The organism is Massilia sp. Root351 (genome assembly GCF_001425045.1).
GTDB lineage: Bacteria > Pseudomonadota > Gammaproteobacteria > Burkholderiales > Burkholderiaceae_D > Rugamonas.
This window is the reverse complement of record NZ_LMDJ01000009.1, coordinates 1-92,908: the sequence shown is the minus strand read 5'-3', so window position 1 is coordinate 92,908 and position 92,908 is coordinate 1. Positions and strand designations below refer to the sequence as shown.

Sequence of the window (92,908 nt, the reverse complement as noted above, 5' to 3'; positions counted from 1 at the left end):
CCGGCCGAAGCTGAAATGAACTACTATCGTCAACTATCGAGTCAAGCCATCCCGGCATGACTCAAACCGAGGCGCCTCTCAATATCCCGGTCCGGTTCAAGCCGTCGTCGAGGCTTGGCGTGTGGACTACAATGAGACTCGGCCTCACGCGGCTCTCAAAGACCAGACCCCATCGTTCTTCGCTCGGAGCCTGGCCTCGGAAATGCTCGAACAGGCCCACGACCGGCCAAATTCGCGCCCGTAAAGTCTCCAGCAAATCCAAGCGGATCACAGGGCGCTCCGGTATGTGTGACAATCGGCGCATTTGCCGGGGGCGCACTGGCGGCCTTCGGCGCTGGCTTTATATGGTAGGGAAAACTCGTGAGACTACTCTCGACCGCCGAATTCACGGCACGGCTGGCGTCGCCCTACACGGATAAGAAGTTGGCGACTTCCGAACTGCTTCTGGACGGCAAACCGGCCGGGCTGATCGTGGACGGCGCGGTGCTGGAGGCGGCAGTGGAGTGGCGAGGCTGCCGCATCGCGTTCTTCACCGACGACATCCCCTTCGAAGACATGCTGCGCATTTATATGTTCGACGCCGATATGACATTGGTCGATGCTGCCGTGCTCGGTGGGATGTATGCCACCGGCACCTTTGCCGAACTGAACCTGCAGCCGCCGAATACGCTGACGTTTCGCTTCATCGGCGGCATCACCTGGCGCATGGTGCTGCTCGGCGAGCGGGAATTGGCCCTTCCCTTCTTTTCCGATCCACGCGGCGTGAGCCGAAGATGCAAATTCTTCAGGCGCTTCCGGATTGAAGGCCAGCCGCAGCCCGAGAGAGGTTAGCCCTGGCTCAGCACTTGATGGTCTTGCGCTTCTTGCCCAGAGCGCCGCGCTGCCGGACGTTGTCGATGTACTCCGGCGCCGACGGCACCTTGCACGCGGTATCGCCCATTTCCACGGTGACGGTGCCGAGTGCCCTGCCCACCTGCTCGGCCAGCGCGCTCAGCGGCGCCACGTAGCTGCCCACCGCAATTACAAAGCCATTCATCACATACCGCACCCGGTTCGGCTGCCGGTGTATGGTCTCCTGCACGCGCATCAGTAAATGCCTGAGCTCTTCCAGATCCAGCTTGCCGTCGTCGGTGATGGCCACCAGCCCGCTCAGGGTGGCCCAGCCGGCTGTGGCGATTTTTTCCTCCTTGGATACAATCCACGCCAACGCCAGCTCGCGCCCGTGCAAGCTTTCGCTCGCCACCCACGCCACCGTGTATTCACTGGTGGCCAGGCAGCTGGAGGTGTCGGCCCAGTGCTGCAGGTCGGCGCGGCTCATGGCGCGGTCGTCCGCGACCAGGCCGGCCAGGTAGCGGGCGTCGTAGATGCCGCTGTCATACAGGTCCAGCGCCAGCTGGTAGTCTTTTTTGATTTTCTTCTGAAAGACCTTCAAGTCCTCGATCTTGACGCCCAGCAGCGGCTCCTGCACGCCGTGCTTGAGCAGTACGTTCTTGTAGGAATCGCGGCCAAGCGGCTTGAGCTGTTCGATGATCTCGTCGGCGGTCATGCTGTTCTCCCGGTTCGCGCGGCATTTCTTGCACAATTTATCACGAACGGAAACACAGTCCCCTGTGACTAGCCCTTCCGGCGCCGGGCCGCGAGTTTCAACGACAGTGCAGAAACCAGGAAGTAGAACGCGCCGAATCCCGCATAGCCGGTGACGGTGGCGATGGACGGCACGGTGGAGGTCTGCGCCTGGTAAATGAAGAAAGCGCCGGCAAGCGCCGACTGCGCGCCGCTGAGCACCATCGCCCATTGCGCGCCGAACAGTTTCCAGCGCCGCAGCGCCGTGCCCAGTTGCAGCAGTCCCGACAAGATGGCCCACATGCCGAACACGCCAAGCACATGATTCATGTTCGGCAGCGCAAACCAAACTGCGGCGGCCACCGCCAGGCTGACCGCGACGTTGGCAAGCTGGGTACGGTTGCGGGCGAGGCCGCCACTGCGCATGCCGTCCATCAGGTTGGCCAGCGCGTCCCAAAGGGGATAGACAACCAGCAGGAAGGCCGCGATGCCGGCCGAGTGTGTTGCCAGGCCGACGGCAGCAAGCACCCAGGCAAATGCAACCGCTGCCCGGGCGAAGTAGTACGTCGTTAGCCAGCTTTCGTCGCCAGCTTGAGCCTGCACTGCATGCGCGTTTTCCATTGAAGTGTTCCTTTAATATAGAATCTACCTACCAGTTGGTAGGCACCATTGTAAAAAAAAGCGCCGATCTGACAATCAGCCCTTTGCCGAGATGCGCTCCAGTTGCGCATCCATGATGGCGCCGAAGATACCGGCATCACCGTAAGCGCGCGCCGACAGCATTGCGCCATGCACTGTCGCCATAAAAGCTTCCGCCTCGACGCGCGGCGCATGGCGCAGCGAGATGACGTCCTGCTGCACGCCGCGGTCAAGCAGGGAAGTCAGCCATCCCGACAGAAAACGAAAATACGCGCGGATTTCCAGCGCCACTTCGTCCGGCAGGACGGGCAGTTCGCTGGCCAGCAAGGCGCAGATGCAGAAAGGCGCGCTGGCATCGCCGATGCACGTTTTCCAGTACTGGATATACGCGCGCAGCTGTTCCAGCGGATGCGGGATGCCGCGCTCAAGGTTCTTGACTCCCTCTTCCGTTTCCTTCCGATACTGGCTGATGAGCGCCTTCACCAGATCGACTTTACTGGGAAAGTGGTGATGGATGCTGGCCTTGCGTATGCCCACCACATCGGCGATATCGGCGTAGCTGAAGCCCTTATACCCGCGAGCGACAATCAGCTTGCGCGTGCAGGCCAAAATATCGTCTGCAGTGGTGGAGAGTTTGTTCATGGACGAGAGCCTACCTTCTAGTAGGTTTGGTGTCAAGCTGGCGATTCGGGACAGCGGGCTATATTTTGCCTGCCGGGCGCGCAAATCCTGAGATCCGGTCGCGTGGGAATGCGGGCCGCCGCGCTTATACTGATCAGCTACATCCGGATTTTTTCCCCAGCCTCCGTCAAACGATCATTTGGCCTGACCAAATGCAAAACTGGACTAGCCAATCACATTTTCCCTATGGCATACTCGAACTCCTATCCGGAGGAACCGCGCCATGCCACTTGCCTCGCCCCGCCCGCCCCTGCACCGCCTGATTTCCTCCGCATTCCTCGGCCTGCTGTTTGCATATTCAGCCCATGCTGCGGCGCCGCTCGGGGTGGAGGTGTCGAACGCCATCATGCAGCGCTACTCGCCCACCATCGATGCCATGGGAAACAATGGCTGGGACCACGCGAACAGCGTAGTCCTGCACGGTATGGAGAAAATCTACAGGCGTACGGGCGACAAGGCCTACCTCCAGTACATCCAGGCCTTCGCTGATCGGTTCATCAAGAGCGACGGCAGCATCAAGGCGCTGCACGCCAGCATGGACGGCATGCATCCAGGCGTGCTGTGCCTGTTCCTATACGAGGAGACGGGCGACAAAAAATACCTGCAAGCCGCCAAGACTATGCGCGACATGATGCTGGGCACGGCGGCCAAGCCTTCGACGTTCATGCGCACGCCGCACGGCGGCTACTGGCACAAAAGCGAGCCTCGCTACAAGAACGTGATGACGGTGGACGGCTTGTACATGGCCTACCCCTTCCTGGTGCGCTACGGCCTGGTTGCCAAGGAGCCGGCCTTGCTCGACCTGGCCGCCAGCCAGATCCTGATGGTGTCCGCCAGTTCCTTCGACCAGCGCCATAAGCTGGCCTACCACGGCTGGGACTGGGGCAAGGAGCAGCCGTGGGCGCACCCGATCACCGGCAACTCCTCGCAGTTCTGGTCGCGCGCGTCGGGCTGGTACTCGATGGCGCTGGTCGATGTACTCGAATACCTCCCGCCCGCCCATCCGCAATACGGCAAGCTGCTGTTCCTGTTCCAAAACCTGGCCCAGGGCATCAAGACCGCCCAGCACGTCGATGGCTTCTGGTACGACGTGCTCGACGTCCCGGCCGGGGCCGGGAATTTCCCGGAAACCAGCGGCAGCGGCATGATGGTGTATGCGCTGCAAAAAGGCGTCAACCTGCAACTGCTCGATCCGGCCTACGCCGCCGTGGCGCAGCGCGGTTGGCACGCGGTGCAGACCAATGTTGGCCGCTTCCAGGATGGCGGACCGCAAATTCACTCGGTCGCGCCCGGCATGGGGGTGCAAAAGGACTACGAAGCCTACATGGCGATCCGCCCGGTCAGCGTGCCGGTAGCGCAAGGCAAGCACCATGCGCACGGCTATATGGGTGTGCTGATGGCCGCCTCTGTCATGGAGCAATAGGCGCCCCCGCGCACCGGGCACACCGCCAGCCCGGGCCGTCCCGGCATTTTCACGAACATCCACATGGAATCAAGCATATGCGTTTAGCAGCCGTCCTCCTGGCCTTGTCGGCCCCCGCCGTATCGTTCGCCGCAGCGCAAGGCGCAGCAACCTGCACCAAGGAGCTGGGCAATCCCTTCCTGCGCCACTGCCAGGACTGGGCCCGGGGCATCGAACAGCAGCGCAAGGCCGACCTGGGCAACGGCACTTACCTGAACCCCATCATGGCCGGCGACCATCCCGACCCGAGCGTGCTCAAGGACGGCGACGACTACTACATGACCTTCTCGTCGTTCGAGGCCTATCCCGGCCTGACCATCTGGCATTCGCGCGACCTGGTCAACTGGGAGCCGATCGGCAGCGCGCTGAAGAAGTACATAGGCAGCGTGTGGGCGCCGGAACTGGCCAAGCACAAGGGCCGCTACTACCTGTACATCCCAGCCAAGCTGCCCGGCAATAACAACATCTACGTGGTCCACGCCGACAATATACGCGGCCCCTGGTCCGAACCGGTCGCGCTGGGCAATACACGCATCGACCCCGGCCACATCGTCGGCGAGGACGGCAAGCGCTACCTGTTCCTGTCGCACGGCGACCGCGTGCAGCTGTCCGATGACGGCCTGAAGATAGTCGGCCCCATGCAGCACGTCTACGACGGCTGGAAATACCCTGAGCACTGGGACGTCGAAGGCTACGCGCAGGAAGGTCCGAAGATGACGCGCCACGGCGACTACTACTACATGACACTGGCCCTGGGCGGCACCGCCGGCCCGCCCACCGGCCACATGGTGGTGTCGGCGCGCTCGAAATCGATCCATGGGCCTTGGGAGAACTCGCCCTACAACCCCATTATCCGCACCGAATCGGCGGCCGAGAAATGGTGGTCCAAAGGCCATGCCACGCTGGTCGAAGGGCCGGGCAAATCGGGCTGGTACATGATGTACCACGGCTACGAGAACGGCTTCCACGCCCTCGGCCGCCAGGCCCTGCTGGCGCCCATCGTGTGGACCGAAGACGGCTGGTTCAAGGCCTCCGAACACGACGCCGGCAAGCCCATCCCCAAACCTGCCGGCGGCAGCGCGGTACCGCATGGCATGGCCCTGTCGGACGATTTCTCGACCAACAAATTCGGCCTGCAATGGAGCTTCTTCCGTGGCGGCATCGACGAGAACCAGCGCGTGCGCTACCGCGACGGCGTACTGGAGCTGGAAGCGAAAGGCAGCTCGCCCGCCAACAGCTCGCCGCTCACTTTCCTGGCTGGCGACCAGGCCTACCAGTTCGAGGTGGACATCGACTTCGACGAAGGCGCACAAGCCGGCGCCCTGCTGTTCTACAACGACAAGCTGTACGCCGGCGTCGGCGTCAATAAGGGCGCCTTCATCCTGCACCGCTACGGCATGGACCAGCCGCGCGGCGAGAAGCCGGCCGGCATGGCCAACAAGCTACGCATGCGCGTCACCAACGACCGCCACATCATGACCATCCACACCAGCATCGACCAGGGCAAGACCTGGCACAAGTACGGGGTGCAGATGGAAGTGTCCGGCTATAACCACAACGTCGCCTACGGCTTCATGAGCTTGCGTCCGGCCATCTATGCGTCCGGCAAAGGTAAAGTCCGTTTCAGCAACCTCGTCTATCGCGCCCTGCCTTGAACCTCATATCCATGAAGCTGCCTGTTGCCCGCGTTGCCCGCACCCTGGCCGTCCTCGTCGCAGCCTGCTGCCTGTATGCCCTGCCTGTCGCCGCCGCCACCCCGGCTCCGGCCATGGACCGCGCCGCCATCGACGTGCGCGGCTGGGCCGTCGACACCAGGGGCGGCGCCGGCGGCGCCATCGTCCGCGTCAGCAACCTGAACGCCGGCGGCGAAGGCTCGCTGGCCGCCGCGCTGGCCACCGACGGCGCCCGCATCATCGTGTTCGAAGTGGGCGGGGTGATCGACCTGCAAGGCGCGACCCTGCGCATCAACAAGCCCTATGTGACGGTGGCCGGCCAGACCGCGCCCCATCCCGGCATCACGCTGATACGCGGCGGCCTGTCGGTGTCCACCAACGACGTGATCGTGCAGCACATCGCCGTGCGCCCCGGCGAAAACGGCAAGCCGAAAAAAGGCGGCTGGGAAGCCGACGGCCTGTCGGCCAGCGGCGCCAGCAACCTTATCGTCGACCATTGCAGTTTCAGCTGGGCCACCGACGAAAACCTGTCCGCCTCCGGCCCGCGCTTCAACGGCAATGGGCCGGACGACTGGCCAAACCACACTTCGCGCCGCGTCACCTACAGCCACAACATCATCGCCGAAGGATTGCGCGACTCCACGCACGCCAAAGGCGAGCATTCAAAAGGCACGCTGATCCACGACAACGCCGAACAGATACTCCTGTACGGCAACCTGTACACCTCCAATGTGGAACGCAACCCGCTGGTGAAGGGCGGCGCCAAGGTCGCCTTCGTCAACAACCTGATCCACAATCCCGGCAAGCGCGCGGTGCACTACAACCTGATCGCGCACGAGTGGGGCGAACGCGCGCCGCGCACCGGCGCCGTCACCATCATCGGCAATGTGCTGCGCGGCGGGCCGGACACCGGTGCCAAGGTGCCGCTGTTCAGCCTGGGTGGCGTGGGCGACGTCAGCCTGTTCATGCAGGACAACATCGCCGTGGACGCCAACGGCGAGCCGCTGCCGATGACGGGCCGCTACACCGCCGATACGGCCAAGATCCTGACAACCGGCCAGCCCTACCTCCCGGCAGGCCTGGCGCCGCTGCCGGCGAACGGGCTGGAAAGCGCGATCTACGCCAGCGCCGGCATGCGCCCCTGGCAGCGCGACGCGGTCGACTTCAAGATCCTGTCCGACGTGGCCGAAGGCCGGGGCCATATCGTCGACAGCGAAGCGCAGTCGTCCGGCTATCCCAATTACGCGCCCACGCGCAAGGCCTTCGTCGCCGGCGACTGGAACCTGGCCGACATGTCGCCCAAGGCCGGCTGGCAGTCGCTGGCCACCAGGCGGCCATAGCGCGTCCCTAACGCCCCGCCGGGCTTACTGCCGCGCGCCCATGCCATCCAGTTCCGCGGCTGCATCGTCCGGCAGAAGCAGCGCGCCGGCGGCCAGGTTTTCCTGCAGGTGGATGAGGGACTTGGTACCCGGAATCAGCAGGATATTGGGTGAACGGCGCAGCAGCCAGGCCAGCGCGACCTGGTTGGGCGACGCGTGCAGGCGCGCGGCGACATCGGACAGGGTGGCCGACTGCAGCGGCGAGAAGCCGCCCAGCGGGAAGAACGGCACGTAGGCTATGCCGTCGCGCGCCAGCTCGCCGATCAGGGCGTCATCGGCACGGTGCGCCAGGTTGTAGTGGTTCTGTACGCAGACGATCTCGCAGATGCGCCGCCCTTCCGCCACCTGCGCCGCAGTCACGTTGCTCAGGCCTATGTGCCGCACCAGGCCTTTTTGCTGCAAGCCGGCCAGCACCGCCAGCTGTTCCCCGATCGGCCCTTCGGCCGGCTGCATGGGATCGATCATCACCCGCAGGTTGACCACGTCCAGCACGTCAAGCCCCAGGTTGCGCAGATTGTCGTGCACCGCCTGCTCCAGCTCGGCGGGCGACGACGCCGGCAGCCAGGAGGCGTCCGCGCCCCGGCGTGCGCCGACCTTGGTGGTGATGACGAGGCCGGCGCGGTAGGGATGCAAGGCTTCGCGGATCAGCTGGTTGGTCACCTGGGGACCGTAGAAATCGCTGGTGTCGATGTGGTTCACGCCGGAGTCAAGCGCCGCGCGCAACACCGCCAGCGCCCCCGCCTTGTCCGCCGGCGGACCATATACGCCGGGGCCGGCCAACTGCATCGCCCCATAGCCGACGCGTTGGACTGCCAGGCTGCCGAGCTGGAACGTAGTGTATGGCTGAGTCATGCTGCACCTCCTTGTTGATGAAGGCTCCAGTGTAGGCACGGCTATGCCGTTCGATAAGTCTATATAATCAGCACAACCTGTACAAAATTTCGCACAATGAAGATCGACCTGGGTGACCTGAGTGCTTTCATCGCCGTGGCGCGCGCCAAGGGCTTCCGCGACAGCGCGCGGAGCAGCGGCGTCAGCGCGTCCGGCCTGAGCGAGGCGGTGCGGCGGCTGGAAGCGCAACTGGGCGTGCGGCTGCTGAACCGCACCACCCGCAGTGTGGCGCCCACCGAAGCGGGCCTGCGCCTGCTGGAGCGCCTCGGCCCGGCACTCACTGAAGTCGAATCGGCGCTCGACGCGGTGAACGACTTCCGCGGCCGCCCGGCAGGCAAGCTCAGACTCAATGTCCCGATCAGCGCGACGCGGCTGGTGCTGCCATCCATCGTGCCGGGCTTCCTGGCCGCCTATCCGGACATCCAGCTGGAAATCATCGCCGAGGAAAGCCTGGTCGACGTACTGGCCGCCGGCTGCGACGCCGGCATCCGCTACGACGAACGCCTGGAGCAGGACATGATCGCGGTGCCCATCGGCCCGCGCGCGCAGCGCTTCGCCGCTGCGGCCGCCCCCGCCTATCTCGCGCGGCGCGGACGCCCGGATCACCCCAGCCAGCTACTGGAGCACGATTGCCTGCGCATGCGTTTCGGCGGCCGTTCCGCGCAGCCATGGGCATTCGAGCGCGCCGGCGAAGCGCTGAAAATCGACGTCAGCGGCCCGCTGCTGGTGGAGCGCTCCGGTGCGGCGGAGCTGGTGGTGGCGGCCGCCGTTGCCGGCAGCGGCATCGTCTACCTGTTTGAAGAATGGCTGCGCCCGCGCATGGCAAGCGGCGAACTGGAGCCGCTGCTCGAGCCGTGGTGGCCGGCGTTCTCCGGCCCCTTCCTCTACTACCCGGGCCGCCGCCTGGTGCCGGCGCCGCTGCGCGCCTTCGTCGACTACATCAAGCAGCGCTGACCATCCACGCGCATGTATCGCTTTGTATCCCAAGGCGAGCAGACACAATCCTTGCCCGTGCCGGCGCAAAATTGACACGCAGGCGATACATCCCGGGTGTCTAATAGGATGCATCCCCTCACCTGAAAGGAAGCGCCATGTCCACCTTCGCCAAGCGCCTGGCGCTCGCCGCCGCAGCCATCGCATTCAGCGCAGCAGCCAGCGCACAAACCGGCGCCGCATCCGCAGCGCCAGGCGGCGCCGACACCGGCCGCCCGGCAGCCGTGATCCCCCTCGAATCGGAGCCTGCGCCCAAGCTGATCGCCTACGCGCCGCTGCCGGACGCGCTGGCGCGCGGCGTGGTCATCATCCAGCACCGCACCGAGAACCTGCGCATCCTGCCGGTGTTCGGCAAGGAAGCCGTGGCCGTGTCGCCCCACCTCGGCCACCTGCACGTCACGGTCGACGACTGGAAAGGCACCTGGGCCCATACCAGCGCCGATCCGCTGATCCTGGTCGGCCTGACTCCCGGCCCGCACAAGGTGCTGCTGGAGATCGCGGACCCCAGCCACAAGATCCTCGGCAGCCAGACGGTCAGCTTCACCGTGCCGCCGAAGAAAGGCGCCAGCGAGCACGCGCACTGAGCCTGCGGACGCAGCCCTATGCCAGGCCTTCGCGCTCCAGCGCCAGCCGCACCGAAGGCCGTGCGCGCAGCCGTTCATACCATGCGGCCAGATTGCCCAGGCCGTCAAAATGAATGCCGGCCTTGTAGTAGGAGGTAAGCCAGGCGGCCTGGCCCCAGCCTGTCAGCGCGAACAGATAGGCATCGGCCACAGTGAACTGCGCCCCCATCAGAAAATCGCGGCCCGCCAGCTGTGCGTCGATCCAGGCGTAGCGCTGCGCCAGCTTGGGCCTGGCGGTCTCCACATAGTTGCCGGCCAGGCCAGCGTACAGCAGCGGAATGAAACCCTTATGAACTTCGGCGGACAGGAAATTCAGCCACTCCTGCAGCCAGTAGCGCTCCATGGTGCCGTGCGCAGGGGCCAGCCCCGCTTCGGGCTTCAAGTCCGCCAGATACTGCAGCACGACCGCGCCTTCGCGGAACACCTGGCCGTCGTCCAGCTCCAGCGCCGGGACGTATCCCAGCGGATTCGTGCCGCGATAGTCGCCGCCCAGCTCCGTGCGGTGCGTGCGGTGGTCGACCTTTACCAAGGCCAGGTCCAGTCCCAGCTCATGGGCCACGATATGCGGGGCCAGCGAGCAGCTGGCCGGAATGTAATACAGTTTCAAAGCGGATCTCCTGTTTCATCGGTCAGCCGATTATAGAGATCCGGTATAAAAAAGTAAGAAGGCACCAATTTGTGGTGTAGGTACAAAAAGTATACCTTCGTGCTAACATGGCGCCATGAAGAAAAATGTCAGCGGATGTTCGGTGGAAGAGGCGATGCACCTGCTGGGCGGGCGCTGGCGGCTGCTGCTCGCGTCCTACCTGGTCGACGGCCCCCGGCGCTTCAACGAACTGCGGCGCGACGTGCCGGGCATCTCGCAGCGCATGCTGACGCTGGACCTGCGCGCGCTGGAGGACGCCGGCCTGGTGAAGCGCACCGTCTACCCCACCGTCCCGCCCAAAGTGGAGTACCAGCTGACCGAGGACGGCATGCGCCTGAAGCCGGTCATCGCCGCGGTGAAGGAATTCGGCCTGTGGCTGAAGGCGCGCTGACGCCACTGAGCCGGCTGCGTTAAGCGGACTACCTTCCCCCGCCTACATCACTACCAGCCCCATTTCCCTGAGCACGCTGGCCGCCTGCGCGTGGGAGATCACCGCGCCACGGAACATCTTGGCGTCGGTCAGTTTCAGGCCGCCGATCTCGGCGCTGCGCAGGTCGGCGTTGTCGAACTTGGCCAGCTTGAGGATGGCGTCGCGCAGGCTGCCGCCTTCGAACACGGCGTCCCTGAAATCGCAGCCGGACAAGTCGGCGTCCGAGAAATCCAGGTTCTTCAGCTCCGCCTTGCGGAAGGAGAAGCCGCGCAGGTCGGCGCCCACCAGCAGGCAGTCCTCGAAGGCGGCGCCGAGGTGCGAGACTTCTTCAAACGAGGCGCCGGTGAGCTTGCAGCCGCGATAACTGGCCGAGGCCAGCTTGGCCCGGCGCCACTTGGTGTTGTTCAGGTCGCAGCCCTGGAACTGCGCGTCGACCACGTCGGCCGCCTCGAAGTCCGCTTCGCCGGCGCGGCAGCGCAGCCATTTGGAGTGCGACAGCTTGCAGGCGTACAGCACCGCCTCGCTGAAGGCGCAGCGCTCGAAGGTGCACGATTGCAGGTCCAGGCGCGACAGGTCGGCGCCGCTGAAATCGCAGTTGGAGAAATGGCGGATCGATTGCGCCAGGTGCTGCTCAAGCTGTTCGCGGCTCAGGGTGGCGTCGGAAATCATCGTGGCTTCTGCATGGACATCGGATGGAAGCGCCGAGTATGCACGCCTCCTCCCGAATAAGCCAGTCTAGGCAGACTGCGGAATTTCTGTACAAATGACCGTCAGCGCTTCTTCAGGATGGAGCCCAGTACGCCACGGATGATTTCGCGGCCGACCTGCGAACCGATGCTGCGCGCGGCCGATTTGACCATGGCCTGCACCGCCGTGTCGCGCTTGCCGGCGCCTTTGCCGCTGCCGCCGAACAGGCCGCCGAGCACGTCGCCAAAAATCGAGCCCGCTTCGGCCGGAGCATCGGCAGCGCCGCCGCCCGGCACAGGCGCGGGGGCGTCGCGCCGGCCCTGCTGCTGCGCTTGGGCGGGCGCGCGCGCGTCGGCCTGGCGTGCACTGGTGGCCAGGCGGCTGTTCAGCTTCTCGTAGGCCGATTCGCGGTCCACCGCCTTTTCGTACACGCCGGCCACCACCGAGCCATCCATGGCAGTCTTGCGTTCGGCCGCATCGATGGGACCGAGCTGGCTGGCCGGCGGCAAGATGAAGGCGCGCTGCACCACTTGCGGCGTGCCCTTCTCGTCCAGGAAGGACACCAGCGCCTCGCCCACGCCCAGTTCGGTGATCACCTGTGCCACGTCCAGCGCGGGATTGGGGCGGAAGGTTTCGGCGGCGGCCTTGACCGCCTTCTGGTCGCGCGGCGTGTAGGCGCGCAGCGCGTGCTGCACGCGGTTGCCCAGCTGGCCCAGCACCGTGTCCGGGATGTCGAGCGGATTTTGCGTAATGAAGAACACGCCCACGCCCTTGGAGCGGATCAGCCGCACCACCTGTTCGATCTTTTGCAGCAGCGCCTTGGGCGCCTCGGCAAACAGCAAATGCGCTTCATCGAAGAAGAACACCAGCTTGGGCTTGTCCACGTCGCCCACTTCGGGCAGGTTCTCGAACAGCTCGGACAGCATCCACAGCAGGAACACCGCATACAGGCGCGGCGCGTTCATCAGCTTGTCGGCGCACAGGATGTTGACCACGCCCTTGCCGCTGGCATCGGTCTGCAGCAGGTCGTCGATATTGAGCATGGGTTCGCCGAAGAACTGGTCGCCGCCCTGCTCCTCGATGGCGATCAGGCCGCGCTGGATGGCGCCGATGCTGGCCGCGCTGATGTTGCCGTAGCTGGTCTTGTAGTCGGCCGCGTTGTCGCCCACGTGCTGCAGCATGGCGCGCAAATCCTTGGTGTCGAGCAGCAGCAGGCCATTGTCGTCGGCAATGCGGAACACCAGCTGCAGCACGCCTTCCTGCGTATCGTTCAGGTTCAGCATGCGCGCCAGCAGCAGCGGCCCCAGGTCGGACACGGTGGCGCGCACCGGGTGGCCCTGCTGGCCGAACACGTCCCAGAACGTCACCGGGCAGCCGGCCCATTGCGGGGGCGCCACCTGCAGCGCCTCCAGCCGCTTGCCCATCTTCTCGCTCAGCGCACCGGCCTTGGCGATGCCGGACAGGTCGCCCTTGACGTCCGCCATGAACACCGGCACGCCGATGTCGGACAGCGACTGTGCGATCCTTTGCAGCGTGACCGTCTTGCCGGTACCGGTGGCGCCGGTGATGCAGCCATGGCGGTTCACCAGGCTGGACAGCATAGACAGTTCCAGCTGGTCATTCTTCGCAAGCAACAGGGAAGTCGGCATGATCGTTTTCTCGGCGAATGTTGGTGGAAACAATCATACCTCAGTGACAATTGAATAGTATTGGGGTTTTACGAAGACGCTACCATCGCCGCACTATCAACCTTTTTTATGGGCAACTATTATGAACGACAACGTCTACGCACCGCCGAAAGCCGAACTGGCCCCCGGCGCCGGCAGCATGGCCGGCGTGCCTTTCTACGTGGTCTCGCCGCGCAAATTCCTGATCCTGTTCTTCGCCACGCTCAGCATCTACCAGGTGTTCTGGCTGTACAAGAACTGGGCGCTGTACCGCCAGGCCAGCGGCGAGAGCCTGTGGCCGGTGCCGCGCGCCATCTTCAGCGTGTTCTTCCTGCACGCGCTGTTCCGCCATGTGAAGCAACACAAGCAGGAAGATGCGCCGGGCGAATGGAACAACGACGCCAGCGCCTGGACCATGGTCGGGCTGATCATCGTGAGCAACGCGATGAGCCGCCTGTCGAGCCGCCACATCGGTTCGCCCTACACCGACTGGCTCTCGCTGCTGACGCTGATCCCGCTGGGCCTGTGCTTCCTGCCCGTGCAGAACCAGATCAATGCGCGCTGCGGCGATCCTACCGGCAGCAGCAACGACACGCTGACCGGCGCCAACATCGCCTGGTGCGTGGCGGGCGTGGTGATCTGGGTGCTGGCGCTGATCGGCTTGTTCGCCCCCGAGGCGGTGACGGCCAGCGGCGGCTTCTAAGCCGAGTTTCCTGGCGCCTGGCAGCACACCCGGTTGCGGCCCTCGCGCTTGGCGCGGTACAGGGCCTCGTCGGCCTGCTGCACCAGCAGGTCGATAGAGCCGCCCTCGGCCGGACTGCACGCCGCCACGCCCAGGCTGAGCGTGACCACCGGACCGCTTTCCAGGGCCGGATGCGCGATCGCCAGCGCTTCACAGGCGCTGCGCAGTTCCTCGGCGATCAGCAGCGCGGCGTCGCGCCCGGTCGCGGCGATCAGCAGCACGAATTCTTCCCCGCCATAGCGCGCCGCCAGGTCGCCGGCGCGCCGCGCGTGGCCGAGGAACACGCTGGCCACGGCGGCCAGGCAGCGGTCGCCTTCCTGGTGGCCCAGCGCATCGTTATACGCCTTGAAACCGTCGATGTCGGCCATCACCAGCGCCAGCGCTGCCTTGCCACGGCTGGCGCGGCTCCATTCCTCGCGCAGCACCTCGTCGAAGCGGCGCCGGTTGGCCAACCCGGTCAGCGCGTCGACGAAGGACAGGCGCGACAAGTGCTCGTTGGCCTGCTTCAGTGCCTCCGTCTTCTGCGCCACCAGGCGCTCCATCTCGACGTGGCGGATGCGCAAATGCCGCACGCGCAGGCGGAACAGCGCATACAGCCCGGCCGCCATCGCGGTCAGCATCAGCGCGGCGAACCAGTAAGTCTCGTAGAAAAACGGCTGCACCGTGACGGCCAGCACCGGGCCCGCATCGCTCCAGCGCTTGCCGTCGATGGTGGCGGCCACGCGGAAGCGGTAGCTGCCATGCGGCAGCGCCGGGAACGATACTTCCCGGTTGGGACCGGCATCGATCCAGCCCCGCGCCAGCCCTTCCATCTGATAGCGGAAGCGCGCCCGCTCGGCGTTCAGCAGCGTGTTGGCGCTGTACTGGATGGCCAGGGTGGCCTGGCCGGGCGGCAGCGTCAGCGCTTCCTGCACCGGCGTGGAGCGGATGCTGCCGTTTACCGACACGCGCTCCAGCCGCACGGAAGGGGGCTGGTCGGTGTCGGGCAGGCGGCGCGGATCGGCCAGCACCAGGCCCTTGGCCGACGGCAGCAGCAGGTTGCCGTCGGCGTCCATCGCCCCGGTCGGCTGCAGCCCGCCCGCGAAGGTGGTGCTGCGCATCGAGTCACCCGGACCGAAACCGCTGGAAGCAACCCTGGCCAGCCGCCCCTCGGCGAACGCATCGAGCTCCCTGCGCGCCACGCGGTAGAAGCCGCGGTTGCCGGTCACCCACAGGTAGCCGTCGCGGTCCTCCTGGATGCTCAGGCAGGTGCCGTCCCACAGTCCGTCCGCAGTGCGGATGCTGCTCAGGCTGCGGCCGTGAAGACGGTTCAAGCCGTCGCCGTTGCTGCCTATCCACAAGGTGCCGTCGGCGTCTTCGTACAGCGCCATGATCCAGTTCGACAGCAGGCCGTCCGCGGCGGTCATGGCCTTGAAGGCGCCGTCGCGGTAGCGCGCCAGGCCCTCGCCGGTGGTGCCGAACCACAGTGTGCCGCGCTTGTCCTGCAGGATGGAGGACACGCCGCCGGACGGCGCGCCGGGCGCGCGCATCGGCGTGAAGGCGCCGCCGTCCAGCCGGGCGATGCCGGACTGGGTGCCGGCCCAGACCGTGCCCTGGCGGTCCTGGTACAACACCCGCACTTCGGAACTGGGCAAGCCCTGGTCCGTGCCAAACAGCGTAATCTTGCCCTGCCGCAGGCGGGCCGCGCCACCGGTGTAGCTGCCAACCCACAGCGCGCCGTCGCGGTCCTCCATCAGGCTGGAAATTTCCTCGCTGGGCAGGCCGTCCTTCTTGCCCAGCACGGTAATGGCGCCGCCGTCGATGCGATTCAGGCCGCCGCCGGCAGTGGCCACCCAGGTCACGCCGTTGCGCGCGTGCAGCACCGAACGCACGTTGTCGTGCGACAGCCCTTCCGGCACGCCCAGCACGCCGAAGGCGCGCTCGCGCAGCCGCACCAGCCCGCTAACCCAGGTGCCGAGCCAGACGCTGCCCTCGTGGTCGGTATGGATGGACCAGATATGGTCGCCCGCCAGGCCGCCGGCGGTGCCGATGGCGCTGAAGCGCCCGTTCGCCATGCGCACCACGCCGTTGCCCCAGGTGCCGATCCATAGCGAGCCGTTGCGGTCGCGGGTCAGCGTGGTCAGCTGGTCGGTCGGCAAGCCGTCGGCCACGGTGTAGACCTTGACCTGGCCGCCGTTCACGCGGGCCAGGCCGCCGCCGGCCGTGGCCGCCCACACGCCGCCGTCCGGATCGGCCAGCACCGAACGCACCTGCAAATGGGGGAAACCGTTGTCCAGGTTGAGCACGTGGAAGCGGCCGTCCTTGAGACTCACCAGGCCACCGCCCGAACTGGCGATCCACAACACGCCGTCGCGGTCGAACGCCAGCGCGCGCAGGCGGTCGGTGGGCAGGCCGTCGGCCTGGCGATAGTGGCGGGTGACTCCCTTGTGCCAGCGCAGCAGGCCGTTGTTGGTGGCGGCCCACACCGCGCCGTCCGGCGCCTGCGCAAAGCCCCACACGCGCTGGTCGCCCAGCGGTCCGGCGGCGTACACGGTGCGGAACTTGCCGTCGCGGTAGATGGCTGCGCCCTTGTTGTGGCCTATCCACAGGTTCTTCTGCGCGTCCTGCATCAGCCCCAGCACCGGCTGGGACGCGATATCGGCAAATTCGGAAGCATCGAAAGTGGTGAACCGGTGGCCGTCGAAGCGCGCCAGCCCGCCCAGCGTGCCCACCCACAGATAGCCATCGCTGGTGTGCAGCAGCGCCGCCACCGCGTTCTGAGGCAGGCCCTGCTCGATCTGCCAGCCGTCCAGGCGGTACTGGCTGAGCGACTTTTCGGGCGCGGCAAGCAGCAAGGACGGCGCCGCCGCCTGGCTTGGCACAGGAAGGTGCAGCCATGCCAGCAGGACAAATAAGGCCAGATAGTAACGCAAACCCACTCCTTTGTAGATTGGGCAACATCATACCGTACCGTAGCGTCCTAGACAAAAAAGCATTCCTGAGCACAATTGGCAAGCGGCTGCAGGTAAAATGAAAAACGGATTGGCTACCAAGGAACGGAGATGCGCTGGGTTACACGCCGCCAGGCTATGCTGGCCATGATGATGCTGTGCGCGCAAGCCACCGCTTCGGAGCCGGCCGCCCCGCTGCAAATCGTTACCGGCGACTTGCCGCCTTACGCCATCGAAGGCCAGCCGCAGCGCCCGGGCTTGCACGTGGAAGTGGTCGAGCAGGTATTGCGGCGCGCCGGCAGCCCGGTCAAGGTCGGCTTCTATCCCTGGGCGCGCGCCATCGCGCTCACCACGCACACGCCGCACACCGCCATCTTGCCGCTGACCCGCACGCCCGAGCGCGAGCCCAATTTCACCTGGCTGATGAAGCTCGACACCCAGCACTTCGTTTTCATCAACCGCCACGGCGAGACGCCGGTGACGTCGCTCGAGCAGGCGCGCAAGCTGCGCATCGTGGTGCTGCGCGGCTCGCCCAACCTGGCCCAGCTGCTGAACCGCGAATTCTCTGAAGGTCAAATCGTGCAGGCCACCAAAGTGGAGGACATGCTGCGCCTGCTGGAACGCGGCGTGGTCGATGCGCTCTACGGCGGCAACGTCATCAACATGGAGAAGATCCGCGCCACCGGCCGCAATCCGGCCAGCTTCCAGGTCGGCATGCTGGTGGAATCGGCCGACATGTGGCTGGCCGGCGGCCCGGGCTTCGGCGACAGCGAGCAGGCCGCGTGGCGCCAGGCGTACGACACCATGGCCAAGGACGGCTCGCTGGCCCGCATCTACCGCAACTACGGGCTGGCGCCGCCACAGCCCGGCCCGTGACAACTCGGCACTTAGCTGGCCGGCCGGCTCAACGGCCGGCTTAGTAGCCCACTTGCTTCAGGTACTCGGCGCGCGCAGCCAGTGCGGTGTCGGCAAAGTCGGCGAACACGCCGTCCACGCCCAGCGCGTAGAACTGCTTCAATTCGGCCTTGGGATCGCCCTTGTAGTCGGCGGCCAGGCGGCGTGCTTCGTTGCGGAAGGTGTAGGGATGGACGAACAGGCCGGCCTTGTGCGCGTCCGCCACCAGGGTGCTGGCCGGCTGCGAGGTGGTGTCCGCTTCGTTGACCTTGCCGTCGCCGTTCACATCCGCGACCTTGCCGTCCGCGCCCACGGTGCCTTTCACGCTGACGATGTAGCGCTTCCACGGGCCGATGCCGTCGGCGTAGGTCTTGATCTCGGCCAGGCCGGCCGGCGTCACCATGGCGCTGAACAGGCGCTTGTCGCCCGCCTGGGCCCAGTCGTACGGGCGGTCGTATGGCGCGGCAAAGGTCAGCGCACCGGTTTTCAGGTCCACATCGTCGGCATCGATCAGCTGCACCATCTTCACGGTGGAACCCTTGCCGCGCATGTATTTCAGGCTGCCTGGCTCAAAGCTCTGCAGGAACACCGGCGCGCTCCTGTCGTTCCAGCCGGCGGCGGCCAGCAGCGCCAGCAGCCTGTCTTCCAGCGGCACGCCTTGCTGGCGGTGGAAGGTGGGGTTCTTGGTTTCCGCGTACAGCGCGATATTGCGGCCGCTCTTCTTGATCATGTCCACCACTTCCTGGATGGTCGCAATCTTGAACTTGCCGTTGAATTCCTGCGGCCGCTCGGCATCGGTCGAGATGCCGCCCAGGGTCTTGATCTCGGCCAGCGTGAAGTCGCTGGCGAACCAGCCTTCCTGCAGTTCGCCGTCCACGCTCAGCTTGCGCTTGCGGGAAGCGAATTCGGGATGCTGCGCCACGTCGGTGCTGAAGGCCAGGTTGGGGTCGTGGCGCGCGATCAGCACGCCGTCCTTGGTGGAAATGACGTCCGGCTCGATGGCGTCCGCGCCCTGCTCGATAGCCCGCGCGTACGCCTCCACGGTTTCCTCGGGCAGCGTGCCGCCTGCGCCGCGATGCGCCACCACCAGCGCCGGCTTGCCGTCCAGCGTGGGCAAGGAAAACCCGTCGCCGCTGCCGCAAGCGCTCAGCGCGCCGGCGGCGCAAACAACCATCAAGCCCTGTACATACTTCATATTCCGCCCCTTGAGAAATTAACAATGGGCGGATTCTAGGGACGTAAAATGACAGGCGCATGAATCGTGCGCAAACATGCTCAATCGTGCGCCACGCAGTGCGCAGCGGCGTGCGCGACGAAGCACGCGGCGGCGCCGCCTTGCGCTTAGCGTACCGTTGCCGACACCACCCGCGACTGGCTCATGCTGCCGTCCGCCATGCGCTGCGCGGGCACTTTCATCAGCACCTCGCCGCCGGCATCGCCGTCCGGTTTCATGTCCAGCGTAATCTTCAGCGAGCGGTCCTGTGCCACGAAGGAGCTGGGCGAAGCGGCCACCAGCTTGCGCGGGCCCTGCTCGTCAATTTCGGCGTACAGCGCGGGACCGGAGCCATACTGGCGCAAGTGCAGCACCTGGCCATTGGACAGCGAGTAGCTGCCACGGAACGCGCCGTTCTGGTCGCGGTCCATGTGCAGCGGCATCGCCGGCAGCTCGATCTTGAGCGCGCGCCCCGGCACCTGCACCGACTCTTCGGCCTGATTGGTTTGCGCAACAGCAGCCAGCGACGCCACGCCCAGCATCACTGCCAGAGTAATTTTTTTCATGATCTGCCCCATCCATAGTATTTGTTCGATTCGGAAAACTGCCAGGGCCAGCCATCAGTCATATGTGTGGCCGGTTGATAGCACTGTAGGCAATCGGCGCTGCCGGCACAACGCGGAGTGGGATGGACGGTGGTTTCGCGGGGATGAACTGCACGAATCCGGGCCTGGTTTGCGGCGCAGGCCTTTGGCGAGAACAATCACAAAGATGATCCGCCCTGCAGGCACAGGCATGGCCGCTACCGCTATCATCTCTCGATACTGACTGCTGGGGACTTGATGAACAGCTTTGCCCGCCACGCCTTGGCCGCCGCCCTGCTGGCGCAGGCCGCCGCCACCGCCGCCGGCGCCGCGCCCTCCGCCACCGCCGGGCTGCGGCCCAACCTGGAAGGACAGGTCCAGCAAGCCTTGCGCTACCGGCCGGACGGGCAGGACTTCGTCATCGACAATGGCGCCGAGTTTTTCAACCGCCCGCTCTACGGCGGCAACACCGCCTTCCGCGCCGACGGCGGCGACAAGCCCGAATTCCTGCTCTACCTGCCCGGCCGGGGCGGCAACCTGCGCCTGGCCGTGCGTACGCCGGCGGGCGCGGTCTGGCTGCACCAGGCGGCTTCCATTACCACGCGCTACCGGCCGGGTGAACTGCGCTATGAAATCCGCGATCCGGTGTTCGGCGCAAACGCTGTGCTGAGCGTGGTGGTGCTGGCGTACGCGCGCACGGAAGGCCTCATCGTCCGAACCGAGGCGCAGGGAATGCCAGCCGGCGCCGAACTGGCGTGGGCGTATGGCGGCGTGAATGGCGCGCGCGGCGTGCGCGATGGCGACATAGGCACCGAAAAGGTAGCCATCAGCGAGTACTTCCAGTTCAAGCCCGCCTACGCCAGCGGTAACCGAATCAAGCTGGAAACGGAAGGCTTTACGGTGGACGGCCGCGTGGCCGCCATTGCCGGCGTGGCGCCGCAAGGCAGCACGCTGCGCATTGCCGACGGCGCCAACTGGAATGCCCTGCCCGCACTGCTCGGCGGTGCCGGCGACGAAGCGCCCCCAGCGGCAACGTCCCCCATCGTGGTCGGCCGCGTGGCGCTGCAGAACGGCGCCCCGCTGCTGCTGTCGCTGCAGCGCCTTCCGGGCGGCGCCCCGGCGCAAGATCTGGACCAATACAAGGCCGTCACCGCCGGCAAGCCGGCAGCGCGCGTCCGCAAGGCTGTTCCGCTGGCACCCATGTATACCAGGGAGCAGTTGCCCGCACTGTTTGACGACACGCGGCAACACTTCGACGCGGTGCGCCGCGCCGTCAGCATCGACACCCCGGATCCCTACCTGAACGCGGCCATGGGCGCGCTCGGCGTGGCCGCCGATGCATTGTGGGACGAGGCCGACCAGGCCATCATGCACGGCGCCATCGCCTGGCGCACCAGGCTGCTGGGCTGGCGTGGCCCGTATGCGCTGGACGCGCTGGGCTGGCACGCCCGGGCACGCCAGAACCTGGACGCGTGGACCCCGCGCCAGAACACCCAGCCCATTCCCGCCGCGCTGCCGCCCGCCGACAGCGCCACTCACCTGGCGCGCAATGAAGCCGGACTGCACTCCAATGGCGACCTGTCCAACTCGCACTACGACATGAACATGGTCTTCATGGACGCGCTGTTCCGGCATCTGCTGTGGACCGGCGACCTGGAATATGCACGCAGCGCCTGGCCGGTGATCGAGCGTCACCTGGCATGGGAACGGCGCCTGTTCCGGCGCGAGTTCGGCCCCGGCAAGCTGCCGCTGTATGAAGCCTACGCCAACATCTGGGCCAGCGACGACTTGTATTACAACGGCGGCGGCGCCAGCCACGCGTCGGCCTACAACGTCTACGCCAACCGCAGCGCGGCGCGCATCGCCCGCCTGCTCGGCAAGGACGCCCAACCCTACAAGCGCGAGGCGGAGCTGATCGCGCAAGCCATGCGTACTTATTTATGGATGCCCGAGCCGGGTGCATTCGCCGAGTACAAAGACCTGCTGGGCGGGCAGCTGCTCCACCCCAGCTACGGCCTGTGGACCTTCTATCACACCATCGACTCCGGCGTGCCCACGCCGCAGGAGGCGTGGCGCATGGCGTCCGCACTGAAGCGGCACCTGAAGCCCATTCCCGTCAGCGGCCCCGGCGTGCCGGCCGACGCGGCCTACCACGTGCTGCCCACCACCAACTGGATGCCCTACTCTTGGTCCATCAACAACGTGGTCATGGGTGAAAACCTGCACACTGCCCTGGCGCTGTGGCAGGCCGGCCGCGCCGAGGATGCCTTCGTGCTGGCGAAGGGCGCGCTGCTGGCCAGCATGTACATGGGCATCTCGCCCGGCAACGTGGGCAGCATGAACTACCTGGACGCCTACCGCCGCGAATCCCAGCGCGACTTCGCCGACGGCGCGGGCGTGATGTCGCGCGCCATCGTGGAAGGGCTGTTCGGCGTGGCGCCGGACGCGCTGGCGGGAACCTTGACCGTGCGCCCCGGCTTCCCTGCGGCCTGGCAGCGCGCACGCCTGGCGCATCCGGACCTGGGACTGGACTTTGCGCGCAGCGGCAGGACGGAGCGCTGGAGCATATCCCAGCCTGCGCAGCCTGCATCGGCGCACTCCTCGCAGCGCGTGTTGCGCTTCAGGCAGCTTACGCTGCGCATACCGAAAGCCTACCGGCGCGTGCAGCGCATCACCGTCAACGGCGCACCCGCCAATTGGCAAGCGGACCGCGCCGCCGTCGGCCAGCCAGCGCTGCTGATCCAGGCGGCGATGACGCGCGACACCGCCATCGTGATCGAATGGGCCGGGGAGCCTGTCGCGGCCGAAACGGCTGCCGCCAGTCTCCCGGCACCGGCCGCTCCTGCAGCCGCTGCAGCGTCCGCGCAACCGCTTGCAAGCGACTGGAGCATCGACAAGACCGGCGCGACGCTCGAGGCCATCCCGCTCGCGCCCTACTTCAACGAGCGGGTAACGGACATCTTCAGGCCCGGCAAATACCAGTCGCCGCGCTCGCCCTTTGTCTCGTTGTCGCTGCCCGCGCAAGGCATAGGCGCTTGGGCCGGGCACGTCAACGCGACGGCGGAAATCGACGACAGCGGACTGCGCGCCACGGCGGCGGCCAACGGCGGCAAGCTGTCCATGCCCAACGGCGTCACCTTCGCCACGCCGGGAACGGCGGACGCGCGCAACATCGTCTTCACCTCGCAATGGGACAACTACCCCAAGGCGGTCGAGATCCCGCTCGAGGGCAAGGCACGCCAGGCTTGGCTGCTGATGGCAGGCTCCACCAACTTCATGCAAAGCCGCATCGACAACGGCGAAGTGGTGGTGCGCTACGCGGACGGCGGCACGGCGCGCCTGGCGCTGCACAACCCGGTCAACTGGTGGCCCATCGAGCAGGACTATTTCATCGACGACTACCAGTTCAGCCGCCCGCAGCCCGTGCCGCCGCGCGTGGACCTGAAGACCGGAACGGTGCGCCTTCAAAGCAGCGGCCAGGCTGTGCCGGGCGGCGCAGCCACCGCGCTGGCGATCGCCCTCGACCCGAACCGGACCTTGCGCAGCCTGACCGTGCGCACGCTCAGCAACGACAGCGTGGTCGGCCTGATGAGCGTGACGCTGGAACGTCCCTGATCAGCGGAAGCGCTTCGGATTGCGCTTGCGGTTGACGGCGTTCTGCTCCTGCAGGATCGAGTCCACGCGCTCTGAGGCGTGGCGCGACAATTCCTGCGCCAGTTCGATATCGGGGAAGAATTCCGGCCGCCGGTAGCCCAGCCAGGCATAGGCGGAATACAGGCGGCAGGTGTCCTCCACCTCCTGCAGCGACAGGTAGGACAGCGCATAGTCGTCCGCCTTCAGGCGCGTGGCCTTGCCGCGCGAGAGCGACATGGCCCAGTGCTCCCAGGCCCGCTGCAGGGTCATCACCTTGCTCGACACCGGCACCAGCGACAGCGTGAACTTGTCCGCCACCGACAGCGGCAGGCTGTCCAGCCACTCGGCGCGGATGGTCTGGTCTTCCGTGATACGGGGATAGAAAAAACCGTCCGGCACGTCGATGTTGTGCACGAAGCGCTTGAGCAGCTTGGACAGCGAGGTCTCGCTGGTGACCGAGGCAATGCGGTGCAGATGCTCCAGCGTCGGCGCCACCGAGAAGCCGCTGGTGTTGAGCGGCGCCAGCTTCTCCTTCAGCAGCGCGCGCATCACCTGGTGCGTGTCGTCGTCGAAGCCGGCCACCAGGCCTTCCTCGTGGAGGCCGAAGCGACCCGCGCGGCCGGCGATCTGGCGCGCCAGCGCGGCCGAGATTTCCTCTTCCTCGTAGCCGTTGTACTTCACGCTGGTGGTCATGACGATGCGCGAGATCGGCATGTTCAGGCCCATCGCAATCGCGTCCGTGCCCACCACCACGTCGGCCTGGCCTTCGCGGAAGCGCTGCGCCTGCGCACGCCGTACCTCAGGCGACAGGTTGCCGTACACGGTGGCCACCGACAAGCCGGCTTCGGTCACCATGTCGCGCCACATCAGCACTTCGCGGCGCGAGAACGCGATCACCGCGTCGCCCTTGCGCAGGTTGCGCACCTTGCGCACCGAGGTATGCTCCATCGACAGCGGCGCCTTGCGCTTCAGCACGTGCACCTCCAGCGGACACTCCAGCCGCTCGGCCAGCGCCTCGATGGCGCGCCGCGCTTCGGGCGCGCCCACCAGGTAGACGGTGCGCGCCGGCGCGCCGCACACGGCGGCCGTCCAGGCGGCGCCGCGGTCGCGGTCCGCCAGCATCTGGATCTCGTCGATCACCGCAACATCGACCGGGGTGCGGGTGTCGAGCATCTCCACCGTGCTCGCCACGTGCGTGGCGCCTTCCGCCAGCCGGCGCTCCTCGCCCGTCACCAGGCTTACCGCCAGCGGCTTGCCGTGCTGTTTGAATGCCTGCAGGCGCTCGTAGTTCTCCAGCGCCAGCAGCCGCAGCGGCGCCAGGTAGATGCCGCTTGGCGCCTTGGCCAGCGCCTCAATCGCGCGGTGGGTCTTGCCGGAATTGGTGGGACCCAGCAGTGCGATGAAGCGGCGCGGCAGGCGGCTCGCCACCTCGAACGAATCCGGATACTCGGCCAGGTTGATGCTCTGCTTGGTGCGCTCGGCGTAGCGCTCCTCGGTCTGGCGCTCGATGGCGTGGTCCAGGCGCTGGCGGATACGGTCGAACACCTCGCCCGCCAGCGAGGAGGTCTGCATGTCGGCCAAAGTATGCAGGAAGCTCATCGCGTCCAGGTCGTAGTCCTCGGCGGCGGCCGCCATCTCGTGCACGAAGCCGGTCACGTGCCGGTGCAGTTCCTCGATTGCCTTGTCGCCGCTGCGTTCGCGCAGCAGCGCGCTGCGCGCCTCGGGGTCCATCTTGCGCCACTTGGAAGGCTTGGCCAGCACGCCCTGAGCGGGCACCAGCTGGTATGGCACGGTCAAGCCTTCGGCCTGCACCTGGCCGGCAATGCGCAGGAAAACGCGCCCCTCCATCTTCACCAGGCTCACGCCCTTTCCGGGCAAACCCAGTTGCTGGCACAGGAGGTCGTCGTCGCCAAGGTCTTGTTCTTCGGTGATGCTGGTCATATCGTGTCGCAGGGTTGAGTTGAAGGCGAGTATAGCAAGGCTGTACAATCGCGCCATGCCGCAGACCATTACCAGCGCAGTCCATCACGAACTGATCATCAAGAAAAGCCGCTTCATCGCCTGCGTGCAGCCGATGGCGGACCGTGCGTCGGCGCAAAAGGTGGTGGCGGAATTATGGGCGCAGCATCCGGGCGCAGCGCACGTTTGCTGGTCGCTGCTGGCGGGCGGCCAGTCCGCTGCAGTCGACGACGGTGAGCCCAGCGGCACCGCCGGCCGGCCCATGCTGGACGTGCTGCGCCACCAGGACCTGGAAGGCGTGCTGGCCACGGTGGTGCGCTACTTCGGCGGCGTGAAGCTGGGCGCGGGCGGCCTGGTGCGCGCCTACACCGACAGCGTGGCACAGGCGCTGCTGGGCGCCGAGAAGATCGCCATCGTCAAGCTGCGCGCGCTGCGCTGCGAGGTGCCGTACGCGCTGGAAGGACTGATGCGGCGCGAGATCGAGCTGGCCGAGGCGCGCCTGGACCAGGTGCGGCACGCCGACCTGGTGCGCTTCGACTTCAGCCTGCAGGACAGCGCCGCCGTGGCGCTGATGGCGCGCCTAGGCGAGACCGGCGGCGGCCGCATCGCCTGGCTGGAGGTGCCGGAACAAATCGAGGAATGAGTGCGGAACGAAATTCGCGAACGAAATTCGCGCTTGCCGAAACCCGCAGGCCGCCCTATAATGCTGCCTCTTTCGGGTCGTTAGCTCAGCTGGTAGAGCAGCGGACTTTTAATCCGTTGGTCGCAGGTTCGAATCCCGCACGGCCTACCACGAATACGCAGGAACAGATAAGGGTTAGCAAGCTTCGGCTTCCTAACCCTTCTTTGCGTCCACGCCCCTTGGCTATGCGCCCACTTCCAAAGTGATGCGGACCGGCAGCTCATCCGCCACCGACGGCACATACTTGCCAACGCCGAAGTCCGAGCGCCTCAGGGTGGCCTCGGCATCGAAGCCCGCCCTGCTCTTCTTCGTCGCCGGATCGGTACTGATCTTGTTGATTTTCGCGTTCAACACGATAGGCCTGGTCACGCCATGCAGGAACAGCATGCCATTTATTTTCAGCGTATCCATCGGTCCTTTTTCAATGCCCGTGCTGGTGAATGTAATGTCGGGGTATTGGGCGGCGTCGAGAAACTCGTCTGTTTTCAAATGCTCGTCCAATGCGGCCACCCCGGTCCGCAAGCCATCCAGCGCCAGCTTTACGGTCACGGAGGATTTTGTCAGGTCTTGTTCGTCCAGCAGCAGTTTGCCTTCGATCTTTTCAAAACGCGCCACCGGATTGGAATAGCCAAAGTGATTCCACTGGAATACCACCGCGCTGTGGCGGGAGACGATGGCCATGTCTTGCGCAGCGAAAGCAGGCAGGCCGGACAGCAGCAGGGATAATAAGAGATGTTTCATTTGACGCTCCCGATGAGTCGGACGCATAAGGCGCGGGCGCCGTGCGGCATGAATTTGAACGTCTGGTTCTTGCTGCCGTTAACCAGCTGGACGCCCCAGGCCAGTAGCGGCGAAGGTTCGGCCCCGTCCTTTTTCAGGTCGCTGCCGCTCCAGTGCCAGCTGCCGCTCAGCCTGAACAACGGCGGAACTTTGCACCGCGCGTTGCCGCACGCGGCACTGTCGCCGTCCGTCCGCGCCTTGTCCACGATAGCGGCCAGTTCGTCCACTTTGGGCAGGCGCCAGCCGGCGCCCAGTTCCGCGCAATGCGCCTTTGCCTCGTCCCAGTTCAACTCTTGCCCATTGTCGCTTTGCGTCCAGCCAAGCCGGGCGCCTTCCTGCACCAGCACGGCGTTGCCGGCATCGGTCCAGCCGGCCGCGCCTGCCGCCTGGCTGCCGTTCGCCGCGCATGTGAAAACCAGGCCCAAACTGCAGATCCAGTACGGGAATTTATAGACAAGCATACTCAGCCTCCATTGGTAAATGAGCCTGCACTATGCGGATGCGGGCCGGGAAAGTCCTGAATTTGGTCTGAATTTCGGCTGAATTCGCCTGAACATTGCCTGAAACCTTGGCCGGAGCACCGCCTTGGCCGGGCTATAATTGCGCACTATCAAAATTACAAGAAAAGCACGGTGACCCATGGAGAACTTGACGACGACGAAGCTGCGCGTTGGCGCCTGGTGCGTCGACACAGCGCTGGGCGAAATGACGCGCGCCGGCGAAACCGTGCGGCTGGAGCCGCGCACGCTGCGCCTGCTGCTCTGCCTGACCGCGCGCGCGGGAGAGATCGTCAGCGCCGAAGAACTGCTGGGCCACGTCTGGCAGGGCGTGGTGGTCACGCCGGATTCGGTGTACCAGGCGATCGCGTCGCTGCGCCGCCTGCTCGGCGACGATCCCAGGCAGGCCAGTTACATCGCCACCGTGCCGCGCCAAGGGTATCGGATGGTGGCGCCCGTCGGGCCATGGGACGAGCCGGCCATCCCGGCCATGCCGGCGGCCGTCGCTGTCCCGCCTCCCGTCGCGCCAAACCGGCGCCGCGCCCTGTTGCTGGCCGCGGGCGTGGCGGCGAGCGCCGGCATGGCATTCTGGATGTCCGGCACGCAAGCGACCAAGCAGCCTGCGGCTGCCAGCGCCTTCCCGCTGCCGCAATATCGGAATTCCATCGCGGTGCTGCCGTTTGCGGATTTAACGGAAGGCATGGGACACGAGATATTTGCCGACGGCATGACCGAAGAGCTTATAAACCGGTTCAGTAAAATCCCGGGCGTCAAAGTGCCGGCGCCAACTTCCTCGTTTTATTACAAGGGCAAGCAAAAAGCACTGGCCGAGATAGGGAAAGAATTGGGCGTCAACTATATATTGGACGGCAGCGTGCGCAAATCCGGCAATATGCTGCGGGTTGCGGCGCGGTTAATGAAAGCCGACAACGGCTTCATTATCTGGTCGGACACCTACGACAGGCCGGTCGATGATTTGCTGATGGTGCAGGACGATATTGCCGGCGCAGTGGCGAAGGCGCTGAAAGCGGCGATAGAAAAAGGAACGGCGCCCGAAGCGGCGCCGTCCTCCTGATGCAAGCCTTGCCGGCTTAGCGCGAAATGGAATTGCTGCTCATGGCGTTCAGGCTGGCGTCATAGGTGTAACCGGCGGCGGTTATGCCGTTGAGCGTGAACTTGAAGGTACCGGTCTTCTTGCTGGACACCGAGTTGATGGTCGCCACGCCGCTGGCGTTGGTCACAGCCGATGCCGCGCCGCTGACGATGCCGCTCCAGCTGCCCGATACGGTGGCATTCGGGATCAGATTGCCGCTCGCATCCTTGACGGTGACTTTGGCCTGCGCGTAGGCCTGCTGGCGGTTCGGCGCCACCAGCGCCATCGTGATACCGCCGGCGTAGACCTTCGGCTGCGCCGTGGTGGCGGTGATCACCACCGCGCTGGTGCCGCTGAAACCGGCGCTGTTGGTGACTTTCAGGGAGGCGGTGTAGCTGCCGCCGGCGGTGTACACGTGACTGGCGGCGACGCCGGCGGCCAGCGGGGTGCCGTCGCCGAAGTTCCATTCATAGCTGACGATGCTGCTGCCCGAACCGGTGGACGAGGCCCCGGAGAAGGACACGTTCAGCGGCGCCGGGCCGTTGGTGGCGCTGGCGCCGATGACGGCCACCGGAGCGCCTGCTGCCGCCAGCGGCGCCGACATGGCCACCGCGTAGCGGCCCACGCTGCCGTAGGCGCTGTAGCCGGTGCCCAGCGCATCGCCCAGGCCCATGCCCTCCACGCTCACATAATACGTACCGGCGGCCGGCAGGTTGAACGACAGCGAGGCGGTCAGCGCGTCGGCCGGATTGGCCTCGGCCAGCAGGTTGCCTGACGCGTCGCGCAGCTGGACCAGGATGTCCAGGTTGGGACCGCGCTCGAACGGCTTGGCGTTGATGGTGACCACGCCGGCGCCCGCGTTAAAGCGGAACACGTCGACGTCGGACGGCGTTTCCATCACGCCCATGATGTCGTAGGTGTTCATGCCGCTGACGGCGGTGGGCGACAAGGTGGCGGCGGTGGCGATGCCGTTGCCGAAATCGTCGGCGGCAAACATCACGCCGTTGTTCTGCATCACCAGGTAGTCGTCTTCGCTGTTATTGGCGTTCAGGTACTCGCCCTTGCTGAACTGGACCAGTTCCTTGTTGTAGCCCACGCCCATGATGGGCGCCCAGCCGGTGGCGCCGCTGCCATGGCCAGAGTAGTAGCCGACCGAGCTGGTGCCGTCGTGCGACAGGCCCAGGTTGTGGCCCACTTCATGCGAAGTGGCTTCGGCGATGCTTTTCTCGCCGTTGCCCAGCTTGTCCTGGAAGATGAAGGCCGGCTTGTTCGCTTCGCTGGTGGCGTCGAACACGCCCACGTAGGCAAAACCGCCGCAGCCGCAGTCGCCCTTGACGGTGCCGGCGGTGAAGTTCTTGGTGATCAGCGCGCGCGTGCCATAAGTGTCGTCCGACAGGGAAGTACGCGACATCTGGTCGGCCGGCGGCTCCTCGGTGGTGACGTCGACGTCGAAGGCCGCGTAATCCTCGGCCACGCGGCGCCAGATATTCTGGATCATGGCCAGTTCGGTGCTGCTGAAGGTGCCGGGCAGTCCATCCAGGTCGAAGGCGGGACTGACGATGGTGCTCAGGCCGTAGCTGGTGTTCCACGCGGTGCCGGTGGTGGTGTGGCCGTTGAAGTCGAGGTAGATCTTGCGCTTGGAGCTTTTGCGGGAGTGCAGCAGGAAGGTCTGGTCGGCCGGATAGATGGCGCCGCTTTGCGCCACGTCGGACGGCGATGCGGTCAGGCCCAGCTCGACGAAGTACATGCGCCCGGCCTTGTCGAGCCAGGCGGAACGGTCGTTGCGGAATTGCGCCCGCAGCGCGTCGGCCGACTTGCCGTAGTGCGCGGCCACGCCCGGCAGACTGGCGCCCAGGTGGCTGATGGCCCGCTCGCCGTTGCTGTGGTCAGGCAAATTCAGCTGCGGCATCGCCGGCTTGGCCGGCTGCGCCTGGCTGGAGCGCTTGGCGGCGGTTTGCGCCAGCGCGCTTTCCGGCAGCGCCATCGTCCCTAACGCCAGTGCCGCCAGCGCAGCGGCGGCAATCTTCTTGGAAATTCGGTTCGGCATGTGGGCTCCCTTGGCGGTCTATGCTGTTGGTTAAGGCTTACAGCCAATAACATACCAAGAAAAAGTATCCCCACGGCAATAAAACATCAGGAAAGCGCGGATTTTGTATGTGAGTGTGCACTCCTGCAAAAGGCGTCAATGTTAAGCAATATGGTCATCCTATTGCAGTGGAAACATGCTTGTTGCCGGAGTGCTATCGATGGCCAAGCAAGCACCGTGGCCGGCGCCGCGCCAGCAGCACTGCGCCACCCGCCAGCAACATGGCGTAGGCGGCCGGCTCCGGTACGGCGCTCAGGTAGAGCACCACCTGCGTATCCTGGTCAAAGGACAAGCCCTGCCAGTTGACATAGGCGGCGTTGCCGCTGACGGTGACATTGGCCGGCGTGAAGCCGGCCAGGTTGGTCTGCCGCCCCAGCGCGGCGAAGGGCTGCCAGCTGTGGTCCAGATTGGTCAGCACGAAGCCGTTGAAGGCGCCGCCCAGCCAGTAGGCCTCGGTGTTGAAATTGCTGGCGATTACCTGGGTATCGGTCACGGTCAGGTCGAACACCCCGGCGACATTGTGGAACAGCGCGCCGTCGCCGTCGACCAGCTGGGCGGCAAAACTGCGCGTGGGCGTCTGCAGGTCGGGATAGAAATACTGCAGCGACACGCGGTCGCCCAGGGTGCCGGCGAGTGCGCCGGGAGCAGCGCCGGCGCCGCCGGCCAGCAAGAGTACACACAGCACGCGTTTCAATGAAGTCCACATGGCCAGCCTCCGCAGGTTAGGGTGAACGCCATGGTAAGCGGACTGCAGCGGGCCCGGCGCCAGCTTGCCTAACAGCCACGGCTCTGCTACCGTTGCGGCGCTGCACAAAATTGACCTTACCCTCCGGATTTCCATGCCGTACATGACCGCACTGTCGGGCGAACAGATCGCGTCCGTCCTCAAAGCCCTGCCCGACCCGGCCTTTCTCCTCACCCGCAGCGGCCGCTATGCGGCCGCCTTCGGCGGCGCCGACGTGCGCTATTACAATGAGATCGGCTTCCTGGCGGGAAAAACCATGGCCGAGCTGCTGGTGCCGTCCAAGGCCGAGTGGTTCCTGGCCGAGATCCACAAAGCGCTGGCCACGCGCAGCCTGCACGTGGTGGAGTACGGCCTGGTCAGCGAAGACATTCTCGACATGGCCGGCAAGCCGCCGCTCAAGGCCAGCTGGTTCGAAGGCCGGGTGCAGGCGCTGGAGTTCCAGGTCGACGGCGAAGACGCGGTGCTGTGGGTGGCCAGCAATATCACGGCGCGCCACCAGCTCGAAGCGCAGCTGCGCCTGCACAGCGAAAGCGACGAGCTGTCCGGCCTGAACAACCGGCGCAAGCTGATGGGCGCGCTGGCCGAACATTATCAAGTGTTCCTGCGCTACCGCACGCCGACCGCCCTGCTGATCTTCGATATCGACCATTTTAAGAACATCAACGACCAGTTCGGCCACCTGTTCGGCGACAGGGCCATCCGCGCCGCCGCCGACGTCTGCCGCGACGAGCTGCGCAGCACCGACTTTCCCGCCCGCCTGGGCGGCGACGAGTTCGTGGTGCTGATGCCGCACACCGGCCGCGCGCAGGCCGCTCCCATCGCAGAACGCCTGCGCCTGCGCGTGGCGGAAGCCCTGCTGCGCCTGGGCGCGGTGGGCGGCGGCGGCACCATCAGCGGCGGCCTGAGCGAATTTGCAGCCGGCGACACCCACGCCGAGGACGTGCTCAAACGTGCGGACGACGCACTGTACCGGGCCAAGCGCGGCGGCCGCAACCGGATAGTAAGCGTATAGTGGCTGCATATAAATAAGACTGCAAGACAGGAGCTCGCCATGAAATGGGAAGGTAACCGCGAAAGCGACAACGTAGAGGACCACCGCGGCTCGGGCGGCGGCGGCGGCGGCTTCGGCCTGGGCGGGCGCTCGATCGGCATCGGCACCGTGGTGCTGGCGCTGATCGGTTCCTGGGTGTTCGGGGTCAATCCGCTGACCATGCTGAACCTGCTCAGCGGTGGCGGCGGCGCGCCGGTCCAGGTGCAGCAGCAAGGCACGGAACCGGCGGCGCCGCCGTCCGACCGGCAGGGTAAATTCGTTTCCGTGGTGCTGGCCGACACCGAGGACGTGTGGACCGAACTGTTCCGCGCCAAGGGCGGCACCTACGTCAAGCCCAAGCTCAGGCTATTTACCGGCAGCACCGAAACCGCCTGCGGCACCGGGCAGTCCGCCGTCGGCCCCTTCTACTGCCCCGGCGACCAGAAAATCTACATCGACCTCAGCTTCTACCAGCTGATGCAGGAACGCTTCAAGGTCAACGGCGAGTTCGCGCAGGCCTACGTGATCGCGCACGAAGTGGGCCACCACGTGCAACACCTGAGCGGGATCTCGGACAAGGTGGACCAGCAGCGCCGCCGGGCGTCCGAACGCCAGGGCAACGCCTTGTCGGTGCGGCTGGAATTGCAGGCCGACTGCTTCGCCGGCGTGTGGGCCTACCACGCCAACCGCGCGCGCAGCATCCTGGAACAGGGCGATGTGGAAACGGCGCTCAACGCCGCCACCGCCATCGGCGACGACGCGCTGCAACGCCAGTCCCAGGGCCACGTGGTGCCGGATTCGTTTACGCACGGCAGCTCGGAGCAGCGCGTGCGCTGGTTCAAGCGCGGCATCGAAAGCGGCGACACCGCGCGCTGCAACACCTTCGACGCACAGCAGCAGCTGTAAGCGCCCAAGCCCGGCCAGCTACCGGAAAGCGACCCGCAGCAGCTGCTCCGGAGCGCCGCCGGCCACGCTGCTGCCGGGTACCACCATCAGCAGTTCGCCGCCAACGTCGCCGCGCCGGTCAATATCGATGCGCACCTTCAGCTTCTGGTCCAGCGCCACGAAGGTGTTGGGCGACACCGCCACAATCTGGTGCAGCCCCATCTCGCCCACTTCGGCGTACATGCGCGTGCCGACCCGCTTGAGCACCAGCACCTGCCCGTTCGACAGCTCATAGCCGCCCTTGAAGGCGCCGAAATCCGCCTCATCCATGTAGTGCCGGCGCGTCGGCGCGTCTATCCTCAGCTGAGGGGCCGGAATGGTTACCGTTTCCTCCTGCTGTGCGGTCTGAGCACTTGCGGGCAGCCACCCCGCACCCATGGACACCGCTCCCAATAATGCAGCCAGTATTAGTTTTTTCATGATAAGTACCATCCCTGTTTTGCTGGACCACCATCCGGACTAAATCCCCGCCTGCCTTGTGCAGCAGGTCCGGTTCATTGTAGGCAGGCGCGCTGCCGCTGGCGTCATCCAACTGGATGAGGCGGCAGCAAGGTGGCAGTGGAACCATGGATCAGGGCGATCAGTTCGCCTTGCCGGCGCGTCGAGGTCTTGCCGTACACGCGGTGCAGGTGGGTCTTGACAGTGTTGACGGTGACGCCGGTGGCCGTCGCGATGTCTTCCAGCGAGGCCCCCGCCGCCAGCGCCCGGCTCACCGCAGCCTCCGCCGGCGTGAGCTCGAACAGCTGCTGCAGCACCTCGGCAGACGCGGTCACGGTTTCCGGGTCGCGCGCCATGACGATGGCGCAGGGCCTGCCGCCACCCGTGCGGCCGCCGGCCAGCATGAAGGGCGCCACCGACAAGGTCAGCGGCAAATGGCCGCCGCGCGGCAGGCAGAGCGACTGCGGCGCCTGCGCCGGCCCGCCCAGCGCGCCGGGTTCCAGGCAGCGCACCGCGCGCCGCACCATGTGGGCCAGCGTTTGCGCGCCGCGCGAGGCAGTCTGCGCCAGGCGCGCGCCGCGCAACTGCAGCGGCGATTCGGCGCCAAACACCCTGCCGGCCGCGCCGTTCGCGTACAGCACCGTGAGCCCGGCGTCGAGCAGCACCACCGCCGTGGCCAGCGCGTCCAGCGCGGCCACGCTGCAATGCTCCGCCAGGTCGTTATGGGCCAGGCGGCTGCGCATTTGCAGCGCGCGTTCCAGATGGGGGAGGAAAGTGCTCAGCCAGCCCTCATCGGCACCGGCCAGTGCGGTGCCGGCGCCGGCCGGCTGCAACAGCGCCGCCGCGTTGTGGGCGCCGAAGGCGACAGCAAGATCGGCACACAGGCCGGGCCAATGGTCTTCATGCAGGGCGGCATCGTACAGGCGCCCGATCAAATCGTATTGCAACGCCAGATCTCTCGCCTGCATAACGCCTCCGCCACCGCTGCCGCACGCCGCTGTCCGCCACCGCTGTCCAATACAACTATCAGCTTAGGACGCAGCACCGGGAATTGCCACTTATTCGGTAACATTTGGTATTTTTATCTATGATGTCCGGCGCGCATTGCCACGGCCAAACGTATAAGTGCGCCCTGGTGCATACTACGCATTTCCGCTCCACTATCCACGCCGCCATGCCTGCCGCCGCTACCGATACCGCCAACGCCGCCGTTGCCGATCCCGCGCTCGCCTTTTCGCGGCTGCGCCCGCGCCTGTTCTCCATCGCCTACCGCATGCTGGGCGTGCGCGCCGACGCCGAGGACGTGGTACAGGATGCCTGGCTGCGCTGGGACGGCAGCGCGCGCGACGCCCTGCAGTCGCCGGAAGCGTGGCTAGTCACCATCGTCACCCGCCTGTCGATCGACCGCCTGCGCGCCGCCAAGGCCGAGCGCGAATCCTATGCCGGCTGGTGGCTGCCGGAACCGCTGGTCGAAGTGGATGAGCGCACGCCGGAAACCCAGGCTGAGATGGCCGGAGAGCTGGGCGTGGCCTTCCTGTGGGTGCTGGAGCGCCTCTCGCCGGACGAGCGCGCCGCCTTCCTGCTGCGCCAGGTGTTCGACTACGACTACCGCGAAGTGGCCGAACTGCTGGGCAAGAGCGAAGCGACCTGCCGCCAGATGGTGCACCGCGCGCAGGAGCGGGTGCAGCAGGACCGCAAGCGCTTCGGCGTCGACCAGGAAGCGCACCGCAGCCTGCTGGCCAAATTCCTCGACGCCGCGCGCAGCGGCCAGGCTGCGGCCATCCAGGCGCTGCTGGCGGCCAACGTGGAACTGGTGAGCGACGGCGGCGGCAAAGTGCCGTCCTTCCCGCGCATCATCCACGGCACCGGCGCCGTAACGCGGCTGTTCTGCCGCACGCTGGACAAGCATCCGGGCCAGGTGGCGTACCGCATGGCCATGCTGAACGGCGAGCCGGGCATGCTGCGCTATATCGGCGGCAAGCTGGAATCGGCGCTGGCCTTCCTGGTGGTGGACGGCAGCATCGCCGGCATCTACGTGGTGCGCAATCCGGACAAGCTGGGCGGCGTGCCGCCATCCATCTGAACCGCCAGGCCCGGGCCGGCAGCGGCATGCAGCGGCGCGGCGCGGTTCCGCGCTAGGCGGCTTCGGCGCGGTTGCGGCCGTTCGCCTTGGCGCGGTACAGCGCCTGGTCGGCCGCGTGCAACAGGGCCGCGGCACCGTCGGCCGCAGCGCCTGCCGCGCCCAGCGTCGCACCCAACCCTGTTCCACCGCCTGCCGGGCTGCCTTGCGCCGGCACCGCCGCCGCCACGCCCACGCTGACCGTCACGCGCCCGAACGGCGACAGCGCGTGCGCCAGCGCCAGCGCCTCCACCGCCAGCCGCAGGCTGTCCGCCATGCGCAACGCTTCCTCGACGCTGGCGGCCGGCGCGATGAAGGCGAATTCCTCGCCGCCGTAGCGCGCCACGACGTCGCCGGCGCGGTGCAGGCCGCCCGCCAGCGCCTGCGCCACGCGCCGCAGGCAATCGTCGCCGGCGGCGTGGCCGTAGTGGTCGTTATAGGGTTTGAAATGATCCACGTCGAACATGGCCACGGCCAGCGCCTCGCCGCGCCGCGCCGCGCGCCGCCATTCGCGCTCCAGGGCGCCGTCGAAGCCGCGCCGGTTGGCGATGCCGGTCAGCGCGTCGGTGGCCGACAGCGCGGCCAGCTTCTGGTTCGATTCCTGCAGCGCGCGGGTGCGCTCGGCCACCATGGCCTCGAGCCCCGCCGCGCGCGCGGTCAGGCGGCGCACGCGCCAGCGGTACAGCACCGCCAGCAGCGCCAGCACGGCGGCCGCCAGCGCGGCGCGGAACCACCAGGTTTGCCACAGCGGCGGCGTGATGGTAATCGGCAGCACCACTTCGCTCTTGCTCTCCAGGCCTTTGTTGTTGCTGCCCATTATGCGCAAGCGGTAGCTGCCCGGGTTCAGATTGGTATAGGTCGCGACAGGCCGGCTGGCGTCGGCCTCCACCCAGTATTGATCGAAGCCTTCCAGCTTGTAGCGGTAGCCGTTGCGGCGCGGTTCGGCGTAGTGCAGGGCTGCGAACTCGAGGGTCAGCACGTCGGCGTGCCACGGCAGGGTGAGCGACTGCGGCGCCGTCACGCTGCCTTCCAGCACCACGCCGGCCGGCATGGCGCCCGGCCGCAGCGGACGGTTGAGCAGGCTGATGCCGGTGATGGCCAGCTGCGGCGGCCGCGACACGCTGCTGTGGATGGCCGGGTTGACGCTGGTGATGCCGCTGGTGCTGCCGAAGTACAGGCGGCCGTCGCTGCCGCGCGCGGACGCGTCCAGGTAGAAGCCTTCGGTCAGGCCGTCCTCCACCGAGTAGTGGGTCACGCTTTCGCTGACCGGCTCCAGCTTGGACAGGCCGGCCACCGTGCTGACCCACAGCATGCCGGAGCGGTCGGACTGGATCGCCTCCACCATCTGCTTGCCCAGGCTGCCCTTGGCGCTGAAGCGGCGCACTTCCATCTTGCCGTCGCGGAAGCGGATGCGGTTCAGGCCGCGCGCCGTGCCCACCCAGATATTGCCTGCGGCGTCCTCGTGCAGGCAGGTGATGCGGTCGCTGCTCAGGGTGGCAGCGTTGGCCGGGTCGCTGCGCACGCGGCTGAACTTGCCCGTTTCAGGGTCGCGCACATCGAGGCCGCCGCGGAAGAACTCGCCGGTCCACACCCTGCCCGCGCTGTCCTCCATCAGCGTGGTCACGCCGTCCACGCTGCGGCTGCCGGAATCGCGCGGGTCGTGCGCGTGCACCGTGTGCGCGCCGCTGGCGGTGTCGTAGCGCACCAGGCCGGCGCTCGTGCCCAGCCACAGCACGCCGCCGCGCCCGGGCGCGATGCGGTTGATGAAGTCGATGCCGCCGCTGCCGAAATGGATCGCCTGGAACGGCCCGTCCGGCCGCTCCAGCCGGTTCAGGCCGCGCGAGGTGCCGGCCCACAGCGGCCCGCCCGGCTGCTGGTACAGGCTGTAGACCACGTTGTTGCTCAGGGTGCCCGGCTGTTTCGGGTCGGCCGCGTAGTGCCGCAGCAGCTTGCGCGCGGCCGGGTCGAACAGCACCAGGCCGTCGTCCACGCCCAGCCACAGCTTGCCGTCCGGGGCCGCGCCCAGGCTGCGCACGAAATTGCTGGCCTTGAACACGTCCGGCGCCACGTCGCGCGGCACGATGCGCTCGAAGCCGTGGTAGCCCAGGTTGGCGCGGCTCACACCGTCCGTGAAGCTGCCCACCCACAGCGCGCCGGTGCGGTCGTGCATGGTGAGGTTGATGGCGTTGGTGGACAGGCTGTGGCTGTCCTCTGCGCGGCGCTGGTAGACCTGGAAGGTGTCCGTTGCGCGGTCCCAGCGCCACACGCCGGCGGTGCGGGTGCTGATCCACAGGTCGCCGCCCAGGTCCTCGTCCAGGTGGGTGACGCGGCCGGTCTGCTGCGGCAAGCGGCGCCGCGTCTCCCAGGGCGTGCCGGCCTTCCACAGCACCAGGCCGTCGTCCGTGCCTATCCACAGTTTGCCGGCGCTGTCGGCATGCAGCGCGCGCACGTCGTTGCCCTTGACGCTAGGCGCGGCCGGGTCGTCCACGCGGTAGTGCACGAAACTGCTGCTGCCGGGGGCCAGGTAATCCAGGCCCCCGGGCCAGGTGCCGGCCCAGATTCCACCCTGCGCGTCCATGGCCAGCGCGTTGATGTCGTTGTGGGCCAGGCTGTCCGGCCGCGCCGGGTCGTGCTGGTGGACCAGGAAGCGGCCGGTCTTCGGATTGAAGTGCTGCAGGCCGCCCCAGGTCGCCAGCCACATGCCGCCGGCCCCGTCGGAGATGATGCGGCGCACGATGCGGTAATTCTTCGGCCCCGAGTCCGGCACGTAGCGCACAAAGCCGTCGCTGGCCGGATCGTAGCGCACCAGGCCCTCGTCGGTGCCGGCCCAGATGCGGCCCTGCTCATCGCTGTAGAGCGCCGCGATGCGCCCGCCGGGCAGGCTGTGCGGATCGAGCGGGTCGTTCTGGTAGCGCACCGCCTGCCGGCCGTCGTAGCGGAACAGGCCGCCCTCTATCGTGCCTATCCAGATGAAACCCTGCCGGTCCTGCAGCATGGCGATGATCGATTGCGCGTCCGACCCCAGCGTGTCGACGCGCTTGAACGCCAGTGCCTGCGGCGCAGCTGCTGCGGGCGGCGCGGCTGCGGCAAGCTGGGCGGCCAGCAGGACGGCAAGGATGAGGGGGGCAAGTTTCATGGTCGGGGCCAGTATACGCATATCGCTTTCAGTGAAGCAACACTACGCCGCCGATTTGTCGTTATAATTTCCTCAATAAAAGTCAACCCGGCCGCCATGAACGTTTCAAGTCCCTCACCCTCCCCGGCGCAGCGCCCGGCCAGGCGCGCCGCCCGGTTGCTGAAACGCGTGCTGCGGCCGCGCAGCGCGGGCTTCCGCTGGGGCGTGCTGGCGGTGGGCCTGGCGATCGCTTGCGTGCTGCTGCAGCGCCAGATCGTGTTTCAGCAGCACGGCAGCGAGCTGGCCGCCGCCACCAGCGAACTGGCCTCCAAAGTGCAGGGTGAAAGCAGCGAAAACAAGGTGATCGGCGGCGCCATCCTGATGGGGCTGGTCGAATCCAGCATCAAGCAGCTGCTCGAGGGCAAGCTGGCGTTCGACTCGAACGAGATCCACGCCGACTTCGCCGCCATCATCGACCAGTATGGCGCCGACAATGTGTTCGTGCTGTCCGGCGACGGCACCACCCTGGCTTATCTGAACAAGGAAGGCAAGGCCTCCGGCCTGGGCCGCAACCTGGCGTTCCGGCCCTACGTGCGGCGCGCGCTGGCCGGGCAAGCCACGGTCTACCCGGCCATCGGCGGCACCTCGCGCGAGCGCGGCCTGTACTTCGCGGCCCCGGTCCACGGCGGCAACAGCCGCGACACGCCGATCACCGGCGCCTATGCCATCAAGATGCCGGTGGCCGATATCGATCGCCTGCTGGAACGCACCGCCGACCCGGTGCTGCTGCTGTCGCCGGACGGCGTGGTGTTCGCCAGCAACCGCGCGGCCTGGCTGCTCAAGCTGGCCGGCCAGGTGAGCGTGGAGCGGCGCGAGGACCTGGTGCGCGGCAAGCAGTTCGGCAGCCTGTTCGACGACGACGGTCCGGAGCACTTGCACTTCAGCGTCGAAGGCAAAGCGGCGTGGCTGAACGGCGCTTTCCATGCAGTGGCCTCGGCCCCGCTGAACTGGCCGGACGACAGCGGCAACCCGTGGCGCGTGGTGCGGCTGCAGGACCGCAGCGCGTGGCTGCCGCTGTGGCGCGATGTGGCCGTGGCAGCCGGCGCGCTGCTGGCCGTCTGGCTGCTGGCGCTGGTGGTCACGGGCCGCCAGCGCCAGCAGGAAGCGACGCGCCGGCTGCGCTTCGACAACGAGCAGCGCATGCGTGAAATTACCAACAACCTGCCGGTGGCGGTGTACCAGTTCCGCGTCGGCGTGGACGGCAGGCCGGTGTTCAACTTCATGAGTCCCGCCATCACCGCCATCACGGGCTTGCAGCCGAACGACGTGCTGGGCAACGGCAGCCTGCTGTTTTCGCTGCTGGACCCGGACGGCGAAGCCGGCCACGGCGGACTGCTGGCGCAGGTGGCCGAAGCGGCACTGCACCAGCGGCCGCTGCACCGCAGGCTGGCCTTCGGCGGCCATGCCGGCGCCGCGGGCACACGCTGGGTCGAGCTGCACTGCACCTGTGCGCACCAGCCCGACGGCAGCGACGTCTGGAACGGCTACCTGGCCGACATCACCGCCGAACACAATGCCACGCAGGCGCTGGGCGCAGCCAAGCAGGCGGCGGAAGACGCCACCCGCAGCAAATCCATGTTCCTGGCCAATATGAGCCATGAAATCCGCACCCCGATGAACGCCATCATCGGCATGAGCCACCTGGCGCTGAAGACCGGCCTGACGCCGCGCCAGCACGACTACGTGCAGAAAATACAGCGCGCCGGCCAGCACCTGCTGGGCATCATCAACGACATCCTGGACTTCTCCAAGATCGAAGCCGACAAGCTGCAGGTCGAGCACACCGCTTTCGAATTGAACCAGGTGCTGGAAAACGTGGCCACGGTGATCGCCGACAAGGTCAACGCCAAGGGCCTGGAACTGGTGTTCGACGTCGCCAGCGACGTGCCGGACAGCCTGGTGGGCGACCCGCTGCGGCTGGGCCAGATCCTGATCAACTACGCCAACAACGCCGTCAAGTTCACCGAGCGCGGCGAAGTGGACATCATGGTGCGGGTGCAGGCCAGCGGCGACGGCAAGGCGTTGCTGCGCTTCGCCGTGCGCGACACCGGCATCGGCCTGACGCAGCAGCAAATGGCGCAGCTGTTCCAGAGTTTCCAGCAGGCCGATTCCTCCACCACCCGCAAGTACGGCGGCACCGGCCTGGGGCTGGCCATTTCCAAGAAACTGGCCGAGCTGATGGGCGGCGCGGTGGGCGTGGAAAGCGAATATGGCAAGGGCTCCACCTTCTGGTTCACGGCCAGCCTGGCGATAGGCGAAGCGTCGCGCCGGGTGCTGCTGCCGCATCCGGACCTGCGCGGCCGCCGCATCCTGGTGGTGGACGACAACCAGAACGCGCGCGCGGTGCAAACCGGCATGCTGGCGTCGATGCGCTTTGAAGCCGGCGCGGCGGCGTCGGGCGAGGAGGCGCTGCAGCGCGTGCGGGCGGCGGCCGGCACACCGGAAGCGTTCGACGTGGTGCTGCTGGACTGGCAGATGCCGGGCATGAACGGCGCCGAAACCGCCGCCGCGCTGCAGGCGCTGGCGCGGGAACTGAAGCTGGAGCGTCCGCCGCGCCTGGCGATGGTGACCGCCTTCGGCCGCGAGGAAGTGCTGGCGCAGGCGCGCGCGGCCGGCATCGAGGACGTGCTGGTCAAGCCGGTCAATCCATCGGTGCTGCTGAACACCCTGATCCGCCTGCTGGGCGGCGATTACGAGGACGATCCGGAATATGCGCTGCGCGCCGCGCGCGCGCCGCTGTACGAATCCATGTCCGGCGCGCTGGCGGCGATAGGCGGCGCGCGGGTGCTGCTGGCCGAAGACAATGCGCTGAACCAGCAGGTTGCCACCGAGTTGCTGCAGGACGCCGGGCTGCTGGTGGAGGTGGCCGCAACCGGACTGGAAGTGCTGCAGATGGCAGGCGGGAAGCGCTACGACATCGTGCTGATGGACATGCAGATGCCGGAGATGGACGGCCTGGAAGCGACCCGCCGGCTGCGCGCCATGCCGGAACTGGCGCAGCTGCCCATCGTCGCCATGACCGCCAACGCCATGGACAGCGACCGTGAACAATGCCTGGCGGCCGGCATGGTGGATTTCGTCAGCAAGCCGATCGAACCGGACGAGCTGTGGCGCGCGCTGCTGCGCTGGATACCGCCGCGCCATGCCGCGTCGGCCGGGACAGCCGCAGCTGGCGGCCATGGCGCGCTCCAGGGCGCGGACCAGGGCAACGGCGCGCAAGCCGGCGATGACTGCGGGCTGCCCGCCACCATCTCCGGCCTGGACATGCAGGCCGGCCTGCGCCGCGTGCTGGGAAAAAGGCCGCGCTACCTGGCCATGCTGCGCGGCTTCGTCGCCAACCAGTCCGGCGCCGCCGCACAGATCGCCATCGCTGCCGATGCCGGCGACCACGGCACGGCAGAACGCCTGGCCCACACGCTCAAAGGCCTGGCAGGCAACATTGGCGCGGACGGCTTGCAGGACGCGGCCGCCGAACTGGAGAGAGCCTGCGGCGCTGCCGCGTTCGGCGGCGGGGACGCCGCCAGCCGCCACGCATTGAACGCCGCGCTGGACGCCGCCGCGCTCGCGCTCGACCAGCAAGTGGCAGCCATCAACGCGGCCCTGCCCGCCGAGGCGTGCGGCGCCGCAGCAGCGGTGACGGTCGATACCGCTCTGCGCGACGACGTCCGTGCCCAGCTGGTGCGCCTGCTGTCCGACGACGACGCCCAGGCCGAAAAAGTACTGATGGAACACCAGGCGCTGCTGGCCAGCGCCTATCCCGACCACATCCGCCGCCTTCAGCAAGCGATCGGCCAATTCGACTTTGAGACGGCGCTCGCCGTTCTGGAAGAAGTGCAAACATGAGCTATCCTCCCGGTTTTACCCGCAAGCCCGTGGTCCTGGTAGTGGACGACACCCCGGACAACCTGTCCCTGATGAGCGGACTGCTGTCGGCCGACTACACCGTCAAGGTGGCGCCAGGCGGCGCACGGGCACTGAAGATCGCCCAGGGCGACGTCCCGCCCGACCTGATCCTGCTCGACATCATGATGCCGGAGATGGACGGCTACGAAGTGTGCCGCCAGTTGAAGGCGGACCCGCGCACGGCCGCCATCCCGGTTATTTTCCTCACGGCGAAATCCGAAGTGAAGGACGAACAGCATGGCTTCAAGCTGGGCGCGGTGGACTACATCACCAAGCCGGTCAGCCCGCCCATCGTGCTGGCGCGCGTGCGCACGCACCTGACGCTGAAGGCCTCCGCCGACTTCCTGCGCGACAAGAACGACTACCTCGAAAAGGAAGTGGCGCGCCGCACCGACGAAGTGCGCGCGGTGCAGGACGTCACCATTCTCACCATGGCCTCGCTGGCGGAAACGCGCGACAACGACACCGGCAACCACATCCTGCGCACGCAGTGGTACGTGAAGCTGCTGGCCGACCACCTGCAGCACCACCCGCGCTTCGCCGCCGAACTCACGCCGGCCTACATCGAGGTGCTGTTCAAGTCCGCGCCGCTGCACGACATCGGCAAGGTCGGCATCCCCGACCGCATCCTGCTCAAGCCTGGCCGCTTCGAACCGGACGAATGGGAAATCATGAAGACCCACTGCGCGCTGGGGCGCGACGCCATCGTTCACGCCGAGCAGCGGCTGGGCGTGGAAGTGCCTTTCCTCAGCTGCGCCAAGGAGATCGCCTACTCGCACCAGGAAAAATGGGACGGCAGCGGCTACCCCGAAGGCCTGGCGGGCGACGCCATTCCCCTGTCGGCGCGCCTGATGGCAATAGCCGACGTGTACGACGCGCTGATTTCACGCCGCGTCTACAAGGAGCCGATGCCGCACGCGAAAGCCGTGGCGCTGATCCGCGAAGGACGCGGCAGCCACTTCGACCCCGACATCCTGGACGCCTTCGTGGCGCTGGAAGCCGAATGCAAAGCCATTGCCGAACGCTACCTCGACAGCGATGAAGACCTGAAACTGCACGCGCAATGAACTACGAAAAACTCAACTTCCTGGTGGTGGACGACGTCCCCGCCATGTGCCAGATCACGGCCAACCAGCTGCGCGCATTGGGCGCGCTCGACGTGCATACCGCCGGCAATGGCGCGGACGCCTTGCGCCTGCTGCAAAGCCGCCCCATCGACCTGGTGCTGTCGGACTGGAACATGCCATTGATGGACGGCCTGGCGCTGCTGCGCCACATCCGCGCAGACGCCAGGCTGGCCCACATCCCCATGGTGATGGTGACGGCCGACGCGGACCGGGAGCGCATAGCGCAAGCCATCGGCAGCGGCGTGTCCGACCTGCTGGTCAAGCCGTACACGCGCCAGCGGCTGGAAGACAAGATCGCCGGCGCCTTGAGCCGCCGGGTGCGCGCACCCGGCACGGCGCCACCGGAGGCGGCGCGGCAAGCGGCGGGAACTGCGGCTGCAGCGCCACAGCCCACGCTGCTGGTGGTGGACGATACGCCGGAAAACCTGCGCCTGATCGCCGACCTGTTCGAAGGCCAGTACCGTGTGCGCGTGGCGCACAACGGTCCCAAGGCGCTGGCCATGTGCACGTCCGACAATCCGCCCGACCTGGTGCTGCTGGACGTGATGATGCCGGGCATGGACGGCTTCGAAGTGGCGCAGCGCCTGCGGGAGCATCCGGCCAGCGCCCACATCCCCATCATCTTCGTCACCGCCCTCACCGACGAGGCGGCACGGCGGCGCGGCCTGACGCTGGGCGCGGTCGACTTCGTCAGCAAGCCGGTGGACCCGGACATCCTGCAACTACGCGTGCACAACTTCATGCGCTACATCGCCGTGCACTTGCAACGGCAGGCCGAGTACGACGCGCTGCTGGAGACGGCCCGCCTGCGGGAAGACGTGGAACGCATGCTGCGGCACGACATCAAGGGACCGCTGGCCGGCGTGCTCGGCATGGCCCAGCAGCTGGCGCAGCAGCTCGACGGCGCGCCCGCATCGGCGTCGGCATCGGCCGCCAGCCCGGCGCACCAGGCGCAGCTCATCGCCGCCACAGCCCAACAGGCGCTGGACACCGTCAGGCTCTCGGCCGACCTGTTCATGATCGAGACCGGCACTTTCCAGCTGGTGGCGGAGCCGGTCGACCTGTCCGCATTGCTGCACAAGGTGGCGCATGCCACGGGCGCCGCCTGCGCGGGCAGCGGCGTATCCATCGCCGTGGACGCCCCGGCAAGTGCCGGGCATGCACATGCCGACGGCACGCTGTGCCAGGCCATCTTCCACAACCTGGTGAAGAACGCCTGCGAGGCTGCGGCAGCCGCGCCGGACGGGCAAGTGCGCATCACCCTGCACGACGCCATGCCGCTGACGGTCACGGTTGAAAACAGCGGCGCCGTACCGCCCGCCATAAGGGAACGCTTCTTCGAGCGCTACGCTTCCTATGGCAAAACCGGCGGCAGCGGCATCGGCACCTATTCGGCCAGGCTGCTCGCCAAAGCGCAAGGCGGGAGCATAGCCATGGCCACCGACGACGCCCATAACCGCACCACTTTGACCGTGGCACTTCCGCGCGCTGCCATACCACTTTAAATCCAATACCAACTGGTACGCATGAAATAACAGAATGTCTCATTTGAGACATTCTGTTGCTGTGCTATGGCATTTCGCCCTTTTAAGCGATGGCGGGGATGATCCGCTTTCTATTGCGAATCCACTACTGGTCTTAGATTGGCAGTAATTTTTAAAACCACTTGACTACCACTTTTCATGCTCGCATTCTGGTTCCTGGCTTAGCAACAAAAGCCGGAGACAAATCCAGAAATAATACCTAGACCAAGGAGCATGTATGGGAAGCGCGATCAAGGCGAATCACCTGCTGGCCGGCCTGCTGGGCGGCGTACTCGCCGCTTGCGGCGGCGACGGCAGCAACACTACAGCACAACCGCAGGCCATGCGCCTGCTCGCGATGGCGGCGGCGGACACCGGCTGCCCCGCCTGGGACGCCGGGGCGGTCTATACCGTGGGCATGTGCGTCACGCACAACGGCGCCACTTACAAAGCCAAATGGTGGACCCAGAATAATGTGCCGGGCACCGAGCAGTGGGGCCCATGGGAACTGCAGGCCAGCACGCCGACCCCGACCCCGACACCCACCCCTACGCCGACGCCCACCCCCACCCCGACTCCGACTCCGACTCCGACGCCAACGCCTACTCCCACCCCTACTCCCACCCCGAACGGCCGTGAAATCGGCTCCTACTTCGCGCAGTGGGGCGTGTACGGGCGCGGCTACGAAGTGGCCGACATCCACACCACCAAGACCCCGGTCAACGGCGTCCAGACCAGCATCGCCGACCAGCTCACCTTCATCAATTACGCTTTCGGCAACGTCTACCAGAAGAACGGCGGCTACGAGTGCGACATGGTGACGCGCGCCGAAACCGGCAACGAGAACCCCACCTCGCCTGCGGCCGGCACAGGCGGCGACGCCTATGCCGACTACCAGCGCCAGCCTGCCCGCACCGTCAACGGCCAGCCGGTGCCGTGGGATGCCCCGCTGTCCGGCAACTTCCTGCAACTGAAGCTGCTCAAGGCGCAGCATCCCAACCTGAAGGTGTTCATCTCGCTGGGCGGCTGGAGCTGGTCCAAGTTCTTCTCGGCAGCAGCCAAGACCGACGCACTGCGCAAGCAGCTGGCCAAGTCCTGCGTGAAGATGTTCATCGCCGGCGACCTGCCGGTACAGGACGGACGCGGCGGTCCCGGCTCCGCCAAGGGCGTGTTCGACGGCATCGACATCGACTGGGAATACCCGGGCGGCGGCGGCCAGCCCTACAACACGGTCGACACGGTGAACGACAAGCACAACTTCACCTTGCTGATGGCCGAGTTCCGCGCCCAGCTTGACGCGCAAGGCGCCATCGACGGCAAGCGCTACCCGCTGACCGCCGCCGTGGGGGCCGGTGCGGACAAGATCGCGCAGACCGAACCCGCCCTGTACGGCCCGTACATGGACTGGATCAACCTGATGACCTATGACTTCCACGGCGCGTGGGAAAGTAGCACCAACTTCCACGCCGCGCTATACCACGATCCCGCCGATCCATCGACCGGCAACGTCGCCAAATACAACGCGCACGATGCCATCACTGCCCTGGTGGCGGCCGGCATGCCGAAGAATAAGATCCTGCTCGGCGTGCCGTTCTACGGACGCGGCTGGAAAGGCGTCACGGCGGGCCCGAACGGCAATGGCCTGTACCAGTCCGCTACCGGCGGTGCACCCGGCGCCTACGAGACCGGCATCGAGGACTACAAAGTGCTGATCGCCAAGGCAGGCCAGCGCTGGACGCACCCGGCCACCAAGCAGCTGTTCCTGTACACCGGCACCGGCGAATGGTGGAGCTACGACGACCCGGCCGTCATCGGCACCAAGATGAAGTACGTGCGGGACGAGGGCCTGCGCGGCGCCTTCTCCTGGGAGCTGGACGGCGACGCCAGCGGCGCCCTGACCAGCGAAGTGTGGAAAGGACGGTAAGCCCATGAAGACGCGCGCAATGACACGGGCAGTCGTCCGAACCGCCGGCATCAGCGATGAATGGAAATGCTGGATCGCCGAGAACCTCATCCTCGGCAGCCACCCGGACACGCTGGCCGGCATCCTGGTCAAGTCCGGCGTCATTGCGCGCGATGCGCACGCGGAGATCCAGGCCGCGCTGCGCAGCCCCTACCTGCAAGGCGTACAGCGCCTGCACAACCGTCTCGCCAAGCGCGACTGGGTGTTGGGCATCCAGTCGCAGCTGAACCGCCTGGCGTCCGAGGCCGCGCAGATCCCGCGCCGCGAGCGCCTGTCGACGGAGGACTTCCTGCACCAGCACTACAGCCTCAACCGTCCCGTCATCATCACCGGCATGCTGGACGGCAGCGTTGCGCGCGCTGAGTGGACAGTGGACACGCTGGGCGAACGCTTCGCGGACCGCGAGGTGGAAGTACAGTTCGGCCGCAATGCGGATCCGGACTACGAAATGAACAGCCTCGCGCACAAGCGTCGCATGCCTTTCGGCGAGTACGCGGCGCTGGTACGCAGTAGCGGCGTGACCAACGACTTCTACATGACGGCCAACAACGACACGCAGAACCGCCAGGCGCTGCACGAACTGTGGGCCGACGTCCCCGCCTTGCCCGACTACCTGACAGGCGAGCGTGCGGGATTTTTCTGGCTGGGTCCGGCGGGCACCATCACCCCCTTCCATCACGATCTGACCAACAACTTCATGGTGCAGATCTCGGGCCGCAAACGCGTACGCCTGATCGCGCCGTGCGATACGCCCCGGCTGTACAACCAGCGGCACTGTTTCACGCCGGTGGACGGCCGCGCCATCGACCTGCAGCGTTTCCCGGCCATGGCCTGCGTGCCGGTGCTGGACTGCGTGCTGGCGCCGGGCGAGATCCTGTTCCTGCCGGTGGGCTGGTGGCACTTCGTGGAGGCGCTGGACGTCTCCATCACCGTCTCAGCCACCAACTTCCGCTGGGACAACGACTTCTACAGCAACTACCCACAACATCACGATTTCTAAATCGACAATCGGAGACACAATGAAAACCAATATGCTGATGCTCATGCTGCTGAGCGGCGCCCTTGCGGCCTGCGGCGGCGCGGGCGACACCACCACCACCCCCACCGCAAAAAAACTCGCCGGCGCCACTGCCGGCGTTGCCGCCGCAGCGTGCGACGAATGGGCGGCCGCCAGCGTGTACACCGCCGGCGCCTGCGTCACCTATCAAGGCAAGACCTACAACGCGAAATGGTGGACCCAGAACAACGTGCCCGGCGCCGAACAGTGGGGCCCATGGGAGCTGCAGGCAACCACGCCGACGCCCACGCCTACCCCGACGCCCACGCCAACGCCAACGCCCACACCTACACCGACGCCGACACCGACGCCGACACCGGTTGCCTGCCGCCCCGACGGCCTCGCCTCGCCGGTCACCAACGTACCCTACTGCAGCGTCTACGATGCCAACGGCCGCGAGAAGCTGGCCAATGGCCTGAACCGCCGCATCGTCGGCTACTTCACCAGTTGGCGTACGGGCGGGGGCGGCACGCCGTCCTACCTGGTCAACAACATCCCTTGGGACAAGATCACCCACGTCAACTACGCCTTCGCGGCGGTGGACAGCGCCAACAAGGTGCAGATCGGCAGCGGCCCCGCCAACCCGGACACCGGCCTGACCTGGCCCGGCAACCCGGCAGCCGCGATGGATCCGGCACTGCCCTACAAAGGCCACTTCAACCTGCTCGCGCAGTACAAGAAGAAGCACCCTGGCGTGAAGATCATGCTGTCCGTGGGTGGCTGGGCGGGCAGCGGCGGCTTCTACACCGCCACCACCAACGTCGACGGTACGCTGAACAGTGCAGGCATCAACACCCTGGCCGATTCCATGGTCGCCTTCCTGCGCCAGTACACCTTCTTCGACGGCATCGACATCGACTACGAGCACCCCACCACCAATAACGAAGCCGGTAACCCGCTCGACTTCGGCGCATCGAAACCGCGCCTGGCTGGCCTGATGAAGAGCTACAACGTGCTGCTCAAGACCGTGCGCGAAAAGCTCGACAACGCCGCCGTGGCGGACCAGAAGTACTACATGCTCACCATCGCCGGCTCCGCCTCCGCGTGGATACTGCGCGGCGAGGAAAACCTGTCCGGCCTGAAGTACCTGGACTATGCCAGCCTGATGTCGTATGACCTGCACGGCGGCTGGAACCAGTACGTCGGCCCCAACGCCGCCCTGTTCGACGACGGCAACGACGCCGAACTCAAGGCCGGCAACGCCTACCAGTACGGCGGCATCGGCTACCTGAACGTGGACTGGGCCTACCGCTACTACCGTGGTGCGCTGCAGGCCGGCCGCATCAATATCGGCGTGCCCTACTACACGCGCGGCTGGAAGGACGTCACCGGCGGCAGCAGCGGCCTGTGGGGCACCAGTCCGCTGGTCAGCAACACGGTCACCTGCGCGGGCGTGAAAACCTGCGGCAGCGGCGCCACCGGCATCGACAATGTCTGGCATGACCTGGACAGCAACGGCCAGCCGGTGCCCGGCGGCGGCAACCCGCTGTGGCACGCGCTCAACCTGCAGAACGCCATCGTGCCGGACTACCTGGACGCCTACGGCGTGACCGAGAAAACGCTGACCGGCACCTACGTGCCGAACTACAGCGCCACCATGGCCGCGCCATGGCTGTGGAACGCCACCCGCAAGGTGTTCCTGTCCACCGAGACGGCGCAGTCGATGGCCGCCAAGACCCAGTACGTCATCGACAACAACATCGGCGGCATCATGATCTGGGAGCTGGCGGGCGACTACGCGTGGGACGCCACCAAGCGCGGCGGCCAGGGCGAGTACTTCATGGGTTACACGCTGACCACCAATATCTACAACGCCTTCAAGGCAGCGGGCCCATACGGCGCTGCGCGCGCCGAATCGGTGATTCCGGCCAGCAGCGCCAAGGTGAGCATCGAACTGGGCGGCTGGAAGCTGGGTGACAGCAACTACCCGATCAATCCAGTGATGACAGTGACGAACAACAGCACCGCCACCATCCCGGGCGGCTCGGTGGTGGAGTTCGACTATCCGGTGTCGGCCCCGGCCAGCATGAGCGACCAGTCGGGCTACGGGCTGGCAGTGATCAAGGCCGGCTACACGGGGCCGAACAATATCGGCGGTTTCAAGTCCAACTTCAACCGCGCCAAGTTCACCATACCGGCATGGCAGTCGCTGGCGCCGGGAGCGTCCGTATCGCTCACCCTGAACTACACGCTGCCGATTTCCGGGCCATCCGCCTACACCATCACCGTCAACGGCGTGCGCTACGCGCTGGCTGACGAATATCCGGACCTGCCGGTGGTCCTCAAGTAAGCCTGCTGCGGCTCATGGCGGGTTACGGCCTCCGGCCTGATCCGCCTGCGCGCCCAACGCCGTCCCGTACGGCATCACAACAACGGAGACACCATGCCCATCCGATTTTATGCGCCGCTGCTTGCCGCCCTGCTCGCGGCCTGCGGCGGCAGCGACACCGCGTCACAAACCGGCGCCGCCCGGCGCCTGCTGGCCGGCACCGCCTCGACCTCAGCCGCGGCCGCATCCTGCCCCACCTGGTCGACCACCCAGGTTTACACCGCCGGCATGTGCGCCATCCACCTTGGCAAGCAATACGAAGCCAAATGGTGGACCCAAGGCAGCGCCCCCAGCACGGCCGACACCTACGGTCCCTGGAAATACATCGCCGAGGCCACCGACCCGGGGCCGGATCCCGGCCCCGGCACGCCGCCCGGCGGCATCCCCACGAAAGCCCAGGCCGAAGCACGCGAAGCCGAACTCACCAACAACGACTTCTTCCGCAAGGTGAAAGCCAGCATCCGCACGCTGGACAACCCCGCCGTGGAAGCGGTCACGCCCGGCGCCGCCGCGAACCCGGTCAACGTCAAGCGCGTCGAGCGCCTGCTGTCGTCCGCCAGGTGGGACTTCTACTTCGGCATGCGCGAGCCAAGCTACACCTACCGCCGATTCCTGCAGGCGGTGGCCAAGTTCCCCGCCGTCTGCGATGACTACACCGACAGCCGCAACGCCGACAACATCTGCCGCCGCACGCTGGCCACCATGTTCGCCCACTTCGCCCAGGAAACCGGCGACCATAACGCCAGCATCCCGCTGCCGCAGTGGCGCCAGGGCCTGAAGTACTTGCGCGAGATGGGCTGCGACGAAACCGGCACCGGCTGCGGCTACAACACAGAATGCGCCGACCCGGTGTTCAACTCGGTCTGGACCTGCGGCAAAAACGCCGATGGCAGCTACAAGAAGTATTTCGGACGCGGCGCCAAGCAGCTCTCCTACAACTACAACTACGGCCCCTTCTCGCAGGTAATGCACGACGGCGACCAGTCCGTGCTGCTGAAGGACCCGGACCTGGTGGCATCGACCTGGCTCAACCTCGCTTCCGCGACCTTCTTTTTCGTCTACCCGCAGCCGCCCAAGCCGTCCATGCTGCACGTGATCGACGGCACCTGGATACCGAATGCGGCCGACGCGGCGGCGGGCGCCGGCAACAACTTCGCCACCACCATCATGATCATCAACGCCGAATGCGGCACCGGCACGGAGAAGGCGGCGGCGCAGAACCGCATCGACTACTACCAGCAGTTCGCGGCGGACCTGGGCTGGAACACGGCGGGCGAGCAGCTCTCCTGCGCCACCATGCAGCGCTTCGGCCCATCCAGTTCCGCCGCCTACAGCATCTATTGGGAAAAGAACTGGAACAGCGGCGGCGACTACCAGTGCCAACTGGTGAGCTACCAGACCCCGTACAGCGCCCTCATTCCCGGCAACTATGCCAGGTGCGTGGAGAAAAACTGGAACGTGGTGCTGAACTAAAGCCGCAAGGGACTGCCCGGTTCCGGGCAGTCCTGCCCTGTGGCGGGCAATCGTCCCGGCCGTAGCGCCGCGCCCGGCACGCCCGCAGCGCATCCAAGCCCTTGATATCACGGCAAAAAACCACCCGCACGCGGTCCTGGCACAGGCCTTGCAACAGGAGCAGCATCTCTTGCAACGCGCACCGCCATGGACACTGCCCTCGATCCCCGCATCATCAACCGCCGCCGGCGCCGCACGCTGGCCGCCGGCATCGGCGCCCTCGTGCTGGTGTGCGCAGCCGCGTGGGGGATCAACCGCGCGGCCAGTCCCGGCGTGAGCAGGAACGACATCAGCGTGGCCGAGATCCGGCGCGGCAGCATCGCCAGCACCGTCAGCGCCTCCGGCATTGTGGTGCCCGAGCACGAGGAACTGGTGCCCAGCCCGATCCAGAGCCGCGTGGCCAAGGTGCACGCCAAGCTGGGACAGCAGGTCGCGGCGCATGAACTGCTGCTGGAACTGGACGACCGCAGCGTGCGCCTTGCCATCGACGCCATCCAGGAGCAGATCGCGCAGCAGGACAACCGCATCCTCGGCCTGACGCTGGAGATGGACCAGAAGCGCAAACAGTATGCCAGCGCCATCGAGCTGCTGGAGCTTGACCTGCAAAGCACGCGCGCCAAGCGCGAGCGCTACGCCACCCTGCGCAAGGTTGGCGCGGTGTCCGGCGAGGACATGCTGACGGCGGAGCTGAACGTGCAGCGCATCGAGGTGCAGCTGCGCCAGCAGAAGGAACTGATCGAAGACAACCGCCGCAGCACCGCCAGCGGCATCGAAGGCGCGCGGCTGCAGAAGTCCATCCTGCAAAAGCAGCTGGACCAGCAGCAGATCCTGCTGGCGCAAACCCGGGTGCGGGCGCCCTTCGCCGGCATGCTGACTTCCCTCGCGGCCGAGGAAGGTGCGGCGGTCGCCGTCGGCCAGCTGGTGGCCAAGGTGTCCGACCTGGCCAACTACCGCGTGGAAGCCACGCTGTCGGACTTCCACACGCGCCTGCTCAGTCCCGGCCAGGCGGTGCGCGTGGAGCAAGGCAAGCAGCTGCTGGCGGGGCGCGTGCATACCATTCTGCCGGAAATCCAGAACGGCAGCGTCAAGCTGCTGGTGGCGCTCGAACAGCCCAGCCACCCGCTGCTGCGCAACAAGCTGCGCGTGGACGTGAACATCGTCATCGAACAGAAGGCCAACGTGCTGGTGGCCGACAGCGGACCTGCCTTCAACGGCAAGGGGCGCCAGGCCGTGTTCGTGCTGCGCGGCGGCGTCGCGCGCAAGACCATGCTCGACATCGGCGCCGGCGACGGCAAGGCGGTGGAGATCGCCGGCGGCGCCCAGCTTGGCGAGCGCGTCATCATCTCCGACACCAGCCGCTACCAGGAACACGACAGCATCCGCGTCGAATAAGGGAAGACCATGATCCAGCTTGAAAAAGTAAGCAAGACCTACCAGACCGATAAGGTGGAAACCCTGGCGCTGAAGGACATCGACCTGCATGTGAAGGAAGCCGAATTCGTTTGCATCATGGGTCCCAGCGGCTGCGGCAAGAGCACCCTGCTCAATCTTATCGGCCTGCTGGACCGGCCCGGCTCGGGCACCATCCGCGTCGGCGGCGCGCCGGTGAAGTCCTACCGCGACAAGGAAGTGGCGCGGCTGCGCAACCGCACCTTCGGCTTCATCTTCCAGAGCTTCCACCTGATTGCCGACCTGCGCGTGATCGACAACGTGGAACTGCCGCTGCTCTACCGCAGCGGCGTCACGGCGGCCGAGCGCAAGCGCCTGGCGCGCGGGGCGCTGGAGAAGGTGGGCCTGGGCGCGCGCATGGAACACTACCCCAATCAACTGTCCGGCGGCCAGCAGCAGCGCGTGGCGCTCGCGCGCGCCATTGTGGGCCGCCCGCAAGTGCTGCTGGCCGACGAGCCGACCGGCAACCTGGATAGCAAGATGGGGGCCGAGGTCATGGACATCCTGCTCAAGCTGAACGCCGAAGGCACCACGGTGGTGATGGTGACGCACGACGAAACCGAAGCGCGGCGCGCCAATCGCATCGTGCGCGTGTTCGACGGCCAGCTGGTGGCGTAAGGGGACCGCATGCTACGCAACTATCTGCTTACCGCCTTCAAGGTGTTGATGCGGCGCAAACTGTTCACCGCCATCAACCTGGCCTGCATCGTGCTCACGCTGGTGGTGCTGCTGGTGGTAACCGCGCTGCTGCAGAACGCCTTCCAGCCCAGCGGCGTGGAAGGCCGCAGCGGACGCTATCTGCAAGTGCACAAGATCGAGGCGCGCGGCCCCGACAACCAGCAGAGGAGCCGCAGCCCGCTGGGCTTCAAGCTGATCGAACAATCGCTCAAGCCGATCAAATCGGCGCAGCTGGTGTCGGCCGTCACGAGCCCGGAAACGGTGTCGGTCTACCAGGGTGAGCGCGTCAGCGAACTGCTGCTGCGCCGCACCGATGCCGAGTACTGGCAGATCCTGGACTTCACGCTGCTGGCCGGGCGCGTGCTGCACGAGGACGACATGGCGCAGGGCCGCATGGTGGCTGTCATCAACGCGTCCACCGCGCGCAAGCTGTTCCCCGGCGTGTCGGCCCTGGGCCAGCCGCTCAGCACTGGCGGCCAGCTGTTCAAGGTCGTCGGCGTGGTGCAGGACGAGCTGCACTTGAACGCCTTCTCCGATATCTGGGTACCGCACACCACCTACGCGTCCACGGAGTACCGCAACCAGCAGTTCGGCAATTTCACCGCGCTGCTGATGGCGCGCGACCAGGCCGGCCTGCCACTGATCAAGCAGGACGTGATGCGCGCAGCGCGCAACTTCCAGTTCGACGACCCCAAGGCGTGGGCTACCGCGCACTTCTGGGCCGACAGCAAGCTGGAGCTGTTCTCGCGCATGCTCACGCAAAGCGAAAGTGAGGACTCCGGCGCCACCACTGTGCTGGCGGTGATCGCCGTGCTGATGCTGCTGTTCATGCTGCTGCCCGCGCTCAACCTGGTGAACCTGAACATGGGCCGCATCATGGAGCGCAGCGGCGAGATCGGCGTGCGCAAGGCCTTCGGCGCCACCAGCGCCCAGCTGGCCGGCCAGCTGCTGCTGGAGAATGTACTGCTGTGCCTCGCCGGCGGCGGATTGAGCCTGCTGTGCACCTGGGGCTTGCTGGCCTGGCTGGAAGCGTCCGCCATCATTCCCTACCTGAAAGTGCAGCTCAACCTCACCGTGTTCGGCTACGGCCTGCTGGTCACCACCGTGTTCGGCCTGCTGTCCGGCGTGGTGCCGGCCTGGAAAATGTCCCGCCTCGATCCTGTCCATGCCCTGAAGGGAACCGCCTGATGCTGCGCCATCTGCTGAAACTGATCTGGAAGCGCAAGTCGCGCAACCTGATGCTGACGCTGGAAATCCTGCTGGCCTTCGTGCTGGTGTTCGCCATTGCCGCTTTCGGCGCGCGCAGCTGGCAGCTGTACCGGATGCCGCTCGGCTACCAGCCAGGCAACGTGTGGTCGGTGACGATCAAGACCAGCAGGGACACGCCGCCGATGAAAGGGGATGCCCAGCTGCGCGACCATTTCAGGCGCACGCTGGCCGCGCTGCCGCAAGTGGAGGACGTCGCCTTCAGCAATTTCTCCCCGTTTCAGCACGCCAACATGAGCAGCACCTTCCGCCTGCCGCCGGATGCGCGCGCCGTTCGCGTCGGCATGATGGAAACCAGCGACGCTTTCTTTCCCGTGCTCGGCATGCAGGCACTGGCCGGCGCGTGGTACTCGGCTGCAGACGACGGGCTGGCCGACACGCCGGTCGTGATCAACCGCCTGTTCGCCGAACAGCTGGCGCCCGGGCCGGACGCTGCCGGGCGCGCCGTCGGCAAGATATACATGAGCAGCGAATACTCCGGCACTCCCAGCCGCTACGTGGTGCGGGCAGTGGTGGAAGACTTCCGCCAGCAGGGCGAGTTCTCCACGCCGCGCCCCTACATGCTGCTGCGCTTCGGCCCGGACGCCACCATGCACGGTGCGCAGACCATCCTGCTGCGCATGAAAGCCGGCACCCCGCGCAGCTTCGAGGCGGTGTTGCAGGCGCAGCTGAAAGGCATGCGCCCCGGCTGGGAGTTCGCCATCTCGCCGCTGGACGATTTGCGCAGCGCCATGCACAAGGTGGACATGGCGCCGCTGCTGGTGCTGTCGGTGGTGGCGGCCTTCCTGCTGCTGATGGTGGCCTTCGGCCTGTTCGGCGTGCTGTGGCAGAACACCACGCGGCGCATCCCGGAGATCGGCCTGCGGCGCGCCATCGGCGCCAGCGCCGGCGACATCTACCGCCAGATCATCGCCGAACAGTTCTTGCTCAGCAGCGTGGCCATGCTGGCCGGACTGGCGTTGCTGGTGCAATTGCCGCTGACCGGCGCGTTGGGCGCGGGCCTGAACTGGCAGGTTTTTTTCGCGGCGGCGGGGCTGGCGATGCTCATTATCTATCTGCTATCCTTGCTTTGCTCGGTGTATCCTGGCTGGCGCGCCAGCCGCCTCAGCCCGACCGAAGCGCTGCACTACGAGTAGACCAACCGTAACGGACAACCAGCTTCAATGGCCCCAATGGAATCATCCCGCAAGCCCCGCATCCTCATCGTCGATGACGACAGTGCCGTCCTGGTATCGCTGGCCTTGCTGCTCAAGCAGTCCGGCATGGCGCCGCACAGCTGCGATGAGCCGCGCCGCGCGCTGGCACTGCTGGCGGCCGAACCCTTCGACCTGGTGCTGCAGGACATGAACTTCTCGCTGCAGACCAGTGGCGAGGAGGGCCTGGAACTGCTGGGCCGCATCCGCCAGCAGTATCCCGACCTGCCGGTGCTGTTGATGACCGCCTGGGGTTCGATCGCGCTGGCCGTGAAAGGCATGCAGGCGGGCGCGGCCAACTTCTTCACCAAGCCCTGGGACAACGCGCAACTGGTGGCGCTGATCCGCGCCACTTTGGACAGCCATGCCGGCAATGCGCCGCCGCCCTCGGCCGCCCCCACGCGCGCCGCGCTGGACCGGCATTTCGACTTTCGCGGCATCGTCGGCGAGCACCCTGCCCTGCTCAAGCTGCTGGCCACCGTGGGCCAGGTGGCGGCCACGCGCGCGCCGGTGCTGATCCTGGGCGAAAGCGGCAGCGGCAAGGAGCTGATCGCCGACGCCATCCACCGCAACAGCCCGCGCGCCGCGCACGCCGCCGTGAAGATCAATATGGGCGCCATCACCCCTTCGCTGTTCGAGAGCGAGATGTTCGGCCACGTGCGCGGCGCCTTCACCGACGCCAAGACCGGCCGCAAGGGCCATGTGGCGGCGGCGCACGGCAGCACCCTGTTCATGGACGAAATCGGCGAACTGAACCGCGCCGACCAGGTCAAGCTGCTGCGCGTGCTGCAGGACCAGCGCTACCTGCCGGTGGGCGCCAGCCGCAGCGAGCAGGCCGACATCCGCGTGGTGTCCGCCACCAACCGCGAACTGGCCGAGCAAGTGGCCGCCGGCGACTTCCGCGAAGACCTGTACTACCGCCTCAACCTGATCACCCTGCGCCTGCCGCCGCTGCGCGAGCGCCGCAGCGATGTACCGCTGCTGGCGCGCCATATCGCGGCCGAGGTGGCGGCCAGCTACGGGCTGGCCGAGATCGGCCTGGCGCAGTCCGCGCTGGACTGGCTCAGCGCCCAGCCATGGCCGGGCAATATCCGCCAGCTCAAGCAGACGCTGGAACGCACCATACTGCTGTCCGGCAAGCGCCAGCTGGCGCAAGCCGACTTCCTCGATGCCGAGCAGCGCGACACGGCCACCGGGCGCGGCCCGGGCCTGGGCGTCGATGGCATGACGCTGGAGCAGGTGGAGCGCCACATGATAGAAAAGGCGATGCAGCAGCATCAGGGCAATATCTCGCGCGTATCCAAGGCGCTGGGGCTGAGCCGCAATGCGCTGTACCGCCGCCTGGAGCGGCACGGCATGGGCGGCGCACCCGGCGACGGCGCAGCGCAGCTGCCGGGCCAGGAGCGCGCGTGAGCGGCCATCCGAGCGCGCACGCCGGTGCGCACGGTATGAAAGCGCCGGCATGCTAAGCCTGCGGCGCCGCCTGCAGCTCTACCTGGCGGCGCTGCACGCACTGCTGCTGGCTGCGGTGCTGCTGCATTACCGCAGCCAGCCGCTGCTGTTTATCGGCCTGGAAGCGCTGCTGCTGGCCAGCTGGCTGCTGGGCCTGCGCCTGATCCGCCAGGCGCTCGAGCCGCTGGACTACACGCAGCGCTTCCAGGGCCTGCTGCAGGACCAGGACTATGCGGCGCGCCTGCGCACGCAGCCCGGCGGGCGAGAAGAAAAAGGCGAGCTGGGCGAACTGGTCGGCCTGTTCAACAGCATGCTGGACGCGCTGTACCAGGAGCGCCTGCGCCTGGGCGAGCAACGCGGCTTTCTGGACCGCCTGCTGGAGGCAACCCCCAGTGCCGTGGTCGTATTCGACTTCGACGGCCATATCAGCCTGATCAACCCCAGCGCCGGCGCCTTGCTCGGCCTGGACGCCCCGCTCGGCAAGCCATTGCGCGCCTGGCTGGACGGCGGCGCCGATGCCACCAGCGCTGCGGCTACCGGCAGCGCCGCTGTCGCCGCCACCTCAGCCGCGCGGGCGCGGGCGCGCAGCCTGCTGGAGCAGCTCGACGCGCTGCCGCTCGGCGCGAGCCGCCTGCTGAGCGATGCCGACGGGCGGCGCTACCGGGGCCAGCGCGGTCACTTCCATGACCGCGGCTTTGCGCGCCAGTTCCTGCTGATCGATGAGCTGACCGCCGAACTGGCCGACTCCGAACACGCCACCTACGACAAGATGATACGGGTGCTGGGCCACGAAGTGAACAACACCGTGGCCGCCACCGGCTCGGTGCTTGAGTCGCTGCTGTACTACCGCAGCCAGCTGGCCGAGCGCGACGCCGACGACTTCAGCACCGCCATCGTGGCCGTCAAGCGCCGCAACGTGCGGCTGGGCGAGTTCATCGAGCGCTTCACGCGCGTGGTAAAAATGCCTGCGCCCGAACTGCGGCCGGCCGCCATTGGCGCCATCCTGGACGACATCGTAAGCCTGTACCGCGAGCCGTGCCGCAGCCGCGGCATCGAGCTGGCCTGGATACGGCGCGACCAGGTGCCGGCGCTGCCGATGGACAGCCAGCTGATGGAGCAGGCGCTGCTCAACCTGGTGAAGAACGCCATGGAGGCGGTGGCAGCAGCCATGCAGGAACACGGCCTGCCAGACGGCCACGTGCACCTGTCGCTGGCAGCGGAAGACGGCAGGGGCGGCGCCGGCGCGCGCCTGAGCATCATCGACTCGGGCGACCGCCTCGGCGGCGTGCCCGCCAGCCAGCTGTTTACGCCCTTCTTCACCACCAAGAAGGGCGGCCAGGGCATAGGCCTGCTGTTCGCGCGCGAAGTGCTGAACCGGCACGGCTACGCGCACAAGCTGGCCGCCACCGGCCAGGGCGAAACCAGCTTCGATATCTGGCTCACACCGTCCTGACGCCCGTCACGCAAACTTTTTTTGGGAAAGTGACAATGCGTGCATTTTGCGCGCCCCTGTTTATTTTATCCTTGCGGCAATTCTGTTAAATATTCCATTTGCAATGCCAAACTCCGTCGACCAGGCCGCAGCTGGCCTGCCTTCACGCTACCGCGTCATCGCGCGCGGCGCCAAGCCGGGACAAGACGCCATGCAAGTCGCGGCGCGCCTGGCCGCGCTGTTCCAGCGCAGCGTGCAGCAGATGCACACCCTGCTGGCGGCGCCGTCCGCCATCGTGAAAAAGGGCATCGACCTGGACAGCGCACAGCAGTTCACCCGGGCGCTGGAGCAGTGCGGCTGCGCCTGCCATATCGAAGCCGAGGCGCCGGACTTCAGCGCCCTGCCCCTGAAGCGCTTCGCCAGCCCCGGCATCGGCATCGTGCTGAACGCGCCGCAGGGCTGGTGCGACAATGTGGACGGCCATGTGTACCAGCTGTTCGACATTGCCAGCGGCAGCCACCTGGCCGCCATCGGCGTGGCCAACACCAGCCTGACCGTGCACGACTGGAACGAACTGCGCCTGCGCAAGGTGGCCGAGGAAATGCCGTGGCTGAGCCAGGTCAAGCGTCCCTACCGCCTGGAAGGCGAGAACTGGGGCATGCGGGTGCAGGGCGTGGCCACCGAATACCAGGGTGCGTTGCCGGGCGTGGACGACGTCAGCCACTATATGGTACTCAGCCTGTGGACGCGGCAGGCGCTGGTCTGCCTGACCATCCACGCGCCGGCCGCCGCCTTCAAGGCGCAAGAGGCGCTGTTCCGCTGGCTGCTGCAAACCCAGCTCAGCGTGCAGGAGCAGCCGCCCGGCCCGGTGCGCGACGACGCCATGGCGCGCTGGCTCAAGTACAACAAGGTAGAGGTCTGACACCGGCGTAGGAATTGCCTTAAAATGGCCCGGCAACTGTTTATCCACCACCACAAGTCCAGGGCCGGCGAATGGCATTCAATGTAATTTTCAATCTCGCGGCAGCGCTGGCGCTGCTTGCCTTCATGTATCGCCAGCAGAGCCGCCACGCCAGCTTCACCGTGCGCGTATTTACCGGCCTCGGCCTGGGTGTGCTGCTGGGCGCCGCCCTCCAGGCCATCTACGGCGCCGGCCATCCGGAACTGAAGACCACCACGGAGTACCTGGACATCGTCGGCACCGGCTATGTCAAGCTGCTGCAGATGATCATCATGCCGCTGATCATGGTCTCCATCATCGGCGCCATACTCAAGCTCAAGAACGCCTCCTCGCTGGGCAAGATCAGTGCGCTGACCATCGGCACCCTGATTGCCACCACCATCGTGGCCGCCGGCATCGGCATCCTGATGGCCAAGCTGTTCAACCTGAGCGCGGTGGGGCTGACCGCCAACGCGGCCGAGGCGGCGCGCGGCGCCTACCTGCAGGGCAAACTGGGCGACGCCCAGGCCATTTCGCTGCCCAGCATGCTGATCAGCTTTATCCCCGCCAATCCCTTCCTCGACCTGACCGGTGCGCGCAAGACCTCCACCATCGCGGTGGTCATTTTCGCCATCTTCGTCGGCGTCTCGGCCATCGGCATCCACGACAAGAAGCCGGAACTGTTCGCCTCCTTCGACCACTTCATCAAGGTGGCGCACGCCATCGTGATGCGCATGGTGACCCTGGTGCTGCGCCTGACGCCGTACGGCGTGTTCGCGCTGATGGCCGGGCTGGTGGCCGTGTCCAGCTATGCGGACATCCTCAACCTGATCGGCTTCGTGCTGGCCTCGTACAGCGCGCTGATCCTGATGTTCTGCGTGCACCTGGCGCTGGTGGCGGCGGCCGGCCTGCACCCGCTGCGCTACGTGCAGAAGATTTTCCCGGTGCTGGCCTTCGCCTTCACCTCGCGCACCAGCGCCGGCTCCATCCCGATGAGCGTGCAGACCCAGACGCGCCGCCTCGGCACGCCGGAAGGCATCGCCAACTTCGCCGCCTCCTTCGGCGCCACCATAGGCCAGAACGGCTGCGCCGGCATCTACCCGGCCATGCTGGCGGTGATGATCGCCCCCACCGTGGGCATCGACCCGTTTACGGCCGGCTTCATCGTGCCCTTGCTGGCCATCATCGCGGTCGGGTCGGTAGGCGTGGCCGGGGTGGGCGGCGGCGCCACGTTCGCCGCCCTGATCGTGCTATCGTCGATGAACCTGCCGGTGGCGCTGGCCGGGCTGCTGATTTCCATCGAGCCGCTGATCGACATGGGCCGCACCGCGCTCAACGTGAGCGGCTCCATCATGGCCGGCACCCTCACCAGCCGCGCGCTGGGCGAAACCGATATGGCCGTGTTCAACGCCGACGCCGAGCTGGGCGAGGACGGCGAAACGGAACAGGAAAGTAAAGCAGCCTAAGCATCCTCGCGACACACTTTTGTAAATTCGACTAGCATGGGCCGGACTTCTTCTCGAATGGAGCAGCCGGCATGGAACAAAAGTGGCCCCAGCAACTGTGGCTCGTGCGGCATGGCCAGAGCGCGGGCAACGTGGCGCGCGAGGCGGCCGAGGCGGCCTCGCAGTTTTTGATCGATATCGCCCACCGCGACGTCGACGTGCCCCTGTCCGAGCTGGGTGAACGCCAGGCGCGCGCGTTGGCGGCCTGGTTCGGCGCCCTGCCCGCCGCGCAGCAGCCCGACGTGGTGCTGCATTCCCCTTATGTGCGCGCGGCCGGCACCGCCGCCGCCGTCATCGAACAGCTGGGCCGCGAGCGCCTGACGGTGATTGCCGACGAGCGCCTGCGCGAGAAGGAGTTCGGCATCCTGGACCGGCTCACGCCGCTGGGCATTGCCGACAAATTCCCCGAACTGGCCGAGCAGCGCAAGCACGTGGGCAAGTTCTATTTCCGCCCGCCGGGCGGCGAAAGCTGGTGCGACGTGATCCTGCGCCTGCGCAGCGTGCTCGACACCATCACCCGCGAGTACCGGGGCGACCGCGTGCTCATCGTCGGCCACCAGGTCATCGTCAACTGCTTCCGCTACCTGCTGGAGCGCATGGACGAGTCCGAAATCCTGGCGGTGGACCGCGAGGCCGACGTGCCCAACTGCGGCGTCACCTCATATGTCTTCGATCCGGCGGCCGGCAAGCGCGGCAAGCTGGTGCTACAGGGCGCCAACTTCGTGGCGCCGCTGGAACAGACCGGCACGCCGGTCACCGCCAAGCCGGACATGCCGGCCGCTCCCAAATCCTGACCGCCATGCCCAGCAACAAGACCTACGCCATCGATATCAGCCTGCGCACCTTGCGCGAATGGCCGCTGCCGCTGCCCAACTTCGACAGCGACAAGGAATTGCGCGGCCACGTGCTGGTGGTGGCCGGCTCGCGCGAAATGCCGGGTGCGGCCCTGCTGGCGGCCACGGCGGCGCTGCGCGCGGGCGCCGGCAAGCTGACCCTGGCCACGGCCGCCAGCACCGCGCCGCACGTGGCGGCCGCGTTGCCCGAAGCGCGCGTGATCGCGCTGGCGGAAACGGCCGGCGGCGGCTTTTCCATCGAGGCCGCGCGCAAGCTGGGCGAACTGGCCCCCAAGGTCGATGCGCTGCTGGCCGGACCCGGCATGCAGGACGAGGCCGCCAGCACGGAGCTGGTGCGCGCCTTGCTGCCGCGCTTCGCGGGCTGCAAGATCATCCTCGATGCGGGAGCCATGGAGCTGCTGCGCCCGCCGGCCGAACCGCACTTGCTGGCCGAGCCGGTGGACAGCGAGCACTTCCGCTTCGACGAGGCGGTGCTGCTGACGCCGCACGCAGGCGAACTGGCCCACCTGTGCGGGCAATCCCGGCAGGCGGTGCAGGCCGAGCCGCACGGCATGGCGCTGCGCTACGCGGCACGCTGGAACGCGGTGGTGGCGCTGAAGGGGCCGCTGACCGTGATCGCCGCCCCCGGCGGCGAGCTGTGGGAACACGAGGGCGGCAACATCGGCCTGGCCATCTCGGGCTCGGGCGACGCGCTGGCCGGCATCATTGCCGGCCTGGCAGCGCGCGGCTGCGCACTGGAACAGGCGGCCGCATGGGGCGTGGCGCTGCACGCAGCGGCCGGCGACCAGCTGGCGCTGCGCTATGGCACGCTGGGCTACTTGGCGCGCGAAATCTCGGCCGAAGTGCCGGCGCTGCTGCGTACGCTGGCGCCGGCCTGAAAACGCAAGCGACGAGCGGAACCTTCGCACCGCAAAGGACTCTAATAGCCGGCAAACAACAAGCAGGCAAACGATAGGACTTATTCTGGCGAGCATTTCCATAGGCAAGTTGACTTACTCACCGTGAAAGGAAAGATCATGAAAGCACTAAGCACCACGCTGCTGTTGAGCGCAGTACTCGCCACCGCCACCCTGGCGGGCTGCAAGGACCGCGCCGCCGACACCGGTACCAGCACCGGCGCCACCGACACTACCGCGCCGGCCACGCCGGCCGCCACCACCCCGCCGGCCGCCACGCCCACGCCAACTCCGGCGCCCGACACCACCACGCCGGCACCGGCCACGCCGACCGATCCAAGCGCTACGCCAACCACGCCGCCATCCAGCGGCACGTCCGGCACCTCGGGCACCACCGGCAGCGGCACCAACAAGGATACGCAGCCGCCCAAGCAATAAGCACAACAACAAACAACAAAGCAGGCTGCCCTCGCGGGACAGCCTGCCTCTTTGCGCCCACGGGGCCGGGCACCGGTTAAAACTGCTTAGTACCGGTAGTTGAACGCCACGCCCAGCAGTTGCAAACGGGTCTGGTAGGTGCCGCGCGTGGTTTCACCGTTACCGGTGCAAGCAGCCGTCAGCGGCGAGCAGTTGTTGCGGTAGTCGGCATGGGCATCCTTGAAGTGCAGGTAGCTGTAGGCCAGGTCGATCGACGCACGCGGCGACAGCGTGTAGTTGGCGCCGAAGGACAACTGGTTGCGGTCGCTGTCCGGCAGTGCCGGATGACGCAGCTGGTCGCCGTTTACCGGCGTCTGGTCGTGCGCGATGCCGCCGCGCAGGGTCAGCTTGTCGTCGAACTGATAGTTCGCGCCCAGCGACACGCGCACCGTGTTCTTCCACTGCTGGCGTATCACTTCGTCGCCCTCGTCCGTGCCGGGGAACTCGATGTGCAGGTCGCCCAGGCGCGAGTGGCGGGTCCAGGTCACGTCGCCCATGGCGGCCCAGCGCGCGTTGATCTGGTGGAAGCCGTTCAGCGACAGCGTTTCCGGCGTGCGCAGCGCCACCAGGGCCGCCGAATTTACCTTGCGCGAGCTGGCCGCCAGCACCTTGTTCACCACCTGGTCGCTTGTCACGCGGGAAAAGTCCCATACCGTCGAGCCCTTCAGCTTGTGCGAGATGGGCGAGCGGTAGGACATGCCGAAGCGGGTGTCCTGGTTCAGCTGGAACATATAGCCCAGGTTGAAACCGAAGCCCCAGTCCTTGCCGTCGTTCTCGCCACGGCCGTCCTTCACCGCCGCCAGCGCGGCCGGATTGCCGCCCAGCGCCACGATCTGGCGCACCAGCGCGGCGCTGTTGGGCGTGCCCGCCAGCGCGGCCACGGTGCCCGGCACGTCCACCGCCTGGCCCAGCTCGGCCTTCATGAACTCGGCGGTCGCACCGAAGCCGAAGGAATGCCGCTCATTCAGCTTGAACGAGGCGGACGGGTTCAGCGCGATGGCTTCCAGCTTGATATTGGTCAGCGCGTAACGGCCGTGCCAGTTGTCGCCGTAGTTCAGCTTGGTGCCGTAAGGCACGAACAGGCCCATGCCGGCGGTCCACTGGCTGTTGATCTGCTTGGTGTAGTACAGCGAAGGAGCCACCACGAAGTCCGGCGCGTACTCGTCGGTGGCGGCGCCGCCGGTGGCGGTGCCGGTGAAGCGCTTGGAGCCAGTGTCGGTGTAGGTCGAGTGCGGCACCACGGCGGTGGTGCCGGCGCTGAAGTGCTGGCCCTGCAGGCGGCTCATGCCGGCCGGGTTGTAGAACAGCGTGCTGGCGTCGGCCGCTTCGGCCGCGTTGGCGTCGGCGGTGCCTTGCGCGGCCACGCTCTGGGAACCGAAACGGTAGCCGGAAGCGGCGGCGGAGGTGGACATGGCGGCCAGCGCGGCGGCCACGATCAGGGGCAGGTAGTCAGGTTTCAATGTCAGTCTCAAGGAGCAGTGCGATGTCGTTTGCTATGTGTTATCCCGGCGGCGGATCGCCGGCGCCAGGCGGGGGCGTAGCATACTACATTTATGAAGCAGTTGCCTTGAGTTACTAAACCGATAAAAAAAGGACCCCGGAGGGTCCTTTTCAGCGCGGCGCCCGGGCGGGCGGATCAGGCGGCGGGTTTCAGGCTGGCGCCGCCGCGGCCGGTCAGCTTCAGCACCACCCATTTCAGCAGGCGGTACACCAGGCGCACGAACACCAGCGTCAGCAGCGCCTCGACGAAGGTCAGCAAGAAGGCCAGCGCCGAGCCCCAGCGCGCATCGCGGCGGTGGAACTTGGCCACCATGCGGTCGCGGGCGATCTCGATGCTGTCGTAGAAGGTCGGCACCACCAGCAGGGTCAGGAAGGTGGAGGTAATGGTGCCGCCGATGATGGCGATCGCCATGGGGCGGTAGAACTCGCCGCCCTCGCCCATGCCGATGGCCACCGGCATCATGCCGGCGATCAGCGCAAAGGTCGTCATCAGGATAGGACGCAGCCGCATGCGGCCGGCATACATCAGCGCATCCTCGCGGCCATAGCCTTCCTCTTCCCGCTTGCGCGCCGCATCCAGCAGCAGGATGGCGTTCTTGGCCACCAGGCCCATCAGCATGATGACGCCGATAAAGCTCATCAGGTTCAGGGTGCCGCCGGTCAGCAGCAGGCCCACCACCACGCCGATCAGCGACAGCGGCAAGGACAGCATCACTGCGCCCGGCGCCGTGAAGGAACCGAACTGCATCACCAGCACCAGGTACATCAGGCCGATACCCGCCACCAGCGAAATGCCCATCTGGGTGAACACTTCCTGCTGGTCCTTGCCGGAGCCGCCCACGGCCAGGCCGAAACCGGGCGGGTAGTCCAGCGACTTGGCCAGCTTCATCGCGTCCGAAATGACTTCGCCGTGCGCGCGGCCTTCCACGTTGGCCGACACCGAAATGGTGCGCTTGCCGTTCTTGTGGCGGATGGTCGATGGGCCCTTGCCCATGGTGACGCGGGCGATCTGGTCCAGCGGCACCATCATATTGGTGTTGGACACGCCGATCGGCAGGCGCTCGATATTGTCCAGGCTGACCCGGTCTTCAGGGTGCAGGCGCACCGCCACGTCGCGCGTTTCGCCGGTCGGATCGACCCAGTCGCCCACTTCGATGCCGGCGAAGGCCACGCGCAGCGCCTGCGCCGCGTCGCCGGCCGAAATGCCCATCGAGTTGGCCAGCGAACGGTTCAGTTCGATCTGCAGCTCGTCCTTCGGATCCTGCTCGGACAGGCCGACGTCCACCGCGCCCGGCACCTGGCGCAGCTTGTCCATGAAGGTGTTGGTGATTTCCATCAGTTTGCGCGAATCCGGGCCGACGAAGTCGATCTGCACCGGCTTGCGGGCGTTGTTGGACAGGTCGTCCAGCACCACGAACTCGCCGCCCACCAGGCCGGCCAGTTTCTGGCGCAGTTCCACGCCGATCTCGGTGGCGTCGCGGTCGCGCTTGGAACGCTTGCCGATGTCGACCCAGATGCGGCCGCCCGACAGGTTCACATAGGTGCTGGTCGCTTCCACTTCCTTGATGGTGTGGGCGATTTGCGCCGCCTTGGACATCTTCATCTTGGTGTATTCCAGGCTCGACGAGGACGGCGTGCGCACCTCGATGGCCAGCGAACCGAAGTCCGACTTCGGCAGGAAGCTGGTACCGCCCCATTTCGCCTGCAGGGCGATCGCGCCGACAAAGGTGGCAAAGGCGATCACGGCCATCCAGCGGCGGTGGTGCAGCGCCCAGGCGATCACCTTGCCGTAGCGGTCGGCCTGGTGGTCGAACCAGTGGTTGAACTTGTCCAGTACCTTGCCGATGCCTTTTTTCTGCGCCGTGTGGTGGTCGGCCGGGTCGCCCCAGTAAGCCGACAGCATCGGGTCCAGCGTGAAGGAAATGAACAGCGACACGGCCACCGAGCAGGTCACGGTCAGCGCGAACGGACGGAACCATTCGCCCGGCATGCCCGGCATGAAGGCCACCGGAATGAACACGGCCATGATGGAGAAGGTAGTGGCGGCCACGGCCAGGCCGATTTCGGCGGTGCCGTCCAGCGCGGCCTTACGGCGGTCCGAACCCATCTGCATGTGGCGCACGATGTTTTCCCGCACCACGATGGCGTCGTCGATCAGCACGCCGATCGCCAGCGACAGGCCGAGCAGGGTCATGAAGTTCAGGGTGAAGCCGCACAGCCACACCGCGATAAAGGCCGCCACCACCGAGGTCGGCAGCGACAGCGCGGTAATCAGGGTCGAGCGCCACGAATTGAGGAAGGCGTACACCACGAAAATGGTCAGCACGGCGCCGAACACCAGCGCCTCGATCACATTGTTCAGGGAATCCTGCGCGTCTTCGCCGCCGTCCTGGGTGATTTCCAGCGACGCCGTCTCGCCCAGTTCCTTGTTGATTTCAGCCACCAGCGCGCGGGTTTCCTTGGCCACGCTGACGGTGGACGCTTCACGCGAGCGGATGATGGACAGGCCGACGTTGGACTTGCCCGAGCGCAGGCTGATGTTGTTGATTTCGGCAAAGCCGTCTTCGATCGTGGCCAGCTGGCCCAGGCGGATCAGTTCGTCGCCGCGGCGCTTGACCACCACGTCCTGGAACTCTTCCGGACGCTCGATGCGCCCGACCAGGCGGATCGCCTTCTCGTCCAGGGCGCCGCGCACCTTGCCCACCGGGGCGTTGGTGTTCTGCATGCGCAGCGCGCTGGCCACTTCGGCCACCGACACATTGTATTCACGCAGCTTCTCGGCGCGCAGCAGCACCGACAGCTCGCGCCGCAGCGCGCCATTGACGTTGACCACCGCCACGCCGTCCAGCGCGCGGAAACGGTCGGCCAGCTTGTCTTCCGCCAGGCGCGAAATACCCGCGTGCGACAGGTTCTTGGACGACAGCGAGATCTGCATGACCGGCTGGGCCGAGTCGTCGACCCGCTGTATCATCGGCTCGCGCATCTCGGTCGGCAGCTTGTAGCGCACCGAGGCGATGGAATTGCGCACCTCGTCCGAGGCTTCGATCAGGTTCTTGTCGAAGGCGAAGCGCAGTTCGATGGTGGCGCTGCCCTCGCGCGAGGTGCTGTACGAGTCGGTCACGCCGGAAATGCTTTGCAGCGATTTCTCCAGGCGGTTGACGATCTCGCGCTCCACGGTTTCCGGCGAGGCGCCAGGATACGGGATGTTGACGATCAGGACGGGAATGTCGACGTCCGGGTTCTGGTTGACGCGCAGCTTGGACAGCGCCAGCAGCCCCATGGCCATCATCGCCACGATCAGCACGATCATGGCGACGGGGCGCTTGATACTGAAATCGGAGAGGAACATGGCTTAGTTTCCTTTGCTGGCTGCCGCAGGCGCCGCCGCGCCGGCCGAGGCCACCGCCTTGGGCTGCTGCATTTCAACCTTCTGGCCGTCGCGGAAGGCCGACGACGGCGCGCGCAGCACCATATCGCCCGAAGCCAGGCCTTTTTCCACCTGCCAGGCGCCGCTGCGCGCGTCGCGCGCGCCGATGTCCAGGCGGGCTTTCACCAGGGCCTTGTCCTTGATCTTCCAGGCGAAGGTGTCGTCGCCCTGCTTGACCAGCGCCGATTCCGGGATCATCAGGGCAGCGGTGCTGGCAGCCTCGATGCGGCCTTCGGCGAACAGGCCGGCCACGCCCGGACGGGCCTTGTCGGCAAATTCCACCAGCACTTCCACCTGGCGGGTGACCGAGTTGGCGGCCGGATCGACGCGCTTGACCTTGCCGCTGAAGTTCTGGCCCGGGTAGCCGTTGATGGCGAACACCACGTTCTGGCCGGTTTTCACCACGCCCACCTTGTCGGCCGAGACGCGGCCTTCAAAGCGCATGGACGACGGATCGACCACTTTCACCAGTTCCTTGCCGACCTGGGCGGTATCGCCGGCCGACACCTTGCGCTCGGAGACGATGCCGTCGAACGGCGCGCGCACCAGGGTGCGCGACAGCTGCTGGTTGGCCGCCACCAGGCGCGCCTTGGCGGCCGACAGGTCGCTCTGGGCATTGTTGCGGCGCACTTCGGCGTCTTCCAGCACCTGCGAGGACACCATGCCGGACGACTTGAGCGTCTTCTGGCGCGCCAGCACGCGCTCGGCCTGCTCCAGCGACTGGGTGGAGGCGCGTACCGCCTCGCTGGCCGAGCTCATGGAATCGCGCAGCGACGTGTCGTCCAGGCGCACCAGCAGGTCGCCCTTCTTCACCGCCTCGCCGTTTTCCTTCAGCACCTGCATCACCACGGCGCCCACTTCGGCGCGCATGTCGGCTTTGCGTTCCGGCTCGATGGAACCGGTGATGACCGGGCCGGAGGCCAGGGCATTGGTTTCCAGCGTGACCAGATCCTCTGGGGCGATTTGCAGCGTAGCCAACTTCTTATCGTCGGCCTTGGCCGACGCACTGGCCTTGCCGGCCTCCGGCGCTTTGTCTGACTTGCCGCAAGCGACGAGCGCTGAAGCGACGGCGAAAGCTATGAGGGTTTTACGCAACATATAAATCTCCAGAGGATAGGACTACTTTGCTGTTATTAAATGCATGTTTCTGCAAGCCGCAGAGTATCCGGGGAGCAGATGGCAGTGTCAATTCGCAGGGGGCCAGACTGCGGGTTTTTGTGGCTGGAATGCTGAAATAGCGGATAGACCGCAAATCATCGGCTAAACAAAGCGTGGACCAAATGACCGATGGCGATGCCGGTGCACAGGCCGCCGATGATTTCGACCACCGTGTGGCCCATGCGTTCGCGCAGCCAGGTATGCGCGCCCGGCTGCTTGCCGTCCTGCGCGCCGGCGCCTTCCTGGGCCAGCCGGTTGATGGCTGCGGCCTGGCGTCCCACATGCTGGCGCAGGCTGTTGGCGTCGATGATGACAATAAAGCACAGCGCCACCGCCACGCCAAAGGCCGGATGCCCCATGCCCTCGCGCAGCGCGATCAGGGTGGCCATGCTGGACACCACGGCGCTGTGGTTGCTGGGAAAACCGCCGTTGCCGACCAGGTTGAAGGCCCAGCGGCGCGCTTTGGCGCTATTGATCAAAAATTTGATTGGACCGACGGCGGTCCAGGTAATGACAGGGGTAAGCAAATAGGCGAGATCCATCGGAATTCCTTTGTGGCAATCCATCCATTATCGCAGAATGGCTGTGGACGGCGATAGCAAGTCATATAAAATCGACATGCCGGCTTTGCTGGGCAACCACAGCGGAAAAACCACAGAAGGAACCAATAAGGACCCACATGAAACATTTCAGAATATCCATCCTGGTCACCATCGTACTCATGCTGGCTGCCTGCTGGTGGGGCTACAGCCGGGGCGGCGTCAGCGGCATGCTGACCGCGCTGTGGATCACGGCGGTGCTGGGCGTGATGGAAGTGTCGCTATCGTTCGACAATGCGGTCGTCAACGCCGCCGTACTGCGCGACTGGAACGCGTTCTGGCAAAAACTGTTTCTCACGGTGGGTATCCTGGTGGCGGTGTTCGGCATGCGCCTGCTGTTCCCGCTGCTGATCGTCTCCTTCGCCACCGGCCTGGGTCTGCTGGAGGTGTGGGATATGGCGCTCGCCACGCCGGACGAATACTCGCGCTACCTGAACGGCGTGCACGCCGAGGTGGCGGCTTTCGGCGGCGCCTTCCTGCTGCTGGTGTTCCTCAACTTCCTGTTCGACGAGGAAAAGGAGCTGCACTGGCTGGGCTGGATCGAGGAAAAGCTGGGCGCGCTGGGCACCGCCGGCCTGGCCATCCTGCTCACGCTGCTGGGCATCCTGGCCTGCGTGGGCCTGGTGCCGGAAGCGAAAAAGCTCAGCGTGCTGTCGTCCGGGGTCATCGGGGTGGCGGTCTACGTGGCGGTGGACTGGATCAGCAGCCTGCTCGAGAGCAAGGAACACGACCCGGTCACGGGGGTGGCGCTGGCCAAGGGCGGCATCGGCGGCTTCATGTATTTGGAAGTGCTGGACGCCTCGTTCAGCTTCGACGGCGTGATCGGCGCCTTCGCCATCACCTCGGACGTGGTCATCATCATGCTGGGGCTGGCCATCGGCGCCATGTACGTGCGCTCGCTGACGGTGTACCTGGTGCACAAGGGCACACTGGATGAGTTCGTTTTCCTGGAACACGGCGCGCACTATGCCATCGGCATCCTGGCGCTGATCATGCTGGCCAGCGTGAAGTACCACATTCCCGAATGGTTCACGGGGCTGTCCGGGGTGGCGTTCATCCTGGTGTCGCTGTGGTCGTCGGTACGATACCGCCGCCGGATGGCCGGGGAATGATAAGATCGCAAGGTTGCCACCCAAACCAGCGAATCACATGATCAAACCAACTTCCCGCATCAAATATCTCCTGCTGGCGCTCGTGCTGGGCGCCGGCCTGCTGTTCGCCGCCTACACCTGGATCACGCTCAGCGTGTCTTATTCGGAAGGCGAACGCGCAGGCTACCTGCAGAAATTCTCCAAACGGGGCTGGATCTGCAAGACCTGGGAAGGCGAGCTGCTGCTGACGTCGATGCCGGGCGCCATTCCGGAAAAATTCCAGTTCAGCGTGCGCGACCCCGAGCTGGCCAAGCAGATGTCCGCCGCCACCGGCAAGCGCGTCCTGCTTACCTACGCCCAGCACAAAGGCGTGCCGACCGACTGCTTCGGCGAAACCGAGTACTACGCAGAACGCCTGCAAGTCCCGGCGCAATAACAAAAGCGGGTTACGCGGTTTCCGCGCCAACCCGCCCTACATCCCGTCACAGCCTGCCGTGTTGCGCAAGGCGGGTTAGCGGGGCGCGCCGAGCGGCAGGGCCGCGCAACCCGCCAGCGTCTCACCGGCCGCGCCACACCGCGCCGGCAGTCTCCTTCAAGCGGCCGATCACGTCGCGCGCCATGGTTTCCGACTGCTCGTGCTCGGCGCGCGCGCGCGCCGCGGCCAGGGTTGCGGCAAAGGCGTTCTCCTCCACCAGCGCGGTCTGCGCCGCGTCGGCTGCCAATTTCTCTTCAATCGCGTTCAGTGCATTCTGCGCGGCGTGCTGGCGGCGGGTTTCCAGTTCCAGCAGCTTCTGCTTCGCCTGCGTCATGGCCTGGGTGGTGTCGGCCACCTTGCGCTGCATCGCAGCGTGCGCCTGCGCCGCTTCCACCAACGCCTTCTGCTCATTGGCCTTGTCCTGCGCGGCCTGGGCGGCGGCCAGCACCGCCCGCTCATGCTCGCGGGCCAGATCGGCTTGCGCCTGTTCCGCATCGGCCTGCGCGCGCAGCGCGGCGGTGGCGGCGCGCTCGGACTCCAGGCGGCTTTCGATGGACTTGGCGGCACGCGCCTCGGCGGCGTTGGCCAGGCGCTGCTGGGTCAGTTTCTGGTCGATCACGGCCAGCGAATGGCGTTCGGTTTCCACGAACTCCTGCTCGGCCTGCAACAGCTCGGCGGCCTTGGCGGCCTTCTCTTCTTCCACCTGCGCTCGCTGCACATGCACTGCGCTCAGCTCCACCGCCAGGCGCGCCTGCGCGGCCACGGCTTGGGCGGCGACCGCCTTCTGATCGGCTTCCAGCGTGGTCTGCTCCGCCATCAGCTGCATCGCGGCGGCTTCCTTGCCGGCCGCCGCTGCCAGGCTTTCGTCGGCGGCCTGCTGCAGGCGCAGCGCTTCGGCCTGCTGCTGTTCGGCGGCGCTGCGCGCCTGGGCGGCTGCGGCGGCGCCCTCTTCGGCTTGCAGGCGCTGTTTCAGCGCGGCGATGGCTTGCTGCTCGGCGGCGGCGCGGGCCTGCTCGGCGGCCAGCAACTCGGCGGCGCGGGCAGCCTTCTCTTCGGCCAGCGCGGTGGCGGCGTTCTGCGCCTCGACCTGGGCGGCCAGGGTAGCCACTTCAGCCTGCTGCGCGGCATTCTGCGCGGCCGCCAGTTCCACGGCGGCGCGCGACAGCGCAGTGCGCTCGTCGGCCAGCTGGGCGGCGCGCTGCTGCTCCAGGCTGTCGGCGCGGGCCGCTTCGGCGGCGGCCTGCTCGGCGGCCTGGCGCAGGCGGGCCTGCTCCAGCGCCTGCGCTTCGGCTTCCACCTTGGCCAGGGTGTCGATTTCTGCCTGCTGCTCGGCCTCGAAGCGCGCCAGCGCGACGGCGCGCAACTGGCGGTCCACTTCGATGCGCGCTTCGGTGGCGCTGATGATGCGCGCGTCCGCGTCGCGGCGGGCCTGGGCGCTGGCGGCGGCCACCGCTTCCAGGCGCTCGCGCTGCACGGCCGCGTCGCGGATTTCCTTTTCGGTCTGCAGGCGCAGGTGCAGCGACTGCGCGGCGCTGCGCTCGGACTCGGCCTTGGCCAGGGCGATGGCTTCGCGCTCCTGCTCCAGGTGCGCCAGCGCGCGGGCCTCTTCCAGCGCGCGCGCTTCGGCGGCGGCGCGGTTGAAGGCCGCTTCCAGCGCGATCTGGTCGGCGCGCTCGCGCTGCACGGTCAGTTCCAGCGCTTCGGCTTCGGCCGTGGCCAGCGCGTCGGCGGTCTGGCGCGCGCCGTAGGCATGGCGCTCGCGTTCGCGCGCCAGGGTGGCCAGGCGGGCGTCGGCGGAGGCGATGCCGACCATCTCTTCGCGTGCGGCCTGCACGGCGGCCAGGCGCTCGGCGGCCTGCTTGCGCGCTTGTTCGGTTTGCGCGCTCAGCTCGTCGGCGGCGCGCGCGGCCTGCTCGGCCAGTTCGGATTCGGTGGCGATCTGTTCGCTGGCGCGCTTGCGGCTTTCTTCCTCGGCGCGGGCGCGCTGCTCGGCGGCCAGGCGGATCTGGGTGTCGGTTTCGGCGCGGGCGCGCAGTTCGGCGGTTTCCATTTTCACCGCTTCCAGGCGCGCCATGCTGGCTTGCGCGGCGGCGCGCAGGCTTTCCAGGCGTTCACGGTTGGCGGCAATGGCTTCCTCGGCCGCCTGCGCGCTTTGCTGCGCGGCGGCCGCGGCGGCCGCGTCGATGGCGGCGCGGTCGTCGGCCAGGGCGCGGGCGCGCGCTTCGGCGTGGGCACGGCTCTCGGCGGCGCAGGCGGCCTTGGCTTCGGCTTCCACGCGGGCGATGGCTTCCTTGATGGCGCTCATGTCCATGGCGCCGCGCGGCGCCGGTTCAGCGGACTCTTGCAGAGGCAGGACGGGGGCATCATTGGCCTGAGCGGCTGCTTCAGTTGCTGCGTCGAGGGGCTGTGCCAGTTGTGCTTGCATGGTGGTTCTCGCTTAATCGTGCGCCCCGGCACCCGCCGGGACTTCTGAATAAGCATTATCAAACATCAGCCCGGCAGACCTAGCCCCAAGCAGAGCCGGAAAACCCCGCCATTTCTGCCGATCAGGCGGCGGCCTGCGCGCGGCGCAGCCATTCGTCGAGGTTGATGCGGCCCAGGCGCGCCTCGCCCAGCGGCACCAGCGACAGCTCCGCTACCCGGCCGCCGAAATAGCGCGCCTCCGGATCGGCCAGCACCTGGCGCGGGTCGTCCACGGCTTTCAGGTAGCGGGCAATGAACTGGTTCAGCGGCGCGCGTTCCGGGCCAGCGATGTCGATGGTGTCGCTGCGCGGCGCCACCGTTGCCACTTCAGCAACAATGGCGGCCACGTCGTCCGCCGCGATGGGCTGGAACTGGCCGGGCGCCAGCTTGACCACCTCCCCTGCCGCGCCGGCGTCGGCGATACCGCCGAGGAATTCCATGAACTGGGTGGCGCGCACGATGGTGTACGGGATGCCGCCGGCCTGGATCAGCTGCTCCTGCGCCGCCTTGGCGCGGAAGTAGCCGTTGTCCAGCATGCGGTCGGTGCCGACGATGGACAACGCCACGTGGTGCTGTACGCCCGCCTCGGCTTCCGCCGCCAGCAAGTTGCGGCTGGTGGCCTGGAAGAAGTCCAGCACGGCGCCGGGTTCCCATGAGGGCGCGTTTGCCAGGTCGATCACCACCTGCGCGCCGGCCAAGGCCTCGCGCAGGCCTTCGCCGGTGTAGCTGTTGATGCCCTGGCTGGGCGAAGCGGCAATGGCTTCATGGCCGGCCTGGCGCAGGATGGAAACGGTTTTGGAGCCGATCAGGCCGGTGCCACCGATAACGACGATTTTCATGATTGCCTTTCAATTGGATGTCAAATTCGGCGACCCAAGTGGCCGCTCCTTGCATATAAGACGGTGCAAGGAAGCGGCTTGTGACAGGCAATCGGCTATTTTTTACACCGGCAGCGGCGCCTCGTCCATCAGCGCAATCTGCTCGCGCAGCTCCAGGACCCGGTCCTGCCAGTAGCGCTGGGTGTTAAACCAGGGGAAGGCCGCCGGGAAGGCCGGGTCGTCCCAGCGGCGGGCGATCCAGGCGGAGTAATGGATCAGGCGCAGGGTGCGCAGCGCTTCCACCAGGTGCATTTCGCGGCTGTCGAAGTCGCAGAAGTCCTCGTAGCCGGCCAGGATGTCGCCCATCTGGCGCACCTGCTCGTGGCGCTCGCCGGACAGCATCATCCACAAGTCCTGGATGGCCGGGCCCATGCGGCTGTCGTCGAAGTCCACGAAGTGCGGGCCGGCGTCGGTCCACAGCACGTTGCCGCCGTGGCAATCGCCATGCAGGCGCAGGATGGACACGCCGCCCGCCCTGTCGTAGCAGCGCCGCACGCCGTCCAGCGCCTGGTCGATCACGCTGCTGTAGGCCGCCAGCAGTTCGTCCGGGATGAAGTTATTGGCCAGCAGGTAGTCGCGCGGCTCGGTGCCGAAGGTGGCCGGGTCGAGCGCGGGGCGCTCTTTATACACGCCCAGCTTGCCGGCCTCGTGGATGCGGGCGATGAAGCGCCCGGTCCACTCCAGCACGGCAGGGTCGCCCAGTTCGGGCGCGCGGCCGCCGTGGCGCGGGAACACGGAGAAGCGGAAACCTTGGTATTCATGCAAGGTCCGGCCATTCACCGTCAGCGCCGGCACCACGGGGATTTCGCGCTCCGCCAGTTCGGCCACGAAAGCGTGTTCTTCCAGGATGGCGGCGTCGCTCCAGCGGCCCGGCCGGTAGAACTTGGCCACCAGCGGCTTGCCGTCGTCGATGCCGACCTGGTATACCCGGTTTTCATAGCTGTTCAGCGCCAGCAGGCGGCCGTCGCCGTGCAGGCCTATGCTGTCGAGCGCGTCGAGCACGCAGTCCGGGCCGAGGGCGGCGTAGGCGGGCAGGGTGGTGTCTGGAGTGTCGGTTGTCATGGCGCCATTGTAAGCGCCGCCGCATTCTTCCGCCCGCAACGCTGCGCCGCAGCGTATACTGGCAGCTTCAATAAGAAGGAAAGCATATGCAACTCGATCAGCCTCTGAGCGAAAAAGAATTCGACGAACTGGACAACTTCCTGCTGTCCGAGCGCAGCCCGGAAGATTCCATGACCATGGACCACCTGCACGGCTACCTGACCGCCATCGCCATCGGCCCGGAGCCGATCATGCCGGCCGAGTGGCTGCCGCGCGTGTGGGGCCCGGACGGCAACGACGCGCCCAAGTTCAAGAATGCCAAGGAAGAAGAACGCATCGTCAACCTGATCATGCGCTTCATGAACGAAGTGCTGGTGACGTTCGAAGTGGCGCCGAAAGAATTCGAGCCGCTGTTCGTGGAGCACGAAGTCGAAGGCCAGACCCTGATCGACGCCGAAGCCTGGTGCTGGGGCTTCTGGGAAGGCATGGAACTGCGCCCGGGTTCGTGGGACGCGATCTGGGATTCGGAAGTGGGCGACCTGATGCGGCCGATCTACCTGCTGGGTGCGGACGAGATCGAAGAAGACGAACTGCCGCTGGTGGAAGATCCGGTCAAGGCGCACAAGCTGGGCCAGGAGCTGGAAGCCAACCTGCCGGCCATCCACAAGTTCTGGGTACCGCGCCGCAAAGCGCCGGTCAGCACCGTGGTGCGCGACGAGCCGAAAGTGGGCCGCAACGACGACTGCCCTTGCGGCAGCGGCAAGAAGTACAAGAAATGCCACGGTGCGGAAGGCGGCGCCGAGTAACGCCGACGGGCGCTGACACTTTTCGGCGCCCAGTGTGACCCCGGTTTGACCCGAGTGACAGTTTTTGTCGCCTTGCACCTGCAAGCGTACGGAAATTGTCACTTTTCCGTTTGGCATGCCTGGCACGCGAATTGCTGTTTGGAAACAAGTATCCAGACAACAAGGAGATGTCATGCGTGGAATCCTGAGCCGGGCCTGGGCCGCGGCCTGCCTGATGAGCCTGGCCGCCGGCAGCTGGGCCGCGCCCGACCCGGCCACCGTGGCCGCCGCGCGGCTGCTTGAACACGCCACGTTCGGCCCCACCGCGACCGACATCGCCAAGGTCCAGGCCATGGGCCAGCACGCCTGGCTGGCGCAGCAGTTCGAGCTGCCCGCCAGCGCCCTGCCCGCCACCGCGGACATGAACGTGCTGCGCGCCAACTGGTTCACCAACATGGCCGGCGGCCAGGACCAGCTGCGCCAGCGCATGATCTTCGCGCTGTCCCAGCTGTTCGTGGTCTCGGCCGACAAGAACCCCTACGCCAACGAAATGCAGCCCTGGCTGGCCACGCTGTCGGCCCACGCCTTCGGCAACTTCGACACACTGCTGCGTGAAATGACGCTGAACCCGTCCATGGGCAAATACCTGGACCTGGCCAACAGCAAGGCGCCCGCGCCGAACGAGAACTATGCGCGCGAGGTGATGCAGCTGTTCACCATCGGTCCCGTGATGCTGAACCAGGACGGCAGCGTGCAGGCCGACCGCAACGGCGATCCCATCCCCAGCTATGACCAGGCCCGCATCGCCGACATCTCGCGCGCCCTGAGCGGCTGGACTTACCAGGGCGCCAGCACGACCGGCGCCAACTGGGAAAAGTTCACCGGTCCGCTGCAGCCGCGCGAGCGCCTGCACGACAAGGGCAGCAAGACGCTGCTGCAAGGCCTGGTGCTGCCGGCCGGGCAGAGCACCGTGCAGGACTTCGACGCGGTGATGGAGAACCTGTTCCAGCACCCCAACCTGCCGCCCTTCATCGCCACCCGCCTGATCCGCGCTTTCACCAGCAGCAATCCCAGCGCGGCCTACATCGAACGCGTGGCAGGCGTGTTCGCCAACGGGCCGGCCGGACGCGGCGACCTGAAAGCCACGCTGACCGCCGTGCTGACCGACCCGGAAGCCCGCATGGATACGCCCAGCGCCAGCCAGGGCAAGCTGAAAGACCCGATGCTGCACTCGCTGAGCCTGTTCCGCGCGCTGGATGCGGCAGTTCTCAACCCCACCAACGCGTTCTGGGAATATTCGCAACTGGGCCAGAAGCTGCTGAACGCGCCCAGTGTGTTCAATTTCTATTCTCCAATGACGGGGCTGCCCGGCGCAGCGGGGAAATTCGGCCCTGAGTTCCAGCTCTACGCACCGGCGCTGGCCGTGGCGCGCGCCAACTTCCTGTACCGCTTCCTGTCCGGCGAATACAAGGCCATGGTGGCTGTCAACCTTGCGCCCTTCGTCAGCGCGGCGGGCGACGCCAACGCGCTGATCGACCTGGTGGACGCCAGGCTGCTGCAGGGCCGCATGTCGCCCGCCGCGCGCAGCGCCATCGCAGGCTCCGTCAACGCCACCACGGACAAGACGCAGCGCGCCCTGGCCGCGCTCTACCTGACCGCCATTAGCGCCGAATTCGCGCTGCAGCAATGACCACGAAGACACCGGAGACTGCCATGAACGACAACCACCTGTCCCGCCGCGGCTTCCTCGGGCTCGGCGCGCAAGCCGGCATGCTGGGCGCGTTGACCGCGCTGGGCCTGCTGGGCGCAAATCCCGCGCATGCTGCCGTGGGCGACTACAAGGCCCTGGTGTGCCTGTACATGTACGGCGGCAATGACGGCAACAATATGATCGTGCCGCTCGACACCATCCGCTACGGAAAATACAGCGCGATACGCGGCAGCCAGGGGCTGGCCCTATCCGTGGCCAGCAAGACGCTGGTGAGCGAGCGCCGCGCGCGTTTGCAAGCCGTGTCCGACCCGGTGGACCAGCCGTTCGCGTTCCACTACGGCATGGCCGAGCTGGACGCGCTGTTCGGCCAGGGCCAGGTGGCGGCACTGCTCAACGTGGGCAGCCTGCGCCAGCCGCTCAGCAAGGCGCAGTACCAGGCCGGCGTGGCCGTGCCGCCGCAGCTGTTCTCGCACCCGGACCAGCAACTGCAGAACCAGGCCGGCACGCCATCGCTGGCCGGCACCGGCTGGGGCGGGCGCCTGGTCGACCTGCTGGGCACCGGCGGCGAGCTGGATGCGGTGGCGCTGGGCGGCGGCGGCCTGTTCATCGAAGGCGGCAAGACGCACGGCAACCTGATCCCCGCGAACGGCCAGCTCAACCTGGCCGGCATGAATTTCTGGCCGCAGGCGGAAGCGGAACAGCGCCGCGCCGCGCTGGCCGCGCTGCTGTCGGCCAGCCATCCCAACATGGTGGCCGGCGCCGCCAACCGCACGCTGCTCAACGGCATGGAGCTGGTGTCCGACCTGAAGGCCGCCACCGGCGGGCCCGCGCTGGCGACGCCCTTCCCCGGCCACAGTCTGGCGCGGCAGCTGAAGACCGTGGCCCAGCTGATCCGCCTGCGCGCGGCGCAGGGACCGGGGCGGCAAGTGTACTTCGTCTCGCAAGGCGGCTTCGACACGCACGGCGGCCAGGCCTACCAGCAGTTCGACCTGCTGCGCCAGGTGTCGCAATCGCTGGCCGCCTTCCAGCAGGGGCTGGCCGAAATCGGCGCCCAGCAGCAAGTGACGACGTTCACCTTGTCGGACTTCGGCCGCAGCCTGCAGCCGAACAGCGGCGGCACCGATCACGGCTGGGGCAACCACCACCTGGTGGTCGGCGGCGCCGTCAAGGGCGGCCTGTACGGCCAGTTCCCCGACTTCACGCTGGGCGGCAAGGACGACGCCACCGGGCGCGGCGTCTGGATCCCGCAGATCTCCAACCAGCAATACGGCGCCACCCTGGGGCGCTGGTTCGGCGCCGACGAGGCCATGCTGGAAACGCAGGTATTCAAGCACGAGCTGGCCAACTTCGCCGTCAAGGACTTGGGCTTCATGGGCTGAGTGCGCGCTGCGCGAAGCTCGCGCCGCATCGGCCGCTGGACCGCCTACAATCAGTGTAGGAGTCATTTTCAGCGAGTTCGCAATGGGGCATGACGATTATCAGCAGCGCAAGCTGCACTGGCTGGCGCGCATCGACAGCTTGTATGGGCTGGTGCAGCAGTGGCTGGCGCGCTATGCGGAGAAAGGCCAGGTGAAATACGACTTCCATGCGCTGGTGCTGACCGAGGAATTGCTGGGCACTTACACCACCCGCACGCTGGGCATCAGCCTGGGGCAACAGCACGTGGTGCTGCGCCCGGTGGGCGTGATGCTGGATACCGGCGGCGGCCGCCTGGACCTGGAAGGCCATCGCGGCAAAGTGCGCTTTGTACTGCCCGACCTGGCGTCGGACTGGAAGATTGCCACCAAGGACGGGGAGTACCCGGCCTTTGAGGACTTTAACGAGAATAACTTCCTGGAAGCGCTGCTGGAAGTATCCAGCGACTAATTCGACCGGCTACATCATCGCGCGGATGGCTTCCACCGCCAGTGCATGATCTTCCGCCTGCGGCAAGCCGGACACCGTGATGGTGCCCACCACGCCCACGCCTTTGATAGTGAGCGGAAAAGCGCCGCCGTGCGCCGCGTAGTCCTTGCTGTCGAGGTAGGGCACCGCCTCGAAATCCACGCCGCGCAGCTTGTGATCGCTGCCCACGTAGAACGAGCTGCGGCCGAAGCGGTTCACCACATTGTTCTTGCGCCGTATCCAGTCCGCCTGGTCGGCACTGGCGCCGTCCATGGCATGGTGGAACAGCACCTGGCCGTTGCGCGTGATATTCACGGTGATGGCCTTGCCCTTCGCCTTGGCCGCGCCGACCAGGCTCAAGCCCAGCGCCAGCGCCGTGTCATTGCTAAAGGCTGAAAACTGCAGTTCCTGTTCCTGGCGCGCCAGGGTTGCGAGCAGGTCGGCGTCCATGGCGTCCTTACAGCTTGATGAAGTGTTCGCGGTAGTACTTCAGCTCTTCGATGGACTCGACGATGTCGGCCAGCGCAGTGTGCTTCTGGTGCTTCTTGAAGCCGCCGACGATCTCCGGCTTCCAGCGCTTGCACAGCTCTTTCAGCGTAGACACGTCGATATTGCGGTAGTGGAAGAACGCCTCCAGCTTCGGCATGTACTTGACCATGAAGCGGCGGTCCTGGCCGATGGTGTTGCCGCACATCGGCGCCTTGCCGGCCGGCACCCACTTCTTCAGGAAGGCGATCAGCTCGGCTTCGGCGAATTCCTCGGTGATGGTGGACGCCTTGACGCGCTCGGTCAGGCCGGAACGGCCGTGGGTGCCCTTGTTCCAGTTGTCCATCTTGTCCAGCGTTTCATCGGATTGATGAATTGCAAACACCGGGCCTTCGGCCAGGAAGTTCAGGTGCATGTCGGTGACGATGATGGCCACTTCGATGATGCGGTCGGTTTCGGGTTCCAGACCCGTCATTTCCATGTCCACCCACACCAGGTTGGTCTCATTCGGACGCTCTTGCGGGGTAGTCGTTGGGATTTCGGTCGCTTGTGACATAATTCTCTCTTGGCCTAAACAATCCGCCATTTTCTCACAGGCATAGAATGTATTCACACGCGTTTTCGATTTTGTTCGTTACTTTCCTGGTTCTGACGCTGGCCGTGCGCTTCTGGCTGGCCTCGCGCCACATCCGCCACGTGCTCGCCCACCGCAGCGCCGTGCCGCCCGAATTCGCCGAAAAAATCCCGCTGGCGGCGCACCAGAAGGCCGCCGACTACACCATCGCCCGCACCAAATTCGGCATGCTGGGCATGGTGGTCAACGCCGCCGTACTGGTCGCCTTCACCTTGCTGGGCGGCCTGCAATGGCTGTCGGTGGAAGTGTACAAGCTGGCCGGCCCCGGCATGGGCTACCAGATCGGCCTGCTGGTCGCCTACGCCGCCATTTCCGGCCTGGTCGATCTGCCCTTCGACTACTACAAGCAATTCGGCCTGGAGCAGCGCTTCGGCTTTAACAAGATGAGCCGCGGCCTGTTCTTCGCCGACATGCTCAAGGGCGTGGCGCTGGGCGCCGTGATCGGCCTGCCGCTGGTGTGGGTGGTGCTGACGCTGATGGACAAGAGCGGCGCGCTGTGGTGGCTGTACGCCTGGCTGGTGTGGAGCGGCTTCCAGTTGCTGATGATGGTGCTGTTCCCGACCGTGATCGCGCCGCTGTTCAACAAGTTCACGCCGCTGGCCGACGAATCGCTGAAATCGCGCATCGAAGGACTGATGCAGCGCGTCGGCTTCGCTTCCAAGGGCCTGTTCGTGATGGACGGTTCCAAGCGCAGCGCGCACGGCAATGCCTATTTCTCCGGCTTCGGCGCCAACAAGCGCATCGTGTTCTTCGACACCCTGCTGTCGCGCCTGGCGCCGCAGGAAATCGAGGCGGTGCTGGCGCACGAGCTGGGGCACTTCAAGCTCAAGCACATCGTCAAGCGCATCGGCATGCTGTTCGCCATCTCGCTGGCGTTTCTGGCACTGCTGGGCTGGCTGAAGAACCAGCTGTGGTTCTACACCGGCCTGGGCGTGGACCCGCTGCTGCTGCCGGGCGCCAGCAACGACGCCATGGCGCTGCTGCTGTTCGCGCTGGCGCTGCCGGTGTTCACCTTCCTGCTGGGACCGCTCACCTCGCTCAGCTCGCGCAAGCACGAGTTCGAGGCGGACGCCTTCGCCGCCAAGCATACCGACCCGCGCGACCTGGTGTCGGCGCTGGTGAAAATGTACGAGGACAACGCTTCGACCCTGACGCCGGACCCGCTGCACTCGGCGTTCTATGATTCCCATCCGCCGGCCAGCGTGCGCATCCGCCAGCTGAACCTGGCGCTCCAATGAGGACCCCGACCATGACGATCCTGGACGCACAACACCTGCAGGCGCTGCACTGTTCACCCGCCAAGGACGCGCTGGACGGCGAGGAAGCGCGCCGCCTGGCGGCCCTGCTGCCGCACTGGCGCCTGGAAAACGGCAAGCTGGTGCGCGAGTTCCGCTTTGCCGACTATTACGAAACCCTGGCCTTCGTCAACGCGCTGGCCTATGTCACGCATGCCGAAGACCACCACCCGGAACTGACTGTGACCTACAACCGCTGCGTCGCCCGCTACGACACCCACTCCGTGAACCAGGGCCAGGGCGGCCTGTCGCTCAACGATTTCATCTGCGCGGCCAAGGCCGACGCCCTGGCGGAGCGCGCATGAAGCAGCAAACCCAGGCCAAAGCAGCGTCCAGCAAGCCGGCACAGCAGACCGGCACCATCATTGCCGCCCACGGCCGCCACTACCTGGCCGAGGTGCATGGCGAGCGCGTGCAATGCGTTACGCGCGGCAAGAAGACCAACGTCGCCGTAGGCGACATCGTCAAGCTGACCGCCACCTCGGCCGACCAGGCCGTGATCGACGAGATCACCGAGCGCAAGACGCTGCTGTACCGCTCCGACCAGTACAAGTCCAAGCTGCTGGCGGCCAATGTGAGCCAGCTGTTCATCGTCGTGGCCACCGAGCCCGGCTATACGGACGACCTGGTCTCGCGCGCCACCGTGGCGGCGGAAGCGGCCGGCATCGAGGTGCACCTGATCCTGAACAAGGTGGACGTCACCGAGTCGCTGGCGCGCACCCGCGAGCGCCTGAAGATGTACTCGAAGCTGGGCTATCCGGTGCATGAGGTGTCGGCCAAGGGCAATCCCGATCACGCCGTGGCCACGCTGCAGCCGCTGCTAAAGGGCAATTCGTCCATCCTGATCGGCCAGTCCGGCATGGGCAAGTCCTCGCTGATCAACCTGCTGGTGCCGGGCGCCGATATCGCCGTGCGCGAAATTTCCGCCGCGCTCGACACCGGCAAGCACACCACCACCTTCACCCGCCTGTACACCATGCCCGACCTGGGGCCGGACACGTCCATCATCGATTCGCCCGGTTTCCAGGAATTCGGCCTGTACCACCTGAGCGAAGGCATGCTGGAGCGCGCCTTCCGCGACTTCAAGCCCTACCTGGGCGGTTGCAAATACTACAATTGCCGCCACCTCAACGAACCGCAATGCCCGGTGCTGGACGCGGTCAAGGCCGGCGAGATCAGCAGGCTGCGCCACGAACTGTATGGCCAGCTGCTGCACGAGTCGGCGCAAACACTGTATTAAAAAACAATTGAATTGGCATCTGTTCAAAAAGTCGATTGCAGCTTTCGATGCTGTGGAGCATTATTAGCAAGGTAGCGAAAAACTGAGGAAGGCCATGGACATGTTCGCGGTCGAGGATGATGTTGCTCAATGGGAAGTGTCACTGCTTCCCTTGCGCGGCGTCGCGCGCCTGCCCGTCCTGGTGCCGCTGGCCTGGCACGTGCGCCAGCGCGACAGCGACCGGGCCGAAGCGCTCGCCGCCGAAGCGCTGGCCCTGCTGCCGCAGACCAATCTCGATCCCAACGCCCAGAGCGCCATCGCCGCCCGCATGCAGCTGGTGCAGGGCGAAGTGCTGTGGCTGCGCGGCGCACTGGACCAGGCCGAGGCGCACGCCCAGCTCGGCTTCGAGCAGCTATGCACGCTGGGCGACCATGAAGCCTGCGCCGACGCCCACTGGCTGCAGGCCTCGATAGCGGTGGACCGGGGCGACCACGCGCGGTGCGACCTTGAACTGGCGCTGGCCCTGGATGCCGCCGGCCTGGCGCGAGACCGCGAGCGCCAGCACATCATCGAAGCGGCCACCGCGCGCTGGGCCATCCTGCGCGACCCCAACTGCGCCGCCGGCTGGAACGCCCGGCTCAGGCATGACCCGCACGCGGCAAGCGGGACAGAGGCGGACGGCGGCGCGGAACCGCCGGGCCCGGCCGCCTGGCGCCACGACTACCTCGGAGTGGCCGCCAGCCTGTCCAGCGATTTCGCCACCGCCGCCAGCCACTACATCCGCTGTTATGAAAGCGCGCTGGCCACCGGGCAGCTGCGCGTGGCCATCACCGCCGCCACCAATATCGGCGAAGACTTCACCAACCTGAACGACCACCACGCCGCGCTGGAATGGATGCAGTGCGCGCTGGACCTGGCCCGTCCCACCGGCTGGCCGCGCAGCGTGGGCGCCTGCCTGATGCACACGGCCGACACCATGCGCCGCCTGGGCCGGCTGGACGCGGCCGAGGAACTGCTGCACGAGGCACTGGAGATCCTGGCGCCGCTGTCGGGCGCGCGCAGCTACGCCATCGCACTGCAATACCTGGGCGACCTGTCGCTGGACCGGGGCGACTACGCCGCCGCGCTGGACGCCTTCCAGCGCCTGGAAGGCCGCGCCGACGCCCTGCAGCAAGCCGATTTCCAGACCGTGGCGCGGCGCGGCCAGGCGCACGCCCTGTCCGGCCTGGACCGGCCGCAGGAAGCGCTGCGCGCCGCGCACGAAGCGGTGCGGCTGGCGGGCGAGCAATGCAATATGCATCACCAGGTGACCGCGCTGCGGGTGCTGTCGCTGGTCCACGGCCGCCACGCGCTGACCAGCCCGGACGGCATGACCGAGCTGAACGCCACGCTGCACTATCTGCACAAGGCGCTGGCGGTGGCGTCCGCCATCGACGGCTACACCGTGCCGGGCGACCTGCTGGATGCGCTGGCGCGCGAGTACGCCCGTGCCGGCAGCTACCAGCAGGCCTACCAGATGGCGGTGTCGGCCAGCGCGGCGCGCGAGAAGACGCACAGCCAGGAAGCCACCAACCGCGCCGTGGCCATGCAGGTGCACCACCAGACCGAGCACGCGCGCGCCGAGGGCCAGCACCACCGCGAGCTGGCCGCGTCCGAAGCGCGGCGCGCCGAACTGCTGCTGCAAACCAGCGCCATGCTGGAGCGCCTGTCGGCCATCGGCCAGGAGATCACCACCCACCTGGACGCGGCCGCCGTGTTCCAGGCGCTGGACCGGCACGTGGAGGCGCTGCTGCACACGCACACCTTCGCCATCTACCTCTACGACCACGGCGCCCAGTCGCTGACGCGCGCCTTCGGCGTGGAAGGCGGCTGCGCGCTGCCCACCAATGTGATCCCGCTGTCGCATCCGCACTCGTACTCGGTGCGCTGCCTGAACGAACGGCGCGAAGTGTACGTGCCCGACCTGAACGGCACCGATCACAGTTTCGTCATCCCCGGCACCTGCCCCAACCGCAGCGCGCTGTACGTGCCGCTGCGGGTGGGCGAGCGCGTGCTGGGCGTGATGACGGCGCAGTCGCTGGAACTGAACGCCTACGGCGAGCGCGAACGGCTGATCTTCCGCACCCTGTGCGCCTACGGCGCCATCGCGCTCGACAACGCGGAAGCCTACCGCCAGTTGCAGGACGCGCAGACCCAGCTCGTGTCGCAGGAAAAGCTGGCCGCGCTGGGCTCGCTGATGGCCGGCGTGGCGCACGAGCTGAACACGCCGATCGGCAACAGCCTGCTCATCGCCAGCACCCTGCAGCAAAAGACCGCCGAGATCGAGCAGCAAATGAACGGCGCAGGCCTGCGCCGCTCCGAGCTGGCCGCCTACGTGGCCGACGCGCAAAAAGCGTCCGAGCTGGTGATGCGCGGGCTGACCAGCGCGGCCGACCTGGTAAACAGCTTCAAGCAGGTGGCGGTGGACCGCACCACCGAGCAGCGCCGCATGTTCAACCTGCAGCAAGTGACGCACGAGGTGGTCGCCACCATGATGAACCGCATCCGCAACGCCAACCACAGCATCGAATACGAGGTGCCGGACACGCTGGCCATGGACAGCTATCCGGGGCCGTTCGGCCAGGTGCTGGCCAACCTCATCAACAACGCGCTGCTGCACGCCTTCGAAGGCCGCCAGCATGGCCGCATGCGGCTCAGCGCCAGCACGCCCGCCGAGGGGCGCGCACTGCTGGTGTTCAGCGACGACGGCGGCGGCATCCCGGCCGAGCACCAGTCGCGCATCTTCGATCCCTTTTTCACCACCAAGCTGGGCCAGGGCGGCAGCGGTCTGGGACTGTCGATCAGCTACAACATCGTCACCTCGCTGCTAGGCGGGCAGATCAGCGTTTCCAGCAGCCCGGCCGGCACCGTGTTCACGCTCGACCTGCCGCTTACCGCGCCGATGCAGGACGACACCGGGCCGGTGGCGATCTATCATTAAAAAATTGTCTATACGTGCCGATTTGATATTAAACTGGGCGGCACGGAGCCGCGCCAACCCGGTCTCGGCCCGTCTACAAGGACGCCCATGAAATCACTCATTCTGGCCGCAGTTGTGGCCAGCCCGCTACTGGCAGGCTGCGCCACCTCCCCCGACGAGCCTCGCACGCCGATTGTTTCCAACTACGACACCGACGCCTACATCCCGACGGGCACCAACCTGAAGCGCAAGAACAAGGACGCCGCCGACCGCATGCAGTCCATGTCCGCCGAAGACGCCCAGCGCCAGCTGCAATTCGTCCCGGTTGCGCCGTCCAGCGCCAGCAGCCGCTAAACCACGCCGACGCGGCGCCCAGCGCCGCTCGCGCTTGCCGGCCCGTCGGCAAGCAGCGCATGGCGAGCGAGCACATGAACGCCCGGTTGTAGACCAGCACCCGCAATCCTCCCATTCGCAACCGGCCCCGCTGCCTCCGCGGCAGCGGCGTTGCGAAAATAATACCCAGTGATTGGAGCAGAAACTCGGCGCGCATTCCGCACGATACAGTGCGGCAAGTTGCGGGGAGCGGTGCGACCCGCGACGCGCGGCAGCCGCAGCCAGGTGTCCCCAGCCTTCATTGCTGCCGCGCCCACAATTTAGCCGTATAATGTTTTGCTAAGCTGGCGTTTCCGGCACCCCCGCCACTGCCAGCCCAACAAATCGTTGTCACTATGTCTACCCAAAAACCGATTCGGCACTACCTGCAGTTTTCCGACTTGTCGTTGGATGAATACGAATACGTGATCGAACGCGCCCACGTCATCAAGCGCAAATTCAAGAACTACGAGATCTATCACCCGCTGGTCGACCGTACGCTGGTGATGGTGTTCGACAAGAACTCCACCCGCACCCGCCTGTCCTTCGAGGCCGGCATGCACCAGCTGGGCGGCGCCGCCATCTATCTGAACACCCGCGACTCCCAGCTGGGCCGCGGCGAGCCGGTGGAAGACGCCGGCCAGGTCATGTCGCGCATGTGCGACGTGATCATGGTGCGCACCTTCGGCCAGGACATCATCGAGCGTTTCGCCGCCTTCTCGCGCGTGCCGGTGATTAACGGCCTGACCAACGAACACCACCCCTGCCAGGTGTTCGCCGACATTTTCACCTACTACGAGCACCGCGGCTCCATCGCCGGCAAGACCGTGGCCTGGGTGGGCGATGCCAACAACATGCTGTACTCCTGGCTGCAGGCTGCCGAGGTGTTCGGCTTCCACGTCAACGTGTCCACGCCCAAGGGCTACGACATGGACATGTCGCTGGTGTCGACCGACCGCTACACCTTCTTCGCCAACCCGTCCGACGCCTGCGAAGGCGCGGACCTGGTCAACACCGACGTGTGGACCAGCATGGGCTACGAGGACGAGAACGCGGCCCGCCTGAAAGCCTTCGACGGCTGGATCGTCGACTCGGCCAAGATGGCGCGCGCCAAGCCGGACGCGCTGTTCATGCACTGCCTGCCCGCTCACCGCGGCGAGGAAGTGTCGGCCGACGTGATCGACGGCCCGCAGTCGGTAGTCTGGGACGAAGCCGAGAACCGCCTGCATATCCAGAAGGCGCTGATCGAATACCTGCTGCTGGGCCGCCTGGACGGCAAGTGACGCAGGGCGGGTTACGCTGCGCTAACCCGCCGGCGCCGCCGCCCGGCAAGATAAAATACCGAATCACCTATCAAGAATGGAACGACCATGAGCGACATCAAAAAAGTAGTCCTCGCCTACTCCGGCGGCCTGGACACCTCCGTAATCCTGAAGTGGCTGCAGGATAACTACAAGTGCGAAATCGTCACTTTCACGGCCGACCTGGGCCAGGGCGAGGAGCTGGAGCCGGCACGCGCCAAGGCGATCAAGTTCGGCATCAAGCCTGAGAACATCTACATCGACGACGTGCGCGAAGAATTCGTGCGCGACTTCGTGTTCCCGATGTTCCGCGCCAACACCGTGTACGAAGGCGAATACCTGCTGGGCACCTCGATCGCGCGTCCGCTGATCGCCAAGCGCCTGATCGAGATCGCCAACGAGACCGGCGCCGACGCCATCTCGCACGGCGCCACCGGCAAGGGCAACGACCAGGTGCGTTTCGAACTGGGCGCCTACGCGCTGAAACCAGGCGTCAAGATCATCGCCCCATGGCGCGAGTGGGACCTGCTGTCGCGCGAAAAACTGCTGAAGTACGCGGAAGACGCCGGCATCGACATCGACATGAAGCACAAGAACGGCGGCGCGCCGTACTCGATGGACGCCAACCTGCTGCACATCTCCTTCGAAGGCCGCCACCTGGAAAACCCGAGCGCCGAAGCCGAGGAATCGATGTGGCGCTGGAGCGTGAGCCCTGAAGCGGCTCCCGACCAGCCGGAATACCTGGACATCGAATACGAAAAGGGCGACATCGTGGCCCTGAACGGCGTGCGCATGTCGCCGGCCACCGTGCTGACGGAACTGAACCGCCTGGGCGGCAAGCACGGCATCGGCCGCCTGGACCTGGTGGAAAACCGCTACGTCGGCATGAAGTCGCGCGGCTGCTACGAAACCCCTGGCGGCACCATCATGCTGAAGGCGCACCGCGCCATCGAATCGATCACGCTGGACCGCGAAGTGGCCCACCTGAAAGACGACCTGATGCCGCGCTACGCGTCGATGATCTACAACGGCTACTGGTGGGCGCCTGAGCGCGTGGCGATCCAGACCCTGATCGACCACACCCAGGCCACCGTGAACGGCTGGGTACGCGTCAAGCTGTACAAGGGCAATGTGATTGTCGTGTCGCGCGATTCGAAGACCGATTCGCTGTTCGACATGACCATCGCCACCTTCGACGAAGACGGCGGCGCCTACAACCAGGCCGACGCCGGCGGCTTCATCAAGCTGAACGCGCTGCGCATGCGCATCGCCGCCAACGCCCGCCTGAAGCGCGGCCAGTAATACGATAGGCTGTACCGGCGCTGTCACGGCGCTGTACCCGAGCGGGCCGCCATGTGCGGCCCGTTTTGTTTTTCCGGCCGAGGGTGCTACATTGCCATATCGCCGCCGGGAGAACCCATGAAAGACATGCGCATAAAAACCAAGCTCACCGCCGGTTTCGGCGCCATCGTCGCCACCCTGCTGCTGCTGCTCGGGCTCTCCTACAACCAGTTCAGCCGCTTGGCCGCCGCCAACGCGTGGGACCGCCATTCGCTGGAAGTGCTGCTGGAGGCCGACCAGATCGCCAACGCCGTGCTGCAGATCCAGAACTCCACGCGCGGCTTCATGCTGACCGGGAACGAGAGCCTGGTGCAGATCATCCCGCGCGAAGAGGAAGCCATGCGGCGCCATGTGGCGCGCGCCCTGGTCCTGACGCAGGACAATCCGCAGCAGCAGGCGCGCCTGAAGCAGATCGGCCCCATGGCCGAGGACTGGGTGCAGAACGTGATCCATCCGCTGCTCGATAAACGGCGTGCGCTGAACAAGCAGGTGGGCGTGTCGCAGCAGGTGGCCACGGCGGCCGATGTGCTGAATGGCGCCAAGGTGATTGCCGACGTGCGCAAGCTGCTGGCGGACCTGTCCGCCGATGAAAACCGTTTGCTGGCCCAGCGCTCCGCCGACGCGCGCGAGATGCAGCAGGCGCAGGCCTGGTTGCTGGGCGGCGGCGGCGCGGTGGCCGTGGCACTGGCCATCGGCATCGGCTGGCTGCTGCTGCGCGCCCTGCTCACGCCACTGGGCCTGCTGATGCAGGCAGTGGGCCGCATCGCCGCCGGCGAGCAGTCCGCGCGGGTGGTGGTGGTGTCGAACGACGAACTGGGCGAGGTGGGCACGGAGTTCAACCGCATGGCGCAAACCATCCAGGACAGCCAGGCCAGGGAACTGGCCGACACCAACCTGCTGCGCGCCAAGGTCGATGCGCTGCTGGCAGTGGTGTCCAAGGCCGCCTCCGGCGACCTGACGGGCAAGGTGACGGTGNGAACTGGCCGACACCAACCTGCTGCGCGCCAAGGTCGATGCGCTGCTGGCAGTGGTGTCCAAGGCCGCCTCCGGCGACCTGACGGGCAAGGTGACGGTGGCCGGCGACGACGCCATCGGCCGGCTGGGCCACGGCCTGGCCACCATGTTCGACAACCTGCGCGCGCTGCTCAACAATATCCAGAAGGCCGGCATCCAGGTCACCACCTCGGCCACCGAAATCGCCGCCTCGGCCAAGCAGCAGGAAGCGACCGGCGTCGAGCAGGCCCAGACCAGCGTGGAGGTGCTGAGCACCACCAAGGAAATCTCGGCCAACACCGCGCAGCTGCTGCAGACCATGGAAAGCGCCACCGCCGTGGCCGACTACACCACCAGCGCCACCGCCGAGGCGCAGGACAACCTGAAGCGCATGGACGAGACCATGCAGCACATGGTGGCGGCCACCGATTCGATCAGCGCCAARCTGGCCGCGCTATCCGAGAAGGCCTCCAACATCAACAGCGTGCTGACCACCATCACCAAGGTGGCCGACCAGACCAACATCCTKTCGCTGAACGCGGCCATCGAGGCCGAGAAGGCCGGCGAAGCCGGGCGCGGTTTCTCGGTGGTGGCCACCGAGATTCGCCGCCTTGCCGACCAGACCTCGGTGTCGACCTGGGACATCGAGCAGATGCTCAAGGAAATGCAGTCGGCCGTCTCGGCCAGCGTGATGGGCATGGACAAATTCTCCGAGGAGGTGCGGCGCAGCGTGGGCGAGGTGCGCCAGGTGACGGACCAGCTGTCGGGCGTGATGGTGCAGGTGCAGAAACTGGCGCCGCAGTTCGACGCCGTGCTGCAGGGCATGCAGTCACAGGCCGTGGGCGCGCAACAGATCACCGA

At 66.5% G+C, this 92,908-nt stretch carries 74 protein-coding genes, 1 tRNA gene and 2 pseudogenes; 50 read left to right on the top strand and 27 right to left on the bottom strand.

Annotated elements, in window-relative coordinates:
- Positions 1 to 106 precede the first annotated feature (106 nt).
- Positions 107 to 244: pseudogene (locus tag ASD15_RS32280) on the top strand (integrase core domain-containing protein); the annotation flags it as partial.
- 116 nt (positions 245 to 360) lie between these two features.
- Complete coding sequence (locus tag ASD15_RS12540; protein ID WP_157200922.1) at positions 361 to 831, top strand: hypothetical protein; 471 nt, start codon at positions 361 to 363, stop codon at positions 829 to 831.
- A 7-nt stretch (positions 832 to 838) separates the two neighbouring features.
- On the opposite strand, the gene ASD15_RS12535 is transcribed toward ASD15_RS12540, so the two are convergent.
- The 3 genes from ASD15_RS12535 to ASD15_RS12525 form a co-directional block, all read right to left on the bottom strand.
- Positions 839 to 1,546, bottom strand: coding sequence for a DNA alkylation repair protein (locus ASD15_RS12535; protein WP_057155321.1), 708 nt, complete (start codon positions 1,544 to 1,546; stop codon positions 839 to 841).
- 68 nt (positions 1,547 to 1,614) lie between these two features.
- On the bottom strand, positions 1,615 to 2,184 hold the full coding sequence (locus ASD15_RS12530) for a hypothetical protein (RefSeq protein ID WP_057155320.1): 570 nt from the start codon (positions 2,182 to 2,184) through the stop codon (positions 1,615 to 1,617).
- A 75-nt stretch (positions 2,185 to 2,259) separates the two neighbouring features.
- The gene (locus ASD15_RS12525; protein WP_057155319.1) at positions 2,260 to 2,844 is read right to left on the bottom strand and encodes a TetR/AcrR family transcriptional regulator; all 585 of its coding nucleotides are present in this window, start codon (positions 2,842 to 2,844) and stop codon (positions 2,260 to 2,262) included.
- Between the two features lie 262 nt (positions 2,845 to 3,106).
- Here ASD15_RS12525 and ASD15_RS12520 point away from each other — a divergent pair, with 262 nt between their 5' ends.
- The 3 genes from ASD15_RS12520 (at position 3,107) to ASD15_RS12510 (ending at position 7,358) form a co-directional block, all read left to right on the top strand.
- Complete coding sequence (locus tag ASD15_RS12520) at positions 3,107 to 4,306, top strand: glycoside hydrolase family 105 protein (protein WP_200953962.1); 1,200 nt, start codon at positions 3,107 to 3,109, stop codon at positions 4,304 to 4,306.
- 77 nt (positions 4,307 to 4,383) lie between these two features.
- A complete protein-coding gene (locus ASD15_RS12515; protein WP_082551799.1) occupies positions 4,384 to 6,000 on the top strand; it encodes a family 43 glycosylhydrolase in 1,617 nt (538 codons plus the stop codon).
- A gap of 11 nt (positions 6,001 to 6,011) precedes the next feature.
- On the top strand, positions 6,012 to 7,358 hold the full coding sequence (locus ASD15_RS12510; protein ID WP_057155318.1) for a polysaccharide lyase family 1 protein: 1,347 nt from the start codon (positions 6,012 to 6,014) through the stop codon (positions 7,356 to 7,358).
- A gap of 24 nt (positions 7,359 to 7,382) precedes the next feature.
- On the opposite strand, the gene ASD15_RS12505 is transcribed toward ASD15_RS12510, so the two are convergent.
- Positions 7,383 to 8,249: an aldo/keto reductase family oxidoreductase gene (locus ASD15_RS12505; protein ID WP_057155317.1), complete on the bottom strand. Its 867-nt coding sequence runs from the start codon at positions 8,247 to 8,249 to the stop codon at positions 7,383 to 7,385.
- A gap of 96 nt (positions 8,250 to 8,345) precedes the next feature.
- Here ASD15_RS12505 and ASD15_RS12500 point away from each other — a divergent pair, with 96 nt between their 5' ends.
- On the top strand, positions 8,346 to 9,242 hold the full coding sequence (locus ASD15_RS12500; protein WP_057155316.1) for a LysR family transcriptional regulator: 897 nt from the start codon (positions 8,346 to 8,348) through the stop codon (positions 9,240 to 9,242).
- 137 nt (positions 9,243 to 9,379) lie between these two features.
- Positions 9,380 to 9,865: a DUF6130 family protein gene (locus ASD15_RS12495; RefSeq protein ID WP_157200921.1), complete on the top strand. Its 486-nt coding sequence runs from the start codon at positions 9,380 to 9,382 to the stop codon at positions 9,863 to 9,865.
- Between the two features lie 16 nt (positions 9,866 to 9,881).
- Here ASD15_RS12495 and gstA read toward each other — a convergent pair whose 3' ends face one another.
- Positions 9,882 to 10,511: a glutathione transferase GstA gene (gene gstA / locus ASD15_RS12490; RefSeq protein ID WP_057155315.1), complete on the bottom strand. Its 630-nt coding sequence runs from the start codon at positions 10,509 to 10,511 to the stop codon at positions 9,882 to 9,884.
- A 115-nt stretch (positions 10,512 to 10,626) separates the two neighbouring features.
- Here gstA and ASD15_RS12485 point away from each other — a divergent pair, with 115 nt between their 5' ends.
- Positions 10,627 to 10,941: a helix-turn-helix domain-containing protein gene (locus ASD15_RS12485; protein ID WP_057155314.1), complete on the top strand. Its 315-nt coding sequence runs from the start codon at positions 10,627 to 10,629 to the stop codon at positions 10,939 to 10,941.
- Positions 10,942 to 10,983: 42 nt separating this feature from the next.
- Here ASD15_RS12485 and ASD15_RS12480 read toward each other — a convergent pair whose 3' ends face one another.
- Together ASD15_RS12480 and ASD15_RS12475 are read right to left on the bottom strand one after the other, a co-directional pair.
- Positions 10,984 to 11,649, bottom strand: coding sequence for a pentapeptide repeat-containing protein (locus tag ASD15_RS12480; RefSeq protein WP_057155313.1), 666 nt, complete (start codon positions 11,647 to 11,649; stop codon positions 10,984 to 10,986).
- Positions 11,650 to 11,750: 101 nt separating this feature from the next.
- Positions 11,751 to 13,316: a helicase HerA-like C-terminal domain-containing protein gene (locus ASD15_RS12475; protein ID WP_057155312.1), complete on the bottom strand. Its 1,566-nt coding sequence runs from the start codon at positions 13,314 to 13,316 to the stop codon at positions 11,751 to 11,753.
- A gap of 121 nt (positions 13,317 to 13,437) precedes the next feature.
- Between ASD15_RS12475 and ASD15_RS12470 the strand changes: the two genes are divergently transcribed.
- Positions 13,438 to 14,037: a hypothetical protein gene (locus tag ASD15_RS12470; protein WP_057155311.1), complete on the top strand. Its 600-nt coding sequence runs from the start codon at positions 13,438 to 13,440 to the stop codon at positions 14,035 to 14,037.
- On the opposite strand, the gene ASD15_RS12465 is transcribed toward ASD15_RS12470, so the two are convergent.
- Complete coding sequence (locus ASD15_RS12465; RefSeq protein ID WP_057155310.1) at positions 14,034 to 16,988, bottom strand: two-component regulator propeller domain-containing protein; 2,955 nt, start codon at positions 16,986 to 16,988, stop codon at positions 14,034 to 14,036. The genes ASD15_RS12470 and ASD15_RS12465 overlap by 4 nt on opposite strands.
- 129 nt (positions 16,989 to 17,117) lie before the next feature.
- Here ASD15_RS12465 and ASD15_RS12460 point away from each other — a divergent pair, with 129 nt between their 5' ends.
- The gene (locus ASD15_RS12460) at positions 17,118 to 17,882 is read left to right on the top strand and encodes an ABC transporter substrate-binding protein (protein WP_082551798.1); all 765 of its coding nucleotides are present in this window, start codon (positions 17,118 to 17,120) and stop codon (positions 17,880 to 17,882) included.
- A gap of 40 nt (positions 17,883 to 17,922) precedes the next feature.
- On the opposite strand, the gene ASD15_RS12455 is transcribed toward ASD15_RS12460, so the two are convergent.
- Together ASD15_RS12455 and ASD15_RS12450 are read right to left on the bottom strand one after the other, a co-directional pair.
- Entirely contained in the window at positions 17,923 to 19,095 is a 1,173-nt protein-coding gene (locus tag ASD15_RS12455) for a glycerophosphodiester phosphodiesterase family protein (RefSeq protein WP_057155308.1), read from the bottom strand.
- 146 nt (positions 19,096 to 19,241) lie between these two features.
- Entirely contained in the window at positions 19,242 to 19,679 is a 438-nt protein-coding gene (locus tag ASD15_RS12450; protein ID WP_157200920.1) for a hypothetical protein, read from the bottom strand.
- 276 nt (positions 19,680 to 19,955) lie between these two features.
- Here ASD15_RS12450 and ASD15_RS12445 point away from each other — a divergent pair, with 276 nt between their 5' ends.
- Positions 19,956 to 23,312, top strand: coding sequence for a DUF4450 domain-containing protein (locus ASD15_RS12445; protein ID WP_057155306.1), 3,357 nt, complete (start codon positions 19,956 to 19,958; stop codon positions 23,310 to 23,312).
- Here the strand turns inward: ASD15_RS12445 and ASD15_RS12440 are convergent, their stop codons facing one another.
- Positions 23,313 to 25,271 (bottom strand): helicase-related protein, encoded by a 1,959-nt coding sequence (locus ASD15_RS12440; RefSeq protein WP_057155305.1) that lies wholly within the window; start codon positions 25,269 to 25,271, stop codon positions 23,313 to 23,315.
- Positions 25,272 to 25,326: 55 nt separating this feature from the next.
- On the opposite strand from ASD15_RS12440, the gene ASD15_RS12435 reads away from it, so the two are divergent.
- Together ASD15_RS12435 and ASD15_RS12430 are read left to right on the top strand one after the other, a co-directional pair.
- Entirely contained in the window at positions 25,327 to 25,932 is a 606-nt protein-coding gene (locus tag ASD15_RS12435) for a YigZ family protein (protein ID WP_057155304.1), read from the top strand.
- Positions 25,933 to 26,006: 74 nt separating this feature from the next.
- Positions 26,007 to 26,082: transfer RNA gene (locus tag ASD15_RS12430), tRNA-Lys, on the top strand.
- A 72-nt stretch (positions 26,083 to 26,154) separates the two neighbouring features.
- Here ASD15_RS12430 and ASD15_RS12425 read toward each other — a convergent pair.
- Positions 26,155 to 26,712 (bottom strand): YceI family protein, encoded by a 558-nt coding sequence (locus ASD15_RS12425; protein WP_082551797.1) that lies wholly within the window; start codon positions 26,710 to 26,712, stop codon positions 26,155 to 26,157.
- Positions 26,709 to 27,212 carry a DUF1566 domain-containing protein gene (locus ASD15_RS12420; protein ID WP_057155301.1) on the bottom strand — a complete coding sequence of 168 codons (504 nt, stop codon included), beginning with the start codon at positions 27,210 to 27,212 and terminating at the stop codon, positions 26,709 to 26,711. Before ASD15_RS12420 ends, ASD15_RS12425 begins: the two co-directional genes overlap by 4 nt.
- Before the next feature lie 187 nt (positions 27,213 to 27,399).
- On the opposite strand from ASD15_RS12420, the gene ASD15_RS12415 reads away from it, so the two are divergent.
- Entirely contained in the window at positions 27,400 to 28,323 is a 924-nt protein-coding gene (locus ASD15_RS12415; RefSeq protein WP_373888174.1) for a winged helix-turn-helix domain-containing protein, read from the top strand.
- Positions 28,324 to 28,339: 16 nt separating this feature from the next.
- Here ASD15_RS12415 and ASD15_RS12410 read toward each other — a convergent pair whose 3' ends face one another.
- Entirely contained in the window at positions 28,340 to 30,388 is a 2,049-nt protein-coding gene (locus ASD15_RS12410) for a PKD domain-containing protein (RefSeq protein WP_082551796.1), read from the bottom strand.
- A 193-nt stretch (positions 30,389 to 30,581) separates the two neighbouring features.
- Positions 30,582 to 31,133, bottom strand: coding sequence for a PEP-CTERM sorting domain-containing protein (locus ASD15_RS12405; protein ID WP_162249895.1), 552 nt, complete (start codon positions 31,131 to 31,133; stop codon positions 30,582 to 30,584).
- A 133-nt stretch (positions 31,134 to 31,266) separates the two neighbouring features.
- On the opposite strand from ASD15_RS12405, the gene ASD15_RS12400 reads away from it, so the two are divergent.
- Positions 31,267 to 32,184 carry a GGDEF domain-containing protein gene (locus tag ASD15_RS12400; RefSeq protein ID WP_057155293.1) on the top strand — a complete coding sequence of 306 codons (918 nt, stop codon included), beginning with the start codon at positions 31,267 to 31,269 and terminating at the stop codon, positions 32,182 to 32,184.
- Positions 32,185 to 32,223: 39 nt separating this feature from the next.
- Positions 32,224 to 33,108, top strand: a complete 885-nt coding sequence (locus tag ASD15_RS12395; protein ID WP_057155291.1) for a neutral zinc metallopeptidase — start codon at positions 32,224 to 32,226, stop codon at positions 33,106 to 33,108.
- A gap of 18 nt (positions 33,109 to 33,126) precedes the next feature.
- Here ASD15_RS12395 and ASD15_RS12390 read toward each other — a convergent pair whose 3' ends face one another.
- Together ASD15_RS12390 and ASD15_RS12385 are read right to left on the bottom strand one after the other, a co-directional pair.
- Positions 33,127 to 33,567: a hypothetical protein gene (locus tag ASD15_RS12390; protein ID WP_157200919.1), complete on the bottom strand. Its 441-nt coding sequence runs from the start codon at positions 33,565 to 33,567 to the stop codon at positions 33,127 to 33,129.
- 104 nt (positions 33,568 to 33,671) lie between these two features.
- Positions 33,672 to 34,553, bottom strand: coding sequence for a helix-turn-helix transcriptional regulator (locus ASD15_RS12385; RefSeq protein ID WP_082551794.1), 882 nt, complete (start codon positions 34,551 to 34,553; stop codon positions 33,672 to 33,674).
- A 206-nt stretch (positions 34,554 to 34,759) separates the two neighbouring features.
- Here ASD15_RS12385 and ASD15_RS12380 point away from each other — a divergent pair, with 206 nt between their 5' ends.
- Positions 34,760 to 35,668, top strand: a complete 909-nt coding sequence (locus ASD15_RS12380) for an RNA polymerase sigma-70 factor (RefSeq protein ID WP_057155327.1) — start codon at positions 34,760 to 34,762, stop codon at positions 35,666 to 35,668.
- A gap of 52 nt (positions 35,669 to 35,720) precedes the next feature.
- Here ASD15_RS12380 and ASD15_RS12375 read toward each other — a convergent pair whose 3' ends face one another.
- On the bottom strand, positions 35,721 to 38,840 hold the full coding sequence (locus ASD15_RS12375) for a ligand-binding sensor domain-containing diguanylate cyclase (RefSeq protein ID WP_082551801.1): 3,120 nt from the start codon (positions 38,838 to 38,840) through the stop codon (positions 35,721 to 35,723).
- A gap of 96 nt (positions 38,841 to 38,936) precedes the next feature.
- On the opposite strand from ASD15_RS12375, the gene ASD15_RS12370 reads away from it, so the two are divergent.
- The 18 genes from ASD15_RS12370 to ASD15_RS12285 all read left to right on the top strand — a co-directional run bounded on the left by ASD15_RS12370 (position 38,937) and on the right by ASD15_RS12285 (position 64,396).
- A complete protein-coding gene (locus tag ASD15_RS12370) occupies positions 38,937 to 42,722 on the top strand; it encodes a response regulator (RefSeq protein WP_082551793.1) in 3,786 nt (1,261 codons plus the stop codon).
- Positions 42,719 to 43,849, top strand: coding sequence for a two-component system response regulator (locus ASD15_RS12365; RefSeq protein WP_057155283.1), 1,131 nt, complete (start codon positions 42,719 to 42,721; stop codon positions 43,847 to 43,849). The genes ASD15_RS12370 and ASD15_RS12365 overlap by 4 nt, the downstream gene beginning before the upstream one ends.
- Positions 43,846 to 45,414 carry a hybrid sensor histidine kinase/response regulator gene (locus tag ASD15_RS12360; protein WP_057155281.1) on the top strand — a complete coding sequence of 523 codons (1,569 nt, stop codon included), beginning with the start codon at positions 43,846 to 43,848 and terminating at the stop codon, positions 45,412 to 45,414. The genes ASD15_RS12365 and ASD15_RS12360 overlap by 4 nt, the downstream gene beginning before the upstream one ends.
- 256 nt (positions 45,415 to 45,670) lie before the next feature.
- On the top strand, positions 45,671 to 47,356 hold the full coding sequence (locus ASD15_RS12355; protein ID WP_082551792.1) for a glycosyl hydrolase family 18 protein: 1,686 nt from the start codon (positions 45,671 to 45,673) through the stop codon (positions 47,354 to 47,356).
- A 19-nt stretch (positions 47,357 to 47,375) separates the two neighbouring features.
- Positions 47,376 to 48,395 (top strand): cupin-like domain-containing protein, encoded by a 1,020-nt coding sequence (locus tag ASD15_RS12350; protein WP_057155325.1) that lies wholly within the window; start codon positions 47,376 to 47,378, stop codon positions 48,393 to 48,395.
- A 19-nt stretch (positions 48,396 to 48,414) separates the two neighbouring features.
- Positions 48,415 to 50,742, top strand: coding sequence for a chitinase C-terminal domain-containing protein (locus ASD15_RS12345; protein ID WP_057155278.1), 2,328 nt, complete (start codon positions 48,415 to 48,417; stop codon positions 50,740 to 50,742).
- A gap of 93 nt (positions 50,743 to 50,835) precedes the next feature.
- Positions 50,836 to 52,254, top strand: a complete 1,419-nt coding sequence (locus ASD15_RS12340; RefSeq protein WP_082551791.1) for a glycoside hydrolase family 19 protein — start codon at positions 50,836 to 50,838, stop codon at positions 52,252 to 52,254.
- 186 nt (positions 52,255 to 52,440) lie between these two features.
- Positions 52,441 to 53,685, top strand: a complete 1,245-nt coding sequence (locus ASD15_RS12335) for an efflux RND transporter periplasmic adaptor subunit (protein ID WP_057155276.1) — start codon at positions 52,441 to 52,443, stop codon at positions 53,683 to 53,685.
- Between the two features lie 9 nt (positions 53,686 to 53,694).
- Positions 53,695 to 54,360: an ABC transporter ATP-binding protein gene (locus tag ASD15_RS12330; RefSeq protein ID WP_057155274.1), complete on the top strand. Its 666-nt coding sequence runs from the start codon at positions 53,695 to 53,697 to the stop codon at positions 54,358 to 54,360.
- Positions 54,361 to 54,369: 9 nt separating this feature from the next.
- A complete protein-coding gene (locus ASD15_RS12325; RefSeq protein WP_057155273.1) occupies positions 54,370 to 55,608 on the top strand; it encodes an ABC transporter permease in 1,239 nt (412 codons plus the stop codon).
- Complete coding sequence (locus ASD15_RS12320; RefSeq protein WP_057155272.1) at positions 55,608 to 56,822, top strand: ABC transporter permease; 1,215 nt, start codon at positions 55,608 to 55,610, stop codon at positions 56,820 to 56,822. The genes ASD15_RS12325 and ASD15_RS12320 overlap by 1 nt, the downstream gene beginning before the upstream one ends.
- A gap of 36 nt (positions 56,823 to 56,858) precedes the next feature.
- Positions 56,859 to 58,292, top strand: coding sequence for a sigma-54 dependent transcriptional regulator (locus tag ASD15_RS12315; protein WP_057155270.1), 1,434 nt, complete (start codon positions 56,859 to 56,861; stop codon positions 58,290 to 58,292).
- 49 nt (positions 58,293 to 58,341) lie between these two features.
- Positions 58,342 to 59,784, top strand: coding sequence for a PAS domain-containing sensor histidine kinase (locus ASD15_RS12310; RefSeq protein ID WP_057155268.1), 1,443 nt, complete (start codon positions 58,342 to 58,344; stop codon positions 59,782 to 59,784).
- A 103-nt stretch (positions 59,785 to 59,887) separates the two neighbouring features.
- The gene (locus ASD15_RS12305; protein WP_057155266.1) at positions 59,888 to 60,685 is read left to right on the top strand and encodes a hypothetical protein; all 798 of its coding nucleotides are present in this window, start codon (positions 59,888 to 59,890) and stop codon (positions 60,683 to 60,685) included.
- Between the two features lie 71 nt (positions 60,686 to 60,756).
- Positions 60,757 to 62,169 (top strand): L-cystine transporter, encoded by a 1,413-nt coding sequence (locus ASD15_RS12300; RefSeq protein WP_057155264.1) that lies wholly within the window; start codon positions 60,757 to 60,759, stop codon positions 62,167 to 62,169.
- Between the two features lie 71 nt (positions 62,170 to 62,240).
- A complete protein-coding gene (locus ASD15_RS12295; protein ID WP_057155262.1) occupies positions 62,241 to 63,002 on the top strand; it encodes a histidine phosphatase family protein in 762 nt (253 codons plus the stop codon).
- A gap of 5 nt (positions 63,003 to 63,007) precedes the next feature.
- Entirely contained in the window at positions 63,008 to 63,940 is a 933-nt protein-coding gene (locus ASD15_RS12290; RefSeq protein WP_057155260.1) for an NAD(P)H-hydrate dehydratase, read from the top strand.
- A 138-nt stretch (positions 63,941 to 64,078) separates the two neighbouring features.
- Positions 64,079 to 64,396 carry a hypothetical protein gene (locus ASD15_RS12285; RefSeq protein ID WP_057155258.1) on the top strand — a complete coding sequence of 106 codons (318 nt, stop codon included), beginning with the start codon at positions 64,079 to 64,081 and terminating at the stop codon, positions 64,394 to 64,396.
- Positions 64,397 to 64,482: 86 nt separating this feature from the next.
- On the opposite strand, the gene ASD15_RS12280 is transcribed toward ASD15_RS12285, so the two are convergent.
- The 4 genes from ASD15_RS12280 to ASD15_RS12265 all read right to left on the bottom strand — a co-directional run bounded on the left by ASD15_RS12280 (position 64,483) and on the right by ASD15_RS12265 (position 71,062).
- Positions 64,483 to 65,895, bottom strand: coding sequence for an OmpP1/FadL family transporter (locus ASD15_RS12280; protein ID WP_057155256.1), 1,413 nt, complete (start codon positions 65,893 to 65,895; stop codon positions 64,483 to 64,485).
- Positions 65,896 to 66,071: 176 nt separating this feature from the next.
- Entirely contained in the window at positions 66,072 to 69,284 is a 3,213-nt protein-coding gene (locus tag ASD15_RS12275) for an efflux RND transporter permease subunit (protein WP_057155254.1), read from the bottom strand.
- A gap of 3 nt (positions 69,285 to 69,287) precedes the next feature.
- Entirely contained in the window at positions 69,288 to 70,460 is a 1,173-nt protein-coding gene (locus ASD15_RS12270; protein ID WP_057155252.1) for an efflux RND transporter periplasmic adaptor subunit, read from the bottom strand.
- A gap of 155 nt (positions 70,461 to 70,615) precedes the next feature.
- Positions 70,616 to 71,062 (bottom strand): divergent PAP2 family protein, encoded by a 447-nt coding sequence (locus ASD15_RS12265; RefSeq protein ID WP_057155251.1) that lies wholly within the window; start codon positions 71,060 to 71,062, stop codon positions 70,616 to 70,618.
- A 137-nt stretch (positions 71,063 to 71,199) separates the two neighbouring features.
- On the opposite strand from ASD15_RS12265, the gene ASD15_RS12260 reads away from it, so the two are divergent.
- Both ASD15_RS12260 and ASD15_RS12255 read left to right on the top strand, forming a co-directional pair.
- Positions 71,200 to 72,231, top strand: a complete 1,032-nt coding sequence (locus ASD15_RS12260; RefSeq protein WP_057155249.1) for a DUF475 domain-containing protein — start codon at positions 71,200 to 71,202, stop codon at positions 72,229 to 72,231.
- A gap of 37 nt (positions 72,232 to 72,268) precedes the next feature.
- Positions 72,269 to 72,646 (top strand): hypothetical protein, encoded by a 378-nt coding sequence (locus tag ASD15_RS12255; protein ID WP_057155247.1) that lies wholly within the window; start codon positions 72,269 to 72,271, stop codon positions 72,644 to 72,646.
- Between the two features lie 121 nt (positions 72,647 to 72,767).
- On the opposite strand, the gene ASD15_RS12250 is transcribed toward ASD15_RS12255, so the two are convergent.
- The 3 genes from ASD15_RS12250 to ASD15_RS12240 form a co-directional block, all read right to left on the bottom strand.
- Entirely contained in the window at positions 72,768 to 75,110 is a 2,343-nt protein-coding gene (locus ASD15_RS12250) for a hypothetical protein (RefSeq protein ID WP_057155245.1), read from the bottom strand.
- A gap of 121 nt (positions 75,111 to 75,231) precedes the next feature.
- A complete protein-coding gene (locus tag ASD15_RS12245) occupies positions 75,232 to 75,987 on the bottom strand; it encodes an SDR family oxidoreductase (protein WP_057155243.1) in 756 nt (251 codons plus the stop codon).
- A 102-nt stretch (positions 75,988 to 76,089) separates the two neighbouring features.
- Positions 76,090 to 77,088 carry a serine/threonine protein kinase gene (locus ASD15_RS12240; protein WP_057155323.1) on the bottom strand — a complete coding sequence of 333 codons (999 nt, stop codon included), beginning with the start codon at positions 77,086 to 77,088 and terminating at the stop codon, positions 76,090 to 76,092.
- Between the two features lie 86 nt (positions 77,089 to 77,174).
- On the opposite strand from ASD15_RS12240, the gene ASD15_RS12235 reads away from it, so the two are divergent.
- The 4 genes from ASD15_RS12235 (at position 77,175) to ASD15_RS12220 (ending at position 81,429) form a co-directional block, all read left to right on the top strand.
- Positions 77,175 to 77,873 (top strand): UPF0149 family protein, encoded by a 699-nt coding sequence (locus ASD15_RS12235; RefSeq protein ID WP_057155241.1) that lies wholly within the window; start codon positions 77,175 to 77,177, stop codon positions 77,871 to 77,873.
- A 172-nt stretch (positions 77,874 to 78,045) separates the two neighbouring features.
- Entirely contained in the window at positions 78,046 to 79,542 is a 1,497-nt protein-coding gene (locus ASD15_RS12230) for a DUF1800 family protein (protein ID WP_057155239.1), read from the top strand.
- A gap of 23 nt (positions 79,543 to 79,565) precedes the next feature.
- A complete protein-coding gene (locus ASD15_RS12225; protein ID WP_057155238.1) occupies positions 79,566 to 80,942 on the top strand; it encodes a DUF1501 domain-containing protein in 1,377 nt (458 codons plus the stop codon).
- Between the two features lie 82 nt (positions 80,943 to 81,024).
- Positions 81,025 to 81,429, top strand: coding sequence for a hypothetical protein (locus ASD15_RS12220; RefSeq protein WP_057155236.1), 405 nt, complete (start codon positions 81,025 to 81,027; stop codon positions 81,427 to 81,429).
- A 9-nt stretch (positions 81,430 to 81,438) separates the two neighbouring features.
- On the opposite strand, the gene ASD15_RS12215 is transcribed toward ASD15_RS12220, so the two are convergent.
- Positions 81,439 to 81,897, bottom strand: coding sequence for a heme-degrading domain-containing protein (locus ASD15_RS12215; protein WP_057155234.1), 459 nt, complete (start codon positions 81,895 to 81,897; stop codon positions 81,439 to 81,441).
- A gap of 7 nt (positions 81,898 to 81,904) precedes the next feature.
- Positions 81,905 to 82,489: an oligoribonuclease gene (gene orn / locus ASD15_RS12210; protein ID WP_056397682.1), complete on the bottom strand. Its 585-nt coding sequence runs from the start codon at positions 82,487 to 82,489 to the stop codon at positions 81,905 to 81,907.
- Between the two features lie 47 nt (positions 82,490 to 82,536).
- Here orn and ASD15_RS12205 point away from each other — a divergent pair, with 47 nt between their 5' ends.
- From ASD15_RS12205 to ASD15_RS33160, 9 genes and pseudogenes are all read left to right on the top strand, one after another.
- Complete coding sequence (locus ASD15_RS12205) at positions 82,537 to 83,805, top strand: M48 family metallopeptidase (RefSeq protein WP_057155232.1); 1,269 nt, start codon at positions 82,537 to 82,539, stop codon at positions 83,803 to 83,805.
- A gap of 11 nt (positions 83,806 to 83,816) precedes the next feature.
- Positions 83,817 to 84,167, top strand: a complete 351-nt coding sequence (locus tag ASD15_RS12200; protein ID WP_057155230.1) for a 4a-hydroxytetrahydrobiopterin dehydratase — start codon at positions 83,817 to 83,819, stop codon at positions 84,165 to 84,167.
- Positions 84,164 to 85,102 carry a ribosome small subunit-dependent GTPase A gene (gene rsgA, locus ASD15_RS12195; protein ID WP_057155228.1) on the top strand — a complete coding sequence of 313 codons (939 nt, stop codon included), beginning with the start codon at positions 84,164 to 84,166 and terminating at the stop codon, positions 85,100 to 85,102. The genes ASD15_RS12200 and rsgA overlap by 4 nt, the downstream gene beginning before the upstream one ends.
- A 94-nt stretch (positions 85,103 to 85,196) precedes the next feature.
- Complete coding sequence (locus ASD15_RS12190) at positions 85,197 to 88,061, top strand: ATP-binding protein (RefSeq protein ID WP_057155226.1); 2,865 nt, start codon at positions 85,197 to 85,199, stop codon at positions 88,059 to 88,061.
- A gap of 87 nt (positions 88,062 to 88,148) precedes the next feature.
- Complete coding sequence (locus ASD15_RS12185) at positions 88,149 to 88,394, top strand: hypothetical protein (protein ID WP_157200918.1); 246 nt, start codon at positions 88,149 to 88,151, stop codon at positions 88,392 to 88,394.
- A 374-nt stretch (positions 88,395 to 88,768) separates the two neighbouring features.
- Positions 88,769 to 89,695, top strand: a complete 927-nt coding sequence (gene argF / locus ASD15_RS12180; protein WP_057155223.1) for an ornithine carbamoyltransferase — start codon at positions 88,769 to 88,771, stop codon at positions 89,693 to 89,695.
- Between the two features lie 87 nt (positions 89,696 to 89,782).
- Positions 89,783 to 91,015, top strand: coding sequence for an argininosuccinate synthase (locus ASD15_RS12175; protein WP_057155222.1), 1,233 nt, complete (start codon positions 89,783 to 89,785; stop codon positions 91,013 to 91,015).
- 51 nt (positions 91,016 to 91,066) lie between these two features.
- Positions 91,067 to 92,029: pseudogene (locus tag ASD15_RS33165) on the top strand (CHASE3 domain-containing protein); the annotation flags it as partial.
- Position 92,030: 1 nt separating this feature from the next.
- Positions 92,031 to 92,908, top strand: an 878-nt coding sequence (locus tag ASD15_RS33160) for a methyl-accepting chemotaxis protein (RefSeq protein ID WP_229418164.1), incomplete at both ends; no start/stop codon positions are given.

Coding starts and splice junctions, on each gene's coding strand:
- ASD15_RS12495 (WP_157200921.1), top strand. CDS start 9,380: ATGTCCACCTTCGCCAAGCGCCTGGCGCTCGCCGCCGCAGCCATCGCA.
- ASD15_RS12240 (WP_057155323.1), bottom strand. CDS start 77,088: ATGACAACCGACACTCCAGACACCACCCTGCCCGCCTACGCCGCCCTC.
- ASD15_RS12190 (WP_057155226.1), top strand. CDS start 85,197: ATGGACATGTTCGCGGTCGAGGATGATGTTGCTCAATGGGAAGTGTCA.
- ASD15_RS12520 (WP_200953962.1), top strand. CDS start 3,107: ATGCCACTTGCCTCGCCCCGCCCGCCCCTGCACCGCCTGATTTCCTCC.
- ASD15_RS12310 (WP_057155268.1), top strand. CDS start 58,342: ATGCTAAGCCTGCGGCGCCGCCTGCAGCTCTACCTGGCGGCGCTGCAC.
- ASD15_RS12235 (WP_057155241.1), top strand. CDS start 77,175: ATGCAACTCGATCAGCCTCTGAGCGAAAAAGAATTCGACGAACTGGAC.
- ASD15_RS12325 (WP_057155273.1), top strand. CDS start 54,370: ATGCTACGCAACTATCTGCTTACCGCCTTCAAGGTGTTGATGCGGCGC.
- ASD15_RS12300 (WP_057155264.1), top strand. CDS start 60,757: ATGGCATTCAATGTAATTTTCAATCTCGCGGCAGCGCTGGCGCTGCTT.
- ASD15_RS12255 (WP_057155247.1), top strand. CDS start 72,269: ATGATCAAACCAACTTCCCGCATCAAATATCTCCTGCTGGCGCTCGTG.
- rsgA (WP_057155228.1), top strand. CDS start 84,164: ATGAAGCAGCAAACCCAGGCCAAAGCAGCGTCCAGCAAGCCGGCACAG.
- ASD15_RS12460 (WP_082551798.1), top strand. CDS start 17,118: ATGCGCTGGGTTACACGCCGCCAGGCTATGCTGGCCATGATGATGCTG.
- ASD15_RS12530 (WP_057155320.1), bottom strand. CDS start 2,184: ATGGAAAACGCGCATGCAGTGCAGGCTCAAGCTGGCGACGAAAGCTGG.
- ASD15_RS12380 (WP_057155327.1), top strand. CDS start 34,760: ATGCCTGCCGCCGCTACCGATACCGCCAACGCCGCCGTTGCCGATCCC.
- ASD15_RS12245 (WP_057155243.1), bottom strand. CDS start 75,987: ATGAAAATCGTCGTTATCGGTGGCACCGGCCTGATCGGCTCCAAAACC.
- ASD15_RS12205 (WP_057155232.1), top strand. CDS start 82,537: ATGTATTCACACGCGTTTTCGATTTTGTTCGTTACTTTCCTGGTTCTG.
- ASD15_RS12270 (WP_057155252.1), bottom strand. CDS start 70,460: ATGTTGCGTAAAACCCTCATAGCTTTCGCCGTCGCTTCAGCGCTCGTC.
- ASD15_RS12425 (WP_082551797.1), bottom strand. CDS start 26,712: ATGAAACATCTCTTATTATCCCTGCTGCTGTCCGGCCTGCCTGCTTTC.
- ASD15_RS12450 (WP_157200920.1), bottom strand. CDS start 19,679: ATGAAAAAAATTACTCTGGCAGTGATGCTGGGCGTGGCGTCGCTGGCT.
- ASD15_RS12355 (WP_082551792.1), top strand. CDS start 45,671: ATGGGAAGCGCGATCAAGGCGAATCACCTGCTGGCCGGCCTGCTGGGC.
- ASD15_RS12360 (WP_057155281.1), top strand. CDS start 43,846: ATGAACTACGAAAAACTCAACTTCCTGGTGGTGGACGACGTCCCCGCC.
- ASD15_RS12470 (WP_057155311.1), top strand. CDS start 13,438: ATGAACGACAACGTCTACGCACCGCCGAAAGCCGAACTGGCCCCCGGC.
- ASD15_RS12440 (WP_057155305.1), bottom strand. CDS start 25,271: ATGACCAGCATCACCGAAGAACAAGACCTTGGCGACGACGACCTCCTG.
- ASD15_RS12485 (WP_057155314.1), top strand. CDS start 10,627: ATGAAGAAAAATGTCAGCGGATGTTCGGTGGAAGAGGCGATGCACCTG.
- ASD15_RS12410 (WP_082551796.1), bottom strand. CDS start 30,388: ATGCCGAACCGAATTTCCAAGAAGATTGCCGCCGCTGCGCTGGCGGCA.
- ASD15_RS12475 (WP_057155312.1), bottom strand. CDS start 13,316: ATGCCGACTTCCCTGTTGCTTGCGAAGAATGACCAGCTGGAACTGTCT.
- ASD15_RS12510 (WP_057155318.1), top strand. CDS start 6,012: ATGAAGCTGCCTGTTGCCCGCGTTGCCCGCACCCTGGCCGTCCTCGTC.
- ASD15_RS12220 (WP_057155236.1), top strand. CDS start 81,025: ATGGGGCATGACGATTATCAGCAGCGCAAGCTGCACTGGCTGGCGCGC.
- ASD15_RS12480 (WP_057155313.1), bottom strand. CDS start 11,649: ATGATTTCCGACGCCACCCTGAGCCGCGAACAGCTTGAGCAGCACCTG.
- ASD15_RS12230 (WP_057155239.1), top strand. CDS start 78,046: ATGCGTGGAATCCTGAGCCGGGCCTGGGCCGCGGCCTGCCTGATGAGC.
- ASD15_RS12385 (WP_082551794.1), bottom strand. CDS start 34,553: ATGCAGGCGAGAGATCTGGCGTTGCAATACGATTTGATCGGGCGCCTG.
- ASD15_RS12455 (WP_057155308.1), bottom strand. CDS start 19,095: ATGAAGTATGTACAGGGCTTGATGGTTGTTTGCGCCGCCGGCGCGCTG.
- ASD15_RS12375 (WP_082551801.1), bottom strand. CDS start 38,840: ATGAAACTTGCCCCCCTCATCCTTGCCGTCCTGCTGGCCGCCCAGCTT.
- ASD15_RS12265 (WP_057155251.1), bottom strand. CDS start 71,062: ATGGATCTCGCCTATTTGCTTACCCCTGTCATTACCTGGACCGCCGTC.
- ASD15_RS12395 (WP_057155291.1), top strand. CDS start 32,224: ATGAAATGGGAAGGTAACCGCGAAAGCGACAACGTAGAGGACCACCGC.
- ASD15_RS12290 (WP_057155260.1), top strand. CDS start 63,008: ATGCCCAGCAACAAGACCTACGCCATCGATATCAGCCTGCGCACCTTG.
- ASD15_RS12515 (WP_082551799.1), top strand. CDS start 4,384: ATGCGTTTAGCAGCCGTCCTCCTGGCCTTGTCGGCCCCCGCCGTATCG.
- orn (WP_056397682.1), bottom strand. CDS start 82,489: ATGTCACAAGCGACCGAAATCCCAACGACTACCCCGCAAGAGCGTCCG.
- ASD15_RS12400 (WP_057155293.1), top strand. CDS start 31,267: ATGCCGTACATGACCGCACTGTCGGGCGAACAGATCGCGTCCGTCCTC.
- ASD15_RS12390 (WP_157200919.1), bottom strand. CDS start 33,567: ATGAAAAAACTAATACTGGCTGCATTATTGGGAGCGGTGTCCATGGGT.
- argF (WP_057155223.1), top strand. CDS start 88,769: ATGTCTACCCAAAAACCGATTCGGCACTACCTGCAGTTTTCCGACTTG.
- ASD15_RS12420 (WP_057155301.1), bottom strand. CDS start 27,212: ATGCTTGTCTATAAATTCCCGTACTGGATCTGCAGTTTGGGCCTGGTT.
- ASD15_RS12295 (WP_057155262.1), top strand. CDS start 62,241: ATGGAACAAAAGTGGCCCCAGCAACTGTGGCTCGTGCGGCATGGCCAG.
- ASD15_RS12370 (WP_082551793.1), top strand. CDS start 38,937: ATGAACGTTTCAAGTCCCTCACCCTCCCCGGCGCAGCGCCCGGCCAGG.
- ASD15_RS12330 (WP_057155274.1), top strand. CDS start 53,695: ATGATCCAGCTTGAAAAAGTAAGCAAGACCTACCAGACCGATAAGGTG.
- ASD15_RS12340 (WP_082551791.1), top strand. CDS start 50,836: ATGCCCATCCGATTTTATGCGCCGCTGCTTGCCGCCCTGCTCGCGGCC.
- ASD15_RS12525 (WP_057155319.1), bottom strand. CDS start 2,844: ATGAACAAACTCTCCACCACTGCAGACGATATTTTGGCCTGCACGCGC.
- ASD15_RS12185 (WP_157200918.1), top strand. CDS start 88,149: ATGAAATCACTCATTCTGGCCGCAGTTGTGGCCAGCCCGCTACTGGCA.
- ASD15_RS12285 (WP_057155258.1), top strand. CDS start 64,079: ATGAAAGCACTAAGCACCACGCTGCTGTTGAGCGCAGTACTCGCCACC.
- ASD15_RS12225 (WP_057155238.1), top strand. CDS start 79,566: ATGAACGACAACCACCTGTCCCGCCGCGGCTTCCTCGGGCTCGGCGCG.
- ASD15_RS12345 (WP_057155278.1), top strand. CDS start 48,415: ATGAAAACCAATATGCTGATGCTCATGCTGCTGAGCGGCGCCCTTGCG.
- ASD15_RS12405 (WP_162249895.1), bottom strand. CDS start 31,133: ATGTGGACTTCATTGAAACGCGTGCTGTGTGTACTCTTGCTGGCCGGC.
- ASD15_RS12445 (WP_057155306.1), top strand. CDS start 19,956: ATGAACAGCTTTGCCCGCCACGCCTTGGCCGCCGCCCTGCTGGCGCAG.
- ASD15_RS12250 (WP_057155245.1), bottom strand. CDS start 75,110: ATGCAAGCACAACTGGCACAGCCCCTCGACGCAGCAACTGAAGCAGCC.
- ASD15_RS12200 (WP_057155230.1), top strand. CDS start 83,817: ATGACGATCCTGGACGCACAACACCTGCAGGCGCTGCACTGTTCACCC.
- ASD15_RS12500 (WP_057155316.1), top strand. CDS start 8,346: ATGAAGATCGACCTGGGTGACCTGAGTGCTTTCATCGCCGTGGCGCGC.
- ASD15_RS12505 (WP_057155317.1), bottom strand. CDS start 8,249: ATGACTCAGCCATACACTACGTTCCAGCTCGGCAGCCTGGCAGTCCAA.
- ASD15_RS12335 (WP_057155276.1), top strand. CDS start 52,441: ATGGACACTGCCCTCGATCCCCGCATCATCAACCGCCGCCGGCGCCGC.
- ASD15_RS12305 (WP_057155266.1), top strand. CDS start 59,888: ATGCCAAACTCCGTCGACCAGGCCGCAGCTGGCCTGCCTTCACGCTAC.
- ASD15_RS12320 (WP_057155272.1), top strand. CDS start 55,608: ATGCTGCGCCATCTGCTGAAACTGATCTGGAAGCGCAAGTCGCGCAAC.
- ASD15_RS12275 (WP_057155254.1), bottom strand. CDS start 69,284: ATGTTCCTCTCCGATTTCAGTATCAAGCGCCCCGTCGCCATGATCGTG.
- ASD15_RS12260 (WP_057155249.1), top strand. CDS start 71,200: ATGAAACATTTCAGAATATCCATCCTGGTCACCATCGTACTCATGCTG.
- ASD15_RS12365 (WP_057155283.1), top strand. CDS start 42,719: ATGAGCTATCCTCCCGGTTTTACCCGCAAGCCCGTGGTCCTGGTAGTG.
- ASD15_RS12535 (WP_057155321.1), bottom strand. CDS start 1,546: ATGACCGCCGACGAGATCATCGAACAGCTCAAGCCGCTTGGCCGCGAT.
- ASD15_RS12175 (WP_057155222.1), top strand. CDS start 89,783: ATGAGCGACATCAAAAAAGTAGTCCTCGCCTACTCCGGCGGCCTGGAC.
- ASD15_RS12315 (WP_057155270.1), top strand. CDS start 56,859: ATGGAATCATCCCGCAAGCCCCGCATCCTCATCGTCGATGACGACAGT.
- ASD15_RS12435 (WP_057155304.1), top strand. CDS start 25,327: ATGCCGCAGACCATTACCAGCGCAGTCCATCACGAACTGATCATCAAG.
- ASD15_RS12215 (WP_057155234.1), bottom strand. CDS start 81,897: ATGGACGCCGACCTGCTCGCAACCCTGGCGCGCCAGGAACAGGAACTG.
- ASD15_RS12350 (WP_057155325.1), top strand. CDS start 47,376: ATGACACGGGCAGTCGTCCGAACCGCCGGCATCAGCGATGAATGGAAA.